The sequence below is a fragment of the uncultured Flavobacterium sp. genome, assembly GCF_963975515.1.
Taxonomy (GTDB): domain Bacteria; phylum Bacteroidota; class Bacteroidia; order Flavobacteriales; family Flavobacteriaceae; genus Flavobacterium.
Genome location: NZ_CAXBGY010000006.1, coordinates 1 through 115,343, shown reverse-complemented (window position 1 = coordinate 115,343; position 115,343 = coordinate 1). Strand labels below are relative to the sequence as shown.

The 115,343-nt window shown below is 30.2% G+C and carries 93 protein-coding genes and 1 pseudogene (1 of these 94 running past the window's edge); 28 read left to right on the top strand and 66 right to left on the bottom strand.

Annotation, left to right across the window (positions count from 1 at the left end; all coding sequences use genetic code 11):
* From AAC008_RS08715 to AAC008_RS08685, 7 genes are all read right to left on the bottom strand, one after another.
* Nucleotides 1-62, bottom strand: the 5' portion of a protein-coding gene (locus AAC008_RS08715; RefSeq protein ID WP_339888799.1) for a succinate dehydrogenase/fumarate reductase iron-sulfur subunit. 697 nt of this gene lie to the left of the window's left edge; 62 of the gene's 759 nt are visible here — the first part of the coding sequence; its start codon is at nucleotides 60-62; its stop codon lies beyond the left edge, outside the window.
* Nucleotides 63-68: 6 nt separating this feature from the next.
* On the bottom strand, nucleotides 69-2,078 hold the full coding sequence (locus AAC008_RS08710; protein WP_339888798.1) for a fumarate reductase/succinate dehydrogenase flavoprotein subunit: 2,010 nt from the start codon (nucleotides 2,076-2,078) through the stop codon (nucleotides 69-71).
* Between the two features lie 16 nt (nucleotides 2,079-2,094).
* Complete coding sequence (locus AAC008_RS08705; protein WP_339888796.1) at nucleotides 2,095-2,982, bottom strand: succinate dehydrogenase cytochrome b subunit; 888 nt, start codon at nucleotides 2,980-2,982, stop codon at nucleotides 2,095-2,097.
* A 130-nt stretch (nucleotides 2,983-3,112) separates the two neighbouring features.
* Nucleotides 3,113-3,526, bottom strand: coding sequence for a hypothetical protein (locus AAC008_RS08700; RefSeq protein ID WP_339888795.1), 414 nt, complete (start codon nucleotides 3,524-3,526; stop codon nucleotides 3,113-3,115).
* A 6-nt stretch (nucleotides 3,527-3,532) separates the two neighbouring features.
* Nucleotides 3,533-4,399: a hypothetical protein gene (locus AAC008_RS08695; RefSeq protein ID WP_339888794.1), complete on the bottom strand. Its 867-nt coding sequence runs from the start codon at nucleotides 4,397-4,399 to the stop codon at nucleotides 3,533-3,535.
* 25 nt (nucleotides 4,400-4,424) lie between these two features.
* Nucleotides 4,425-5,276, bottom strand: a complete 852-nt coding sequence (locus AAC008_RS08690) for a ChaN family lipoprotein (protein ID WP_339888793.1) — start codon at nucleotides 5,274-5,276, stop codon at nucleotides 4,425-4,427.
* Nucleotide 5,277: 1 nt separating this feature from the next.
* The gene (locus tag AAC008_RS08685; RefSeq protein ID WP_339888792.1) at nucleotides 5,278-8,058 is read right to left on the bottom strand and encodes a glycosyl hydrolase; all 2,781 of its coding nucleotides are present in this window, start codon (nucleotides 8,056-8,058) and stop codon (nucleotides 5,278-5,280) included.
* 118 nt (nucleotides 8,059-8,176) lie between these two features.
* Here AAC008_RS08685 and AAC008_RS08680 point away from each other — a divergent pair, with 118 nt between their 5' ends.
* Nucleotides 8,177-9,469: an aminopeptidase P family protein gene (locus tag AAC008_RS08680; protein ID WP_339888791.1), complete on the top strand. Its 1,293-nt coding sequence runs from the start codon at nucleotides 8,177-8,179 to the stop codon at nucleotides 9,467-9,469.
* 109 nt (nucleotides 9,470-9,578) lie between these two features.
* On the opposite strand, the gene AAC008_RS08675 is transcribed toward AAC008_RS08680, so the two are convergent.
* Nucleotides 9,579-10,634 (bottom strand): AbiH family protein, encoded by a 1,056-nt coding sequence (locus AAC008_RS08675; protein WP_339888790.1) that lies wholly within the window; start codon nucleotides 10,632-10,634, stop codon nucleotides 9,579-9,581.
* Nucleotides 10,635-10,817: 183 nt separating this feature from the next.
* Between AAC008_RS08675 and AAC008_RS08670 the strand changes: the two genes are divergently transcribed.
* Entirely contained in the window at nucleotides 10,818-11,600 is a 783-nt protein-coding gene (locus AAC008_RS08670) for an alpha/beta hydrolase (protein WP_339888789.1), read from the top strand.
* A gap of 50 nt (nucleotides 11,601-11,650) precedes the next feature.
* Here AAC008_RS08670 and AAC008_RS08665 read toward each other — a convergent pair whose 3' ends face one another.
* The 8 genes from AAC008_RS08665 to AAC008_RS08630 all read right to left on the bottom strand — a co-directional run bounded on the left by AAC008_RS08665 (nucleotide 11,651) and on the right by AAC008_RS08630 (nucleotide 25,128).
* Nucleotides 11,651-12,037 carry a hypothetical protein gene (locus AAC008_RS08665; protein ID WP_339888788.1) on the bottom strand — a complete coding sequence of 129 codons (387 nt, stop codon included), beginning with the start codon at nucleotides 12,035-12,037 and terminating at the stop codon, nucleotides 11,651-11,653.
* A gap of 349 nt (nucleotides 12,038-12,386) precedes the next feature.
* On the bottom strand, nucleotides 12,387-12,863 hold the full coding sequence (locus tag AAC008_RS08660) for an ATP-binding cassette domain-containing protein (RefSeq protein WP_339888786.1): 477 nt from the start codon (nucleotides 12,861-12,863) through the stop codon (nucleotides 12,387-12,389).
* A 299-nt stretch (nucleotides 12,864-13,162) separates the two neighbouring features.
* Nucleotides 13,163-15,334, bottom strand: coding sequence for a S41 family peptidase (locus AAC008_RS08655; RefSeq protein ID WP_339888785.1), 2,172 nt, complete (start codon nucleotides 15,332-15,334; stop codon nucleotides 13,163-13,165).
* A 182-nt stretch (nucleotides 15,335-15,516) separates the two neighbouring features.
* Nucleotides 15,517-16,359 carry a mechanosensitive ion channel domain-containing protein gene (locus AAC008_RS08650; protein ID WP_339888783.1) on the bottom strand — a complete coding sequence of 281 codons (843 nt, stop codon included), beginning with the start codon at nucleotides 16,357-16,359 and terminating at the stop codon, nucleotides 15,517-15,519.
* A 10-nt stretch (nucleotides 16,360-16,369) separates the two neighbouring features.
* Nucleotides 16,370-19,153: a PD-(D/E)XK nuclease family protein gene (locus tag AAC008_RS08645; protein ID WP_339888781.1), complete on the bottom strand. Its 2,784-nt coding sequence runs from the start codon at nucleotides 19,151-19,153 to the stop codon at nucleotides 16,370-16,372.
* Between the two features lie 67 nt (nucleotides 19,154-19,220).
* Nucleotides 19,221-20,624, bottom strand: coding sequence for an OmpA family protein (locus AAC008_RS08640; RefSeq protein ID WP_339888780.1), 1,404 nt, complete (start codon nucleotides 20,622-20,624; stop codon nucleotides 19,221-19,223).
* Between the two features lie 140 nt (nucleotides 20,625-20,764).
* The gene (kbl, locus tag AAC008_RS08635) at nucleotides 20,765-21,961 is read right to left on the bottom strand and encodes a glycine C-acetyltransferase (protein ID WP_339888779.1); all 1,197 of its coding nucleotides are present in this window, start codon (nucleotides 21,959-21,961) and stop codon (nucleotides 20,765-20,767) included.
* A gap of 11 nt (nucleotides 21,962-21,972) precedes the next feature.
* Nucleotides 21,973-25,128, bottom strand: a complete 3,156-nt coding sequence (locus AAC008_RS08630) for a UvrD-helicase domain-containing protein (protein ID WP_339888778.1) — start codon at nucleotides 25,126-25,128, stop codon at nucleotides 21,973-21,975.
* 104 nt (nucleotides 25,129-25,232) lie between these two features.
* On the opposite strand from AAC008_RS08630, the gene AAC008_RS08625 reads away from it, so the two are divergent.
* Entirely contained in the window at nucleotides 25,233-25,838 is a 606-nt protein-coding gene (locus AAC008_RS08625) for a superoxide dismutase (protein ID WP_339888777.1), read from the top strand.
* Between the two features lie 230 nt (nucleotides 25,839-26,068).
* Here the strand turns inward: AAC008_RS08625 and AAC008_RS08620 are convergent, their stop codons facing one another.
* From AAC008_RS08620 to AAC008_RS08605, 4 genes are all read right to left on the bottom strand, one after another.
* A complete protein-coding gene (locus AAC008_RS08620) occupies nucleotides 26,069-27,964 on the bottom strand; it encodes an amidophosphoribosyltransferase (protein ID WP_339888776.1) in 1,896 nt (631 codons plus the stop codon).
* Between the two features lie 65 nt (nucleotides 27,965-28,029).
* Nucleotides 28,030-28,956 carry a PfkB family carbohydrate kinase gene (locus tag AAC008_RS08615; RefSeq protein ID WP_339888774.1) on the bottom strand — a complete coding sequence of 309 codons (927 nt, stop codon included), beginning with the start codon at nucleotides 28,954-28,956 and terminating at the stop codon, nucleotides 28,030-28,032.
* 78 nt (nucleotides 28,957-29,034) lie between these two features.
* Nucleotides 29,035-29,514, bottom strand: a complete 480-nt coding sequence (gene rnhA / locus AAC008_RS08610; RefSeq protein ID WP_339888773.1) for a ribonuclease HI — start codon at nucleotides 29,512-29,514, stop codon at nucleotides 29,035-29,037.
* Between the two features lie 9 nt (nucleotides 29,515-29,523).
* Nucleotides 29,524-30,093, bottom strand: coding sequence for a phosphoribosylglycinamide formyltransferase (locus AAC008_RS08605; RefSeq protein ID WP_339888771.1), 570 nt, complete (start codon nucleotides 30,091-30,093; stop codon nucleotides 29,524-29,526).
* Between the two features lie 174 nt (nucleotides 30,094-30,267).
* On the opposite strand from AAC008_RS08605, the gene AAC008_RS08600 reads away from it, so the two are divergent.
* The 6 genes from AAC008_RS08600 (at nucleotide 30,268) to AAC008_RS08575 (ending at nucleotide 35,522) form a co-directional block, all read left to right on the top strand.
* On the top strand, nucleotides 30,268-30,504 hold the full coding sequence (locus tag AAC008_RS08600; protein ID WP_026716658.1) for an acyl carrier protein: 237 nt from the start codon (nucleotides 30,268-30,270) through the stop codon (nucleotides 30,502-30,504).
* Nucleotides 30,505-30,710: 206 nt separating this feature from the next.
* Nucleotides 30,711-31,964 carry a beta-ketoacyl-ACP synthase II gene (gene fabF, locus AAC008_RS08595; RefSeq protein ID WP_339888770.1) on the top strand — a complete coding sequence of 418 codons (1,254 nt, stop codon included), beginning with the start codon at nucleotides 30,711-30,713 and terminating at the stop codon, nucleotides 31,962-31,964.
* A gap of 8 nt (nucleotides 31,965-31,972) precedes the next feature.
* Nucleotides 31,973-32,713, top strand: coding sequence for a ribonuclease III (rnc, locus tag AAC008_RS08590; RefSeq protein ID WP_339888768.1), 741 nt, complete (start codon nucleotides 31,973-31,975; stop codon nucleotides 32,711-32,713).
* 113 nt (nucleotides 32,714-32,826) lie between these two features.
* The gene (locus AAC008_RS08585; RefSeq protein WP_339888767.1) at nucleotides 32,827-33,294 is read left to right on the top strand and encodes an IPExxxVDY family protein; all 468 of its coding nucleotides are present in this window, start codon (nucleotides 32,827-32,829) and stop codon (nucleotides 33,292-33,294) included.
* A gap of 2 nt (nucleotides 33,295-33,296) precedes the next feature.
* Nucleotides 33,297-34,727: a pyruvate kinase gene (gene pyk / locus AAC008_RS08580; RefSeq protein WP_339888766.1), complete on the top strand. Its 1,431-nt coding sequence runs from the start codon at nucleotides 33,297-33,299 to the stop codon at nucleotides 34,725-34,727.
* 36 nt (nucleotides 34,728-34,763) lie between these two features.
* Entirely contained in the window at nucleotides 34,764-35,522 is a 759-nt protein-coding gene (locus AAC008_RS08575) for a Bax inhibitor-1/YccA family protein (RefSeq protein ID WP_339888765.1), read from the top strand.
* A 50-nt stretch (nucleotides 35,523-35,572) separates the two neighbouring features.
* Here the strand turns inward: AAC008_RS08575 and dinB are convergent, their stop codons facing one another.
* The gene (gene dinB / locus AAC008_RS08570; protein ID WP_339888764.1) at nucleotides 35,573-36,673 is read right to left on the bottom strand and encodes a DNA polymerase IV; all 1,101 of its coding nucleotides are present in this window, start codon (nucleotides 36,671-36,673) and stop codon (nucleotides 35,573-35,575) included.
* Nucleotides 36,674-36,697: 24 nt separating this feature from the next.
* Nucleotides 36,698-38,728: a recombinase gene (locus tag AAC008_RS08565; protein WP_339888762.1), complete on the bottom strand. Its 2,031-nt coding sequence runs from the start codon at nucleotides 38,726-38,728 to the stop codon at nucleotides 36,698-36,700.
* A 72-nt stretch (nucleotides 38,729-38,800) separates the two neighbouring features.
* Here AAC008_RS08565 and AAC008_RS08560 point away from each other — a divergent pair, with 72 nt between their 5' ends.
* Entirely contained in the window at nucleotides 38,801-39,268 is a 468-nt protein-coding gene (locus tag AAC008_RS08560) for a CYTH domain-containing protein (protein ID WP_339888761.1), read from the top strand.
* A gap of 52 nt (nucleotides 39,269-39,320) precedes the next feature.
* Here AAC008_RS08560 and AAC008_RS08555 read toward each other — a convergent pair whose 3' ends face one another.
* The 14 genes from AAC008_RS08555 to uvrC form a co-directional block, all read right to left on the bottom strand.
* The gene (locus AAC008_RS08555; RefSeq protein ID WP_339888760.1) at nucleotides 39,321-40,712 is read right to left on the bottom strand and encodes a TolC family protein; all 1,392 of its coding nucleotides are present in this window, start codon (nucleotides 40,710-40,712) and stop codon (nucleotides 39,321-39,323) included.
* A gap of 9 nt (nucleotides 40,713-40,721) precedes the next feature.
* Complete coding sequence (locus AAC008_RS08550; RefSeq protein ID WP_339888759.1) at nucleotides 40,722-43,868, bottom strand: efflux RND transporter permease subunit; 3,147 nt, start codon at nucleotides 43,866-43,868, stop codon at nucleotides 40,722-40,724.
* A 19-nt stretch (nucleotides 43,869-43,887) separates the two neighbouring features.
* Nucleotides 43,888-44,997 carry an efflux RND transporter periplasmic adaptor subunit gene (locus tag AAC008_RS08545; RefSeq protein WP_339888757.1) on the bottom strand — a complete coding sequence of 370 codons (1,110 nt, stop codon included), beginning with the start codon at nucleotides 44,995-44,997 and terminating at the stop codon, nucleotides 43,888-43,890.
* A 7-nt stretch (nucleotides 44,998-45,004) separates the two neighbouring features.
* On the bottom strand, nucleotides 45,005-45,496 hold the full coding sequence (locus AAC008_RS08540; RefSeq protein WP_339888756.1) for a hypothetical protein: 492 nt from the start codon (nucleotides 45,494-45,496) through the stop codon (nucleotides 45,005-45,007).
* A gap of 110 nt (nucleotides 45,497-45,606) precedes the next feature.
* Nucleotides 45,607-46,068 (bottom strand): septal ring lytic transglycosylase RlpA family protein, encoded by a 462-nt coding sequence (locus AAC008_RS08535; RefSeq protein ID WP_339888755.1) that lies wholly within the window; start codon nucleotides 46,066-46,068, stop codon nucleotides 45,607-45,609.
* Nucleotides 46,069-46,143: 75 nt separating this feature from the next.
* Entirely contained in the window at nucleotides 46,144-46,578 is a 435-nt protein-coding gene (locus AAC008_RS08530; protein WP_339888753.1) for a hypothetical protein, read from the bottom strand.
* Between the two features lie 95 nt (nucleotides 46,579-46,673).
* Nucleotides 46,674-48,311 carry a glucose-6-phosphate isomerase gene (gene pgi / locus AAC008_RS08525; RefSeq protein WP_339888752.1) on the bottom strand — a complete coding sequence of 546 codons (1,638 nt, stop codon included), beginning with the start codon at nucleotides 48,309-48,311 and terminating at the stop codon, nucleotides 46,674-46,676.
* A gap of 5 nt (nucleotides 48,312-48,316) precedes the next feature.
* Nucleotides 48,317-49,555 (bottom strand): peptidoglycan DD-metalloendopeptidase family protein, encoded by a 1,239-nt coding sequence (locus AAC008_RS08520; protein WP_339888750.1) that lies wholly within the window; start codon nucleotides 49,553-49,555, stop codon nucleotides 48,317-48,319.
* A 19-nt stretch (nucleotides 49,556-49,574) separates the two neighbouring features.
* A complete protein-coding gene (locus AAC008_RS08515; protein ID WP_339888749.1) occupies nucleotides 49,575-50,489 on the bottom strand; it encodes a tryptophan 2,3-dioxygenase family protein in 915 nt (304 codons plus the stop codon).
* Nucleotides 50,490-50,494: 5 nt separating this feature from the next.
* Nucleotides 50,495-51,265, bottom strand: a complete 771-nt coding sequence (locus tag AAC008_RS08510) for a DUF3108 domain-containing protein (RefSeq protein ID WP_339888747.1) — start codon at nucleotides 51,263-51,265, stop codon at nucleotides 50,495-50,497.
* Between the two features lie 287 nt (nucleotides 51,266-51,552).
* Nucleotides 51,553-52,713, bottom strand: coding sequence for a 4-hydroxyphenylpyruvate dioxygenase (gene hppD, locus AAC008_RS08505; RefSeq protein WP_339888746.1), 1,161 nt, complete (start codon nucleotides 52,711-52,713; stop codon nucleotides 51,553-51,555).
* Nucleotides 52,714-52,839: 126 nt separating this feature from the next.
* Complete coding sequence (locus AAC008_RS08500; protein WP_339888745.1) at nucleotides 52,840-54,000, bottom strand: homogentisate 1,2-dioxygenase; 1,161 nt, start codon at nucleotides 53,998-54,000, stop codon at nucleotides 52,840-52,842.
* Nucleotides 54,001-54,173: 173 nt separating this feature from the next.
* Nucleotides 54,174-56,432, bottom strand: a complete 2,259-nt coding sequence (locus AAC008_RS08495; protein WP_339888744.1) for a patatin-like phospholipase family protein — start codon at nucleotides 56,430-56,432, stop codon at nucleotides 54,174-54,176.
* 1 nt (nucleotide 56,433) lies between these two features.
* Nucleotides 56,434-58,227, bottom strand: a complete 1,794-nt coding sequence (gene uvrC / locus AAC008_RS08490; RefSeq protein WP_339888743.1) for an excinuclease ABC subunit UvrC — start codon at nucleotides 58,225-58,227, stop codon at nucleotides 56,434-56,436.
* 102 nt (nucleotides 58,228-58,329) lie between these two features.
* Between uvrC and AAC008_RS08485 the strand changes: the two genes are divergently transcribed.
* The 3 genes from AAC008_RS08485 to AAC008_RS08475 are packed head-to-tail and all read left to right on the top strand — an operon-like array spanning nucleotide 58,330 to nucleotide 61,156.
* Nucleotides 58,330-59,304, top strand: coding sequence for a succinylglutamate desuccinylase/aspartoacylase family protein (locus AAC008_RS08485; protein ID WP_339888742.1), 975 nt, complete (start codon nucleotides 58,330-58,332; stop codon nucleotides 59,302-59,304).
* A gap of 57 nt (nucleotides 59,305-59,361) precedes the next feature.
* Complete coding sequence (locus AAC008_RS08480) at nucleotides 59,362-60,618, top strand: pyridoxal-dependent decarboxylase (protein WP_339888741.1); 1,257 nt, start codon at nucleotides 59,362-59,364, stop codon at nucleotides 60,616-60,618.
* Nucleotides 60,593-61,156, top strand: a complete 564-nt coding sequence (locus tag AAC008_RS08475; protein ID WP_339888739.1) for a 5-formyltetrahydrofolate cyclo-ligase — start codon at nucleotides 60,593-60,595, stop codon at nucleotides 61,154-61,156. The genes AAC008_RS08480 and AAC008_RS08475 overlap by 26 nt, the downstream gene beginning before the upstream one ends.
* 3 nt (nucleotides 61,157-61,159) lie before the next feature.
* On the opposite strand, the gene AAC008_RS08470 is transcribed toward AAC008_RS08475, so the two are convergent.
* The 4 genes from AAC008_RS08470 to AAC008_RS08455 all read right to left on the bottom strand — a co-directional run bounded on the left by AAC008_RS08470 (nucleotide 61,160) and on the right by AAC008_RS08455 (nucleotide 66,674).
* Nucleotides 61,160-61,774, bottom strand: coding sequence for a lipoprotein signal peptidase (locus tag AAC008_RS08470; protein WP_339888738.1), 615 nt, complete (start codon nucleotides 61,772-61,774; stop codon nucleotides 61,160-61,162).
* A 104-nt stretch (nucleotides 61,775-61,878) separates the two neighbouring features.
* Nucleotides 61,879-63,237, bottom strand: coding sequence for a DUF5689 domain-containing protein (locus AAC008_RS08465; protein ID WP_339888736.1), 1,359 nt, complete (start codon nucleotides 63,235-63,237; stop codon nucleotides 61,879-61,881).
* Nucleotides 63,238-63,243: 6 nt separating this feature from the next.
* Nucleotides 63,244-63,876, bottom strand: a complete 633-nt coding sequence (locus tag AAC008_RS08460; protein WP_339888734.1) for a choice-of-anchor J domain-containing protein — start codon at nucleotides 63,874-63,876, stop codon at nucleotides 63,244-63,246.
* A gap of 11 nt (nucleotides 63,877-63,887) precedes the next feature.
* Nucleotides 63,888-66,674: a TonB-dependent receptor gene (locus AAC008_RS08455; RefSeq protein ID WP_339888733.1), complete on the bottom strand. Its 2,787-nt coding sequence runs from the start codon at nucleotides 66,672-66,674 to the stop codon at nucleotides 63,888-63,890.
* Nucleotides 66,675-66,814: 140 nt separating this feature from the next.
* Between AAC008_RS08455 and AAC008_RS08450 the strand changes: the two are divergent.
* The 3 genes and pseudogenes from AAC008_RS08450 to AAC008_RS08440 all read left to right on the top strand — a co-directional run.
* Nucleotides 66,815-67,903 (top strand): annotated as a pseudogene (locus AAC008_RS08450) (endonuclease/exonuclease/phosphatase family protein); the annotation flags it as partial.
* A 517-nt stretch (nucleotides 67,904-68,420) separates the two neighbouring features.
* Nucleotides 68,421-68,954 carry a 3-hydroxyanthranilate 3,4-dioxygenase gene (locus AAC008_RS08445; RefSeq protein WP_339888731.1) on the top strand — a complete coding sequence of 178 codons (534 nt, stop codon included), beginning with the start codon at nucleotides 68,421-68,423 and terminating at the stop codon, nucleotides 68,952-68,954.
* A 223-nt stretch (nucleotides 68,955-69,177) separates the two neighbouring features.
* Nucleotides 69,178-70,731 (top strand): aldehyde dehydrogenase family protein, encoded by a 1,554-nt coding sequence (locus AAC008_RS08440; protein ID WP_339888730.1) that lies wholly within the window; start codon nucleotides 69,178-69,180, stop codon nucleotides 70,729-70,731.
* Between the two features lie 88 nt (nucleotides 70,732-70,819).
* Here AAC008_RS08440 and AAC008_RS08435 read toward each other — a convergent pair whose 3' ends face one another.
* From AAC008_RS08435 to gdhA, 7 genes are all read right to left on the bottom strand, one after another.
* Nucleotides 70,820-71,656 (bottom strand): hypothetical protein, encoded by an 837-nt coding sequence (locus tag AAC008_RS08435; RefSeq protein WP_339888729.1) that lies wholly within the window; start codon nucleotides 71,654-71,656, stop codon nucleotides 70,820-70,822.
* 79 nt (nucleotides 71,657-71,735) lie between these two features.
* A complete protein-coding gene (locus AAC008_RS08430) occupies nucleotides 71,736-72,116 on the bottom strand; it encodes a TraR/DksA C4-type zinc finger protein (protein ID WP_339888873.1) in 381 nt (126 codons plus the stop codon).
* A gap of 9 nt (nucleotides 72,117-72,125) precedes the next feature.
* Complete coding sequence (gene ileS, locus AAC008_RS08425) at nucleotides 72,126-75,527, bottom strand: isoleucine--tRNA ligase (protein WP_339888728.1); 3,402 nt, start codon at nucleotides 75,525-75,527, stop codon at nucleotides 72,126-72,128.
* 86 nt (nucleotides 75,528-75,613) lie between these two features.
* Nucleotides 75,614-76,327 (bottom strand): DNA repair protein RecO, encoded by a 714-nt coding sequence (gene recO, locus AAC008_RS08420; protein ID WP_339888727.1) that lies wholly within the window; start codon nucleotides 76,325-76,327, stop codon nucleotides 75,614-75,616.
* The gene (locus AAC008_RS08415; protein ID WP_339888725.1) at nucleotides 76,317-77,366 is read right to left on the bottom strand and encodes an acyltransferase; all 1,050 of its coding nucleotides are present in this window, start codon (nucleotides 77,364-77,366) and stop codon (nucleotides 76,317-76,319) included. The genes recO and AAC008_RS08415 overlap by 11 nt, the downstream gene beginning before the upstream one ends.
* On the bottom strand, nucleotides 77,363-79,654 hold the full coding sequence (locus tag AAC008_RS08410; protein WP_339888724.1) for a T9SS type A sorting domain-containing protein: 2,292 nt from the start codon (nucleotides 79,652-79,654) through the stop codon (nucleotides 77,363-77,365). Before AAC008_RS08410 ends, AAC008_RS08415 begins: the two co-directional genes overlap by 4 nt.
* A gap of 105 nt (nucleotides 79,655-79,759) precedes the next feature.
* Complete coding sequence (gene gdhA, locus AAC008_RS08405) at nucleotides 79,760-81,103, bottom strand: NADP-specific glutamate dehydrogenase (protein ID WP_339888723.1); 1,344 nt, start codon at nucleotides 81,101-81,103, stop codon at nucleotides 79,760-79,762.
* 251 nt (nucleotides 81,104-81,354) lie between these two features.
* Here gdhA and AAC008_RS08400 point away from each other — a divergent pair, with 251 nt between their 5' ends.
* Entirely contained in the window at nucleotides 81,355-82,113 is a 759-nt protein-coding gene (locus AAC008_RS08400; RefSeq protein WP_339888721.1) for a glutamate dehydrogenase, read from the top strand.
* Between the two features lie 254 nt (nucleotides 82,114-82,367).
* On the opposite strand, the gene AAC008_RS08395 is transcribed toward AAC008_RS08400, so the two are convergent.
* The 8 genes from AAC008_RS08395 to AAC008_RS08360 form a co-directional block, all read right to left on the bottom strand.
* Nucleotides 82,368-85,013: a T9SS-dependent M36 family metallopeptidase gene (locus AAC008_RS08395; protein ID WP_339888719.1), complete on the bottom strand. Its 2,646-nt coding sequence runs from the start codon at nucleotides 85,011-85,013 to the stop codon at nucleotides 82,368-82,370.
* An 80-nt stretch (nucleotides 85,014-85,093) separates the two neighbouring features.
* Nucleotides 85,094-86,437: a dGTP triphosphohydrolase gene (gene dgt / locus AAC008_RS08390; protein WP_339888872.1), complete on the bottom strand. Its 1,344-nt coding sequence runs from the start codon at nucleotides 86,435-86,437 to the stop codon at nucleotides 85,094-85,096.
* A 24-nt stretch (nucleotides 86,438-86,461) separates the two neighbouring features.
* A complete protein-coding gene (locus tag AAC008_RS08385) occupies nucleotides 86,462-86,905 on the bottom strand; it encodes a GNAT family N-acetyltransferase (RefSeq protein WP_339888718.1) in 444 nt (147 codons plus the stop codon).
* A gap of 21 nt (nucleotides 86,906-86,926) precedes the next feature.
* Nucleotides 86,927-87,436, bottom strand: a complete 510-nt coding sequence (locus tag AAC008_RS08380; protein WP_339888715.1) for an RDD family protein — start codon at nucleotides 87,434-87,436, stop codon at nucleotides 86,927-86,929.
* Nucleotides 87,437-87,440: 4 nt separating this feature from the next.
* Entirely contained in the window at nucleotides 87,441-87,665 is a 225-nt protein-coding gene (locus AAC008_RS08375) for a hypothetical protein (protein ID WP_339888714.1), read from the bottom strand.
* Nucleotides 87,666-87,762: 97 nt separating this feature from the next.
* Nucleotides 87,763-88,260, bottom strand: coding sequence for a TlpA disulfide reductase family protein (locus AAC008_RS08370; protein ID WP_339888713.1), 498 nt, complete (start codon nucleotides 88,258-88,260; stop codon nucleotides 87,763-87,765).
* 118 nt (nucleotides 88,261-88,378) lie between these two features.
* Nucleotides 88,379-90,814, bottom strand: coding sequence for a ribonucleoside-diphosphate reductase subunit alpha (locus tag AAC008_RS08365; protein WP_339888712.1), 2,436 nt, complete (start codon nucleotides 90,812-90,814; stop codon nucleotides 88,379-88,381).
* Between the two features lie 120 nt (nucleotides 90,815-90,934).
* Nucleotides 90,935-91,912, bottom strand: a complete 978-nt coding sequence (locus AAC008_RS08360) for a ribonucleotide-diphosphate reductase subunit beta (protein ID WP_339888711.1) — start codon at nucleotides 91,910-91,912, stop codon at nucleotides 90,935-90,937.
* A 370-nt stretch (nucleotides 91,913-92,282) separates the two neighbouring features.
* On the opposite strand from AAC008_RS08360, the gene AAC008_RS08355 reads away from it, so the two are divergent.
* A complete protein-coding gene (locus AAC008_RS08355; RefSeq protein ID WP_339888709.1) occupies nucleotides 92,283-92,963 on the top strand; it encodes a GLPGLI family protein in 681 nt (226 codons plus the stop codon).
* 10 nt (nucleotides 92,964-92,973) lie between these two features.
* On the opposite strand, the gene AAC008_RS08350 is transcribed toward AAC008_RS08355, so the two are convergent.
* A complete protein-coding gene (locus tag AAC008_RS08350) occupies nucleotides 92,974-93,540 on the bottom strand; it encodes a DUF3109 family protein (protein WP_339888707.1) in 567 nt (188 codons plus the stop codon).
* Between the two features lie 173 nt (nucleotides 93,541-93,713).
* Between AAC008_RS08350 and AAC008_RS08345 the strand changes: the two genes are divergently transcribed.
* The 3 genes from AAC008_RS08345 to AAC008_RS08335 are packed head-to-tail and all read left to right on the top strand — an operon-like array spanning nucleotide 93,714 to nucleotide 95,136.
* Nucleotides 93,714-94,292 (top strand): MarC family protein, encoded by a 579-nt coding sequence (locus tag AAC008_RS08345; protein ID WP_339888870.1) that lies wholly within the window; start codon nucleotides 93,714-93,716, stop codon nucleotides 94,290-94,292.
* Nucleotides 94,293-94,303: 11 nt separating this feature from the next.
* On the top strand, nucleotides 94,304-94,504 hold the full coding sequence (locus AAC008_RS08340) for a hypothetical protein (protein ID WP_339888706.1): 201 nt from the start codon (nucleotides 94,304-94,306) through the stop codon (nucleotides 94,502-94,504).
* Between the two features lie 23 nt (nucleotides 94,505-94,527).
* Nucleotides 94,528-95,136, top strand: a complete 609-nt coding sequence (locus AAC008_RS08335) for an FAD-dependent oxidoreductase (protein WP_339888705.1) — start codon at nucleotides 94,528-94,530, stop codon at nucleotides 95,134-95,136.
* Here AAC008_RS08335 and AAC008_RS08330 read toward each other — a convergent pair whose 3' ends face one another.
* From AAC008_RS08330 to AAC008_RS08320, 3 genes are read right to left on the bottom strand one after another with little or no spacing between them, the layout of a single operon-like run.
* Complete coding sequence (locus AAC008_RS08330; RefSeq protein ID WP_339888704.1) at nucleotides 95,137-96,711, bottom strand: S41 family peptidase; 1,575 nt, start codon at nucleotides 96,709-96,711, stop codon at nucleotides 95,137-95,139.
* Nucleotides 96,712-96,717: 6 nt separating this feature from the next.
* Nucleotides 96,718-97,146: a dCMP deaminase family protein gene (locus tag AAC008_RS08325; protein ID WP_339888703.1), complete on the bottom strand. Its 429-nt coding sequence runs from the start codon at nucleotides 97,144-97,146 to the stop codon at nucleotides 96,718-96,720.
* A 1-nt stretch (nucleotide 97,147) separates the two neighbouring features.
* The gene (locus AAC008_RS08320) at nucleotides 97,148-97,744 is read right to left on the bottom strand and encodes a HupE/UreJ family protein (RefSeq protein ID WP_339888701.1); all 597 of its coding nucleotides are present in this window, start codon (nucleotides 97,742-97,744) and stop codon (nucleotides 97,148-97,150) included.
* 128 nt (nucleotides 97,745-97,872) lie between these two features.
* Here AAC008_RS08320 and AAC008_RS08315 point away from each other — a divergent pair, with 128 nt between their 5' ends.
* Nucleotides 97,873-98,304, top strand: a complete 432-nt coding sequence (locus AAC008_RS08315; protein WP_339888699.1) for a TerB family tellurite resistance protein — start codon at nucleotides 97,873-97,875, stop codon at nucleotides 98,302-98,304.
* A 97-nt stretch (nucleotides 98,305-98,401) separates the two neighbouring features.
* Here the strand turns inward: AAC008_RS08315 and fbp are convergent, their stop codons facing one another.
* Nucleotides 98,402-99,400 (bottom strand): class 1 fructose-bisphosphatase, encoded by a 999-nt coding sequence (gene fbp / locus AAC008_RS08310; protein WP_339888698.1) that lies wholly within the window; start codon nucleotides 99,398-99,400, stop codon nucleotides 98,402-98,404.
* Between the two features lie 114 nt (nucleotides 99,401-99,514).
* Here fbp and AAC008_RS08305 point away from each other — a divergent pair, with 114 nt between their 5' ends.
* From AAC008_RS08305 to AAC008_RS08290, 4 genes are all read left to right on the top strand, one after another.
* Nucleotides 99,515-99,985 (top strand): GNAT family N-acetyltransferase, encoded by a 471-nt coding sequence (locus tag AAC008_RS08305; protein ID WP_339888697.1) that lies wholly within the window; start codon nucleotides 99,515-99,517, stop codon nucleotides 99,983-99,985.
* Between the two features lie 13 nt (nucleotides 99,986-99,998).
* Nucleotides 99,999-101,252: an aspartate kinase gene (locus tag AAC008_RS08300; RefSeq protein ID WP_339888696.1), complete on the top strand. Its 1,254-nt coding sequence runs from the start codon at nucleotides 99,999-100,001 to the stop codon at nucleotides 101,250-101,252.
* Nucleotides 101,253-101,329: 77 nt separating this feature from the next.
* Nucleotides 101,330-104,731 carry a hypothetical protein gene (locus AAC008_RS08295; RefSeq protein ID WP_339888695.1) on the top strand — a complete coding sequence of 1,134 codons (3,402 nt, stop codon included), beginning with the start codon at nucleotides 101,330-101,332 and terminating at the stop codon, nucleotides 104,729-104,731.
* 93 nt (nucleotides 104,732-104,824) lie between these two features.
* Nucleotides 104,825-108,271: a T9SS type B sorting domain-containing protein gene (locus AAC008_RS08290; RefSeq protein WP_339888693.1), complete on the top strand. Its 3,447-nt coding sequence runs from the start codon at nucleotides 104,825-104,827 to the stop codon at nucleotides 108,269-108,271.
* 97 nt (nucleotides 108,272-108,368) lie between these two features.
* Here AAC008_RS08290 and AAC008_RS08285 read toward each other — a convergent pair whose 3' ends face one another.
* The 6 genes from AAC008_RS08285 to AAC008_RS08260 all read right to left on the bottom strand — a co-directional run bounded on the left by AAC008_RS08285 (nucleotide 108,369) and on the right by AAC008_RS08260 (nucleotide 114,363).
* Nucleotides 108,369-108,875, bottom strand: coding sequence for a Rid family hydrolase (locus AAC008_RS08285; protein ID WP_339888692.1), 507 nt, complete (start codon nucleotides 108,873-108,875; stop codon nucleotides 108,369-108,371).
* Between the two features lie 343 nt (nucleotides 108,876-109,218).
* On the bottom strand, nucleotides 109,219-110,151 hold the full coding sequence (locus AAC008_RS08280; protein ID WP_339888690.1) for an NAD-dependent epimerase/dehydratase family protein: 933 nt from the start codon (nucleotides 110,149-110,151) through the stop codon (nucleotides 109,219-109,221).
* Nucleotides 110,152-110,219: 68 nt separating this feature from the next.
* Nucleotides 110,220-110,735, bottom strand: coding sequence for a nuclear transport factor 2 family protein (locus AAC008_RS08275; RefSeq protein WP_339888689.1), 516 nt, complete (start codon nucleotides 110,733-110,735; stop codon nucleotides 110,220-110,222).
* 62 nt (nucleotides 110,736-110,797) lie between these two features.
* On the bottom strand, nucleotides 110,798-111,550 hold the full coding sequence (locus AAC008_RS08270; RefSeq protein WP_339888687.1) for a hypothetical protein: 753 nt from the start codon (nucleotides 111,548-111,550) through the stop codon (nucleotides 110,798-110,800).
* A 181-nt stretch (nucleotides 111,551-111,731) separates the two neighbouring features.
* On the bottom strand, nucleotides 111,732-113,615 hold the full coding sequence (locus AAC008_RS08265) for a histidine kinase dimerization/phosphoacceptor domain -containing protein (RefSeq protein WP_339888686.1): 1,884 nt from the start codon (nucleotides 113,613-113,615) through the stop codon (nucleotides 111,732-111,734).
* A 19-nt stretch (nucleotides 113,616-113,634) separates the two neighbouring features.
* Nucleotides 113,635-114,363, bottom strand: coding sequence for a response regulator (locus AAC008_RS08260; RefSeq protein WP_339888684.1), 729 nt, complete (start codon nucleotides 114,361-114,363; stop codon nucleotides 113,635-113,637).
* Nucleotides 114,364-114,651: 288 nt separating this feature from the next.
* On the opposite strand from AAC008_RS08260, the gene AAC008_RS08255 reads away from it, so the two are divergent.
* Nucleotides 114,652-114,831, top strand: a complete 180-nt coding sequence (locus AAC008_RS08255) for a hypothetical protein (RefSeq protein WP_339888683.1) — start codon at nucleotides 114,652-114,654, stop codon at nucleotides 114,829-114,831.
* Between the two features lie 9 nt (nucleotides 114,832-114,840).
* Nucleotides 114,841-115,290 carry a 6-carboxytetrahydropterin synthase gene (locus AAC008_RS08250; protein WP_339888682.1) on the top strand — a complete coding sequence of 150 codons (450 nt, stop codon included), beginning with the start codon at nucleotides 114,841-114,843 and terminating at the stop codon, nucleotides 115,288-115,290.
* Nucleotides 115,291-115,343 lie beyond the last annotated feature (53 nt).

Sequence of the window (115,343 nt, the reverse complement as noted above, 5' to 3'; positions counted from 1 at the left end):
GATTTAGCATTTTTTTGACGCCAAATTTTTAAGGTTATATTTATATTTTTAGCTGCGCTCATAGTATTTTATTTATAATTTCTAGCTGCAATTTTAATAAACTCGTATTTTAACTCTTCTTTATGCATTTCTGCTTTAGTAACGTCTTGACCTTTATATTCCCATGCACTTACAAAAGACATGTTCACATCATCACGAAGCGTTTCTCCTTCAGCATCTTGATATTCATCTCTAAAGTGACCACCACAAGATTCTTTTCTTTGCAATGCATCCATAGCCATTAATTGTCCTAATTCTAAGAAATCTGCAACTCTAAGTGCTTTTTCTAATTCAGGATTTAATTCATCCGAAGTTCCAGGAACATAAACATCTTTGTAGAATTCTTCACGAATTTGTCCAATTTCTTCAATAGCTTCTTTTAGTCCTTTTTCATTACGAGCCATACCTACTTTATTCCACATCACTAAACCTAAACGTTTGTGGAAATGGTCAACAGATTTTGTACCGTTATTGTTTAAGAACTTATCGATTGTTGCTTTAACATTATTTTCAGCTTCAGCAAATTCAGGAGAATCTGTAGAAATTTTACCTGTTCTAATATCATCAGCTAAATAGTTTGAAACTGTATAAGGCAATACGAAATAACCATCCGCTAAACCTTGCATTAAGGCAGAAGCTCCTAATCTGTTTGCACCGTGATCTGAGAAGTTAGCTTCACCAGCAACGAAACAACCAGGAATTGTAGATTGTAAGTTATAATCAACCCAAACACCACCCATTGTGTAGTGAACTGCTGGATAAATTTTCATTGGAGTTTCATATGGATTTTCGTCTGTAATTTTTTCATACATTTCGAATAAGTTACCATATTTCTCTTCAATCCATTGTTTTCCTAATTTAGTAATTTCTTCTTCAGAAGGATTATGATTTCCTTGAGCATAAGCTACTTCTTTTCCTTTACTTATAACTTCTGAAGAGAAATCTAAGTAAACTCCTTCGTTAGTATCATTTGCTTCAACTCCGTAACCATCATCACAACGTTCTTTTGCAGCTCTTGAAGCTACATCACGAGGCACTAAGTTACCAAAAGCAGGATATCTTCTTTCTAAGTAGTAATCTCTATCTTCTTCAGCGATTTGTGTAGCTTTTAATTTTCCTGCACGAATTGCTTCAGCATCTTCTTTCTTTTTTGGTACCCAAATACGACCTGAATTACGTAATGATTCTGACATTAACGTTAATTTAGATTGATTTGTTCCATGAACTGGAATACATGTTGGGTGAATTTGCACATAACAAGGATTTGAAAATGCAGCACCTTGTTTGTGAATTTTCCATGCAGCTGTAACGTTACTTCCCATTGCATTTGTTGATAAGAAATAAACATTTCCATATCCACCAGAAGCAATAACAACCGCATGAGCTGAATGTCTTTCTAATTCACCAGTAACTAAGTTACGTGCTATAATTCCACGTGCTTTTCCGTCAACTTTAACTAAATCTAACATTTCGTGACGGTTGAACATTTTTACACGTCCTAATCCGATTTGTCTTGATAAAGCTGAATAAGCACCTAATAATAATTGTTGTCCCGTTTGACCAGCTGCGTAAAAAGTACGTTGTACTTGAACACCACCAAATGAACGGTTGTCTAACATTCCACCATAATCACGTGCAAAAGGAACACCTTGTGCAACACATTGGTCGATGATATTTCCAGAAACTTCAGCTAAACGGTGAACGTTTGCTTCACGTGAACGATAATCTCCACCTTTAATAGTATCATAAAATAGACGATAAATTGAATCACCATCATTTTGATAATTTTTGGCTGCATTGATTCCACCTTGCGCTGCAATTGAATGCGCTCTTCTTGGTGAATCTTGAAAACAGAATGCTTTAACATTATAACCCATTTCTCCAAGAGAAGCAGCTGCAGAAGCTCCAGCCAAACCAGTTCCAATAACAATAACATCAATTTTTGGTCTATTGTTTGGTGCAACTAATTTTAAATGGTCTTTATAATCGGTCCATTTGTCTGCTAATGGGCCTTGTGGTATTTTAGAATCTAACTTCATAATATTTGATGTTGATTTATTTAGTAAAATGAATGTATAAAGGAATGATAGCAAATAATAAAGGTACTACTACCGAAAATGCTCTTCCAAAGAATTTTATTCCTGCATTAAATTTTGGATTATTTAATCCTAAAGATTGAAATGCACTTGCAAAACCATGCCATAAGTGAAAACCTAAAGCTAACATAGCTAATACATAAAGTAATGTAAATAGTAAACCCGTTTTTGCATCTCTAAAAAAGTCAAAAGTGATTTTATGTAAATCTTTATAACCTTGAAAAATTACTTCACCATCTTTAGTATTTACAATTTTAGTAACATCTTTAATTTCTAAAAGGTACTGACCTTGTGTTTGTATTTTTATGTTTTCAAAAAATTCTTTAGATAATTTTCCAGATTCGTCTAATTGAAAATAATCCATTTGAGAATCTTTGTTTCCAACTAACTGAATTTGCTTTTCTCCTGTTTGACCTACAATTTCTTTTTGAACTAAAGGCATATTTTCGTCAAAATGCATTTTTGCCCAAAAATTTATCATGTGTGTCACAATAAAAACAAGGATTACTGTTCCTAAAACAGCCATGTTTCTAGATGCAAAACCACTGTTTGCCCCTGGACTGTTTTTTGCATAAGCAACTGGCCTAGCTTTTTTGTTTTGAATGGTTAATAAAATTCCATCAATTGCATGGAAGATTATTGAAATGTAAGTTACATAAGATAGTAATTTTACAGCTGGATTGGAAGTCATAAACAGTGCGTACTCATTAAAATCTTGGCTAGAACCAAAAATTAATTGAAGATTTCCTGCTAAGTGACCTGCCAAAAACAAGCATAAAAATAAACCCGTAAGAGCCATCCAATATTTTTTTGCGATAGATGACTTTAAAAGTGCAGATTTTGCCATAATTTTATTTGATTGTATAGTTTTATATAAAAATATCAAACAAAAATAAGATTAAAAAAAATCAACCACAACCTTTTCATCCTTATTTATATTCAATTTAAAGTGAGTTTAACTAATGTTGAAGGTTAAATTAGTTTTTATTCAAGATCGTATTAATTACACCTAGAGCAAAGGCTTCTCCTATATTTGAAACCCCATAAGGATTAAACGAATCAATATATCTTCTTGTTAGTGAATTTAACAAAGGAGTAGAGTTCCAATTTAAAGGTTGATTTCTTGTATAATTTAAAATCATTTTGTCTGACCTTTCAAATTGATTTTCAGCAACATAATTATAATTTTCAAACAAACCAATTGATGGATTGTAAATCTGCAAATCAAACGAACTAGCATTAAAATCAAACTTTTTAAAATCAATTACTGGTTTTTGAAAAGCCCTATTTTCATTAGAAAATGACATAAAATAAAGACTTTTACTTGGTTTTTGACCAAAGCACGAGGCAGAAATAATAAAAAGCAACAACAATTTGAAAATTGTCTTCATTTTAAATTATTTATTGTGATTAGGAATTAAGCCTCTTAAACCCATATCTACTATATTTTCACCAGCCGAAGGTTCATATTTTCCGTCAGCATTAACTTCTGTCCATTCAATACTATTATTGATTGACAATGAAAGTGTTACAACAACATCTTTTGTTTCGCTACCATTAATAACCAAATTATTAGCAAATTTACCCGTAACCACGCATGAACCAGCAGGAATTGGAGATGTAGCCGCTAATGGGTTCGGAACAGTTGTTGATCCAGCAGGAGCTTGACCTGATGTAGCAAACGGGAAATTATTTAAGGCAAAAGCCCAATATCCTTGTGCACGATTTCCGTTTACTGGAAAAGAATTGTTGCCAATATCGTGTGTGCTTAAATATGTATTAAATCCAACAAAACTGGCAAAAGTCCCCGTGTAATCATTACCTGCATTTCGGATAGAAACATCAAAATTTTGATATGACAAAGACACTCTTACCCATTCATAACTTCCTTGTGTGACTTGACTTAATGGAATTGATAAAAACACTTCATCTTCTCCAACTATTTGTGATTGATCAAAATCTATAGCAGAATCTCCACCAGCCATTGTTTCTGGAGCATGATACAAAACTGTTCCTTGGCCTAATTGCGTAAAAGCATTGGGTGCTAATTCAAAATAATGAGCAGAAATAGAATTAAAAATTGGCGTTTGTGCTGCATTACCTACTGGAATTGTTGTAGGTTGACCTAAATTATTCAATCGAACTTGATTAGCATCAAACTCAAATTTTATAATTAGATTTGATTCTGTTGCAACATCATCTTTTTGGCATGAGAAAAAACTCAACGCAATTAAAAAACTGAAAAGTAAAAATTTTGTTCTCATAGCACCAATTTAGATTAAGACGAATTTAATAAGTCTTTGTTACATCTTCATCTATAACGATAATGAAGTCGGCTTTATTGTAATGTTCTTTTTCTAATTTAGAAATGTCTTTTTGTTCAACCGTTGCAATGGTTAAAATTTTTGTTTCAGCATTGTATTTATTTAAGTACCAATTGATTCCTTCATAATTATCTGAATGATAGGTTCCATTATAATGAACAAAAATACTATTTTCTTTTCTGTTTTTATTAATGAAATAAGCCATTGTTGCATCTTTTAAAGCTTGTGCTTTTGGCATCTTGTCTCCAGCGTGACCACCTTGCATTCCCATCATGGCTTGATAGCCTGGTAAATTCACATCAAATTCTATTGGTAAAGGTGCAATCCAAGATTTCTCTTCAGTAGTAAGTGAATCTAAAGCCACTAAGTCTTTCTTAAAAACTAAACTAGCATATCTTCTTGGAACATTGGTCGCAATAAAATCGAATTTTTTCTCTTTGGCAAAATCAACTAAAGGTTTGTAATCGGTTTTATAATTATTCCATAATCTAGCTAAAGTATCTAATCCTTTTTGGGTAATTTCTCCTTTTAAGTATTGATTTACTTGAGTTTGATTATCAGCTTCCAACATTTCTGCACCTAAAACTAAATCGGTTTTTTCAGCTAAGTCTTTAGTAAGTTCCAATTGTAACCAATGCACAACCGAATTGTTATGATATTCTCCAAAAAGCACCACATTACTTTTTAATGAAGATGTTTCCAACTTTTTATAAGTCGTTTTTTTACCATTTTTATCAAACAATTGATACGATTTCTTGTCTTGAGCCATTCCAAAAAAAGAAACGAATGCAATAAGTACTATTATTAATTTTTTCATATTATTTTGATTCAAAAATTTCTAAAGTTGTAGATTCGTTTTCGACCGAAATAGTATAAACACCAACAGGCAAATATAATTTATCGTTTTTAGCTGGTTTAATTTCTGTTTTTTTATTTTTTCTAGTGATTTTCTGAGCTGTTTTTGCATCAACTGATAAAGTATATTCAATTTTATTTAATCCTTTTTTAAGTTGAATTTTTTCTGAATGAACAGCTACTTTATCTTTATTTACAACATTTAAAACCGTTTCTTTTTCTTGATTTGAATAGATCCAAATTTCAGCTTTAGGTTCAAAAGCTTCCGACCAAGAACTCCAAGAATTTCCCCAACGTCTTGATTTTTGAATTTTATCTACTGCAAACAAATGAAGATTTTTAGCCAGAACTTCATCTGTCAAAGCTTGTACTTTTTCTAAGTTGACTTTATAAATTGAACGACCATGAGTTCCTACTATTAAATCTTTAGCTTTTGCTTGAATTTTTAAATCGTGAACCGCAACATTTGGTATTTCCGCTGAAAAGTCTTGCCATGAATTTCCTTTATCTAGCGAAATAAATAAACCATTATCTGTTCCAACATATAAAACATTCTCTTTTTCTGAATCTTCAACAATTACGTTTACTGCATTGGTTAAGCCTTTTGAAATGTTTGTCCAAGTTGTTCCGTAATCTTCAGAAACATATACATAACTAGAAAAATCGTCATTTCTATAACCGTTTAAAGTTACATAAACGCGTTCTTTTTTATGTTGAGAAGCTACAATTCTTGAAACCCATAAATCATCAGTTTTTGTAGCATTTTCTGGAATATCCATTTTTGTCCATGAATTTCCACCATCTTTTGAAACATGCATTAATCCATCATCTGAACCAACATATAATAATCCAAACTGAAAAGGACTTTCTGCAATGGTAGTAATTGTTCCGTAAGCAACATTTCCTTCTTTAAAACCTTTGGTTACATCTTCAGAAATTTTTTCCCAATCTTTTCCTTGATTCATTGAACGATGCAAGAAATTAGAGCCAAAATAAACAATATCTTGATTATAAGAAGACAATAAAACTGGTGTTTGCCAATTAAATCTTAGTGGTTTTTCGTCTTTTGCTGATTTTGGAGTTATTGGTTCTAATTGTTTCGTTTTTTTATCCAATCTGTAATAATTTCCAAATTGGAAACCTGTGTAAACTATGTTTGAATTTCGGTTATCCACCTGAATTTGCATTCCATCACCACCCATTATGCTTTCGTATGGATATTTTCCTTCTTGATGCCAAGAAACATCATGCGAATAATTATTTGGACCAAACCAAACTCCATTGTCTTGTAAACCTCCGTAAACATTATAGTTTTCTTCATTATCAACTTGAACTGCATAAAATTGTCCAACCGCTTGATTGTTACATTTTATCCAATGTGCTCCGTTATCATATGAAATATTTACACCGCCATCATTTCCGTTTATGATATGATTTGGATTTTTTGGATTAACCCAAGTCACGTGATGATCCGCGTGAACGTTTTCTTTACTAATAACTTCAAATGTTTTTCCACTATCTTTTGAGAATAATAATGGGACTGCTCCAATATAAATTCGGTTTTCATCAGTTGCATCAACACTAATATTAGCAAAATAATATCCATAAGTATAATAAAAGTCATCAATAAACTTTTGATTCATTTTTATCCAAGACTTTCCTCCATCAGTAGATTTATAAACTTCACAACCTATGACTTCAGTTTCAAAAAGAGCTTTATTGGCATCTTGTAAAACCTTAAAAGCTTCTTTAGGTTCTAATTTTGAATCTTCTACAAAATTTTTGATATTTTCTGCTCTGTATTTTTCACGTAATCCAGCTGATTTTAATGCATTGTTTAATTCCTTGTTAGAAATATTAGAAAAATCTTCACCAGGAGAACTCATCATTGTTGGCAAACTTCCTTCTTTACTTTTTGATGAAGCTGGTTTATTATTTTGATTGTCTAAAACAGCGTAAATTACAGTATCATTAAAAAGAGCTAAACCAATTCTTCCAACACCATCATTATTTGGAAAACCACTTAATTCAGTTGAAATCAAGCTCCATGAATTTCCTGCATCTGTACTTTTATATATTCCAGAACCCGCACCGTTTCCTTTAAAATCCCAAGCTTTTCTAACTTTTTGCCAAGCAGCAGCATATTGAATATTGAAGTTTGTTGGACTAACCACAACATCAATTATTCCTGTTTCATCATTTATGAAGAGTGTTTTTTTCCATGTTTTCCCACCATCAAGAGTTTTGAAAACACCTCTTTCTTGGCTTTTTGAATATAAATTCCCAACTACTCCAACTGTTATTTCATCTAAGTTTTTTGGGTTAACCAAAATTCTACTAATATGTTGACTATTTGGTAAACCTATATTTTCCCATGTTTTTCCTTGGTCAGAAGATTTTAAAATTCCGATTCCAGCATAAGAAGAACGAGAAGCGTTAACTTCACCTGTTCCAACCCAAATTGTTCCAGACTTCCATTCAACAGTTACTGAGCCACAATTTTGTGTTGGAGCATTATCCATAACTGGAGAAAAACTTGTTCCATTATTGTTGGTGTACCACAAACCACCTGAAGCATAAGCAGCGTAAAATTCTGTTGGATTATCTGGATTTACTGCTAAATCAACAATTCTTCCACTCATTATTGTTGGACCAATACTTTTGAATTTTACTTCTTCAAATAAATTAGTTTGCGCAAAAGAGAAACTTTGAATAAATAGGAATAGGAATAGTATTTTCTTCATTTTTTTAAAATTTGACCTAAAAGTAAGTAATATTCTAAAGATAATTGAAAATTTCTATTGGTTTTAACAAGAATTGGATTTTATCTTTTTAAATTTGATGCATATTAAAACTCAAAATATGAAATACCATCAAATAGACCGCGATTTATTCATAAAAAACCGTAAAAAGTTTACTTCACAAATGAAACCAAACGGAATTGCCGTTTTTAATTCAAACGATATTTATCCAGTTTCAGCTGATTCAACTTTACCATTTGCTCAACATAGAGATATATTTTATTTAAGTGGTGCAGATCAAGAAGAAAGTATTTTAGTACTTTTTCCGGATGCTCCTTATGAAAATCAACGTGAAATTTTATTCTTAAAAGAAACTAACGATCATATTGCTGTTTGGGAAGGTGAAAAACTGACTAAAGAACGTGCTTTTGAAGTTTCTGGAATTAAAAATGTGATTTGGTTGCAAGATTTTGATAAGACTTTAAAAGAGCTAATGACTTATGCTGACACAATGTACATTAACACAAATGAACATTACAGAGCAACGATTGAAACTGAAACTCGTGAAGCAAGATTCATTAAAAAATGGAAAGAGAATTATCCGGCTCATAAAGTGGAAAAATCGAATCCAATTATGCAACGCATTCGTTCTGTAAAGGAAAGTGAAGAGTTAGATTTGATTCAACAAGCTTGTGATATTACTGAAAAAGGTTTTCGTAGAATTTTAAATTTTGTAAATCCAAACGTAATGGAATATGAAATTGAAGCTGAATTTGCACACGAATTTTTAAGAAATCGTTCAAAAGGCTTTGCTTATACTCCAATTATTGCTTCTGGAAATAACGCTAACGTTTTACACTATATAGAAAACAACCAACAATGTAATGCTGGTGATTTAATTTTGTTAGATGTTGGTGCAGAATATGCCAATTTTTCAAGTGATATGAGTAGAACAATTCCTGTTTCTGGAAAATATTCTGAAAGACAAGCTGCGGTTTACAACGCTGTTTTAAGAGTGAAAAATGATGCCACAAAACTATTAGTTCCTGGAACTTTATGGAAAGAATATCATGTGGAAGTTGGAAAACTAATGACTTCTGAATTATTAGGTTTAGGTTTATTAGACAAAGCTGATGTTCAAAATGAAAACAAAGATTGGCCAGCTTATAAAAAATATTTCATGCACGGAACAAGTCACCACATGGGATTAGATACGCATGATTATGGTTTGTTATACGAACCTATGCAAGCAAATATGGTTTTCACAGTAGAACCAGGAATTTACATTCCGAAAGAAGGTTTTGGAATTCGTTTAGAAGATGATGTTGTGATTCAAAGTAAGGGTGAACCATTTAATTTAATGAGAAGTATTCCTATTGAGATTGATGAGATTGAGACGATTATGAATAGCTAATTTGGATATTCAGATTTTCGGATTATAGATTTTTAGATAGAACGGTTTGCGAAAGTGAACCGTTTTTTTGTTTTTAATTTTGTTAAGATGAACTTGATTCAGTTTTTATTTACATTTTTTTAGATTGTGGAAAAGGAACTATTTTCTTTCTCATCAATCCTTTATCTTCAAAATGTCTAGATATTTCCATTGTTTTTTCTACAAAATCATTTGTTCCATCTGCTTTTTCATAAAAAAAGATTTTAATAGATTTACATTTTTGATTTTCAAAAATTTCCTTAAGCATAGTTCTATCCGACAAACCACAAGAATGACCTACTATATACACTTGATAATCATCTGCTTCTAAAAATTTAATCAAATTATGATAATTAGGAGTTTTAAAATAGTTAAATGATTTAATATGTTCAAATAAAGAGTTGTTCTTCAAGTTTTCAAAACCTCTAAAATCTTCATCATATTCATCTCCAAAGCCAAAAATTATTGGGTTTTCATTAAAATCCAAAATTCCATGAATGTAATTAATCTCTGTTGGAATGGTTTTAATACTATTTACAGAATTTTCAACAGTTGAAGTGTAATTAAAGTTTAAAACCAATATGTTATCTGGAAGCTTATTTTCAACTAAATCAGCTAGTAATACTTCTTCTTTATAGATAAAATCACTAAAAATCCTTGAATATTTATTAGGACTAATTGGTGTTTTTGAACTTTTAATAGTTTTAGAAAGATAATTCTCTAGCTTTACTTTTATAAAATTAAATTCAGTATTTAAAGTTTCTAATTTTTTAGTATTTAAATATCGATTTGAATTAATACATTTTTTTAATTCTTCAAAATATTCATTCTCTATATCTACCCATTTTAAGGTTTCTATTTTTTTATTTATGATATTAAAGAATTCACTTTTAAAGTGTAAGCTAACATAATGAGATTGTTGTTTAATATAACTGAAAAAACCTTCAATACTATCTACTTTTGGAGTATCGAGCATACTATATCCAGACATTTTATGCTTAATTGAAATTAATTTATCTTCATAAATATTATTTTCGAAAAAACTATTTAAACAATTTACAAAATAATCTTCTATAAAATCTTTATAACTCGTTGGCAAACCATGAGCTAAATCAAAACCGTTTCCAATTATAACTAATCTATTCATAATGTTAAAAATCCTTTTCTCAAAGATAAGTAATTTCTTTAAAAAATTGAGATTCTGAATCAAGTTCAGAATGACAAGATTGAAGAAAAACTTTGTGAACCTTGCGAAAAATCCTTGCGAACTTTGCGGTTAAATTTCAAACTTCAATTAAAAATTCTACTTTTGCAGGAAACACATTTTCCCTTGAAACAAACACTCTTCAAAAACACAAAAATCGCTTATTCTGAAACTGGAAAAGGAACTACTGTAGTTTTATTACACGGTTTTTTAGAAAACTCAACGATGTGGAATTCGCATATTGAAACTTTAGCTAAACGTAATCGTGTGGTTTGTATAGATTTGTTAGGTCATGGTCAAACCGATTGTTTGGGCTATGTGCATGCTATGGAAGATCAAGCCGATATGGTTCATCATGTTTTGCACGAATTGAAAATTAGAAAAGCCGTTTTAATTGGTCACTCGATGGGTGGTTATGTGGCTTTGGCTTTTGCCGAAATGTATCCAGAAATGATGAAAGGTTTGGTTTTGATGAATTCTACTTCAAGAGCTGATTCTGAGGAACGAAAAACCAATCGCGATAGAGCTGTGAAAGCAGTAAAACAAAATTATACTTCGTTTATTAGAATGTCTATTGCCAATTTATTTAGTGAAGACAATAGAGAGCGTTTAACTAATGAAATTGAATCCGTTAGAAATGAAGCTCTAAAAACTCCTTTACAGGGAATTGTAGCTGCTTTAGAAGGCATGAAAGTTAGAAATGATAGAGAAGTCATTTTACATTTTGCTACGTATCCAATCTTATTAATTCTTGGAAAACAAGATCCTGTTTTAAATTACGAAGAAAACACAACTCAAATAGAAAACACCAAAGTTGAATTAGTCACTTTTAACGATGGACATATGAGTCATATTGAAAATCGTGAGGAATTGACTAAAGTGCTTTTAAGTTTTTTAAAAAAGGCATAAAAAAACTGAAATCAAATTGACTTCAGTTTTTATTAATTTAATCTTTTTTTTTAAATTTTTATTCTCGAAATTTCTTGTCCTGTTGGATATTTAATAGCAATATCATCTTCTGCAGTTATAAAAATTTCTAAAGGTTTGTAAGCAGTAACAGTTGTAAAGCTTCCTTTGTTAGAAGCATCAGTCTCTAATTGACCTAAATTTAAAAGTCCATTTGCTTCAGTTTGCATCCAAACTATATAAGCTGTTCTTGGAGGCGTTAATCGCTCAGGAGAAGTTAAATATTTCGATTTTAAATTAATTTCTTTATTTTCATTATTGTCTTTGCTAATTTTTACTGAAATTTCAGCTGCAGGAGCAACATTAGAAACTGGAAAATTCATTTTTGATGCACATGATACAAATAGTATCACAGTACACAATAGTATTATTTTTTTCATATATAATTTTTTAATTACTATTAAATATACGAAAAATAGTAGACAATAACAAATTATACACTTTGTTCAAAATTAACATTGACTGATGTAAGATGAGTCATATTGGCACTTGAGACAATATAAATGTGAAAAATATTTATAATACTTTTATAGAGTGTTTAACCTAAATAATTTTTTATTGAATCATTCCTTCTTTTAAATAACCTTTTTCTATTAATTCGTTTTTATCTTTTAAATGAAATGTTTTTCCATCTTTCATTAAAATTAGTTGATTTGAAACCAAAATTATATTCTCATAATTATGATCTGTAATAATAATTCCTTTTGTTTTTGAATTATCAATGATTAATTAATTTACTTTATTAATCATAACAGGTGCTAAACCATTATAAGGTTCGTCTAATAAGACAAATTTGGAAGAATTAATTTGATTTCTAAGTACAGTAGAAAGATTGCTGATTTTATTGTCTAAAACTGAATTAATGAGTTTGTCAGAATAAAATTCAATTCTTTTTTCTTTTTGAATACTTAAATCAATCGCTTTTTTAACGGTTAAGTTGTCAGGAATAAAGTTATGTTGTGGTAAATAACCAACATCTTTCATAAGTTGATTTACATGTTCTTTAACAGTTCCATTTATTCTAATAAATTTTGTTTCTGCTTCTATAACTCCAAAAATTATTTTTAAAAGAGTAGATTTCCCAGAACCATTTCTACCTAATAGTCCAATTATATTTCCAGTTTTACATTTTAGATAAACGTCTGAAAGAATTAGTTTTTCTCCATATCTTTTAAAAACACTGTCAACCTCTAATAAATTTTTCATTAAATAAGTTTAAGGAATAGCAAAATGATACAGTAAAAAAAAACCAACCGTGAAATTTAAAACATAACTAAATAACCATAATTTTATTTTAGATAGACCATTGTTGAAGTAAAAAAGATAATATTCTTTGTTTTTAATTTCAATGATTGATAAGCTAGCTACAAAACCAAAAGTTATAAAAACCAAAAAACTACCTTCAATACTTTTGCCAATTAAAGGTATTAATGAAAAAGCTACATTAAATGTCAATGTACTTTTATAGAACTCAATTATGTTTTGAAGTTTCTTGATTTTGATTGTTATTTTTCAATCAACTCAATTGCTTTTTCAAGTACTTCGTCTTTTGCTTCTCTTATTCCGTTTATAGTTGGTTCTACTTTTATGTCTGGAATAATTCCAACTCGTTGCGTTTCTGAACCATCAGGATATAAAACACCAATTCCAGAAATGTATGTGAAAATATTTCCAGGTAAATAAATTGCAGAAATATTTCCATCTGCACCAGCTGTTGTGCTTCCTATAACTGTAGCATTTGGTGAAACTCTTAACGCCATTGCAGTATATTCCGCTTGACTTTGTGTTACTTCATTTATCAATATAATCACTTTTCCTTTGTAATTGTCTTTATTGTTTCCTCCAACAGAGAGCGTTTTTTCATAGGCAAATAACCCTGGTGTTTTTAAACTTCCAGAAGTAAATTTTACAAACTCTTTTCTTTCATTTAAAAGGTATTTGTTTAAACTAAAAACTATAAAATCAGAAGGATAACATCTTAAATCAATAATTAATCCTTTTTTGTCTAAAAATTTAGGCATAATTTCATTTATTTCTCCATTTTTTAGAGTTCCAGGATAAATGTATCCAATGCTTTCATTAATAACTTTATGAGAAACAGGTTCTTCACTAAAATATTTATTTGGAATTGTTTCTAAATCTAAATTCTTGTTTCCTGTTTTAGATTCAATCGAAACTTGGATACTTTTATCGTTTGATCGTAATATTTTATTTGCAATATCTCGAAGTTGCGTTGGACGGTTTGATGCTGGAAAATATTTTGAATTATTAGCAATCCAATTTTCAACATTAACTCCATTAATTGCTGTAATAATGTCTCCAACTTGAAGTTCTGAACCTTTAAATTCAGCTTGTAATTTAGTTACTACAGCTTTATTTTCTATAAATTTAATTTCAATAGGTACAATGTTTTTTCCGAAAAACTCCTCTACCATTTTATTTCCGCCCCAGATATTTGCATGAGTATCTTGTATTTTTCCAATAAGTTCGAGTAAAGTCAAAGTATATTCTTTTTGATCTTTTGTAGTTGTCATTTTTGGAATAAATTCTTTTAAAACACTATCCCAATTTTCATCCATTAAGTGACGATTTGGGAAAAAATACTCTATCATGTTCCAATAACGAAAAACGGCTAAAAGTTTGACTCCTGAATCTGTGTAATTCATTTTATCATATACTTTTTCATTAGTGAAGTTTGGGTTTCCAACACCTTTATAAAAATCTATATAATAGTTTGAGTTGCTTCTATCTGCATTATCTAATTTTTGAAGTAAAACTGATAAATCTTTCGAAATTAAACTTGTGTTTGAAATCCAACTTGTATTTGGCAACAATTTGATTTCGTCTTCTTTTGGAAGTTTTTTAGTAGTTGTTTTAAATGTTCCTAATTTATTAATCCAATTTACTAATTCAGCATCAAAATCTTTGTTATCAATTTTTGGTAAAATTCTAAATAGTTCATAATCCCAACTTATAGTTCCTTTTGCAATTTCTGGATGATTGTATTTTACAAATCCCCAAACCTTTCCTAAAACAAATAGATTTCTTTTTTGAATTTCATTTAATGTTGATAATTCAAACTTTGAACCGTTATCAAACTCATTATCTTTTTCAACAATTGACAGTTCTTTTTCAATAGGTTTTAGTGATTCAATAGGCTTTCCATCAATTGATACTTTAAAGTTATCAAACCATACTTTTCCTTTTCCTACTAAAATTCCACCTATATAAATATTATCTGCATTTTCTACAAAATCCAAGGTTACTGAGTACTTCTTCCAGTCTTCTGTTCCTTGAAGTTGTTGTTTTTCCATGTTGTCAAAAGCAACAGACTCTTGTTTTTTATCAATTCTCATTAACAAACCTACAAAACCATCTGAAACATTTTCATATTTAATAAAACCTTCTAAAGTTATTTTTTTTCCTTTAAAATTTGCAGGTAATTTATAAGCAACACATCCGAAAGATTCTCCGTTTTCACCATCAACTAGCACAGCATTTTTTCCAGATATAACTTTTGTTGAATCAACCTTTAAATTATAATCACCCCATTTAAACCAATCTTTAGGCAAATCATCGTTTTTAGAATAATTTTCAAAATCGAAGTTGAAATTTTGAGACTGTGAAAACAAAATATTCACTAACAATAAAAGCGAAAAAGCAAGAAATTTTTTCATAGAAAAACTTTATATTAAAACATCTTAATTATTATTTCGTAAATAAAACGAAAAATACTACATGGAAATTATAATAAAAAGTTAAACCTTTCTAACTGAATACATTTTAGTAATGAAAACATAATTCAAGTTGAAAATCGTGAGGAATTGAATGAGATTTTAGTTTCTTATTTGAAAAAGGTTTAGCCCTCATATTGCTTAACTTCAACAATATTTGAAGGTAAACTGAATTCGTTTTCAGTCAATGCTAATAAAACATTTTTCATTACTTGTGTTCTTATTGCTAAATGATAACTTTTTGAAGAACTTTTAAAAGTATCTAACCAAAAAAGAACTCTCAAATTAATAGTACTTGCTGCAAATTCGTCAATAATTACTGCAGGTTTTTTTCCACCTAGTAAAACACCTTCAGTTTTTGAAACTGATTCTATAATCACTTGAATCGCTTTTGATAAATCACTTGAATAGTCTAATCCTAACAAAAATTCATTTCGCAAAAAACCATCAATAGTATAATTAATTAAAGGAGAGTTTATTATTTGAGAATTGGGTACAAAAACATCTTTTCCATCGGTAGTTTTTATAATAGTTTCTCTTATGCGAAGTTCTTTTACATAGCCAATAACTTTTTCTGTCTCAATTAAATCGTTCTCTTTAAATGGACTTTTAAAGGCTAATAAAATTCCAGCTAAGAAATTTTCTCCGATATCTTTAAAAGCAAAACCAACAACGAAGGTTAAAATCCCTGCTCCAGCTAATATTTTTGTCGTAATATTTTGAAAACCTACTAAATCTAAAAAGATAACAACCGTAATGATTTTTATAACTCCAGAAATTATTTGTGCTATAAAAAGTCTGGAAAGCGTGTTTTGAACCTTTGACTTAATTCTGTTTTCGGTTACTTTTTTTCCAAAATTAGCAATTGCAAATCCTATAATCAATACAACAAGACCAATTAAAAACGTTGGTGCATTTTGTAAAATTGTATCGTAATAGAACTGAAATTTCTCAATTAATTTATCCATAAATGGCTAGTTATACTATTTCTTCAAAAGGAATTTCTGGGTTTAGAATTTCTTGTATTAAAGATACTAATTCTATTTTAAATGAATCAATAGTATGCGTTGTAATATCAGAATCGCTGTTTTTTCCTTTTCCAAATCCGAAAGGCATAAAACCAGCTTTCATGTTTTTGAAAGAAATAATTCCGGCTTCGACCGGATATTCTTTATAATCGGTTTTGTTTTCAAACATTAAAGCATAACAAAGCAATTGAATAATTTTATCATATTTAATATCAGAAGATAAAACGGTAAAATCATCTACTTTTAAACTACTTCCTAAAACTTTTCCTGTTTTGTAATCTATAATTCTGATTTTGTTGTCTCTTAATTCAATTCTATCAACGTTTCCTGCAATTGTGATTTCATAAGGTAACTTTTTGTCTACAATCTTACCTTCTAAAGTATGCTCAAGAAATAGAATTTTAATAGCACTACCCGATTCAATGTCTTTCTTTTCCATTTTTAGAAATTGCTCCACATTTTGTTTGGCAACTTCGAAAGCTAAAAGGTTTTTTCCTTTTTTTATTTCACCTTCTTTGTAAATGGTTTTGAATTGTTTTATTGTTTCATTTTCTACTAAAGCATACATGGAATCAATATCACTTATCGACAAATATTTTCCAACAAAAGGGTCATATAAATGTTTTAAAGTTTCGTGAATTACAGTTCCTAAAGTATTGACAGCAATGTTCTCTTCAACTTCATCGATTTCTCTAATGCGTAAAATTCGTTGAGTATAAAATTGAATTGGATTTCGAATATAACTGGTTAATGAAGAAGGAGAAAATCCTTTTTCGGTTGCAATTTCTTCTAATCTATCTAAAACAGCTTGTGTTTTTTCTATTTTTATAGGCTCGTATGCCAAACTAGGTAAATGAGCGTTGTAGATTGTATTTTTCTTAATATGATGTGGGAAATCGATTTCTAATTGGGTTAAAAAACGACTTTTTTCACCAGCGTCAATTCCGTCTGAATTTTCAGAATTATATAGCAAGTAAATATTTTTGGCTCGATACAATAAATGATAAAAGTGATAACTGTAAATCGCGTCTTTTTCACGGAAAGTTGGCAATCCTAATTCGCGCTTAATATCATAAGGAATAAAAGAATTTGAACTTTTTCCTGATGGAAATTTTCCTTCATTAACTGATGTAATGATTACATTTTCAAAATCTAAAACACGACTTTCCAGAACTCCCATGACTTGCAAACCAGACAAAGGCTTTCCTTCAAAAGAGACCTCAGCTAAATCCACAACATTTTTATAAATAGAAAACAAACTTGAAAGTGAAGTTATGCTTTGGTATTTTTCAATAAATGTAGCAATTCGATTTAAAACTTGGTAAATAGAATGCAAGAAAGCTTTTGCAATTATATCTTCTTGATTATCATTTGTTAATCGAGATTTTATCGTCAATAAAACTTGAGTTAATTTGGTGATAATTTCAGAAGCATCATCATTCCATTTTGAAAAAATTAGTTCAAATAATGGATTATCATCATTAGTTTTGTGTTCTTCATACAGTTGAAACAATTTATAGTTTGAAAAGAAAGTAAAGTTGTTGTATTTGATTACATGTTCTACTTTTTTTGCATCAATATAAGGTTCAATTAAGGAGTGATTTAAGATATCTAAAACTTCTTTATAATATAAAGTATATTGTTTTTCGTTTCTTTGTTTTGCGTTTGTGTGAAGTTTAAAAATTTTAGAAATCAACAATTGAGCTGGATTATTTTTACTAGGATAACCCATTGTGATGTTTAAACTTTCAACGGTTTCTGGTAAATTATACAGAACCGGAAGCAATAAATTTTCGTCTCCTAAAACAACAGCTGTGTTTTGTAAATCAGGATTATTAACTTGAAGTTCTTCTATAAGGTTTCCAACAATTTTGGTTTGCCCAACTGTTTTTGGCGTTCCAATTATTTGGATGTTTTTTTCTTGTTCAAAATGTGTATCAATCCATTTAAAAGATTGATTGGCATATTGCTTCCATTCTTTTTTATACTTTCTGATGAATAAACCCGCATCATGAAATGGATCTTGAAGAATTGCATAATCAATATCCCAATAAACCAATGCTTTTTCATGAAGCATTAAGTGTTGAAAAATTCGTTCTTCAGCTTGATTTAGCGCATTGAAACCAGCAAAAATAATTTTACTTGAAGTCGGAATATCTTTAGTAAAAGCTTCTAAATTATTTATTGATTCACGATATAACAAACCTTGATAACCAATTCCTTTCTCTAAAAGATACTTATAGAATGAATTATAATAGTGAGGTAATTTATCCCAAAACTCTAAAGTAGAATCAATCAGTTTTGTGGTTTGATTTAGTTCTAAATCCCATCTTTTTAAAGCTTCCACATCTTTTAAGTAAGAAAAAACGTGTTTTTGATCTAGCAAATAGCGATCAATTTCATTAAAGTCTTGAATAAGTGTTTTAGCCCAGTAAGAAAACGTTTCAAAGTCTTGAATATCTTTCTTTTCGGTTATTGAAGAATAGACATTATAGAATTCGAATAACACTTCCATAGAGTCAATGGTTCGCAAACCTGATATCTCTTGTATGAATTCTTCTATACTAACAATATTAGGTGTAAAAATCGGCTTAGAAAGTTTTGATTGAATGTTTTCAATTAAAAAAACTCTTGCTCTTTTACTAGGAAGAACTATAGTGATATCGGATAAAGTATCAGGATAAAGACTGATTAATTCATCTGTAAGCTTACTTAGGAATGTAGGGTTATTCATAAATATAAATATAAAAAAAACGCCCCGAATAATCGAGGCGTTTTCTTAAAAATATTTTGTAATTAAATTATTTTACTAATTTAACTTCAACTCTTCTGTTGTTAGCTTTTCCAGCTCTAGTTTTGTTTGTGTCAATTGGGTATTTTTCACCAAAACCTGTTGAAGTTAATCTGCTAGCATCAATTCCATTCTCGATTAAGTAAGCTTTAACAGCTTCTGCTCTTGAACTAGATAATATTTGATTACTTTCATCTTTACCATCACTATCAGTATGACCTTCTAAAGAGAATTTAGAATTTGGATACTCTTTTAAGATAGCAGTAATAGCTTGTAATACTGGGTAAGTTTGTTTTTGGAAAGAAGATTTACCAGAATCAAATAAGATTGTTTTAGCATAATCATTCAATTTTTTCATTGTTTCGTCAGAAACTTCAGGACATCCGTTATTAGCAACAGTTCCTTTTACAGTAGGACATTTGTCATCTTTATCAGCAACACCGTCACCGTCAGTATCTGGCCATGGACAACCTGCGTTATCTTTTGGTCCTTTAACTTCTGGACATTTGTCTACATTGTCAGCAACACCGTCACCGTCAGTATCAGGACAACCTTTCATTATTTTTGAACCTTTAACGTCTGGACAAGCATCTTCTGAATCGATGATTCCATCTCCATCTCTATCTGGACATCCGTTTAATTCTTTTGAACCAAATACTTCTGGACAAGCATCAGCAGAATCCATAATACCATCTTTATCAGTATCAGGACATCCGTTGAATTCTTTTAAACCAGCAACTTCTGGACAAGCATCATCTTTGTCGTATATACCATCTCCGTCAGTATCTTTACCTCCAAATTTGAAAGTAAGACCTGCAAAGTGTTGTAAATGTGTAGCTACATCAACATTTGGTGTTCTTGTGTCATCAAATGAATGTTTGTAAGTAGATTGTAATGATAAACCAACATTGTCAGTAAACCAAAAGTTTATTCCTAAACCTCCATTAACTGTACCTGCAGAAGCATCACCCATCCAAGTATAACCTCCACCAACATGAGCGAAAGGATCTAATACTTTAGATTTGATCATTTCCATGAAGCTATATTTGATAGCTAAATCTCCAGCGTAATAAGATAAATCACCAGGATTTGTAACTACATGAGAGTTAATTGTTCCAGGTACTTTAGTAACAAATCTGTCAATTTTATTAACAGAACCTGTTAAACCAATAGAAAAACTGTTTCCAACATGCTTAGAAACTCCAACATAAGAAACCGATGGAAGAATGTTCCAGTGGTCTTGTACGTTAAAATATTCAGCAATTTGATGTTCAAACTTCTCCGATGCACTGAATTTTGTGTCAACTGCGTTCACACCAAAAGACACTGCCCATGGATTGTTGCTGTCTTGTGCCTGTGTTGCTATACCAGCAAACATTAAAGCCACAGCAAATAATTTGTTAAGATGTTTCATACTTTTTTTTTAATTTATAATTTTAATTACAACTTATATAACTTAGACAAATTTAACACGATTATTTATATCTGCAAAGTTTATTCACAAAAAAAACTTAAAAAACAGTGTTTTCATGGGTATTATATAACTTTTTAAGTTTATTCTACAACTTTCAGAGCTCTACCTACTTCTGTGAAAGCTTTTATTGCTTTATCTAAATGCTCTTTTGTATGAGCCGCAGATAATTGCACTCTAATTCTTGCTTTATCTTTTGGAACAACTGGAAAGAAAAACCCGATTACATAAATTCCTTTTTTAAGTAATTCATCTGCCATTATTTGTGATAATTTTGCGTCGTATAACATAACTGGAACAATTGCAGAATCACCATCAATAAAATCAAAACCTGCTTTTCTCATTCCATCTTTGAAATAATTAGTATTCCATTCTAATTTATCTCTTAACGAAGTGTCTTTTTCTAATAATTCAAAAACTTTAATTGAAGCTCCAACAATTGCTGGTGCCAAAGAATTTGAAAACAAATAAGGACGAGAACGTTGACGCAAGATTTCAATGATTTCTTTTTTAGCTGTTGTATAACCACCCATTGCTCCACCAAGTGCTTTTCCGAGTGTCCCTGTTATAATATCAACTCTACCTAAAACATTTTTTGCTTCTAAAGTTCCAATACCTTTTGCACCTATAAATCCAGCTGCGTGACATTCGTCAACCATAACCATGGCATCATATTTATCCGCTAAATCACAAATTTTATCTAATGGAGCTACTAAACCATCCATTGAAAATACACCATCTGTAACTATTAACTTGAATCTAGTACCTGCTTCTGTAGCTTTAATTAATTGAGCTTCTAAATCTTGCATGTTACTATTTTCATAACGGTAACGAGCTGCTTTACACAACCTTACACCATCTATAATAGAGGCATGATTTAAACTGTCTGAAATAATACAATCTTCTGCTCCTAATAAAGGTTCGAAAACTCCACCATTTGCATCAAAGGCAGCTGCATATAATATAGTGTCTTCAGTTCCGTAGAAATTTGCAATTTTTTGTTCTAAAGTTTTGTGAATATCTTGAGTTCCACAAATAAAACGAACTGATGACATTCCGAAACCATGAGAATCAAGAGCATCTTTTGCTGCTTGAACCACTTCTGGATGTGATGAAAGTCCTAAATAATTATTAGCACAAAAGTTTAAAACCGTTTCACCAGTTGAAATAGTAATTTCTGCTCCTTGTGGAGAAGTAATAATTCGTTCTTTTTTAAACAATCCGTTATCTTGAATTGCTAGTAACTCTTCTTTTAAGTGTTCTTGTATTTTGCCGTACATATCTTTATTTTTTACAAATGTATAATATTTAAATTTTTTCCTAAATAAACTAAAGCTTTTTCTTCAACTTTATAACCCATTTTTTCTAAAAGGCTTTCGTATTTTTCTACCTGATGTTTATGACTCTCTTTTGGAACTCCAGTTTTATAATCTAATAAATAAGCTTTACTGCCTTTAATTGAAATTCTATCCGGAATAAAAGTGTTTTTATTTTCGTCAATAATACTAGTTTCATTGTAAATTCTAGCATCAACATCATAAAATTCTTTTAATTCTGAATGATTTACTATAGAATTTATAACTTGCTCAATTACATAAACTTGTGATTGATTAATTAAACCTTTTTCTAAAGAAATTGCAATAGCTTTACTCACGTCTTCACTTGTTTTTATATAAGACAAAATTTCGTGTAATGTGTTCCCAAATTCAATCGCTTCGGCTTGAATAGTTCCCCACATTAAAGCTTCTTTTTGAGCTATTTTTATAGCACTTGTTTTAATCTTATTTTGCACAACTTGTATTTCATCTAAGTTAGCAATTACTTCTTCATTTTTGGAAACTTTCATTGGATTCCCAAATTCATATTCTAATTGGTTTTCATTAAAGTTTTTATTTAACTGAAGATATTCAATTATATTTGAAGACAATGTATTAGGTAAACTTCCATCTTTATTTATCTTTATTTCAGAAATAACATAAAGTTGTTCAACGGCTCTTGTAAAAGCAACATACAAAACATTTATATTGTCTAAAATTTCTTCCTGATTCTTTTCTTGATAAATTTTACTTGCATCATCACTATAACTTAATACATCTTTTTTATTATCAATCAATACTTTATGAAAATTAATATTTTCATTTTCTAACGGAATCCAAAGTTTATTTCTATTGTTTTTTGAATAATTATCGTTTGCAAAAGGGTAAATCACAACTGGAAATTCAAGTCCTTTTGATTTATGAATCGTCATTATTTTTATGGCATTATTTCCGTCTGGAGAAGGAATGCTTTTTTTGTAACCCGTTCTTTCCCAATAATCGATAAAATCAGCGATACTTGATTGTGCTTTTATGTGTCTTTCTAAAACCAAATCTAGGAAATACTGAACATAAGAATTATTAGCTTTCTGCTTGATAAAGGCAGAAACAATAATTTCAACTACTTCGTAAAGTGATTTTTTTCTGCAAGCATTAAAATCAATTGAAACATCATATTTCTCTAAAGCAATTTTTAAATTTTCTTCTGAAACATGAAGATTATGGTTAATTAAATCATGAATTTCTTCAGAAGATTGCAAATATTTCCCAACATAATACAACATATTAAACTTTGCATCAGCGTCAAATTTATTGTTAATATACTTCAATACATTGATAATCAACTTAACTTCGGTTGCATTTTGAATCAACAAAGTTTCAGATGATAAAATCGGAATTTCATTTTCGGTTAAATAATTCGCCAATAAAACTCCGTTTGATTTCGTTCGCGTCAACAAAACCATGTCTTTGTATTGAAATCCGTTTTTTAGGACTTTTTCAATCGTAAATAAAGTTTGTTTTAGATATTTTGTGTTTTTGTCATCGTCTTCTTCCTCTTCATTTACCTCAGCATTATCAGAAGTATCAATGAACGAAATATTAGCGTAACCACCATTTTTATTGGTTTTATTCTGATGGCTATTATTCAAATATAAATCTACATAATCCGGATTTTCTAATTTACTTGAAATGAATCTGAAAAAATCATTATTAAAGTCAATTACCTGACTATAACTCCTATAATTTGTATCTAAAACTATGGTTTCTTTATCTTTATTTGAAAACGGATTCTCCTCTTTACTCAAAGAAATAAATTGCTCTGCTTTTCCTCCACGCCAACGATAAATCGCTTGTTTTGGATCACCAACCAACATTAATGTTCCAGCCACTCCATTTTCTTCACTAGAAAGCGCATTATCTACTAATGGAATTAAATTTTTCCATTGTAAAACTGAAGTATCTTGAAACTCATCAATAAAAAAATGACGGTATCGATCACCCATTTTCTCATATATAAAAGGAGCAGGTTGATTTTGAATTTCTTTGTTTATTATCTCATTAAATTCAGAAATCGATAAAATATTTTGATCGGTTTGAATTTTTCTAAACTCTTTATTAATGGAATTTAGTAACGATAACGGGTAAATGTTTTTATTAAAAGCTTCAAGCAAGAAAATATTTTGATATTCTTTATAGGCTACTTGAAGTTTTTGCAAAATTTCGGGCAAAATACTTTCAATTAAACCTTTATCTTTAGCTGTTTTATTAATTTGAACCTGTTCTACTTCTGAAAATTTATTTATATCAGAAGGAGGAAGATTCCCATCCATAATTTTAATTAAATGATTAGGAAAAGTCTTTCTTGAAAAAGATTCTATGGCAATTCCGTTATCTTTAATTAAAGTCAGACTTTCTTGAGCTAAAGCTGAAGCCAGTTTTTTATATTTTTCTATTTGACCGACAATTACTTTTTTGGTTTCCACAAAGTCAGCAATTGTTTTGTTTTCGTAATCTTTAAGTTCGTGCTTACTATCTTCATTGGTTAAAAGCGAACTTGCAGCTAGTAAATCGAAAGTGATATCCCAATTTTTATCGTCATCCGTTTTATTTCTGGAAAAGTCTAGAAGTAGTTTTGTTAATTCGTCGTCTTCACCAGCTTTAGAAATAACAGTTTCAATAGCTTCTTGCATCAACAAATCGGTTTCTAAAGAAATATCAAAATCTAAAGGAATATTTAATTCGTGAGAAAATGATTTAATAATCTTTAACGTAAATCTATCAATAGTCGAAATATCAAACGCTGTATAATTATGAATAATACTTTTGATAATAACTTTTGATTTATCTTTAATTGTGGCAATGCTTAATCCTGTTTCTTTTGCAACATCTTTTAATAAATCAGCGGCTTTTTCTGAAGTTTCATCTTTTGAAAATTCTAACAAATAGAAAATAATTCTAGATTTCATTTCTTCTACTGCTTTGTTGGTAAAAGTTATGGCTAGAATTTTTCTATAAGCTTCATTTGAAGATGATTTTAATAAAATTTTAATATACTCTTTCGACAAAGTATAGGTTTTACCCGAACCCGCAGAGGCATTATAGATTGAAAAGGAGGCTTTATTTTCTGTCATATATTTAAATCTTATAAAACTATAAGAAAATTGTATTATGTATTTAACGGCTTATTTCGTAAATTTGAATAAAAATAATACTAATCTATTTAAAAAACTATATTATGGCTTTTGAATTACCAAAATTACCTTATGCATACGATGCATTAGAACCACATATTGATGCTAGAACTATGGAAATACACCATACAAAACATCATAATGGTTACACAACGAACTTAAACAACGCAATTGCTGGAACTGAATTAGAAGGAAAATCGATTGAAGATATTCTTAAAAATTTAGACATGAGCAATGGAGCTGTTAGAAATAATGGTGGAGGATTTTTTAATCACTGTTTGTTTTGGGAAGTTATGTCGCCAAACGGTGGTGGATTGCCAACAGGAGATTTAGCTGCTGCAATTGATGCTGCTTTTGGATCTTTTGAAGATTTCAAAAATGCATTTGCTAAAGCTGGAGCAACTCAATTTGGATCAGGATGGGCTTGGCTTTGTGTGAAAGACGGAAAATTAGAAGTTTGCGGAACACCAAATCAAGACAATACATTAATGCCAGGTGTTGGTTGCGGTGGAACTCCAATCTTAGGAATGGATGTTTGGGAACATGCTTACTACTTACATTACCAAAACAGAAGACCAGATTATATTGAAGCTTTCTTTAATGTAATTAACTGGGCTGAAGTTGCAAAAAGATATGCTGCTGCTAAATAAAAAGTAGTGGTTTTTGAAAAGAAAAAGGGCTGAAGTGTTTACTTCAGCCCTTTTGTTATATATAATTGCTTGATTATTCTAAATAAAAAAGGTGGAAATAAATCCACCCTTTTTGCCCCAAATCTACCATAAACTTAACCTACTAATCCTATGGTGAAACAAATCTATGCAAAATATTTTTATGAACAAACTTTATACGAGTATTTTTTGTTGTTATTAACAATTTTATTTTAGTATGCCCTAGCATCATTTCCTTCATAAAAATTCAAAAAAGCCCTATTTACTACCCTATTACCCCCAAATGTAGGATAATCACCCGTGAAATACCAATCTCCTAAATTTTTAGGACAAGCTTTGTGTAAGTTTTCAACATTTTGAAAAATGATTTTCACTTGTGCATTGACTGATTTTGAAGTTAACATTTCTGAGATTTTATCTGAAATTTCTTGATCAGTAAATGGAGCGTATAATTCTTTTACGTAGTTGACTACTTCTTTATCAGCGAAAAGTTCTTGTTTTTTAGATTTTTCATAAACCTCATCAACAATATGATACAGATTTCTTTCTTTCAACAAGGCTAATGTAGCTTTAAAAGCGATTAAGCCTTCTAGTTTTGCCATATCAATTCCGTAGCAATCTGGATAACGAATTTGTGGTGCTGATGAAACAACTACAATCTTTTTAGGATTCAGTCTATCCATCATTTTAATGATGCTTTTCTTAAGAGTAGTTCCTCTTACGATACTATCATCAATGATTACTAAATTATCTGTTGGTTTTATAACGCCATAAGTCACGTCATAAACATGAGCTACTAAACTATCCCTACTACTGTCTTCTGTAATAAACGTTCTTAATTTAGCGTCTTTAATGGCAATTTTTTCCGTTCTAATTTTTACAGAAAGTATTTCTTCTAATTTTTCTTTGGTTAGCGTCTTTCTGTTATCTAAGATATACTTGTTTTTTCTTTGGTTTAAGAAATCTTGAGCAGCTTCTACCATTCCGTAGAAAGAAGTTTCTGCTGTATTTGGAATAAATGAAAAAACTGAATTATCTGTATCATTATCAATCGCTTCTAAAACTGCTGGCAAAATTAATTTACCTAATTCTTTTCGTTCTTGATAAATTTCAGCATCACTTCCTCTTGAAAAATAAATTCTTTCAAACGAACAAGCTTTCTTTTCAGTTGCTGGAATAATTTCTTCTAAAGATATTGAACCATTCTTTTTGACAATAATTGCTTTTCCTGGATCTAATTCTTTCACTTTTTCAAAAGGAACATTGAAAACCGTTTGAATAACTGGTCTTTCTGAAGCTACTACTGCAATTTCATCATCAGCATAATAGTATGCTGGACGAATTCCGGCTGGATCTCTAAACACAAATGAATCTCCATGACCTAATAAACCAGCCATTGCATAACCACCATCCCAATTTTTAGAAGCTTTACGTAATATCTTTGCAACATCTAATTGTTCTACAATAACTTGAGAAGCTTCTCTTTTAGAAAGTCCTTTTTCTTTACATTGTTGGTAAATTTCAGTAACATCTTCATCTAAAAAATGTCCTATTTTTTCCATTACTGTAACTGTATCAGCTAATTCTTTTGGATGTTGTCCTAATTCCACCAAACTTTGAAACAATTCTTTTACATTAGTCATGTTAAAGTTTCCGGCAACAATTAGATTTCTATGCATCCAATTGTTTTGACGTAAAAAAGGGTGAACACTTTCTATACTGTTTTTACCAAAAGTACCATAACGAACATGACCTAAAAACAATTCTCCTATATAAGGAATATGTTGTTTTTGAAGTTCAGCTGTATTATATTCTGGATGAGATTCTAGCTCTTCATTAATTCTTCCATTAATTTGAGCAAAAATATCTTGAATAGGTTGCGCATCATTAGAACGAATTCTACTAATATATCTTTCTCCTGGATCAACATCTAATTTAATACTTGCTAAACCTGCTCCGTCTTGCCCCCGGTTATGTTGCTTTTCCATCAAGAGATACATTTTCTCTATTCCGTAAAAAGCCGTTCCATACTTTTCTTTATAGAAATCTAATGGCTTTAATAATCTTAGTAAAGCAATTCCACATTCGTGTTTAATAGCATCGCTCATAATAGTAGTGTGTTGTGTTGTTGTTTAATGCAATAAAAAATGCCCCGAAACTTCGAGGCATAAATTTACGATAATTCTATATCAAATTGTGTTAACGCTCTAAATTGTTGCAAGCGAGAATGAACTTCTTCTTTTTCAAGTTGTTCCATTCTCTCTGTTCCAAATTTCTCTACACAGAAAGAAGCTAAATTAGAACCATAAATAATTCCGTTCTTCATATTGTCGAACGAAATATTTTCGCTTTGTGCAATATATCCTGAGAAACCACCTGCAAAGGTATCACCTGCTCCTGTAGGATCAAATACTTCTTCTAATGGTAAAGCTGGTGCGAAGAATACGTTTTTACCTTCAAAAAGTAACGCTCCGTGTTCTCCTTTTTTAATTACAACATATTTTGGACCCATTGTATGAATCTTTTCTGCTGCTTTTACTAAAGAATATTCTCCTGATAATTGACGAGCTTCTTCATCGTTAATTGTAATAACGTCTACGCGTTTAATTACATCCATTAATTCTGGTAAAGCACAATCCATCCAAAAATTCATTGTGTCTAAAACAATTAATTTTGGAGTTGTAGTCATTTGATCTAAAACACCCGATTGTACTAAAGGATGTAAGTTTCCTAACATTACAACTTCAGCATCTTTATAATCATTTGGCACAACAGGATTAAAATCGGCCAAAACATTTAATTGCGTATCTAAAGTATCTCTTGAATTTAAGTCATTATGGTATTTTCCACTCCAAAAGAATGTTTTTCCACCTTTTACTACTTCAATTCCTGAAATATCTATGTTTTTACTAGTTAATAAATCTAAATATTCTTGCGGAAAGTCTTCTCCAACTACAGAAACAATTGCCGATTTTACATTAAAAAACGAAGCAGAAAGTCCAATATAAGTTGCTGCTCCACCTAATATTTTATCGGTTTTCCCAAAAGGAGTTTCAATAGCATCAAAAGCTACAGTTCCTACAATTAATAATTTATTCATTGGTTATAATTTGAAATAAGGTGCAAAGATACATTTTTAGTTTAAAAGTTTAAAATGCATTTGCAGTTTAACTTTTTATTACGACAACTTCTCATCTACCTTTTCATAAAAAACATCAATAGATAAGTTTTTTTGTTGCGAAGCCATAACGGCTAATTCATCACAACGCTCGTTTTGAGGATGGTTGTTGTGTCCTTTTACCCATTTAAAATCAACTTTATGTTTTCTATAGGCTTTTAAGAATCGCATCCATAAATCAGGGTTTTTTCGGTCTTTGAAGCCTTTCTTTTCCCAACCAAAAACCCATTTTTTTTCAACTGCATCCACAACATATTTAGAATCAGAAACAACTAAAACAGTCATATTTGGGTTTTTTAACTTTTCTAAACCTACAATTACAGCTAAAAGTTCCATCCTATTATTAGTAGAAATTCTGAAACCTTCATAAAATTCTTTTTTATGTGGCGTTCCTACTAATTCCATGACAACTCCATAACCAGCTGGTCCTGGATTTCCTTTAGCAGCTCCGTCTGTATATATATGTACTTGGTGTGACAAAATTTTGAGTTAAGAATTTTGAGTTATAAGTTTTTTAATAACTTCTGGAAAATATTTATGTTCTAATTGATGGACTTTTTCTGCAATTTCCTCTGGTGATTTGCAGTCTAAAATTGTAACACTTTTCTGAAAAATTATAGCGCCTTCGTCATAATTTGGAGTTACATAATGAATAGAAATTCCTGTTTCAACATCTTTATTGTCAAAAATTGCTCTGTGAACATTCATTCCATACATTCCTTTTCCACCATAATTTGGTAATAATGCAGGGTGAATATTTATTATTTTATTGCTATAAGCCTCAATAATATGTTCTGGAAACTTTAATAAAAATCCTGCAAGTACAATTAAATCGGGTTTTATTTTATTTAATTCTTTTAAAACAAACCCATCATTTAGCTCTGTTTTGTTGAATATTAACGTATTAACTTCAAATTTTTTTGCCTTTTCTACAACTTTGGCATCAGAATTGTTTGTTAGCACATTGGTTACGGTAGCAAGACTACTTTTATTAAAACACCTTATAATCTCCTCGGCATTAGTGCCGTTTCCGGAAGCAAAAAGAACAATTTTTTTCATTGAACATTGATTTCTTCCACAAAAAAAAGAATAATAATTGGTAAAAAATAAAAAAAAGAGGTCTTTGTGAAATATTTTTTTTAAATTCGTAACTTATTATAATAACAAAAATGTGTTGTTTTAAAATAAAGTTTTTTATTTTTGCCAACAAATTAAATTAAAAATTAAAAGATTATGTCAGACATTGCATCAAGAGTAAAAGCGATTATCGTAGACAAATTAGGTGTTGACGAAAACGAAGTTGTAACAGAAGCTAGCTTCACAAACGATTTAGGAGCAGATTCATTAGATACTGTTGAGCTAATTATGGAGTTCGAAAAAGAATTTGATATTCAAATTCCAGACGACCAAGCAGAAAACATTGCTACTGTAGGTCAAGCAGTTTCTTACATCGAAGAAGCTAAAAAATAATATAAAAGGCATCCACAAGGTTTATTCTTTGTGGATGTTATTATTTTAGCATTCGCTAGTTAATTTAAATCTTAATTGATTTTATCGGTTTGAAAACATTGATTGTATTACAATCATTACAATAAAACTATGTAATACCCATTGTTTCTTTTAGTTTAGTATTAAAAGTACTTTGGGTTTTTTTATATAAACCAAAAATTTTATATATGCAATTAAAGCGTGTAGTAGTTACTGGATTAGGAGCATTGACTCCAATTGGAAATAACATTCAAGAATATTGGGATGCACTTATTAATGGAAAAAGTGGTGCAGCTCCTATTACTTATTACGATACAGAAAAACACAAAACCAAGTTTGCTTGTGAAGTTAAAAACTTCAACATAGAAGACTTTATGGATCGTAAAGAGGCTCGTAGAATGGATAAATTTGCTCAATATGCTGTTGCTGCAAGTGAAGAAGCCATTAATGATGCTGGAATTACGGCTGATAATGTAAACAAACAAAGAGTAGGTGTTATTTGGGGTGCAGGAATTGGAGGTTTAGAAACTTTTCAAGATGAAGTAATGAGTTATGCAGCTGGTGATGGAACACCACGTTTTAACCCATTCTTTATTCCAAAAATGATTGCTGATATAGCTCCTGCTCATATTTCTATGCGAAATGGGTTTATGGGTCCAAACTATACAACAGTTTCTGCTTGTGCATCATCTGCTAATGCAATGATTGATGCTTTCAACTACATTCGTTTAGGAATGTGTGATGTAATTATCACAGGTGGATCTGAAGCAGCTGTAACAATTGCTGGAATGGGTGGATTTAACTCAATGCAAGCCTTATCAACAAGAAATGAAAGTCCAGAAACAGCTTCAAGACCATTTGATGCTACAAGAGACGGGTTTGTACTTGGAGAAGGTGCTGGAGCATTAGTTTTAGAAGAATATGAACATGCAAAAGCACGTGGTGCAAAAATATATTGTGAAGTTGGTGGTGGTGGAATGTCATCTGACGCTTATCATTTAACAGCTCCACATCCAGAAGGAATTGGTGTAATTGCTGTTATGGAAAACACATTGCGCGATGCAGGAATGGAACCAGAACAAGTTGATCATATCAATACACATGGAACTTCTACTCCACTTGGTGATGTTGCTGAATTAAAAGCTATTAAAGCTGTTTTTGGTGATCATGCTAAAAATATAAATATTAATTCAACAAAATCAATGACAGGTCACTTATTAGGCGCTGCTGGTGGAATTGAAGCTATTGCATCTATTTTAGCTATGAAACACGGAATTGTTCCTCCAACAATAAATCACACTACAATTGATGAAAGAATTGATCCTGAATTAAACCTTACCTTAAACAAAGCACAAAAAAGAGAAATTAAAGTTGCCATGAGTAATACTTTTGGATTTGGTGGCCATAATGCTTGTGTATTGTTTAAAAAATTAGAAGACTAATTTCACATATGAACTTCATAAAAAAAATAGTATCAAAATCCCGTTCTCAAGAAGACGGGATTTTTTTTGAAAAAATGAGTAAAATACTAGGTTTTAAACCTGTTACATTAAAGTATTACAAAAAAGCATTTACACATCGTTCTGCAAATATTATTGGAGCAGATGGAAATCCTTTTAATTATGAGCGCTTAGAATTTCTTGGTGATGCAATTTTAGGTAGTGTTATTTCTGCCTTTTTATACAAAACTGCCCCAACAGGAGATGAAGGTTATTTAACAAAAACGCGTTCTAAAATAGTTAGTAGAGAGCATTTAAATGAATTAGGTAGAGATTTTAATTTAATTCAATTTGTAGAGAGTAAAGTAGCACCAACTCATTTTGGCGAAAACATTCACGGCAACTTATTTGAAGCATTTATAGGTGCAATTTATTTAGACAAAGGATTTAATGCATGTGAGCGTTTTATTGAAAAAAAAATAATCAAGACTTATGTGGATTTAGATAGATTGGATGGAAAAATCACCAGTTATAAAAGTTTATTGATTGAATGGTGTCAAAAAGAAAAAAAAGTATTTCATTTTGATTTTATTGAAGATAATGGTATTGAAGGTCAAAAATTCTTTAGTGTCAAATTATTTATAGATGACAAAGTAGTTGCAAAAGCGAGAGCAACTTCTAAGAAAAAAGCAGAAGAAAAAGCTTCACAAAGAGCCTATTTTGCACTTCAAGAAAAAATTAACGGAAAATAAACAGAATAAGCAATTAACTATATCGTTTTCGTTAAAAAAATAACATTTTCTTATATATTTTAAAGCCTAATTAAATTTAATATACTGTATATTTACACTTTATTTTTATATAAATGGCAGTTTTTAAATTACAATTAGAAGATTTTTCAACTACTGAATATGAGTTAATTGCAATTCATACTACTATTGAAGTAACTAAACTTGCCTTTTTATTAAATAAAAATCTAAACACAAATTTTCATTTTTTTGACACAGTTGACAAAACTGAAAAAAATGAAAAAGGTTCATTTGATCGTTTTTTATTTTTTGATTCGGAAAATGAAACTTCGTGGAATTTAATAGAAAACAAATCAATAATTAAAGTCGAAAATATTTCTGTTTCATTATTTAAAGACTATGAGCAATACATGTTTATGATTCCTGAATATAAAAAAGTTGATTTTATATTAAAAATAGATACAGAAGATAATTTTTTAAACACTGACAAAATAATTCAAACTATTTCAAAAATAGACTCAATTTCAATGTCTTATGCAATAGATAAAAACAAAATAAAAACAAAAAGTAATTTAATTTTTTAACAATGCCAACGAACAAAAAAACTAAAATAGTAGCCACTTTAGGACCAGCTACAAGCACTAAAGAAATACTAAAAAAAATGATAGAAGCTGGTGTAAATGTGTTTAGAATTAACTTTTCTCACGCAGATTATACTGATGTAAGCGAACGTATTACAATGATTCGAGAATTAAATAAAGAACACGGATTTACAACCTCAATTTTAGCCGATTTACAAGGACCAAAATTAAGAGTTGGAGTAATGAAAGAAGATGTAGTTGTTGCAACAGGAGATAAAATTACATTTACAACTGCTGAAGATATATTAGGTACAGCTTCAAAAGTGTACATGAACTATAAAGAATTTCCTAAAGATGTAAATGTAGGGGAACGTATCTTATTAGATGATGGGAAACTGATTTTTGAAGTTTTAAAAACCGACAAGAAAACAGAAGTTGAAGCCGTTGTTATTCAAGGTGGTCCATTGAAATCTAAAAAAGGAGTTAATCTTCCTAACACTAAGGTTTCATTGCCAGCTTTAACTAAAAAAGACATAAAAGATGCACTCTTTGCTATTGAAAACAAAGTAGATTGGATGGCTTTATCTTTTGTAAGAACACCAGAAGATTTGATGTTACTACAAGATTTGATTTCAAAACATTCAGATCATAAAATTCCAATTATAGCCAAAATTGAAAAACCAGAAGCTGTAGAAAACATTGATAAAATTGTTGCATATTGTGATGGTTTAATGGTTGCTCGTGGTGATTTAGGTGTTGAAATTCCTGCTCATGAAGTACCTTTAATACAAAAGAAATTGATTCATAGAGCAAAAACAGCTCGAATTCCAGTAATTGTTGCTACACAAATGATGGAAACAATGATTACGAGTTTAACTCCAACTAGAGCAGAAGTAAATGACGTAGCCAATTCAGTTATGGATGGTGCAGATGCTGTAATGTTGTCTGGCGAAACATCTGTTGGTAGTTATCCTGTTCAAGTTATTGAAACAATGACTAGTATTATTGAAGCCGTTGAAGATTCACCTTTAATTCAAGTTCCTTTAAATGCTCCACATGTTAGAACAAAACGTTTTATTACTAAATCTATTTGTTATCATGCAGCTGTAATGGCAAATGATATTGAAGCAAAAGTTATTTCAACTTTAACAAATAGTGGTTATACTGCTTTTCAAATTTCTGCTTGGAGACCAAAATCACAAATTTTAGTTTTTACTTCAAACGAACGAATTTTGACACAGTTGAATTTACTTTGGGGCGTTAAAGCTTTCTTTTACGACAAATTTTTAAGTACAGATGACACCGTAGAAGATATTAATAAAATTGCACAAGAAAAAGGATACGTTAAAAAAGGTGACATGCTAATCAATCTAGCAGCAATGCCAATTGCCAATAAAGGAATGGTAAATACACTTCGTGTTTCTGAAATTGAATAATTTTTATATATTTGATTTAATAAAAACAAAAATTATATGGAATTTAAATCTAGTAACCCGTTTTTGAAAGAAAACAAATTTGAAAACACTAGTAGATCAAATGATCAAGTTATTGCTACTCATCAAGAAACAATGACTGTTAGTGGAACTATCAATAAAAGTTTCACTATGTTATTAATGCTTTTATCAACAGCTTTAATTAGTTGGTGGTTAGTTGGAAATGGCTATAACCCAATGATTTTTACAATTGGTGGTGGAATTATCGGACTAATATTAGTTTTAGTAGCTTCATTTAAGCCTACAACTTCACCATACACAGCACCTGCTTATGCCTTGTTTGAAGGTTTATTTATTGGAGGATTATCAGCTGTTTTTGAAGCGATGTATCCAGGCTTAGTAATTCAGGCAGTTAGCGCTACGTTTGTAACATTTATAGTTTGCTTTGGTCTATACAAATACAATATTGTTAAAGTAACTGAAACATTTAAGTCTGTTGTAATTGGTGCTACAATGGCAATTTTTGCATTTTATATGATTTCGTGGATAGCTTCTTTTTTTATTGATTTTCAACCTATTCATCAAGGAAATTCTTTAATGAGTATTGGAATAAGTGTTTTTGTAATCATAGTTGCTGCTCTAAATTTATTTTTAGATTTCGATATGATTGAAAAAGGGTCTAAAACTGGAGCACCAAAATTTATGGAATGGTTTGCTGCAATGGGATTAATGATCACACTAGTTTGGCTGTATGTTGAATTTTTAAGATTATTTGCTAAACTTTCTAGTAGAGATTAAGTTAAATAAAACTATATAAAAAAACCATCAAAATGAATTGATGGTTTTTTTTATGACTTAAAGTCAAATTGTAATTGTACTGAAACACTTTTTGGAATTTCTTCATTTTTCTTTTCTTCATTGTTAAGGTTATTGACCGAAATGCCTAATAATCTAACCGAATCTTTTAATCGTTCTTGATATAAAAGTTCTTTAGCAACGTCAAATAATAAATGCTTATCGCTAATATAATATTGAAGTGTTTTGCTCCTTGTTTGAAGTGAAAAATCAGAATATTTTATTTTTAGTGTTATGGTTTTACCTGATATTTTGCTTTTTTGCAATCGTTTTTCTAATTCCTTTGCAATATTTAGTAAACGCTCTTCCATATAAATTTCTGAAGAAAGATTTTCATTAAAAGTTCTTTCAGCGCCAAAAGATTTTACGGTTCTGTTAGGTTTTACAACACTGTTATGAATTCCTCTTGAAATGTTGAAATAATATTGAGCACTATTTTTAAAATGTTTCTCTAAATATTCAAGTGGTTTTTGCTTTAAGTCATAACCCGTAAAAATCCCTAATTGATAAAACTTATCGGCTGTTACTTTTCCAATTCCATAGAATTTTTTAATATCTAAAACTTCTAAAAAAGGTTCAACTTCATCAGGATTTACAGTTTTTTGACCATTTGGTTTATTATAATCTGACGCAATTTTGGCTACAAATTTATTTACTGAAATTCCAGCTGAAGCGGTTAATCCGACTTCATCAAAAATACGTTGTCTAATCTCTTGGGCTATTAAGGAAGCACTTGGATTGTCTTTTTTATTTACAGTTACATCCAAATAAGCTTCATCAAGCGAAAGCGGTTCAACCAAATCTGTATAATCTAGGAAAATTTTTCTAATTTTTTTTGATATTTCTTTGTATCGATCAAATCTTGGTCTAACAAAAATTAATTCAGGACAATTTCTTTTTGCTTGAATGCCACTCATTGCACTTCTAACACCAAATTTTCTGGCTTCATAACTTGCTGCACTTACAACGCCTCTTGTTTCACTTCCACCAACAGCTAAAGGTTTTCCTTTAAGTTCTGGAAAATCCATTTGTTCCACAGATGCATAAAAGGCATCCATGTCCACATGAATTATTTTTCGTTGTAGAATTGACATTAAGTTAAGCTTTCTGTAAAATTATTAAATTACTTTGTCTTTTATAGGAAAAAAGAAATTTAATGGTGCTTTTTTAAAGTAATTAAATATAGACTTATTAAGCAAATGTAATTCTGATAAAGGTATATTTCTTGAGCGAAGAGCTAAAAACATTGACAAAGTAAAACTAACAATAAAATTTATAAAACCTATTAATCCAATTCCAATTATGGACCAAAATAAAGACCAAAAATCAATAGAAAAATGATTTCCATATAAACCTAAAGCAAAATTTCCACTGGCAAATGTTATGTGACGAATGTCTAGGTTTAATCCAAAGAAAACTCCCAACGAACCTGTGCTTCCTAAGAACACACCAAACCACATGTTTGAAATTACACCAGCCCAATTCTCATTAACCCAATTGGAGATTTTTTTAGTTTTTTGAATACCAAAAGTTTGTTTTAGAAAAGGGTTTTCCTGAATACGATAAGCTACTTGATAATGTTTATTTCTGTTTGAAATGTTTCCAGAAATTATTCCTGATAAGAACAAGTAAATTCCAGCAATTGCAGCATGAATAATTGCTAAAGAATGAATTGGACTTAAATCAGTTATTAATTTTTCGGCTTTTGCTTCAGCTAAATTTGTTCCTAAAGAAAAATCTAAAAACCAAATTAAGAACAACGAAACAGGAAAAGCAAAAAGAACATTCCCTACAAAAGCTATAAATTGAGTTCTAAAAATACGAGCAAATAATCTAGCAAAAAGGTTATGTTTATCTTTTGCCTGATTTTTGTTTTTCATCCCTTCATCAAGAGTTTGAGCAATAGTTGCAGCAGTCATTGCAGGTTGCTTTGTTGCTAATGTAAATCCCAATAAGAAAATTACAATAAATCCAAAAGCATAATTAAAACTATACAAAAAAGCATGTCCAAAGGCTGAAGTATCCACTTTTGAACTCAATAATTTAAACAGACATAAAAAACCAACGATAAACCCACCACCAATTGCTTTGTAGAACATGGTAAAATATTCTTTATAACCATCTGTTATATATTTCTGTCCAGATTTTGCTGTGTGCTGCGTAATTTCATAAGAAATTAATTGAGTGCTTTCTAGAAATAACTTTCTAATATTGTTTCTGTAGCAATTGTATCGAATAAGTTTTAACAAGACTAGTGTGCTATTTCTAATTTTGTCTTCATCCGTTTCCACAACGATTAGTGGCAACAACTCTTTAATCCTTACTAATTGTTGTCTAATGCGAAGTAAACTTTGGTTAACCGTTAACGAAATGCCGTATTTAGAGCTGTTTAAAAAAGCTTTATCTACAAAATCATCACATTGTTTATGGAGTAATAAAAGCTGCTTGTAAACAAGCTCAGATGAGTTTATATAATGGTAATTATTAGTTCGAATAATATTTTCCAAATGATTTAACTCCTTTTCAAAACCCAAGAAAGGGCTTTCAAAATTTGAATATTCAGGAACCATTTTTATAACATCATTTTCCAAAGCTCTTCCACTCATTCTTTGAGCAAGAATTTGCATGGCTAAAACAATTTCTGAAAATGGAGTTTCTTCTTTTATATTGCCATAAATATCTTTAAAGCCAAGTAATTCATAGATGACAACAATTTGACTATAAGGAATTTTATTGATCCAAATTGGATCAGTACTCAAATAAAAAACCTGATTTAATACAAATTGAAGTGTGCCTTTTTCAGGTTGAAATGGTAAAAATTTTTCAAATATTCTTTTTTTAATTTCGCTTAAAAAGTGATTGTCATTTAAAATTCCTGAATCCGTTAAAAGTCTAGAAAACTTATTTTTGTTTATTATGGTTTTAAAGTAATTTCTAAAGAGAACAATATGATTTGGGTTAGCTTGAAGAAATTCAATAAATTCAACCAATGAAATTTGTTCAACTTCTTTTGGTTTTTTTGGTCTAAATACGTGAATTAAATCGACAAGAAATAGTAATTTTTCGTCGGCATAAGTGTTCTTATTGAAATGATTTTCAAAGAGTTCCTTAATAGATTTATCTTGTTGAAACTGATGCCTAACATTCATAAATTGAATGAATTAGTTGTATTAAAAAATCATTTCTTAATTTTGACGAAATTATAAAATAAAACAACACCAATGATAGAAATCGAACGCAAATTTTTAGTGACTTCAAAAGATTTTTTAAAGCAATTTAAAGTCGAAAACAGAATTGTTCAAGGTTATCTTTCATCAGTCCCAGAGAGAACGGTTAGAGTGAGAATTAAAGGAAAAAAAGGTTACTTGACCATAAAAGGAAAAAGCAACGAAAATGGCTTAAGCAGAATGGAATGGGAAAAAGAAATTGATGTAAAAGAAGCTGAATCTTTATTGCAAATTTGCGAAAGTGGTGTAATTGATAAAATTCGTTATGATATTGAATTAGGCAATCATACTTTTGAAGTAGATATTTTTGAAGGAGAAAACAAAGGCTTAATTATTGCTGAAATTGAATTGCAATCAGAAAACGAATCTTTTGAAAAACCAGATTGGTTAGGAAAAGAAGTTACTGGTGACGAACGTTATTATAATGCTTACTTGAGCAAAAAACCTTTTGTAAAATGGTAATTATAGTATGATTTAAAATAAAAAACCCTGCGTAAGCAGGGTTTTTATTAAATTAAATTCCGCCACCTAATGCCTTGTAAAGTGTAATAACGGCATTGAGTTGTTTGTATTTATTATCTATAAAATTAATTTCTGTATTTAAAGCATTGTCTTTTGCTGTTAATACTTCTAAATAATTAACCATTCCATATTGCAATAATTCATCCGAATAATCAGCTGCAATTTTTAAAGCATCCACTTGTTTTTTTCTGATTACCAATTTATTGGTTTCATTTTCATAATTAGCTAATGCATCAGAAACTTCTTTTCCGGCAACTAATAATGATTTTTCAAATTGTAAATAGGCTTTTTGTTGATTGGCCTTCGCAACTTCTAAACGTGTTTTATTTTGTCTCTGGTTAAAAATTGGTTGTGTTAATCCTGTAATCACATTTGCAAAAATAGATTTTGCACTAAACCAATCTTGTAACTCTAATGCTTGCAAACCACCAGTAGCCGTTAATGTTAAAGAAGGATAAAAAGTACTTCTAGCCACATTTGTTAATTCAAAAGTATTTCTAAAGTTCAATTCTGCAGCAACAACATCAGGTCTTTGACTTAATAAAAAAGTAGGCAAACCTGTTTTGATTTCGGCTTTAATTATTTGATTTTCAAAAACCGTTCTTGCTACTGTATTAGAAGCTTTTCCTAATAATTGATTAAAAGAGTTTTCTAAAACTTTTACATTATATTTTAAATCTTCTAAAATAATTTGGGCTGCATATTGTTGGGCTTCTGTTTGCTTAACAGCAACTTCATTTACATTTCCAGCTTCTTTTAGGGCTTTAATTACCTCAACACTTGTGTTTCTGTTCACTAAAGTAGTATTCACAACTTTAATTTGAGAATCAATAGCTAATAATTGATAATATATAGAGGCAACATTAGCAACCAATTCTGTTTGCACAGCTTGACGAGCTACAGCAGATTCTAAAAATTTAGCAGCAACGGCTCTTTTATTACTTCTTATTTTACCCCAAATATCTGCTTCCCATGATAATTTTGCAGATAATTCGTATTGATCAATACTACTAAACAATGCACCAAACTGACTATTTTCAGATGTTTCTTGATGTGTCCATGTTGCATTTCCGTTCACTGTTGGAAAATAACCAGCTTTACCTTGTTTCATAGTCGCTTCAGCAGCAGCCATATTTTGCAAAGCAATTTTCATATCTAGGTTATTTTGAATAGCTTCTTTTATGTGATTTTGAAGCAATTCATCAGTAAAAATTTTATCCCAAGACATTTTAGCTAAAGATGTACTATCAGCTATTTGCTCTGTTCTGTAAAGGTTATCTGTATTTATTTGAGGCTTTTCATAATCTTTAGCTACAAAACACGATTGTACTATAAGCATGGTGAATACTAAAAGACTTCCTTTGATTATATGTTGTTTTTTCATGATGTGTGCTTATAAGTTTTCAGTATCTCCTTTAGTTGTTTCAATAGTCTTGGTACTTACTTTTTCTTGTAAAGTTTGGAAAATGATATACAAAACCGGAATTACAAAAACTCCTAAAATAGTTCCTATCAACATTCCACCAATTGCACCAGTTCCAATAGCTTTATTTCCTACTGCTCCAGCTCCTCTTGCTAACATTAAAGGCATTAATCCAAGAATAAAGGCAAATGATGTCATCAAAATTGGACGTAAACGTGCCGTTGCCCCTTGCAATGCAGCTTGAGAAATACTCCAACCTTTTCTTCGGGCATCTGCTGCAAATTCAACTATAAGAATGGCATTCTTGGCCAAAAGACCAATCAGCATAATTAATGTAATTTGGAGATAAATGTTATTACTTACATTAAAGAAATAGGCAAAAATATAGGCACCAGCCAAACCAACAGGTAAGGATAGTAAAACTGCAAATGGCAACATATAACTTTCGTATTGAGCTGCTAATAAAAAATAAACAAATATTAAACACAATAAGAAAATATAAAGTGTTTGTCCACCTGCACTAATTTCTTCACGGGTTAAACCTGAGAATTCGTAACCGTAACCAATTGGTAAACTTTCACTAGCAACTTCTTGTACTGCCGCAATTGCATCACCAGTACTAAATCCATCGTTAGGAGCACCCGTAATTTTTATAGAAGTAAACAGGTTAAAACGTTCAATAGCTTGTGGACCAAAAACTTTTTCTAAAGTCACAAATTGTGAAATAGGAGCCATTTGACCCTTATTATTTCTAACCATAACACTATTTAATGATGCTGGGTCTGTTCTAAATTTTGGATCAGATTGATAAACTACTCTATATTGTTTTCCAAATTTATTAAAGTTAGAGGCATAAACTCCACCGTAATATCCTTGCATTGTTCCTAATACATCGGTTACAGTTAATCCTGAGTTTTTAATATTAGCAACATCAAGATTAATTAGATATTGAGGATAATTTGGAGAAAATGAAGTGGCTGCATATTTTATTTCTGGACGACTGTTTAAAGCCGCTAAGAATTTATTATTCACTTCACTTAATTCTTTAATAGTTCCCCCTTTTTGATCTTGTAATTGAAATTCAAATCCATTGGTAAAACCAAACCCTACTAATGTTGGACGACCAAAGAATAATACTTTAGCATCTTTTACTGAAGAAGCTCGTTTAAACAATTCTCCAACAACAGCCGTAATTTCCTGATTTGCATCTGGACGATCTGCCCATGGTTTTAATTTTACGATAACCATTCCGTAATTACTTCCTGTTCCACTAATTAAACTTCGACCAGAAATACGAAGTACTTCTTTAATTTCAGGTAAATCTTTTACTTTATTTTCAATCTGTAATAATACTTCTTCTGTTCTTTCTAGAGAAGTTCCAGGAGGAAGAGATACATCAGATAAAATTGCTCCAGTATCTTCACCAGGTACAAATGCTTTTGGAGTAATATTTAATAATAAAACGAATATTCCAGCAAAAACTGCTATTCCTAAAAATGCTACCCATTTACGTTTGATGAAAAATTCAACGCCTCTTTTATATTTTACAGTTGTTATTTCAAAACCAACATTAAAAGCGGTATAAAAACGTTGTAAAAAGCCTTTCTTTTTTTCTTCTCCGTTATGAGGCTTTAAGAATATTGCACACAAAGCCGGTGAAAGAGTAAGTGCATTTATTGCAGACAATACAATTGACACCGCTAATGTTAATCCAAACTGTTTGTAGAAAACTCCAGCTGAGCCACTAATAAAAGATACCGGAATAAAAACTGCCGACATAACTAACGTAATTGATATAATAGCGCTACTAATATCATTCATGGCACTATGGGCTGCTTTTTTAGGATCTTTCTCTCCTGCTTCCATTTTAGCATGCACAGCTTCTACTACCACAATTGCATCATCCACCACGATTCCGACGGCAAGTACCAATGCAAACAGTGTAAGTAAATTAATTGTAAAGCCAAATAAACTTAAGAAAAAAAAGGTTCCAACAATAGCAACAGGTACCGAAATAGCTGGAATTAACGTTGATCTCCAATCTTGTAAAAACACGAAAACAACCAAAAACACTAATAAAAAAGCTTCAATTAATGTATAAATAACTTTAGAAATAGATTCCTCTAAGAAATCATTTGCGTTAATAAGAATTGCATATTTTACACCTTTAGGGAAATTAACAGCCGAAACATCTAATACTTTTAACGAGTTTTCAATAACTTCTTGAGCATTGGAACCAGCCGTTTGCGCAATAGCAATTGCTACAGATTTATTTCCGTTTGTTCTTGCACTACCTGCATAACTCACCGCTCCAAGTTCTATTCTTGCTACATCTTTTAATCTAAGAACTTCTCCACCTTCTGTTGAGCGAACAATAATTTGTTCAAACTCTTCAGTACTTTGTAAACGTCCTTTGTATTTTAAGGCATATTGAAAAGATTGATCACCACTTTCCCCTAATTGTCCTGGAGCAGCTTCAATATTTTGTTCTGCTAATAATGCAGAAACATCTGATGGAACAAGTCCATAAGCAGCCATTACATCTGGTTTTAACCAAATTCGCATTGAATAATCTCTCTGTCCAAATATAACAGCATCACCAACACCAGCTACACGCTTAATTTTTGGTAAAATATTGATGTTCGCATAATTCTGAAGAAATGTATCATCATATTCAGGATTCTCACTATATAAAGAGAAAATCAAGATATTATCACTTTGTCTTTTTGAAGTTGTTACACCAGCTTTAGTTACTTCTTGAGGTAGTAAAGGTGTCGCACGAGAAACTCTATTTTGAACATTCACAGCTGCTAAATCAGGGTTTGTTCCTAATTTAAAATAAATATTAATCGAAGCTGAACCATCATTATTTGAAGTAGAAGTCATGTAAGTCATGTCTTCCACACCATTAATTTGTTCTTCTAATGGAATTACAACCGAGTTCATTACAACATCAGCACTTGCTCCTTGATAATTTGCAGATACTGATACAGTTGGCGGTGCTATTTCTGGATATTGTGAGACTGGAAGCGAGGTTAATCCTAAAACTCCCAATATGACGATGATAATAGATATCACCGTTGACAATACTGGTCTGTCAATAAATTTTGAAAACATAATGTGTGTTAGTTTTTAATTATTTTTTAGGATTATCTAATTGTTTTAGGTCAGTAACTTCCGGTTTAATTTCTGTTCCTTCCGTAACAATTCCAACACCTTCTACTAAGAATTTATCATTTGGATTTAATCCTTTGTCTACCACAAAATACTTTCCACCAGGAACTGCACGAACTTCAATTGGAACAAATTTTACTTTGTTTTCATTGTCTACTATTAATGCAATTCGTTTGTCTTGTAATTCTACTGTTGCGTTTTGAGGAATTAAAATCACATCTTTCAAATTGGTTGGAATTTGAATCGTTCCACTTCCTCCAGAACGCAATAATCTATTTGGATTTGGAAAACTTGCTCTTACATTAAACGAACCCGTTTGTGCGTTAGCTTGACCGCTAAAAGTTTCTATTTTTCCTGATTCATTATATGTTGAACCATTACTTAAAACTAAATTTACTGCAGGCATTTTTCCAATTTTATCTTGAAAAGTTTTTCCTTCAGCATTCATCATAATGTCTAATTGTTCCTTTTCATTTATTGAAAAATAAGCATATACTTTACTAATATCTGAAATTCGAGTTAATGGCTCAGCTGTTTGACTGCTTACATAGCTTCCAATTCTAAGAGGTAATGTTCCTACAATTCCGTTTACCGGACTTTTAATAGTCGCATAGTTTATTCTTGCGATTATGCTTTGATACGTACTTTTTACACTAGCTAAATTTGCTTTTGCTGATGCTAATTGTACATCACTTATAATTTTGCGCTCCACTAAAGGCATTAAACGATTTACTTCAACTTGTGCAGCGTCTACTTTTGCTTTTGCAGCTCCAGCTTCTTGTGTTGCCGTTTGCGTTTCTAATTTAAAAAGCAATTGACCTTTTTTTACTTCTTGACCTTCATCAACATATATTTTTTCAATATATCCATCTACTTTTGCGCGAATATCTATGTCAGTAATTCCTTCTAATTTAGTTGGATATTCTGCAATTAACGTAGTGTTATCTTTTGAAACTTGTACTACTTTATATGGTGCTGGTGGATTTTCTTTTTTATCTTCTTGTTTGTTATTACAAGAAAGCAAACTTATTGCTAGTAATAAGCTGCTTAAAAAATATATTTTCTTTTTCATTTTCAAACTAGTGTTTATTGGATTGGTTTTTAATTTCTATTTCTTTGAATTTATTTATGGTAGTTGTTAAAAGTTGTTCTGCTTTTAACATATGTTCTTTATAAGCATAACTGTTTTGAAGATTTATTTCTTCTTGAGAACAAGTATTGTTTCTTTCCCTGTAATTAATAATTTTATCAATTAATACATTTTCATTGTTTACTAAAGTCAAATAATTTTCTAATCGCTGACTTAAAGGGGCTGCTTTGAAATACTTTTTTCTATCACCAACTATTGTGAAATAATTAATTTTTTCCATTTTTTGAAGTAAATTCAAATTGGTAGAAATTGAACTTTTACTAGCTTGCATTTTTCCGACTAAATCTTCAAATGTCAATCCGCTTTTACAACCATCAATTATTAATGTTCCTAATATTCTTGCTGCTAAAGGTGGAATATTATATAGTTGTTCAAAATGAACCCCTAACAGTTCTATAATTTCTAGTTTTTCTTGTTGCATGTTAAAAATATTTTTGCAAAGATAAATTAGGTTCACAAAACACCGAACTAACCGAACATAATTTTTTGTTAAACTTTTTTGAGCAAAAAAAAATCAGCTTTCGCTGATTTTTATTCTTTTAATATTTCAATATTGACTCGAATATGACCACCATAACGGTCAGGTGCAATTTTCATAAAAGCTTTTTTAGATAAATCAATATGCCTTCCTTTAACAAAAGGCCCTCTATCAGTTACTGTTACAGTAACAGATTTTTTAGTTTTTATTGAAGTAATTTTTAGCCTTGTTCCAAATGGAAGTGTTTTGTGAGCACAAGTAAGTTCTTTGTTGTTAAAAATAGCACCACTTGCTGTTCTTCTTCCTGTAAACCTATCAGCATAGTATGATGCATGAGCGTTCTCTTGAAACATTTCAACATTAAAGTCTATAGTGTCAACTTCAATTGTATCTGCTATTTTAACTGTATCATATAATGACACATTTTTTTTAATATTAATTTTATTTGCTGAATTAGTTAGACTAAGCAAAGCTATAAATGATACAAAAACCCCAATTAATATATTATTTTTCATAATAAAAATTTAAAGCAAACATTAAAAATGAAACTTGTTATTTAGGTTAAGATTTTTGCATGACCCATTCAACAACTATGCCATCCAACTCGACCAAGGTAATCTTGATAGTATTAAGAGTAGTCCTAATGCGTAAAAAACAGCAATTTTTTTAAATTTTCCGTTTTGACTTTCTTGTTTTTTATGTTTAGACCAGCCTATTGTAATTAAAACAATCGCTATAATATTAATAAGAGGATGCTCTAACATAGTCAATCTTAATTCAGCATTTTTCATTGCTCCTTCAATTGCAAAAGCTTTAAATCCTTTTTCAGAAACAAAATATAAAATCAAACCAATCAAAAGTTGAATATGACAGAAAATTAACGCAAAAAGGGATAATCTTAAATCTTTTGCAGTAAATAATTTTTTGTTTAATAATCCATAAATAGCGTTAATAACGGCTAATAATAAAACTCCAATAGCGACAAAAGCTAGGGTTGAATGCAAAGATTGAATTGTTTGATACATAAAATTAGTTTGTTTTGGTTTTAACAAATATAGTAAAAAATAAAAACCCTTTTAACTTTTTTGCTAAAAGGGTATAAAGGTATATTTAGAATTTTTTATTTTAAATATTGATTCAATAAAAAAGAGGTTGAATTGTCATGATTTTTTACATCTTTGGTATTTATTTCATCTAAAATTGAATTAGCTAATTGCTTACCTAATTCGACGCCCCATTGGTCGTAACTGAAGATGTTCCATATAATTCCTTGTACAAATATTTTATGTTCATACAGCGCAATTAATGAGCCTAAAGTTTCTGGTGTAAGTTTGTTTATTAATAAAGTATTTGTTGGATTATCTCCTCTAAACACTTTAAATGGCAATAAAAATGCTGCTTTTTCTTTTGAAATTCCTTGTTTTTCAAATTCGTCTTTTACTTCGCTTTCAGATTTACCCATTAATAAGGCTTCTGTTTGAGCAAAAAAGTTTGACATTAATTTATCGTGATGGTCTTTGTTTGCGTAAAGAGATTCTTTGTAGCCTATAAAATCTGTTGGAATTAATTTTGTTCCTTGATGAATTAATTGAAAAAACGCGTGTTGTGAATTTGTACCAGGTTCACCCCAAATAATTGTTCCGGTTTGATAGTTTACTGGATTTCCATCTCTTCCTATACTTTTACCATTACTTTCCATAATTCCTTGTTGCAAGTATGGAGCTAGTTTTTGTAAATATTGAGTATAAGGAATTATAGCTTCTGTTTCTGCACCAAAAAAGTTATTGTACCAAACGCTGATTAAGGCTAAAACAACTGGAATATTATTTTCAAAAGAAGTTTCTTTAAAATGAATATCCATTTTATTTGCTCCTTTTAATAAAGCGTTGAAATTATCAAATCCAACTGCTAAACTAATTGACAAACCAACTGCTGACCAAAGTGAAAATCTTCCTCCAACCCAATCCCACATTGGAAAAATGTTTTCTGGATTTATTCCGAAAGTAGTAACTTTTTCAATATTTGTAGAAACAGCAACGAAATGTTTGGCAACATCTTCTTGTCCTGCTGATTTTAAGAACCATTCTCTAATAGTTTCAGCATTTGAAAGCGTTTCTTGCGTTGTAAATGTTTTTGAAACAATTACAAACAAAGTCGTTTCTGGATTTAACTTTTTGATGATTTCGTTTACGTGATCGCCATCGACATTAGAAACAAAATGAACGTTTAATTGGTTTTTATAATATTGAAGTGCTTCCACAACCATTGCTGGTCCTAGATCTGAACCACCAATTCCTATATTTACAACATCTGTAAATGCTTTGTTTGTGTACCCTTTTTTGTTTCCTGAAATTATTTCATTTGAAAAGTTTTTAATCTTCTCTTTTACTTGAAAAATTTCTGGAATTACATTTTTTCCATCAACTAGAACTGTATCATTTTCATTAGCTCTTAGAGCTGTATGAAGCACCGCTCTATCTTCTGTTTGATTTATGTTTTTACCTGAAAAATAAGATTGAATTGCTTCTTTTAGACCTACTTCATTGGCTAATTCTAAGAGCAAATCAATAGTTTGTTGAGTAATATTATTTTTTGAGTAATCAACTAAAAAATCTTCCCATTTAATATGAAATTTTTCAGCTCTTTGAGCATCGTTGGCAAACATTTCTTTGATAGAATTGTTTTGCATATCATAATAATGTTCTCTTAATTTAATCCAAGCTTCAGTAGTTGTTGGATTTGTATTTTGCAATGCCATAATCATTATTCATCTTTAAATTTCAATGCAGTTATACTGTCTAATTCTTTCTTTAAAGGAGTTATAATTGCCATATATTTTCCTTTTTCTTTTTTATCCATTGGTTCAGAATTAGGTAAATTTAATCGCAATGGATCAACTTGAACGCCATTTTTCCAAAAACGATAACAAACATGTGGTCCTGTAGCCAAACCTGTACTTCCTACCTTTCCAATAACCTGACCTTGTGATACACGTTGTCCATTTTTTACTAAAATTTTAGACATATGTAAATATTGAGTCGAATAAGTTGGAGTATGTTTTACTTTAACATAATTTCCGTTTCCAGCTGTATAACCTGTTCTTTCAACTACTCCAGAAGCAGTTGTTTTAATTGGTGTTCCGTGTGCTGCTGCGTAATCAGTCCCGTTATGGGCTTTCCATCGTTGTTGAACTGGATGAAAACGTCTTCCTGAAAATTTTGAGGAAATTCTAAAGAAATCTAAAGGAGCTTTTAAGAACATATTTTTCAATCCTTTTCCTTCTTCATCATAGTAATCTGGATTTTTTTGATTTTCAGACATTTTGTATGGAAAAGCATAGATTTTTTTTCCTTTATATTCGAAATAAGAACCTTCAATAGCTACAACACCATCATAAATTGAATCTTGAATAAAGCGTTCTTTGATAGTAATTGCAAATTTATCACCTTTCTTGATTTTAAAGAAGTCGATTGAATATTCGAATATTTTTGCCAATTTTGAAGCAACTCCAGCACTAACACCTTCTTTACTTAATGTTTCTGACAAAGAACCTTCAATCTCAGCAGCTATAGTTCTTCTTTTTATTGTTGAGGGTCGAACTTTTTCTTGAACAACCAAAGTTGAATCTCTAAAATCAACAACCAAATAACTAGTTTTATCTTTTACGTAAACAAAATATTTTAAGTCTTTCTTATTCTTTTTATCTAAAAACAAATAATAAGGTTTTCCTGCCTTAATAGAGCGAAGGTTAAAAGAATCTTTAATTTTTTCTGTTACTTGAAAAGTAGAGTTATTATTTAATTCATAACCCTCTAAAATTGTACTAAAAGTGTCTCCAGATTTTAAAGTATCTATTTTGGTGAAATAATCATTAAATGTTATTCCAAAATCTTTTATAATTAGTTCTGGTTTTTCAACTGGTTTTTTTACTAGAGGTTTTTGTTCTTCTTTTTTACAAGAAAATAAAGTTATAGTTAATAGTATATAAAGTAAGTATTTCAAATCGTTTGTATTGTTAGGTTTATTCGCCCCATGTTGCTAATTCATCTTTGGTCCATAATTCAGGGAAAAATATCCTTCGTTGGTATTTTGGATGCATGTATTTTTGCCAATTACTTCCACCCGTAGCTTCTGCGCTTCCTAAATATTTTTTTGCAGCATTTAAGTGTCCCATTACCCAAGTAATGTTTACTGTTTTGTCAAAATGACGCATTGCTTCAATAAGTTGTGGGTTTTTTTGATCTAATTCTGGCAGTTGTTTGAATTTTTGCCAAATATTAATTGTGTTATATTCTTCCATGTGACGAAGAAATTCAGCTTTATATTTTCGTTCAAATTCTAAAAGAAGAAATGATTTTTTACCCGTTGCATGATCTTTTCCTGCAGCTTGCCAATATAAGTGTTCAAAAGCATGTTCGAAAGGTGTATTTCTATCAATTGTAGCTCTAAAACGATAATCAATAAGGTTAATTAAATCTGTTGAAGCAAATTCAATCATACGATATTGAGCACTTTGAAAACCACTTGCTGGCGTTAATGTATTTCTGAATTTCATATATTGATCTACTTCCATTCCATCACCCATAATATCGAATGAAGTTGTAAGCATATCAAAATACCGAGAAATTCGCATTAATCTTTCGGTAAAATATTGTGTAGAAAGTTTTTCGAAATGACAAACTTGATTAATTTCCCAAAGTATCATTTTGAATAACAACTCATTTACCTGATGATACATGATAAAAACCATTTCATCAGGCAAAGTTGTTCTTTGTGTTTGAAGGTTTAGAAGTGCATCTGTTTGGATATAATCCCAATACGTAATTGGTTTTGCCCAAAGAAGACCTTCTAAATGTACTTCAGTTTTTTGATCTATTTTTTGAAACTTTTCATCTAAAACTTGAATTATTTTTTCAATTTCTGGATTTATTTCCATGTATATTATTTTTTGACTTTAAACGTATGTTTTAGTCCTTTGTATTCGTAAAGATCTGCTTTAAGCGAACCAACAGCTAAGCTTGCTTTAATTCGAACTGGAACTTTATTATCATCGTCTGAAACCCAGATGGTTAAACTTTCCTCTTCTTTAAAAACTCTACCTGCTTGAACTAAAGGTCTAAACACCATACAAGAAACTTTTCCAAATTTAGTATTTATATCTTCTTTTCCAATATATTTTAACTTAAACTTTGTCGTTTCATCATCAAAAAACATATCAATGGATATTGATTCACCCTCTTTAAGTTTATCAATATCTTGATGATTTCTTAAATAATAAAATGAAGAAACAATATCTTGAATGTTTTCGGGAACTTTAAATGTTTTTTCAGTATTGTTTTTGTAATCTTTTACAAGCACTGAATTATTTGCTTGATTAAAAAACCCTTCTTGGTATTTTGTGTAACCTCCTTCATCAATTTTTCTTAAGAATTGATAAGGTTTACCTGTTTCTTTATCAAAAAAACTTTGATAATCATCACTTACTTTAAAAAATGCTTTTGTAATACCTGTTGTATATCCTTTTCCAACAACATGATGTACTTTTTTATTATTTCTTATAGCATCTTTGATTTCTAAAGTGGCATAACCTGCTGTAACTAGGCCATAATGAATTCTTAGTTTAAAATATTCACCCGTAGTAAAAGAGTCCTCTTTTTGAGTAAATGAATTTGTAAATATGAACACTAAGGTTAGTAAAATAAATTTTTTCATAATATTTAATTTTTCTTTTTACATAGAAAATGCAATTTCTGTACCAAACTTACAAAACAAAAAAACGCAGTCCAAAAAAGGACTACGTTTTTATGCTATTAACCAACCAAAAAACTATAAATTATGAAAATTTATTTCATTTAAAAGGAACCACCCTTCCAAATGCGAGTGCAAAAGTAGTATGATAATTACATTATTCTTACTTATTTTTTGACTTTAACATTTTTTGCTGATTATTATCTATCAAAACAGCTTATTTTTTGATAATATAAAAAAATAAGCGTTTTTTATAACGTTCCTCGCAATGCTTGTTCTCTTTCAATTGACTCAAAAAGAGCTTTAAAGTTACCTGCACCAAATCCACGTGCTCCCATTCTTTGAATTACTTCAAAAAACAAGGTTGGTCTATCTTCTATTGGTTTTGTGAAAATTTGCAATAAATAACCTTCTTCATCGGCATCAATCATAATTCCAAGACTCATTAACATATTAATATCTTCTTGAAGTTTGTGGTTGTGTTTTTCTAATCTAAAAGGAACATCGTCATAATAAGCTTGAGGTGGCGTGCTTAAAAATTCTATTCCTCTAGAACGCATATCTGCAACTGTTTTTAAAATATCATCTGTTGCAACTGCTATATGTTGCACTCCTGAACCTTCGTAAAAGTCCAAGTATTCTTCAATTTGTGATTTTTTCTTTCCTTCGGCTGGCTCGTTTATTGGAAATTTAATTCGCCCATTACCATTAGACATAACTTTAGACATTAAAGCTGAGTATTCTGTTGTGATTTGTTTGTCATCAAACGATAGGAAGTTTACAAATCCCATTACATCTTCGTACCATTTTACCCAAGTATTCATTTCATTCCATCCTACATTTCCAACCATGTGGTCAATGTATTTTAGACCTGTTGGTTCTGGGTTATAGTCAGATTCCCATTTTTTATAACCCGGTAAAAAATCTCCTTTATAATTTTTGCGTTCTACAAACATGTGAACTGTTTCACCATAAGTGTATATTCCGGCACGAACTACTTCTCCAAATTCGTCGGTTTCTACAGTCGGTTCCATATACGATTTTGCACCACGTTTTGTAGTTTCTTCATAAGCACTACGAGCATCTTCTACCCAAAGAGCAACAATTTTTACTCCATCTCCATGTTTTTTTACGTGTTCTCCAATTGGCGAATCGCTTTTTAATGCTGTTGTTAAAACCAAACGTATTTTGTCTTGTTTCAACACATAAGAGGCTCTATCTCTAACTCCTGTTTCTAATCCTGCATAAGCATGAGATTGAAATCCAAAAGCTGTTTTGTAGAAATGAGCTGCTTGTTTTGCATTTCCAACATAAAACTCTACATAATCTGTTCCCATTAAAGGAAGGAAATCTTGTGCTCCTTCAAATATTTTTTCTAAACCGTAGTTTACTGATTTTACTTCTTTACTCATAATTTTAGTATTAAGATGAAAGTATTAAGTATTAAGACTATTTATAGTCTAATGCTATTCTTTCAAAATTCTATTATATTTTAAATTTAAAAAGTGTTTACTCTTTTCTCTATGTTTTTTATTCTTTTATTTATCTAACCAAGATTGAAAATACGTTTCGTCTGCTATTTTCATTGCTTCCTCAGTTACCATTAACGGTTTGAAAGTATCAACCATTACGGCTAACTCTTCAGTCTCCGTTTTTCCTATACTCCTTTCAGCTGCACCAGGGTGTGGTCCATGAGGAATTCCTGCTGGATGAAGTGAAATATTACCTGGTTCGACATCATTTCTACTCATAAAATCACCATCAACATAATAAAGTACTTCATCTGAATCGATATTACTGTGATTGTATGGAGCTGGGATAGATTCTGGGTGATAATCGTATAAACGTGGCACAAATGAACAAATCACAAAGGCATCTGATTCAAAAGTTTGATGCACCGGTGGTGGTTGATGAATTCTTCCTGTAATAGGTTCGAAATCGTGAATAGAGAAAGCATAAGGATAATTATAGCCATCATAACCTACAACATCAAAAGGATGAGAGGCATAAACCATTTCTATGATTTCGTCTTTCTTTTTGACTTTAATAACAAAGTCTCCTGATTCGTTATTTGTTTCTAGTTCGTATGGACGACGAATATCTCTTTCGCAAAAAGGAGAATGTTCTAAAAGCTGTCCAAACCAATTGCGATAACGTTTTGGAGTGTAAATAGGTCGACGAGATTCTACAATAAAATGACGATTATCTTCTGTGTCGAAATCCATTTTATAGATAATTCCTCTTGGGATAATTAGATAATCACCGTATTTGAAATCTAAATTTCCATAAATAGTTCTGAGTTTACCTGAACCTTTATGGATGAAAATCATTTCATCTGAATCGGTGTTTTTATAGAAGTATTCTGTTGTTTTGTTTTGTGGTGCCGAAAGTACAATGTGACAATCTGAATTTGTTAGCACAATTTTTCTACTTTCTAGGAAATCCTTTTCTGGACTTACCTGAAATCCTTTTAACTTATAGGATTGAATGTTATTTTCTTTAGCAATTTTTGGTGCAACGCTATATTGTTTTTTAATTTCTTTTACTTGCGTTGGTCTTTGCTCATGGTAGGAATTTGTTGACATTCCATCAAACCCTACTGTTCCAAACAATTGTTCATAATACAAATCTCCATTTGGTTTTCGAAATTGTATATGTCGTTTGTGTGGAATTTTTCCTAATGTGTGATATAGTGGCATTTCTTTTTGTTTAAAAATTTAAAATCTTAAAGTTTATGGCTTCCCATGCTTTAGTTAACAATCAAAAAGAATTCATGTCATTCAGGATTTCTCTTGATGAGGAGTTTTAAGTGAACTAATAAATTATCCCAACTTTTCATTACTACAAATATCGGAAAAAAAATTTAATTTATTTAAAACCAGTAACCAATACTAAACCATGTAAAATGATCCCTAGTTTCTGGTGACCAAGAATGCTTAATTTCTATAGGTCCTAGTAATGAATCATAGCCATAACCAATTGCATATCCTGAGAATTTTGGGTTTGAAAACCAATCTGTTGATTCAAATATTTTATTTCCAATATTAGCATAATTGGCTGTAATGTTAACATAGTTTTTCTTTAATATCTCATATTCAACCATTGCAGAACCTTTAATATAACTGCTTCCCGAAAGGCTTAGGAAATCATAGCCTAAAAAGTGTTGAAAATTATTGATTTTATTATAGCCATAACCTCCTAAAATAAAATCGAAATAAGGTGTGGTTCTTTCTCCAATAATAGAACCTAATTCTGATTGTAATTTCAACGAAAGTTTTTTGTAAAAAGTTTTAACAATACCTACATCTCCTTTTATTGTTGAAAAACGTTGAAAGTTGTTATTGAAATTTGATGAAAATAAATATGACTTTATTTCCCCATTTATGTACCAACCTGATTTTGGAAAATATTTTTTATCAAAAGTGTCATATTTTAAATTTCCGAAAACAGAAAAATAATCACTCTTATCAAAAATAGGTGTAAGATTTTGTAATGTAGGTGATTGAATTTTTAAATGTTTTAATTCTACACCAGTACCTACTAAAAATAATTTACTAAAAATTGTTTCAACAAAAACTTGGTTTGAAAAATCTGAAAAATCAATATTAATTGAATTAATATCTAAATCTGAAAAAATTGTTCCTTCATTAAAATCGTTTTGAATATTTTTATTAAAGGTATTTAATCTTGAATTAATACCAAAACTCCAATAAAAACCATTATCAATATAATAATCAAAATTATATCTAAAATTATCTCCAAGAATTATATCTAACGAAGCTACGTCATTCTTAGAAATTAATTTTTTATGTGTAAGGTTGATTAATAATGCGCTTTTATACAAATCATCATAATGCATTCCGAATTTGATAAATGTATTTACTTGATTTTCTTTTAAGTTAAAAGTTAAATTGTCATTATCATCAAAACTATATAATATTGAGCTATAATTATCTGTAGCATTTAGGCTATTAATCCCTTTTTCAAACTTATTAAATGAAATTTTGTTATTTTGTTTGAAGTTTAATTTTCCTATAACATATGCTCGGGTATAATTATTAAGATCATTAATACTAATGTTTTTAATGGATATTGAGTCACAAACTGCTGTTTTTTCTTTATGAATTTTATTATTTGATTGAAGTTTAACTAATTTTTCTAATTGAGGAATTGTTGCTTCTTTACCTTTTTTAATAATTGCCTCACTTTTGTCAAATGAAAGCACGGACAATCCTTTAACATCAGGCTTGATGTAAATATCTGTAAGAAGTATTTTATTTTTCATTTTTTCAATAGTATTGAAATTAGAAATTTGCATTAAAACACTTGTTACACTTTGTAATTCTAATCGATCTTTTAAACCTTCTTGAACATCAACACCTATAACAATATCTGCACCTAGTCTTCTTAGCTCTTCTACTGGGTAGTTGTTTTTAACCCCTCCATCAACCAACAATTTACCTTCAATTTCAACTGGATTATATAATGTAGGTAATGCTCCACTTGCAATCATGGCTTTAGCCAATGTTCCTTTTTTCAATAAAACTTCTTCTCCAGTTTCTATATCAGTAGCTACACAAAAAAACGGAATAGGTAATTTGCTAAAATCTTTAATATCTTTTACATGATAAGTTAACCGAGATAAAGTATTGAAGTTATACATTCCTTTTGATAAACCTCTTGGAGAAGAAATTTTGAATTTTTTAAAAGGTAATGTTAGTAAGTAAAGTTCGTCATTTCGTTTTTGATTAAATCCTTTAGAACTTCTTGGTACAAAATCTTGAATTAGTTTATCAACGTCCATTTGAGAAAATGCATATTCAAGCTCTTTTCCCGAATAACCAGAAGCATATAATCCTCCAACTATTGCTCCCATACTCGTTCCACCTATATAATCTATTTTTATATTTAAAGAATCTATTATTTTTAAAACTCCTATATGAGCCAATCCTTTTGCTCCACCACCAGAAAGCACTAATCCAATTTTAGGCTTTTGAATTGAATCTTGTGAATAAGAGGCATTAGGTAATAAACAGAAAGCAGAAAGTAGTAGACAGAAAGCAGAAAGCATAATTCTGCTAAGAAAAGTTTTTTCTTTCGCATCTTGCTTCTTGTTTCTTGTTTCTTGCATTTTATTCTTTTCTGTAAAATTCGGTTATTTTTTTGGCTTTTGAAAGTCCAACAACATCAGATATTTCTTTTTCTGAAGCTAATTGCAATCTTTTAACACTTTTGAAATGTTTCATTAATGTAATCATAGTTTTCTCACCAATTCCAGGAATAGATTCTAATGAATTCGTCAAAGCAGCTTTGCTTCGTTTATCTCGATGATGCGTTATTCCAAATCTGTGTGCTTCATTCCTCAGAAATTGAATAATTTTTAATGTTTCTGATTTTTTATCTAAATATAATGGAACTGAATCCCCTGGGTAAAATAGTTCTTCAAGTCGTTTTGCGATTCCAACTATGGCAATTTTCCCTCTTAAACCTAAATCATCTAGGCTTTTTAATGCTGAAGACAATTGACCTTTTCCACCATCAATAATTATCAGTTGTGGCAATGATTCGTTTTCGTCCATCAAACGCTTATATCTTCTATAAACCACTTCTTCCATAGAAGCAAAATCATCTGGGCCTTCAACCGTTTTTATATTGAAATGACGGTAATCTTTTTTGCTTGGCTTTCCATCTTTAAAAACCACACAAGCGGCAACTGGGTTTGTTCCTTGAATGTTAGAATTATCAAAACATTCAATATGTCTTGGCTCAACAGAAAGACGTAAATCTTTTTTCATTTGAGCCATAATTCTATTGGCATGTCTATCTGGATCAACAATTTTGATTTGTTTCAACTGATCCATTCGGTAATATTTGGCATTTCGAATTGATAAATCTAAAATTTGTCTTTTATCGCCTAATTGCGGAACCGTTATTTTTAAGTTTTCACCTAAAGATAATGGAAAAGGCAAGATAATCTCTCTAGACAATAATTTGAATCGTTCTCTAAGCTCAACAACAGCAAGCTCTAATAATTCTTCATCTGTTTCTTCTAGTTTTTTCTTGATTTCCATAGTGTGCGAACGCACAATTGCTCCATGAGAAATTTGCAAGAAATTGACATAAGCCATAGTTTCATCTGAGACTATTGAAAACACATCAATATTTGATAATTTTGGATTTAAAACAGTTGATTTTGCTTGATAATTTTCTAAAACTTCAATTTTTTCTTTAACTTTTTGAGCGGCTTCAAATTGCATATCTGCGGCAAACTCTTTCATTTGAATTTTAAATTCTTTTAAACTGTCTTTAAAATTTCCTTTTAAAATTTGACGAATAGCTTCAACTTGTTTCTGATAATTTTCTAATGATTCTAAACCTTCACAAGGTCCTTTGCAATTGCCAATATGGTATTCTAAACAAACTTTATATTTTCCTGATTTTATATTCGCTTGAGACAAATCATAGTTACAGGTTCGTAAGGGATATAGTTCTTTAATCATTTCTAAAATTGTGTTGACAATTTTAAAATTAGTATAAGGTCCATAATATTCAGAACCGTCTTTTGTAACTCTTCGTGTCGGAAATATTCTAGAAAAAGGTTCGTTTTTAATACAAATCCATGGATAAGATTTATCATCTTTTAATAGAATATTATATCTTGGTTGTAGTTTTTTAATCAGATTATTTTCTAATAACAAAGCATCAGATTCTGTTGCGACTACAATATGTTTAATCGAAACTATCTTTTTAACTAAAACGCTAGTCTTATAATTGTCATGGTTTTTTGTAAAATAACTCGAAACTCTTTTTTTTAAATTTTTGGCTTTACCGACATATATAATCTTGTCGTCTTTATCAAAATATTGATAGACACCAGGGTTATCAGGCAAAGTTTGTATTTGAAGTTCGAGTGAAGATTTGTTCATTTATTTTATTTGAAACACTTAATCCACAAATTTACATAGATTTTTATAGTACTTCTATTTTCTTAATAGGAATTTCTTACTTTTAACACTTATTATCATTTTATGAAAAACAATAAAGTTATAGAGCTTTTAGGAGAAACTATTTTACCTGGTGAAAGCAAGACTATTGAGGTTGAAATTGCCAAGTTACACACCATGACAAAACTTAAAATTCCAGTAATTATTGAGCGTTCTAAAATAGATGGACCAACTGTCTTATTTAGTGCGTGTTTGCATGGTGATGAAATAAACGGAACTGAAATTGTAAGACAAATTATTAGAAAACAAATTAACAAACCAAAGTGTGGCACGATAATTTGTATTCCAATTATCAATATTTTTGGTTTTCTTAATCAAACTAGGGAATTTCCTGATAAACGAGATTTAAATCGTGTTTTCCCAGGAAGCAAAACAGGCTCATTAGCCAGTAGATTTGCTCATTTTTTAGTAACTGAAATTATTCCAAAAATAGACTATGCTGTAGATTTTCATGCAGGTGGAGCAAGTCGTTTTAATGCGCCACAAATTAGAATAGCACCAAATAATCCTGAATTAAAAGAATTAGCTTCTGTTTTCAACTCTCCTTTTACTTTATATTCTAAAAACATTTCGGGTTCTTTTAGAAATGCTTGTACTAGATTAGGTGTAAAAATGCTGTTATTTGAAGGTGGAAAATCATTAGACTTAAATGATATGATAACAGACGATGGTTATCAAGGGGCTAAAAGGTTTTTGCATCATTTAGATATGTTAAATCCTAAAAAAGAAGCTAAAACTGTTGCTAAAAAAACTATTTTCATAGAAAAATCAAGTTGGGTAAGAGCCAATTTTTCGGGTATGTTTCATGGGATTATAAAGATTGGAAGTTTTGTTAAAAAAGGTGATGTTTTAGCTACTATTTCTGACCCTTTTGGGAAAGTAGAGCACAAACTAAAAGCACCAAGTGATGGCTATATAATTAATGTAAATGATGCTCCAATTGTTTATCAAGGTGATGCTGTTTTTCATATTTCTACTAAATTAGAAACCCAAAGCTAACATTTATCATGTTTTGAGCCACTCAATTAGGTTAGTTTTGTCAACAAAACTATCACAATGTACTATTGGAAAAAACTTTCGCAAGAAGAACGCAAAAATAAAATTGAGCAAGCTCTTCAAAACAATATAAGCTTTTCTAAAGATATTTCACTAGGTTATCCAGCTTCAAAATTAGATGGACAAGTGTTTTATGACGATGCTCCTTTCTTAAGAGATGCCCCAACTTTACAAACTTATGTAGCTAACCCAAATAATATTGGTTGTCACACTTTTGGTGATTCTGAAAGCGCTTTTGGAGGTACACAAGAAATCGAAAGAGAAGTTTTAAATGTGCTTGCAGTAGATATTTTCAAGGTAGAACCTAATGAGTTTGATGGCTATATTGCTCCTGGTGGAACTGAAGCAAATATTCAAGCTTTTTGGATTTACCGCAATTATTTTATGAATAAATTTGATGCAACTTTAGATGAAATTGTACTGATTGCCTCAGAAGACACGCATTATTCTATTCCGAAAGGAGCCAATTTACTTCAAATTGATAGAATTAGTGTTCCAGTACATTTTGAAACTAGAGCTATAGATGAAAATAAGCTAGAAGAATTATTGGTTAAAGCCAAAGCAAATGGTAAAAAATATTTCATTGTAGTTTCAAATATGGGAACAACAATGTTTGGTTCGGTTGATAATCCTGATGCTTATACTTCACTTTTAGAAAAACATCAATTGATTTATAAATTACATATTGATGGTGCTTATGGCGGATTTGTTTATCCTTTTAACAATGAGAATTCAGTAATAAACTTTAGCAATCCAAAGATAAGTTCTATTACGATTGATGCTCACAAAATGCTTCAAGCTCCTTATGGAACAGGGATTTTTATTTGTAGAAAAAATTTAATTGAAAACGTAATTACCAAAGAAGCTAAATATGTTGAAGGAATGGATTTAACCCTTTGCGGAAGTCGTTCTGGTGCAAATGCTGTTGCGGTTTGGATGATTTTATTTACTTATGGTCCTTTTGGTTGGTTTGAAAAAACTAGTGTTTTACAAATGCGAACTCAATTTTTATGTAATGAATTGGATAAATTGAATGTAAAATATTTTAGAGAACCTTTCATGAATATTGTTACGATTCAAGACGAGTATGTGCCTAAAGCATTAGCTAAAAAATTCCATTTAGTACCACAAGAACACCATGGAGAAAATAAATGGTATAAAATTGTGGTGATGAATCACGTAGAAGTCGAACATTTGACTATTTTTATAGACGAATTAAAAGCGACTATATATGTTGAAGAAGGAATTAAGAATTAAGTATAGAGAATTAAGACAAAATCTAACTTTTGAAGAAATTGAAGAAAAGAGTTTAGCTATTGCGAATCAAATATTGAAATTAGACATTTGGGAGAACACTTATTTTCACATCTTTTTACCTATTGAAGAGCAAAAAGAAGTCAATACAGAATACATTCTAACTATTTTACAGGCAAAAGACAAAGAAGTTGTGGTTTCGAAATCAGATTTTAAAACTACTTCTATGCATCATATTCTTTTGACTGATAATACAAAAATCAAGAAAAACGAATACAATATTCCTGAACCAATAAATGGTTTGCCTGTTCCAACCGAAATGATTGATGTGGTTTTTGTGCCTCTTTTAGCTTATGACAAGCAAGGAAATCGCGTTGGATATGGAAAAGGCTTTTATGATAAATTTCTTTCAGAGTGCAAGCTTAACGTCATTAAAATAGGCTTGTCTTTCTTTGAATTAGAAGAACTAATTGAAGACACTTTTGAAACCGATATTAAATTAAATTTTTCTGTGAATCCAACTGGAATTATAAAATTCTAAATTTTATTTAGCTAAGATATGATTTTCTCCAAAAGCCTTCTTATTAAATACAATTAAGATTCCAACTCCAACAGAGATAGCGAAATCGGCTACATTGAAAATTGCATTAAAAAAAGTAAACGGTTTTCCGCCAATAAAAGGAACCCATTCTGGCATTGGATAATTTTGAATAAAAGGGAAATAAAACATATCTACAACTTCACCATGAAACCAAGTTCCATAATTATCTTGTGCAAATAAAGTCGCTACTTGATGATAACTATCATTAAAAAGAACGCCATAAAAGACAGAGTCAATAATGTTTCCTAAAGCACCCGCAAAAATTAAAATTATAGCAACAATTAAAAATTTTGAACCTTGTTTTTTAAGAGAATCTTGAAGCCACCAAGCGATTCCAAAAACAGCAAAAATTCTAAAAACAGTCAAAATTATTTTACCATAATCTCCAGGAATTTCTGCTCCCCAAGCCATTCCTTCATTTTCTATAAAATGAATTCTAAACCATTCAAAAACTTTCACTTCTTCATTTAGGAAAAAGTTAGTTTTGATATAGACTTTAGAAATTTGGTCAATTAAAAGAACAATAAATATATAGAGATAGGCTTTTTTTAAAGACATTTTTTAAAAATTTAATTCACAAAAGTAATAGATTTTATCGTATAAAAAAACGCTCTTTTTTATAAGAGCGTTTTTTTAATATTATTTTAGGTTTTATTTCCTAATTAGTTGATAACGATATCATCTAATTGCATTGTAGTTGTTGGGCCAGAAGCACCACTTCCTAAATATTGGAATACGAAAAATCCGTTTCCAGTAATTGCAGCAGGAATATTATAAACTCCACTATTAGTAAAAGCTGAACCATAACCGCTAGTGTTTCCAGAAGAAATCGTAAAACTTGATGTAATGTCTACTAAAGTTGCCGTTGTAATTTGACTACCTGGAACATAATTAGTTGTGTAAAACACTTTAAAAGCAGCTCCATTGTTATATCCATCATTTGTTTTGAATGACAAAGTATTTGCAGCAGTCATGTCAACTGGAACAATAAATAATGATTTGTTAATTTCTGTATTTCCACCACCAAAAGAAGACATTTGAATGTATGAATTACCTCCGAATGATTTTGCTTGCCAATATCTGCTACCTTGAGCGGCATCATTAATATACTTTGGAAAGCTTTGTTGGTTAACAGTGTAAGTTGTAAATGGTTCGTTTAAAGTTGAGTTATAAACAATATTAGTTCCAACAATTGGTGGGAAAAAATCAAGATCTAAACGATCATTTGGTAAATTAACATCATTAATAGTTCTTACCATAAATTGGTAATCATTGTTATATTTAGTTAAAACACCTCTAATTTTTCCGCTTCCACTTGGAATTGAATTTGAAGCAAAATTAGCAAATTCACTAACTCTTACAATAATAGTTTGTCCAAATTCATCTGTAATTAAGTGATTAGTTGCTCCTCCAAAACTGTTTAAAGTAGTGTCGAAAAAAGTCTTACCTAAAGAAGCATCTGTAAATTGAACATTATTAAATTCAATTAACATATTTAAATATTGATTGTTTTTTGCATTTGAAACTGTTAAGTTTTTTATAATGTCGTTTTCATTTACTTTAGTACATCCTCTTTTTAAAACATCATTATATTCAACACCGCTAATTCTTCCAACATTACCATTATATAAATTACCAATAATAGTAGAGCTTTGTGAAGTTGCTACGTAACGATCTTTCATTTTAATGTAAACCAATCTACCTGGCTCATATTGATTAAATAAGTTGTAGGTATCAACTGGCATACTAAAGCCTTTTGTTCCATCAACAGATTGAAAAGAAATTGATTTATAAAAATTTCCTCCTTCATCGCTTGACGTTACATATGCTTCAATGATGTCATCATTTTCATATTTTGTTGCTGTTGAAGTAGCCGCATTTGTAATTTCTGCAACTGTCTTTGTTGCAGTTAAATTAACACACTCAGAAGATAAATCTGGCGTATTATACTCGTCACTATTTACACAACCTGTAAAGATTGCCAAAAGTGAAATTAATAATAAATTTTTTGTTTTTTTCATAGCTATTTAATTTTCGTAAATTTTGATATCGTCTAATTGAAAAGTAGTTGTTGGATTTGCAGATTTACTTCCTTGGTATCTGAAAGCGATTCTTACATTTGTTCCTTTAAAACTGCTTATATCCATTGGCCCACTAGATATTTTCACATCATTTTGAGTGCTGCTTGTTGGAAGTGTTGGATTTAATTCTGTCCATGTAGCAGTAGTAATTCCTGGAATTGTACCATCATAATCTTCAGAAATGTAAACTTTTAATACGCTTCCATTATAAAAACGATTTACTGAGTTAAAAGACATTACTTTACTATCTGAAGCAGATAAATCAATTGAATTTGTTATTAGCCAAGCATCATCTGTTGAACCAGCAACAGAATAAAAAGAAGAGAATTCAGCAAATTTACTTCCACTAAATGATTTTCCAGACCATACACGAGTTCCTGATGTATTAGTATTTATCCATCCTTCAAGATTAATTGCTATTTCATTTGACCCACTACCAGCGGTAATTTCTTCAAAATTTTCAGCAAATAATACTGGCTTAAGCGTTGGAATAGCAAAGTCGTCTTCTTTAACACAACTTGTGAAAACAGTTGTTATTAATGTAATTAATACAATTGGTTTTATAAATATATTTTTCATAGTTCTTTTTTTTAGATGTTAAGGTAGAAGTTCAAGAAATAAGTTCTTCCGTATCCATAAAAGTATTTTGGACCAAAAGTTCTAGTTCCACTTACTAAATCTTGTTGTAAATCTGGGAAAGTCGCTTTTCTTGACTGTTCAAAACCACCTGTTTTATATTCAATATCAAACACATTGTTTATAGAAGCGAAGAAACCAACTGTGTTTCTATTTTTCTTGCTAATTCTCCATGATTTTCCACCAATAAGATTTACTAATGTGAAAGAATCAAATTTCTCTTGTTTTAATAATTTTCTAACTGTTGCTTCATCGGCACCATCATAAGAAATTCCAGCATTATCAAGTGTAAAGTTCTCAGTTCTTAAAACATTAGAAACATCAATATAACTATCTGCTAAATAATTTACGTTTGCTCCAATCCACCAAAACTTAGGAGATCTATATTCTAAACCTAAAGAGTAAGCTTGTTGAGGCATACCTGCTTGTTTGTAATCTTTTAAATAAGACTTACCAAATGAAGTTAAAGGGTTTGGATTTGTAGCAGTTGCTTGAGCATCATCATTAATATATAAATTTGGATTGTTATCATATATATATTGTCCGTAAGAAGCAGCACCATTTACTTTAACTGTTGATGTAATTTGATATTCAATACCTAATTCAGCACCAATATTCTTTTTATTAATACCTGTTACGATTTCACTAATAAAAGCATCTTCATCTCCAACTACATCAGAAATATTCTCTGCATAATAGAAAGATATTTCTCTAGTATTTTGAATTTTAGTCATGAAACCAGTAAGTCTAGCTTTTAATTTTGGAGCTCTAATGATATAACTTGCGTCTAAACTCATAATATTTTCACTAACTAAATCTGGTGTATAGTTATTGTTTAAACGAGCATTAGAGAATGTATTTCTTAAATTTGGTGCTTTTGTTAAATATCCACCATTGAAACTTAATAAATGACGTCCCGTAATTTTATAAGTCAATCCTCCTTTGAAACCAAAGTTTTCAAAATTCACTTTTTCACTATCTCCAAATGAGTTGTTCGCAAAAATTCCGTTTCTGTATAAACCTTCTCTTTGGTATTCAGTTCTTGAGAACGATTGAGCTAAATAAAAATCTACCTTATTATAAGAAAATTTAAATTGTGTAAAAGCGTCAGCAACAGTTGCATTTAAATTATAATTATACCCATATGTGTCTCCTTCGCCAATTTGTCTGTTAGGATTATTTAAATCTGATTGAGAAGCATCACCAACATAGAATTGATCAATATCTAAATAATAACTTCCACCCATTAAATCAATTAAATTTTGGAAATTATGTGATTTTAATTTTTTAAACGAAACACCAGCATTTAAGCTAACATTATCAGATAAACTTGAAGTCAAGATTGAATTTGCACTAAATTGATCATCATCTGTTCTGTCTTCGTATAAAGCATAAATACTTCTTCCAGGAAAGGAACTGTTTTGGTTAGCAATATACATTGCATTCCAATCAACCTGACTATTGTTTAGGAAGAAATTTTTCGCGTTGTCTGCTCCTATTTGATTTGGAGTGTAATTACCGTCATTATCAAATGTATTTAAAAAATAACTTGGTAAATTTCTGTAATATGTTGGGTCAGGGTTATTTCCGTTAGTATAATCTACTCTTGAGTTACCTATTGATCCTGTTTGGTATGATACATTAGTGTTTAATCTATTGTTTTCGTTCATTTTCCAATAGTGAGATAAAATTACCATTGGTTCTTGAATATCTTTATCTCTTGAATTTCTTTTTTTACCGTTTTGGTATCCCCAATATGAATTATAATCAACACCCATTAAATCAGTAACCTCTTGCGTATTAGGTGAGCTTTTTCCTCTACTGTTTTGAGCAAAAATTGAAGTTAAATTTAAACTGTGTTTTTCATTAATTTTTTTCTCAACACTTGCAAATAATGAATTTGCACTGTAATCTGTTCCTTGAAAATAACCTTCTTGAGCCCATCTTCTAGAAGCAGAAAGTGTATAAGCCCAACCGTCTTTGTTAAATCCTGAAGCATGAGTAGCCATAGCTCTCCAACTATAGTTTGTATTTGTTCCAGAAAAAGTAACTCTATTTCCTGGTCTGTAAAAAGAAGCTCTTGTGTTAATTTCTTGAGTTCCTAATATATTACCAAATGTATAATCAGATGGAGTTGTCCCCATAGAAAATTCTTGGTTCCTTGTAGCGTCATTTAAACCACCCCAGTTACTCCATTGTGGTCTTCCATCATAAATTTTATTCATGGTCAAACCGTTAATCATAGTAACACCATATTCATTATCTAAACCACGAACTCTAAATCTAGCTTGTCCCCAGTTAAAAGCTGCTGCTTGTTGAAATACATCTCTTGTAGCTTGTAATAATCCCGAAGTACTTTCAGAACCACTATTGTCGTCACCTAAATCATTTTCTGTAATGGTAACTAAACTCATTTGTTTTTCTGTTGTAATATCTTCTTCTATAACAACTGTTCCTAAATCTAGTAATTCTCCTTCTGTTAATTCTAATTGAAACACTTGCGTAGTGTACCCTGTGTAAGTAACAATTAAAGAATGATTTCCTGAAGGCATTTTGTCAAATTTAAAAATTCCATTAGAATTTGACACTTTAGACTGGTTAGTACTTTCAATAGTTAACACAACGTTTTGAAGTGGTTTTAAAGTTTTAGAATCAATTACTTTACCTTGTAAACTAGCCTCTTGACCAAAAACAACCATTGTTTGTATTAATATTAAAATACTTAATAATAGTTTTTTCATAAAAAATTAATGTTTAAATCGTATATTAAAGTTATGTTAAGAACTACACTTAACAGACTGCAAATGTACAACTTTTAATAATATTATCTACCTTTGGCATCGTCTTTGAGTAAATTTGATATTAAAATAACATAACACCTATGAAAATTAAACAATTAATTATTGCCTTTATATTAGTTATATCAGTAAATAAAGGGGTTTCGCAAGAAAAAAAATTTGAATTACACACCATTGCTTTTTATAATTTAGAAAATCTATTTGACACAATTAATGACCCTACAATTAATGATGAAGAATATTTACCTTCAAAAGGATGGACTTATAAAAATTACAAAAAAAAATTAGATAACTTAAGTAGAGTTTTAGTTGAAATTGGCACAAATGACCAACAAAGAACAAGCCCTACTATAATTGGTGTTTGTGAAATTGAGAACAGAAGAGTTTTAGAAGATTTAGTAAAACAACCAAGGTTAATCAATAAAAATTATAAAATCGTTCATTTTGACTCACCAGACAAAAGAGGAATAGACACTGGATTCTTATATGATCCATTACACTTTACTCCTACTAGTTATAATAATGTTCCTTTATATGTTTATAAGGATGAAAATGCAAAGTCAAAAAAAGAAAAAAATGAAGAAACTGATGACTCAGAGTCAATTGATAAAAAATCAAATAGAGTTTATACTCGTGACCAATTATTAGTTACTGGCCTATTGGATGGTGAAGAAGTTAGCTTTATTGTTAATCACTGGCCATCTCGTTCAGGTGGAGAAAAAAAGAGTAGCCCATACAGAGAAGCTGCTGGAGCTTTAAATAGAAAAATTATTGATTCATTATTTAAAATAAACCCAAAAGCAAAGGTTATAACAATGGGTGACATGAATGATGGGCCTTATAATAAAAGTATAAAAAAAGAAATTGGTGCAGTTGCTAAAAAAGAAGATTTAAAACAATTTGGTGTTTTCAACCCAATGGAAGACATGTCTAATAATGGAATTGGTTCTCTAGCATATAGAGACTCTTGGGATTTATTTGATCAAATTTTATTAACTGAACCATACATTAATAAAGACTATTCTTCTTGGACGTTTTGGAAAGCTGGAGTTTATAATAAAGATTTCTTAATCCAAAAAGAAGGTCAATATAAAGGTTACCCATTGAGAAATTCAAATGGTGTTCCAGGATTTAGTGATCACTTTCCAGTTTATGTTTATCTTATTAGAGAACAAGGTGCATTTAAGAAAGTAGTTACTAATGTGGTTTCTAACAAAAAAACCATCTCGTTCACTAAAAACAAAGAAGGTAAAATTGAAGTTCCATGTACAACGAACACAAACGCTTCTAGTTTTGTATATGATGCAGATGTTGAAGACATATTAATTTCAGGAAAAGAAGCTTTGTTTTTATTAAAAACGGGGAAAGTTAAACCAGAAAATTATTCTGGTCAACAAGCTTACTCTCTTTCTGACGGAAGAATTCCAGAAGGTTCAACGTTATTAATTGACACTATTGAATTTAACGGGTTCACTTTAAACAATGTTACTGCAGTAATTACAAATAGTATTTCATCTGATTTAGTAATTGGAGAAAACTCACTAAGCACTCTAGGTAAAGTTGAAGTTAACTACAAAGAAAACACACTTTCAATTACAAAATAATAGTATTATTACATATAAATTTAAAGGTTAGTTAACGCTAACCTTTTTTTATTTTTAGTAACTTAGCAATCATAATATTTAAAACATGGCAATACAAAAACCATTCAACCTTAATAAATGGATTGAAGAAAATAGAAGCTTACTAAAACCACCAGTTGGTAACAAAAATTTATATGTGAGTTCAGGTGATTATATCGTAATGATTGTTGCTGGACCAAACGCGCGAAAAGATTACCACTATAACGAAACCGAAGAATTATTCTACCAATTAGAAGGAAACATCACGGTTTACGTTCAAGACAATGGCAAAAAAAAAGCCATGAAATTAGAAGCTGGTGATATGTTTTTATTGCCTGCAAAAGTTCCTCATTCACCTGTTCGTGAAGAAAATTCAATAGGATTAGTTGTAGAACGAAAACGTGCTGGACAAGATATTCCTGATGGATTACTATGGTTTTGCGACAACTGCAACAATAAATTATATGAGGTTTATTTTGAATTAGAAGACATAGAAGTTGACTTTCTTGCTCATTTCAAGCATTTTTATGGTTCTAAAGAATTAAGAACTTGTGATAATTGCGGAACAGTTATGGAAACAGACAAACGATTTGTAAAATAATTTTTTGAAGCTATTTACTTCGTCAGTCGCAAGCTTGTGTCCAGCTATTCACTATATCTTTTCATCTTTTTTGTGAAAAAGATAAAAAAGGATGCCGTTGCTATCTGGGCTAGGGCAAAATCTTAAAAATTTACAATTCATTGTGTAACAACAATTGCAAAAAAAGTCAAAAAAAAGCCCTATTTTTGCTAAAATTATAACAAAAACATTAAAAAAAGTTACAATGTCAACAATAGCACAACAATTCGGAATGGTAGAAGCTCTTGAGAAATTAGGAGTAAAAGCCATTAACGAAGGAACCTCAACAGGAAACGAATGGTTTTCAAACGGAGAAATCATTGAAAGTTATTCACCAGTTGATGGTCAATTAATAGGAAAAGTAAAAACAACAACTGCAGCAGATTACGAAAGAGTAATGCAAAGCGCAACAGCTGCTTTCAAAACATTTAGAGCAATGCCAGCTCCACAAAGAGGAGAAATTGTTCGTCAATTTGGAAACAAATTAAGAGAATTAAAAGAACCCTTAGGAAAATTAGTTTCTTATGAAATGGGTAAATCTTTACAAGAAGGTTACGGAGAAGTTCAAGAAATGATTGATATCTGTGATTTTGCTGTAGGATTATCTCGTCAATTAAACGGGCAAACTATTCCTTCAGAACGTCCTGGTCACGTAATGAGAGAGCAATGGCATTCAATTGGTGTTGTTGGAATCATTTCTGCATTCAACTTTCCAGTAGCAGTTTGGGCTTGGAACACAGCTTTAGCTTGGATTTGTGGTGACGTTTGTGTTTGGAAAGGTTCTGAAAAAGCTCCTTTATGTACAATCGCTTGTCAAAACATTATAGCTGAAGTTTTAAAAGAAAACAACTTACCAGAAGGTATTTCTTGTATCATCAACGGTGATTATAAAGTTGGTGAAATGATGACTACTGATACTAGAGTTCCATTAATTTCTGCAACTGGTTCAACTCGCATGGGAAGAATTGTTGGTGCAAAAGTTGCGGAACGTTTTGGTAAATCATTATTAGAGTTAGGTGGAAATAATGCAATTATCATTACTCCAACTGCTGACTTAAAAGTAGTTGTTCCTGGTGCTGTATTTGGTGCTGTTGGAACTGCTGGACAAAGATGTACTTCTACAAGAAGATTAATTATACACGAATCAGTTTACGATAAAGTAAGAGATGCAATTGTTGGTGCTTATGGTCAATTGACTATTGGAAATCCATTGGATCAAAAAAATCATATTGGACCACTTATCGATAAAGAATCTGTAAATACATATTTGGCTGCTATTGAATCAGCTAAAGCTGAAGGTGGAAAAGTATTAGTGGAAGGTGGAGTTCTTTCTGGTGAAGGATACGAATCTGGATGTTATGTAAAACCAGCTATTATTGAAGCAGAAAATTCATTTAAAATTGTACAGCACGAAACATTTGCTCCAGTTTTATATTTAATGAAATATTCTGGTGAAGTTGAAAACGCTATTGAAGTTCAAAATGGTGTGGCTCAAGGATTATCATCAGCAATTATGACTAATGAAATGAAAGAAGCAGAAAAATTCTTATCATTTGCAGGATCTGATTGTGGAATTGCTAATGTAAACATCGGAACTTCTGGTGCTGAAATTGGTGGTGCATTTGGTGGTGAAAAAGAAACTGGTGGTGGACGTGAGTCTGGTTCTGATGCTTGGAAAGTGTACATGAGAAGACAAACTAACACAGTTAACTATTCTGATGAATTGCCTTTAGCACAAGGAATTAAATTTGATTTATAAGATAAGTATTAAGATTTTAGTATTAATTATTAAGACTTGTTTAAATATATAAACCCTTCAAAACATTACGTTTTGAAGGGTTTATTTTTTAATCTTTTGTATATTGTATTAAAACTTCATTTTTATCATCTTTTAAAAATAAAGTTCCATTTTTAAGAAGTTCGTAATTCCAACCAAAGGGTTCGTTTTCTATTTTGAAAATTTTTACTCCTTTATGTTTTTTAAGCATAATTAACTTCTGAATTTTATTATTTTGTTTGATGTAAATATTATTATCAGACATTTTCACAAACTCAAAAGATTCATCAAGAATTTCATTTTTAAAACTTTGCAAAGACCATTTTCCAATACTTTTTATTTCTTTTAGCGTGTATAATTGCTTTTGATAATTATAAGATTCGATTAAAGCTGTAACAATATCATTAGTTTTTATCTGATTTAATTTTTTTCTTAAATCAGGATACATTTCTTCTTTTTCTTTTTGATTTAAAGTGTAATTATAAAAACCTAAAGAAACACATTCAAGTTGATAAGCCGGAAAAATTCCTCCAAAAGTATCTATCATTCCTCCAACCCTTTTACATTTTTCAAGAATAGTCCAAAACACAATACTACTTTTACTAATATTATTATGACTTAAATTTAAAATTGGCACTAAGTTGTTTGATTTATATACTTTATCTCCATGAACTTCAAAAAGTAATGCAGTTCTAACCATTAAACTCGAAGAAATAGAGTCTGCTTTTTTATGGTCCCTCGTGTTTACAAGAATATTTTGATCAATTTCAAGTAGTTGATTCCAATAATTTTCAAATTTAATGTCAGAATCTAAGTTGCCGATTTCAGTTTTATATTTATCTATTTCTATTTGTGAAAAACTTAAGTTTAAAGAAATGAAAAATAAAAGAATAAATATTTTTTTCATATATTAAATTTGTAAAATTACATTACAAAAAACCCTGCAATTAAAAAATTGCAGGGTTTTTTTTTTAAAGAAAAGCAAACTATCGCTGCAAGTTTTTAGCTTCAATACTCATAGTCGCATGAGGAACTAATTTTAAACGTTCTTTAGCGATTAACTTTCCAGTTACTCTGCAAATTCCATACGTTTTATTTTCTACACGGAAAAGTGCGTTCTTTAAGTCGCGAAGAAATTTTTCTTGACGAATTGCCAATTGCGAATTTGCTTCTTTAGACATGGTTTCACTTCCTTCTTCAAATGCTTTAAATGTTGGTGATGTATCATCTGTTCCGTTATTTAAGTCATTCATATAAGCACTTTTTATCAAATCTAAATCTGATTGTGCTTTCTCGATTTTCTTTATAATTAATTCTTTGAATTCAGCTAAATCTGCGTCTGAAAATCTCATTTTTTCTTCGGTCATCATATTATATTATTTTGAGATTAATATTGTGGTTTTAATATCATCAAATTCAATTTCTGTACCATTTTTTACTTGATCTACAAAAACCAAACTTTCTGTTAATGTTTCTGATTTGATATATTCTTCGTTATTGGTAATCGCTTCCTCTAAAATTCCATTCTTTTGCAATTGAACCTTTATCTTATCGGTCACTTCAAAACCACTGTCTTTTCTTATGTTTTGAATTCTGTTTACTAACTCTCTTGCTATTCCTTCATTTTTCAATTCTTCATTGATTGTAATGTCTAGAGCCACTGTGATACCATTAGAACTAGCAACCAACCAACCCGGAATATCTTGAGAAGTTATTTCTACATCTTCTAATGATAAATTTATGCTTTTTCCAGCAATTTCTATCATCAAGCTTCCTTTAGCGTCAATTTCATTAATCTGTTCTTTTGTAAAAGACTGTATCTCTTTAGAAATCAGACCCATATCTTTTCCAAAACGTGGTCCTAACGCTTTAAAGTTTGGCTTAATTTGCTTAACTAAAACACCTGAAGCATCATCTAAAAGTAAGATTTCTTTTACGTTTACTTCAGCCATAATTAGGTCTGATACGGCTTCAATTTCAGCTTTTTGAGAAGCGTCAAGTATTGGTATCATTACCTTTTGCAAAGGTTGACGTACTTTAATCATTTCCTTTTTACGCAACGATAATACAAGTGAAGAAACCGTTTGCGCTTTCAACATTTTGCTTTCCAACGATTTATCAACATATTTTTCAACATATTCTGGAAACTTTGCCAAATGTACACTGTCAAAGTTTTCTGAACTTGTTGTTTGCGTTAAATCTCTGTAAAGTTTATCCATAAAGAAAGGAGCAATTGGCGCACTTAATTTAGAAACTGTTACTAAACAAGTATATAATGTTTGATAAGCTGCTATTTTATCTGTTCCATATTCCCCTTTCCAGAACCTTCTTCTGCATAAACGAACGTACCAGTTACTTAGGTTTTCTTGAACGAAATCAGAAATTGCTCTTGCCGCTTTTGTCGGTTCATAATCTGAATAGAAACTATCAACATCTTTTATTAAAGTATTTAATTCTGATAAAACCCAACGGTCAATTTCTGGTCTTTCCTCTAAAGGAATTTCAGCTTCAGAATATGTAAATCCATCAATATTAGCATATAAACTAAAGAATGAATACGTGTTATATAAAGTTCCGAAGAATTTTCTACGAACCTCAGCAACACCTTCTATGTCAAATTTTAAATTATCCCACGGATTTGCATTGGCAATCATATACCAACGTGTTGCATCTGGTCCAAATTCAGCAATTGTTTCAAATGGATCTGTTGCATTCCCAAGACGTTTAGACATTTTTTGTCCTTCTTTATCAAGAACTAAGCCGTTTGAAACTACATTTTTATAAGCCACTTTATCAAAAACTAAAGTACCAATTGCATGTAAAGTATAAAACCATCCACGCGTTTGGTCGACACCTTCTGCAATAAAATCAGCTGGAAAATCTTCATTTCCGTCAATTTTTTCTTTATTTTCAAAAGGATAATGCCATTGTGCGTAAGGCATTGAACCTGAATCAAACCAAACATCAATTAAATCACTTTCGCGTTTCATTGGTTTACCTGATGCAGAAACTAACACAATTTCGTCAACCACATTTTTATGTAAATCAACTAAATCATAGTTTTCTTCAGCCATATTTCCAGCTTCAAAACCTTTAAAAGGATTCTCTTTTTGGAAACCAGCTGCGATTGATTTTTCAATTTCGTTATATAATTCTTCAATTGAACCAACTAATATTTCTTCTGTTCCTTCTTCATTTCTCCAAATTGGCAAAGGAATACCCCAATATCTTGAACGTGATAAATTCCAGTCATTAGCATTTTTTAACCAATTTCCGAAACGACCTTCACCAGTAGCTTTTGGCTTCCAGTTGATGGTTTCGTTTAAGTCGAACATTCTATCCTTAACCTCAGTTATTTTTATAAACCAAGAATCTAATGGATAATATAAAATTGGTTTGTCTGTTCTCCAGCAATGTGGGTAACTGTGAACATATTTTTCAACCTTAAAGGCTTTGTTTTCTTCTTTTAATTGGATAGCGATTTCTACATCTGCAGAACGTTCTGGAGCTTCACCATCGTTGTAGTATTCGTTTTTAACATATTTACCAGAGTAATCACCTAGACCTTGAATGAATCTTCCTTGTAAATCTACTAAAGGCACTAAATTATCATTAGCATCTTTAACTAACATTGGTGGAATTTCTGGAGAAGCTTCTTTTGCTACTTTAGCATCATCTGCTCCAAAAGTTGGTGCTGTATGAACAATTCCTGTTCCGTCTTCCGTTGTAACGAAATCACCAGAAATTATTCTGAATGCATTTTCAGGATTATCATTTGGTAAAGCTAAAGGCATTAATTGCTCATAACGAATTCCAACTAAATCTGCTCCTTTGAACTCTGTTAAGACTTTAAATGGAATTTTTTTATCACCTTCTTTAAAGTTTTCAAAATCAGCTGCTTCAGTACTTTCAAAAAACCCTTTTGTGAATTGTTTACCCACTAAATTCTTAGCTAAAACAACTTTAGTGCGTTGAAAAGTATATTGATTGAAAGTGTCAACTAAAACATAATCGATTTTTGGCCCAACAGTTAATGCTGTGTTTGAAGGTAAAGTCCAAGGAGTTGTTGTCCAAGCTAAAACATGAACATCTCCAAATCCTGTTAAGAAATCTGGTAACGATTCGTTAATAGCTTTAAATTGAGCTACAACAGTTGTATCAGTAACATCTCTATAACTACCTGGTTGATTAACTTCGTGAGAAGACAAACCTGTTCCTGCTTTTGGAGAATAAGGCTGAATAGTATATCCTTTGTACATCAAATCTTTATTATAGATTTGCTTCAACAACCACCAAACGGTCTCCATGTACTTCGATTTGTAGGTAACATACGGATCTTCCATGTCTACCCAGTAACCCATTTTTTCGGTAAGGTCATTCCAAACATCAGTATAACGCATAACTGTTTTCTTACACGCTTCGTTATATTCTGACACAGAAATTGTTTTTCCGATATCTTCTTTAGTAATTCCTAGTTCTTTTTCAGTTCCCAATTCAACCGGTAAACCGTGAGTATCCCAACCAGCTTTACGCTTAACTTGAAATCCTTTTTGTGTTTTATAGCGACAAAAAATATCTTTAATTGCACGAGCCATTACGTGATGAATACCAGGCAATCCGTTTGCAGAAGGAGGTCCTTCAAAAAACACGAATGGTTGGTTTCCTTCACGAGAAGTTACAGATTGTTCAAATATCTTGTTTTCTTTCCAAAATTTAAGGGTTTCTGATGCTACAGTTGGCAAGTCAAGTCCTTTATATTCAGTAAATTTTGTGTTCATTTTATCGTTTTCTTAAATCAATTTGCGAAAGTAAGGAATATAAGTAAAATAGGCAATAGGGAAAAGGGAATTGAAAAAGTTAGATTTTATGAAAAAACCTCTTTTAAAACATCCAAAGATTTAGGTTTTTTGAAGCCGTCTAAGTGAACTGCATAATAATCAAGAAGAATTTTGAGTACTAATTGTCTTTCTATAGATGCAAAATTATTCTGAATATCATCGAATTTTAAATCAATTAATCTGTTTAGCAAACTAGTTTCATGTTTTGACAAACAACTTGTTCCTTGAAACAGTGAAAAAACTCCGTCAATTGTTTCAAAATAAGGTAATTCTCTTTCTGAAATATCTGGATAGAAGCCTAAATATTTTGTCATTTCTAACAATAAAATTAGATGAAAATTTGAAATTTCATCATGTGTATCTAACCATTGAAAAGCCGTTTCTAAAAAAGAGAATAAATTTTCGTTTTTTTCTTCTTCTTTAATACTATGGTGCAAAACTTCTGACAGAAAAATCACAATTGTACTCTTAAAAATATTAGTATTTATGGTTTGATAAGGGAAAGCTAATTTTATTTCTTTAAAGTGTTCTAAAGTCCCTTTATTCTTATGATTTGCTTCAATCTCAAGAATGTTTAGCGGTTGAAAATAAGCAATTTTCTGATTATTTTTTTGAGAAGAAAATGCATTTCTAACGAAATAAGACTTTAAACCATCAGTTTGCGTAAAGCACTTAACAATAAGGCTTTTCTCTTGAAACTTTAAGACAGAAAGAACAATAGCTTTAGTTTTAACTTGCATTTAAATGGCTTTTTTGATACCTAGCTAAAAATCTTTTCTCAACAAAAAACCATGAAAAAATTGCAAAGATAAAAGTTAATACTAGCACGAAAAATCCCATTAAAAAAGGGTTATATTTCTCAAATAAATCATATTGTTTAAAAATTTGAATAATTGGAAAGTGATAAATATACAAACCATATGTAAAGTCTCCATATCTACCAAAATTGTTTAATATTGGGATACTATAAGCAGAAACAATTATTATAACTCCAAGAGAAATTGGATAAAATATATTTAAAGTAACATTAATTTTATATGTTAAGAGCATTGCAAGAACTGCAAAACATAAATAAAGCCATTTTCTTTGAAACAGTTTTTCGTAATACAAGAATAAAAAAATACCTGAACAAAAATATGATAAATATCCAGGGAATTGTTTTGCAAGTAAGGGTTTGTTAAAGTGGAAGTCGAAAAGATACCAATATAAAAAAGACAATAAATACAATACGACTAATACTAATAGTGCTCTTTTAACTTTAAAAATAATTAAAAAAATCAAAGGCAAAAACAAATAAAAGCCTTCTTCTACTTTTAATGTCCAAAGTGAGCCATTTACAGCACACATTAAATTATTATTAAAAACATTGGGCAAACATGGGTGCATAAAATTCATAAATATTGAATTCCATCCTATGTATTTATAAAAATCGATATTTAAAAAATAATTACTAAAGCTTAAGTTACTGGCAAAAAAGAGAGCTATAGCCGCAAAAAAGACGACAAATAAGTAAGCTGGTAAAATTCTTTTAACTCTTTTAATAAAATACATTTTTAATGTAGCTGTATTTACGTAACTTTTAGCAACTAAAAAACCGCTAATTATAAAAAACCCTTTTACGGCTAGATTTGCATTAAACATTCTACCCAAAAAGCTTAAACTTTCATTTTGAGAAAGAACAGCTAAGTGATATAGTACTATTTGAGAAGCAAGAAAAAATCGTAAAAAATCAAAACAATTTGTTTGCTCAATTTGTTTGTTATTTAAACTATTAATCATCTTACTATCATAACTTTTTTAACTTTCGTTTCAATTCCGTCTTCTGCAGAAATAAATATCATATAAACTCCAGATGCAACTTTATATTTCCCAAAAGCAGTTGTGTCCCATTCTATAGTTCCACCTACAGAAGTTGTCTCGTGCACTAAATTACCTTCTATGTCAGTAATTTTAATATTTGCCTTATCAATTAATCCGCTAATTTTAACTGTTCCATTAAAATTTGGACGTACAGGATTTGGGTATACATAAACATTAGATAAATCATCACTTGCTTTAGTATTAACTCCTAAAAAAGAAATTAAACCCTTATCGGTAGCCATAAACACTTCACCTGTTGCAGCATCAATCTCAATATCTAAAATATTATTACTTGGTAACGGAGAATTTGCTTTTGTAAAACGATATATGGTTTGTTGTCCATTGGGGGAAATAAGAAAAACTCCAGCACCAGCAATTGAAACCCATTTATTATTTGCTCCATCTACAGCGATATCTATTATTGATTGTTGATAGAAAAGTTCTTGGGCAAGTCCGTCTTCTTCAATTATTATAGCATTAGTGGTTAATTCTGTTTCATTAATAAAACGATCCACTGAAGGCAATACACGCAATCCTCTATAGGTTCCAATCCACAATTGATTTCTGTTGTCTAAGGCAAGGCATCTTACATCAAAACTAGGTAAGTTACCCTCGTCTTCCCCTTCACCTTTTATTATAATAAATTTATTGTTGTAATTTTCATTAAAACCTATTAAACCATTTGCTCGATAAGATGGAATCCATTTTGTATCGTTTTTATCAATAACAATTCTAGAATATCTCTCATAATAAGGTTCAATCAAAACATTTGTAAAATCATAAGATTGCCATTGGCCATTTGCCTTTAACACTTTTAACCCTTTATAGACTAATGAATTTGTCATCCATAAGTTGCCTTTTTTATCAAAAGCAGGTCCATTAATTGCAACTAAAGTAAAATTAGGAATTACTGGTTGCCATTGTTGACTTTCTAATCCATTTGGAGCTGTATTAATATGGTCATAAAGTTCTATGTTTTCGTTATTTATTTTTAAAAGTCCTTTTTGAAAAGAACTAACATAAACTTCATTTTCATTATTAGGATTGGCAACAATATCGGTTAGTGCCTGTGCGTCAAATAAATTTTCAGATGGAATTTTACTCCAGCCATTTTCTTTAGAATATTTACTAATACTTTCTAATAAATAGTTGGTTTGATATGTAATATTATAACCTCCATATGTAGCCCATAAATTATTTGACGTTTTTTTTATCCTAAAAATATAATTTTGAACGGGTCCATTTGGTGAAAGGGATTCAAAATTCAATGGGTTTGATAATTGCGTTTGAAAAAGTCCATTCTTTTCAGTTCCAATAAACAAATTATCGTTAATAGTAACAGCACAAGTAAATAAATTAATATCATCAGGGATTTGTGTAATATGAGCAATTGTTGAGAACAAAATATCTAATACATAAACATGATTATTGCAAGTAATTATTAGGTTATCATTATTTGAAATAAATTTTATTCCTTGTTGTGGTAATGAATAAACTTGTTGAAAATTAGTTCCATTATATTTATATACAAATTGATTGGTATTTAAAGCAACCAACTGGTTGTTAAAATTTGTTATTCCTCTCCAAAATCCAGAATCAAATGTTTGCCACTGATTAAAATCTATTAGGTTTGGATTTGCAACTAATGCTTTTTTTATTCCTTGACTTGAAGTAACTGCATAGATATCTCCATTATAAACTGTAGTTTGCAATATCGGTAAATCTTCCCCTGAAGAACCTATATAATAAGTATCTTCAAATTCTAAATTATTTAATTTTAAAACTGTTATTCCATAATTTGTGGAAATGTATACTTTATCTTCAAACTCATAAAAATGATTAATAGCCTTCATGTTTGGAGGAACAGGCACCTCATTAATTATATCTACTTTGTTTATGATTGTACCATCATCTCTTGTGACAATTAGTAACCCATTGTCATTTCCTGTTAATGTTAAGCTATAGTTTTGACTATAGTAAACAGATGTAATTGTTTCTGGTTTAAAACCATCAATTGAGTTTTTTATATCTAAATCTCCTGTATTTATTTTTTTTGAAAAAAGAGCATTTTCTGTAGCGGCTACTACTTTGGAAGAGCCGTAAGAAATATCTATAATCGCATTGTAAGAATAGTAACCTTTCCAAAGCTGATTAGTTTGTGAAAAAGAGACAATCGAAAATAAAAGTAATAAAAGTGTTTTTCTCATTTGAATTATTTGAAGCAAATATAATACAAACGTTTATATTTAAGATTTATGATAAAAAAAGCCCTTCAAATTGAAGAGCTTTTAAAATTTATTTAAAAAAGTAAATTACACTACACCTTGAGCAAGCATAGCATCAGCAACTTTTACGAAACCTGCAATATTTGCACCTTTTACATAGTCAACATAACCTGTAGAATCAGTACCATATTTTACACATGCTTCATGTATATCAGACATAATTCTTTTTAATTTTTCATCTACCTCTTCACTTGTCCAAGCTAAACGTAAAGAGTTTTGAGACATTTCTAAACCTGAAGTTGCTACACCACCAGCATTAGAAGCTTTTCCTGGAGCAAATAATATTTTTGCTTTATGGAATACTTCAATTGCTTCTGGAGTTGAAGGCATATTTGCTCCTTCAGCCACACAGATACATCCGTTTGCAACTAAAGCTTTTGCTTCTTCTTCATTTAATTCGTTTTGAGTAGCGCAAGGTAATGCAACATCACATTTAACTTCCCATGGGCGTTTTCCTTCAACAAATTTTGCATTAGGATATTTTTTTACATATTCTGAGATTCTTGAAAAATCAACATTTTTAATTTGCATGATGTGTGCTAATCTTTCAGCATCAATTCCGTCTGCATCATAAATATATCCAGATGAATCAGAAGCAGTAACAACTTTTGCTCCTAATTCAGTTGCTTTTTGCATTGCATATTGCGCTACATTTCCTGAGCCAGAAACTACAACCGTTTTACCTTTAAAGCTATCTCCTTTAGTTGCTAACATGCTTTGAGCGAAATAAACATCACCATAACCTGTAGCTTCTGGACGTATTAATGAACCTCCAAAAGAAATTCCTTTACCTGTTAATACACCTGTAAATTCATTTCTTAATCTTTTGTATTGACCAAACATAAAACCAACTTCTCTACCACCTACACCAATATCTCCAGCAGGAACGTCTGTATTTGCACCAATATGTTTAGACAATTCAGTCATAAACGCTTGACAGAAACGCATAATTTCGTTTTCAGATTTTCCTTTTGGATCAAAATCAGCTCCACCTTTTCCACCACCCATTGGTAATGTTGTTAAACTATTTTTAAAAGTTTGTTCAAAAGCTAAAAATTTTAGTATGCTTAAATTAACTGAAGGATGGAAACGAATTCCTCCTTTATATGGTCCAATAGCAGAATTCATTTGAATTCTATATCCTCTGTTTACTTGTGTTTTTCCTGAATCGTCAGTCCAAACAACTCTAAACATAATAATTCTTTCAGATTCAACCATACGCTCTAAGAGCATTTTGTTTTGGTATTTTTTATTTTCTTCAATAAAAGGGATAACTGTTTCTGCTACCTCTTTAACAGCCTGCATAAATTCAGGCTCATTTGGGTTTCTTTTAGCAACCGCATCAATAAATGATAAAATATTTGCACTCATAATAGTGTGATTTTTATTATAAAAAACGTTTTCGTAATCGTTGACAAATATACATTTTATTGTAATATTAATATTCAAGTTTTAATAATTATCACTAAAATTTAACTGCTTTTTAGCAATTTAACATGAATTTTAATTAGACAGATTATCATTTGTTTAAATTTTGACTCTTTTTTAGGTCTTTTTTAGGTTATATTTTTTAATGTGAATATTGTTTTTATATATTTGTGGTTCAAAGAAATAAAACCCAAATGTTGAAAAAATTTATTGTTCCGTTTTTTTTCGTTCTATTCATAGGTGCAGAATCACATGCACAGTTTGGTAGGACATATCAAGAAGTTGGAATTATGGCTGGTCCTGTGTTTTTTAAATCGGATTATGGTGAACGTGGTGATTTTGAAAATTTTTCAAAAAATAGTGGATTATCTGTCGGTGTTTTTTATTATTTTTCTTTTATTGAAGATTTCAAAAGTTTAAGAGAAAACTTTAAACTTAGATTAGATGCATCTTACATGAAAGCTGATTTAGAGCATTATGGCAAATATGTGGATCCTGCTAAAACAAGTTTGTTTGCTGATCAATTAAGAGCTATGAATGGCTCTACAAGTACTATAAATCTTGGACTACAAATGGAATTTTATCCATGGAAAACTGATGATTACAACAGGGGAACTACTTTCTCTCCATACGTAAGTTTAGGAGGTCAAATGGGATATTACACCTCTAAAGTGAAGTCAGATTTAGGCCCTTTAGGAACTCCTTTGACTACTCCTGCTAAATACTCTAGTGGAACGAGAAACGAAAGTCGTCCTGTTGCTTCTCTAACGTCAAGTGTTGGTGTTAGATATAGATTAGACGATTATAATTCTTTAATATTTGATTCTAGATTACAATATTATACTTCTGATTGGGTTGATGGATTAAATCCTGATAGAAGTACATATAAAGAGAACGAAACAAATGATTATTCATTGACTTTTAGTTTTGGATATGTTTATTATTTCAATTAAAATTTCCTATATTTAATATACATTAAGCTCTGTTTTCAGAGCTTTTTTTATGGGTAAATACTTCTCTAAGTAAAGACGAAATAAAGTCGTAAAACCATAAAAAACCATCTTGAATGTACAATTAAAAACTTATCTGTACATTAAAAACGAATGTTTTCAAAAGGATTCTATTTTAAAACAAGTTAGGGTTTTATAAAAAAAGCAGTATCATAAATATGATACTGCTTTTTTATTAAATTTTACAAACCTTATTCTTAGTTGATAATAATCTTTTTGGTGAAAGCCAATTCTTCTCCTTCAAGCTTTAATAAATATATTCCCGATTGAATTGATTGAAGGTTAATTGATTTTTCAGCATTAAAATCATTCATGTTTTGATTAAATACTTTTCTACCGTTAATGTCATATAATTCAATATTTAATTTACCACTATATTTAGCAATAGCTATATTTAAAAATCCATTAGACGGATTAGGAAAAACTCTAATCATATCTTCATTATTGAAAAGACTTGCTTTTAATACACAATTTGGACCTGGAGAAGGTTGAGTAAAATCTTGCACTTGATCATTAGGGTTGTTATTACTTCCTGAAGATGCATTTAATCCAACACCTCTTCTTGCAAACACTTCCCAAATTAAACAATAATTTTGACCACCCGTTGTTGCTTGATCTGCTGCAATTAATGCATCTCTACCAGCGACTATTCCTGGGTTACATGGTTGTAATTTCAAACCATCTAAAACCAATTGCATAACTTTATTATTACCACCTGTTCCTGTATATATATTTGAGTCAAAACCATACTTATTTATATATGCCCATGACAAGTCCCATAAAGTTGTTGCCCAAAACTCACCAACTACATATCTATAAGAAGTATTAGCTGGATCCGTTGGTATAGGCTCATTTGAATTAATAAAAGTTAATGGATTAACAGACATATCTGTTGTATAGGGATACTGTCTTAGACCTGCCCCTGTAGTTGGTTGACTAAGAACAAAAGTAGCAATAGCTTTAGGAGTGGTTCCTACGTCACCTGATTTCAATTGCATCATTAATGCATACCAATCAGACCAACCCTCTCCCATTCCTTCATAGTTGCTTAAACAACTTGAATTTGCAGGTCCTCCTGCTAATCTAGATGAAATTCCATGTCCATATTCATGCGAAATAATTCCATTATCAAAATCACCGTCAGAATTTACAAATGTAACAGCATCTGCTTTTATTGTTCCGTTTACAGTACCAAGAGCCATTTGTGCTAAAATTGCATTCCCTTGATTATATGTAACAAAAATAGCCGGAATTGTAATTGTTGCGTCTGCTCCTGACATATTAACCAATGTAGTAGGTAATGTAGCATCGTTATTATAAACAATAACAGCCGAAGCTCCAGCAAGTTGTGCATTTTTAACTTTTACAACAAAGTCACAATTACCTCTTTTAATAACAGCAATTTTTCCATTTAACTGAGCTGCATTAGTAGCAGCCGAGCAAGCTTCATTTGTTCCTCCTGCATCTAAATACAAAACAAAGTCAGATGTAAAACCTGGCAATGGTGGTAGTGGTACATTTCCTGGAGAAAATGCATTATTTGCAACAGTATAGTCTCCAACAATTGAAGCAGGAGAATTAATTGTTAAAAATTTTGGTGTTGGTCCAACATTCCAAAGAAACATCTGCATTCTTGGATTTGAACCATCAACAGGAGTAGAAAAATTAGCATTATTGGTACCCGACCCATCTTGGCAATCAGCAAAAACTGCATCTCCTAAAAATGAACTTGCTCCTCCTTTACCATAATTATTTTTTTGGAAATTTCCATTTATTTCATTAAACCCATATTGATACCAAACATCGTGCATTATATTATTCATATAAAACAAGTTAGTTGTAGCCGCATCTAAATATGTAGAGGGCTGAGCACTAGTTCCTCCATAAGGAAAGTCAAACAATAAAGATGCTCCACCTGATGGACTTGCACCTGTTCCATTATTTCCATCTGCATCTTCTTGAGCATAAACATTATTACCTCTAGTATCTGTAAATTCGTTTCCAGCTACTCCATTCACGTCATGCCATCCATAAGGAGATGCATTTGTATTGTGTGGATTAGCAATTAATTGTCTTGCAATTTGATTTGGACTTTCATAATTATAAGGAATTACTCTGTAAGATCCTGATTGAGGATTTAAAAAAGTATTATTAAACTCATTAAATCCTTTTTTACTAAAGAAAAAGTCTTTTTTATGATTATGGTTAGTGTGATTTGCATCTCCAAATGAACATGAAATAACCCAATCTTGCTTTTCTAATATTTGATTAGTAATTGCATCAATTCTAACACTCCACAAATGATTATAATCTTGAGAATAAAAATTTAAATCCCATGCTAACCTTAATGTGTTTTCAGTAGTAACTTGGTAAACTAATTCTGCTAAAACTGGATTATCTGTTAAATTTCCATTTGAAATTTTAAAACTTTTTGTTGTAGTAGTTTCTATAATTTCGGAATTAACCGCATTGTCATTTAGAACTTGTCTAACCGTTGATAATGCTTGTAAAACTGAAACACTAGGAGTTACAGCGTTTGTTTTTTGAGCAACGTTTGGTAAAAAAGAACTTGAAAAATTAATAACTTCTCCATTTTTTACCCAAGCATTAGAAGCTGATTGAAAAATTTCAATTCCTTGATGTCTTTGTTTGATATAATAAACATCAATTTTGGTAGCATCTGAATTTCCTTTGCTTTCAACAACCCAATCAGAAATGTCTTGTGTCGATAATCCGAATTTTGCCTTATTATTATTTAAATAATTTTGAATTTTTGCAGTTGGTTCTTGCGAAAATCCTATACTAATTGTAAATAAAAATAAGAATAGTAATGTTTTTTTCATAGTTTCTTAATAGTTTAATAATCACAAATATATACTTTTAGAGCATAACTAAAAATTATTTTTTGTGATATAATTGTCTTTTAACCTTTGTTTGATTCTATTGTATTGTACAGTTGTAAAGCTTTTCCGTCAGTTAACATAGATACAAAATGACAAATATGAAGCAATCTATCGTATAGGTTTTCTTTTTCATACTGATATCTTTCTGGTAAAACTTTTAAAATTAAAGTATCGTAATTAGAAGCTTTTCCTTCTATTTTATTGTTGTAAGCTGTACAGAATTTATCCAACAAAGTATTGATCACTTTATAACCAACCAATTCCTTTTCAATAACTTCTCTACTTTGATATACGTTTTTAATACTAATTTGGATTATATCATCCATTTGTGCTGCATACTGACTTTTATCCATTAAAGCAAAAGGGAATTCTCCTTTTAATATTGCTTCTTCGTTTTCGATAAAAATTTTAACTGCGTCTTGAATTAAGCTTCCTATTGCTAATGCTCTTAAATAACTGATTCTATCTTCTTTGGTAGTTAATGAATTGTATTTTTTAGAATCAATTCCGTTTTTGACAAGTTTAATTAGGTATTCTAAAGCAAATTCTTCTTGAATTAAACCTAAGTTTATTCCGTCTTCAAAATCTATTATAGTATAACAAATATCGTCAGCTGCTTCTACTAAATAAGCTAAAGGATGACGTTCAAAACCTATATCGTTTCCTGTTTTATTACTTTTTAATCCTAATTCTTTTGAAACATCTTTAAAGAAAGCTTTATCTTGTTGAAAGAAACCATATTTCTTATCACAAATTCTTGAGGTTGGTTTTTTAGGCAAACTTTCCTTTGGATATTTCATAAACGCACCAAGGGTAGCATAAGAAATTCGGATTGAACCTTCTACTCCTTCTCTTGATGTTGTTAACACTGAAAAACCGTTGGCATTTCCTTCAAAATCAATTAAATCTTGCCATTCTTTATCCGAAACTTTATCTTTGAATTGTTGACCGTTTCCTGTTTTGAAATATTCTCCAATTGCTTTTTCTCCTGAATGTCCAAAAGGTGGGTTTCCAATATCGTGAGCCAATGAAGCTGCTGCAACAATTGCTCCAAAATCATTCATTTGATAGCCATGAATTTCTGACAAATAGGGATATTTTTCAATGATTTTTTTTCCAACCAATCTTCCTAAAGAACGACCAACAACTGAAACCTCTAAACTATGCGTTAATCTGTTGTGAACAAAATCAGTTTTTGATAATGGGATAACTTGTGTTTTATCTTGTAAACTTCTAAATGCTGAAGAAAATATAATTCTATCATAATCAACTTCAAAACCTAAACGTGTATCGTCTTCTTCTTTTCGAAGTCTTTTACCTGTATCACCTTGCCTTTTAAGCGACAATAGTTGTTCCCATTTCATCATTGAATATACGTTTTAATAATTTTAAAATATTTTTTTCATACACATACTAGTTTCAACACCAACATATTGCCCATAGTTAGAGATATCTTCATATCCATATTTTCTGTATAAGGCAATTGCACTTTCTAGTTTTTGTGAAGTTTCTAGAATACAAGATTTATATCCTAAATCTTTTGCCCATTTTTCTAGTTCAGTTAGAATTTTTGAAGCAATTCTTTTTCCTCTTGCTTTTGGCAAGACAAACATTCTTTTTAATTCGGCTGTATGTGAATCTAATTCTTTGAATGCACCACAACCTAATGGAATTTCATTTTCATAAAAAACCACTACATTTTTAATATATATTTGATTGAATTGGGCAAAAAAATCCTTTTCATCACCATCAATATCAACCAAATAGTCGTCAAATAACTTTGTTAAGTGTTTAAAATCTTCATTTTCTGAATTTGTTCTAAGTAGTTTCATAAAAATTACTTCTTTGAAAATTTAAATTTCCACACCAATTTCAGAAATTGAATTTTGACTGTTTTTTATTTCTTCATATTTTTTTATATCCACAACAGCAGTGTCTGTCCAGGTATCATGCCAACCTTTATCACCATTGCCTAAAAAAGACAAAAACTCAAAAGGAACAATTCTACTTAATGTTCTTCTTAAAACCACATCGGATTGCGCTTTTGATCCATCAATCATTAAAACTTTTGTATTGGTTATGTATTTACCAATTGTTCTTCCATTAATACTTTCAAAAATCAAGTAATAAATAAACAACAATAAGAAACCTATAAGAATCTCTGTTATTTTATTAATGTTTTCCATAGCCAAAATAATGTCTTCACTACCTATTATCTGTGCATAAATAGCTACTAATAGACTAAGACCAAACAAAAGTATGATTCGTATTATGTAGTCGATAATAAAGTTGGCTAATCTTTTGTTTTTTGACGCAAGCATATCCTTAGTGATTCGGATATTATTATGTGGTTTTGTGTTCATAGGTTTACTCTTTATCGTTCGCTAAGAAAAATACTCTAGATTTTTTTGGATATTTGTCATAACTAATATCACTTGGGTTTTCGATAACTGTTTTAAGATTAACCTCATCACCAATTTTGAATGATGCAACGGTATATTTATAATCTAATAAATATGGACCACAGAAGAAATTTCCATCTGCGTCTTGCTCAATAATTCCTGTATGAACTCCTTTTTTTTCTTTTGACATGATTGCTTAATTTTTATTTTTTCAAATATACTTTAAAAAAGCAAAAAAGCCTACAAATTAATAAAGGCTGTTTCTTGGTATTTTAAAATAATAAGAACTATTTATATTTAGTTATTATTTCACTAATAACTTTTTCAGTCAGTTCTTCTCCTTCTAGACTAGGATAACCTTCCCATCGCACAATCCCTTTTGGATCAATAAGAACACAATGTGGTATTCCTTTTACTTCATATAAATTATTCAATGTTTTCTTTGTATCAATTGCACTATAATATTCTATTTTAGGTGAACTAAAATTTATAACTTTTTCTTTTGACTGATCACTTATTCCAATTATAACTAAATTATCCTTAAATTTTTCTTGAAACATATTTAGTTCAGGAATTGCTTTTCTACATGGACCACACCAAGTTGCCCAAAAATCAATTAAAATAAATTTGCCTTTTGTGTCAGGTTGTTCAGAAATCCATTCCTCAACAACTAGTTCTGGAGCTTTTTCATTAAGAAAAGACTTAGCCCAAAGCTGTTTTTTTTGAGCAAAAATTGACAGTGAAAAAAGAAAAACGATTAAAAACATGCTTTTTTTAGACTTCATATAGAAATAATTTTTAGTGATTTATAAATTACTTTGATCAAATATACTTAAAAAAATAAAACAGCCCTCAAATTAATGAAGGCTGTCTTTGTTCTTTTATCTTTATTCTATTTTCTCTTTAAGAACCACACATTTCACAATCGTCAATATCTGCATTTCTTGACAATTCTATCATTGCTTTGTATTCTTCTGCAGTCATTTCAACTGGTTCATTTACAACAGAAATAGTTTCTAATTCTGGCTTAACCATTGGTTTTTCTACAGCTGCAACAATTGGTGCTGCTTTTTTATCGTTGTTTAAGGTAAACTTAATAGCATCAACTGCTGATTTAGTTCTTAAATAATACATTCCGGTTTTTAAGCCACTTTTCCATGCATAAAAGTGCATTGAAGTTAACTTAGAATAATTTGCATCTTGCATAAACAAGTTAAGTGATTGCGATTGGTCAATAAAATACCCTCTTTGACGAGACATATCAATAATATCTTTCATAGAAAGTTCCCAAACGGTTTTGTATAATTCTTTTAAGTCTTGAGGAATATCTAGATTCTGAACAGAACCATTATTTCTCATCAACTCTTGTTTTAAAGTCTCATTCCAAAGTCCTAAATCAACTAAATCATGCAATAAATGTTTGTTTACTACAATGAATTCACCTGAAAGCACTCTTCTTGTATAAATATTAGAAGTATAAGGCTCAAAAGCTTCGTTATTACCTAAGATTTGAGAAGTTGAAGCTGTTGGCATTGGAGCCACTAAAAGAGAATTTCTAACTCCGTTTTTCATCACTTCTTTTCTTAAGCTTGCCCAATCCCATCTTCCTGACAATTCTTCGTCATTTATATTCCAAAGGTTGTGTTGAAATTCTCCTTGTGAAATTGGAGAACCTTCAAATGTAGAATATGGTCCTTCTTCAATTGCCATTTCCATTGAAGCTGTTACGGCTGCAAAGTATAATGTTTCAAAGATTTCTTGGTTTAATTTTTTGGCTTCATCACTTGTAAAAGGCATACGAAGTAAAATGAAAGCATCTGCTAATCCTTGAACTCCTAATCCAACAGGACGGTGACGCATATTTGAATTTTTCGCTTCTTCAACTGGGTAGTAATTTCTATCAATTACTTTATTTAGGTTTCTTGTAACTCTTTTGGTTACTGTGTATAGTAAATCGTGATCAAATTTTCCGTTTTCAACAAACATTGGAAGTGAAATAGAAGCTAAATTACAAACTGCTACTTCATCTGGAGCGGTATATTCCATAATCTCAGTACAAAGATTTGAAGAACGAATTGTTCCTAAATTCTTTTGATTTGATTTACGGTTTGCTGCATCTTTATACAACATATATGGTGTTCCCGTTTCGATTTGCGATTCAAGAATTTTTTCCCAAAGTTCACGTGCTTTTATAGTTTTTCTTCCTTTTCCAGCTGCTTCGTATGAAGTATAAAGAGTTTCAAATTCATCTCCATATACGTCACATAAACCTGGACATTCATTAGGACACATTAAAGTCCAAGTAGTATTTTCTTCTACACGTTTCATGAATAAATCTGAAGTCCACATGGCAAAGAATAAATCTCTTGCACGCATTTCTTCTTTTCCAGTATTTTTTTTCAAATCTAAGAATTCAAAAATATCAGCATGCCAAGTTTCTAAATAAATAGCAAAACTTCCTTTTCTTTTTCCACCACCTTGATCTACGTAACGAGCTGTGTCATTAAATACACGTAACATTGGCACAATTCCGTTTGATGTACCGTTTGTTCCTCTAATATATGAACCTGTGGCACGTACATTGTGAATTGAAAGTCCAATTCCACCAGCTGATTGCGATATTCTTGCTGTTTGTTTTAATGTATCGTAAATTCCATCAATACTATCATCTTTCATTGTTAAAAGGAAACATGATGACATTTGCGGTTTTGGTGTTCCTGCGTTGAATAAAGTTGGTGTTGCATGCGTGAAGAACTTTTTAGACATTAAGTCATAAGTTTCTAAAGCAGATTCAATATCGTTTAAGTGAATCCCGATTGAAACACGCATTAACATGTGTTGTGGTCTTTCAACTATTTTACCGTTTATTTTTAACAAATAAGAGCGTTCTAATGTTTTGAAACCGAAATAATCATAATTAAAATCTCTGTTGTAAATGATATAAGAATCTAAAACAGCAGCATTTTCTTGAATAACCTTATATACTTCTTCTGATAAAAGAGGTGCTTCTTTTCCTGTTCTTGGGTTAACATATTCAAACATTTCGGTTGCCGTTTCAGAGAAAGACTTCGTTGTGTTTTTATGTAAATTTGAAACTGCAATACGTGCAGCTAACTGTGCGTAATCTGGATGAGAAATTGTCATTGAAGCTGCTGTTTCTGCGGCCAAGTTGTCTAATTCTGATGTACTAACACCATCATATAAACCTTCAATTACTCGCATTGCAACTTTTACTGCATCTACTAAATCATTTAAACCATAACATAGTTTTTTAACTCTATCTGTGATTTTGTCAAAACTAACTGGTTCTTTGTGACCATCTCTTTTTACTACGTACATACTCTTTTTTGTTTTTTGAAAATAGAAAATCCCTTCCCTACTTTCGGGTTATTTGTAATTTGTTGTTGTTTAAAAACCCTGTCAGAGTTTGAAACTCTGACAAGGTTAATCTTGAAAGTATTAAAAATCAGCGTCGAAACTAATTTTTTGTGCTTCGCTATCGGTGTTCATCACACCTGCTTTTTGGTATTCTGCTACACGTTTTTCAAAGAAGTTTGTTTTTCCTTGCAGCGAAATCATGTCCATAAAATCAAATGGGTTTGATGAGTTATACACTCTTTCACATTCTAATTCTACTAATAATCTATCAGTTACGAATTCTAAATATTGAGTCATTAAGGTTGCGTTCATTCCAATTAAACTAGCTGGTAATGATTCTGTAATGAATTGGCGTTCAATATTTAAAGCATCGACTAAAATTTCTTTGATACGTTCTTTTGGCACTTTATTAATTAAGTGATGGTTATGTAAATGCACGGCAAAATCACAATGCATTCCTTCATCACGAGAAATTAATTCGTTTGAAAAGGTTAAACCTGGCATTAAACCACGTTTTTTTAACCAAAAAATGGAACAAAAAGATCCTGAAAAGAAAATTCCTTCCACAGCTGCGAAAGCAATTAATCTTTCCGCGAAAGAATCAGATTCAATCCATTTTAAAGCCCAATCCGCTTTTTCTTTAATGGCAGGAAATGTTTCAATAGCGTGAAATAATTCGTGTTTTTCGGCTTCATCTTTAACATAAGTGTCAATTAGAAGCGAATACGTTTCACTATGAATATTTTCCATCATGATTTGAAAACCGTAGAAAAATTTTGCTTCAGGATATTGTACTTCATTTACGAAATTTTCGGCCAAATTTTCATTTACAATTCCGTCTGAAGCAGCAAAAAATGCTAAAACGTGTTTTATAAAGTAACGTTCATCGTCATTTAATTTGTTATTCCAATCGTTTAAATCGGTATGTAAATCAATTTCCTCAGCTGTCCAAATACAAGCTTCCTGTTTTTTATACCATTCCCAAAGATCTTGATGTTTGATTGGAAAAATAACAAATCTGTCTTTATTTGGTTGTAAAATTGGTTCAACTGTTGCCATGATAATATATTTTGGGTTGTAAATTTGAGTACTTATTGATGTTTACAAAGTTGGCGATTTATTGTTTGAAATGAAAGTCAAACTTATCCACAATCAAGGGAAGTTTTTAACAAAGAGTAAAAAAAGTCTTGCTAAAAATATTTTCGTAAAAATCTGTTTTTCAGCTATTTACAAAAGTAAAAATTAACTAACAAAACCTTGAAACCATCAGTAAATCCATTAGATGCGAGCGTTTTAAACTGTAAAAAAATATTAAAAATAATAAGAAAAATTGACCTTCAAATTTCGTTACAATTTTAAAACAGAAAGCAATATTTTTAAAAAATTAATTTTCGTATCTTTAATATCTATTTTAAACAGACCTTTTTTTATGAAGACTTTATTTTTATTTTTGATTAACTTACTTTTAACTTCAGCTTATTCACAAACTACAACAATAGAGTATAAATTAGAACGAAATATTAGTGAAAAAAAGCTTAAAAAACTTCCTAAATTTGCAAAAAAAGCATTTTCAAAAGATTACTTCTACACTTTAACATATTGCAATAACATTGTTGAATATAAAATTAATGAAACCATAAAGGATAATGAAACTTACTTGGATTATGAAAAAAATGAAGTAATAAGGATTGATAATTCAATGCAAAAATATATTTACAAAGACCTACAAAACAATATTACTTATTCAAAATTAAATTCATTTAATGAAACATTAAATATAAAAGACAGTTTAATTAATAGAAAATGGAAAATTACATCAGAAACTAAAATAATTAATGGTTATATCTGCTTTAAAGCAATTTCAAAAGTTTTTAAAGGAAAAACTTACGCGTGGTTTACTGAAAAAAATAATATAAAAACAGGTCCAGATTTATTTGATGGGTTACCTGGATTAATACTTGAGATTAATACAGAGCATTTTAATTGGATTGCAACTTCAATAAAAACAGAATTAAAAGATTCTATTATTAAAAAGCCTGAATTTATAGGAAAAACTTATACTTTTAAAGAAGGGGAAAAAATAACTAAAGAAAAACTACAAAATCGTTAATAGCAAGTAACTATTTCTTCATTTCTTGAGCCACTTTTTCTAAATCTTCATACCATTCTTGTCCGAATTTTCGAATTAGTGCTTCTTTCAAAAATTTATAAACAGGAACATCTAATTCTTTTCCAAGAGAACAAGCATCATCACAAATATGCCATTTATGATAATTAACGGCTGAAAAATCTGCATATTCTTTTACACGAACAGGATATAAATGACAAGAAACTGGTTTTTTCCAATCCACAATTCCTTGATTATACGCTTGTTCTATTCCACAAAGAGCCGTTTTTTTATCAAAAATTACGTAAGCACAATCTTTACCTCCGATTAATGTCGTTTCTGGTTCACCATCAAGTCCAGTAACAGAAGTTCCTTGTTCTTCAATGGCCTTAATTCCTTCTTTTCTTAAAAAAGGCTTTATTTTTGGGTAAATTTCTTTCAATTTTTCAACTTCAGAAGCATCTAAAGGTGCACCTGCATCACCATCTACACAACATGCTCCTTTGCAAGCAGAAAGATTACACACAAACTCTTTTTCAAGAATATCTTCGGAAACGATGGTTTTATTAAGTTGAAACATTGTAATTTATTTAGCTGGCAAAGGTAAGTAATTGATTATTGATTATTAAAACAATTATGGCTTTCAATCGATTTTATTCTAATGAATAATAATGTATCGTTAAATTCAAACATCGCTTGTCGTAATATTATTATATTTGCAGTAAATTTTACAAAATGATTGATTTGGATTTTATTTTTAAGATAAATTGGAAAGACATATTTACGATAAGTATGATACTTTTTGCAGTAATTGATATTATTGGAAGTATTCCTATAATAGTTGGTTTACGAAGTAAAATTGGACACATACAATCAGAAAAAGCAACAATTGTAGCTGCAATTATTATGATTGCGTTTTTATTTGTTGGAGAAGAAATCCTAAAACTTATTGGAATTGATGCTAATTCGTTTGCAGTTGCTGGTTCTTTTGTATTGTTTTTCTTAGCTTTAGAAATGATTCTTGGTATCAATTTACACAAAGAAGACAACCCATCTACTGCTTCAATTGTGCCAATTGCTTTTCCGTTAATTGCAGGTGCTGGAACAATGACGACAATTTTGTCTTTACGTGCTGCTTATGACAAAATAAACATTATCATTGCCATACTTATAAATGTTATTGTGGTTTATGGTGTTTTAAAATCCTCGGGTAAAATTGAACGTTTATTAGGTGTAAACGGTATTGGAATTATAAGAAAGATATTTGGTGTAATTTTATTAGCCATAGCGGTTAAATTATTTGCAGCCAACATTAAAGGATTATTTATTTAAAAAAATATAAAATGAAAATATTTAGCTACGTTGTAATTGTATTGGCATTGGCCTTAATCATTTTTAATTTTACAAAAGTTAATTTTGATAATCCGTTCGAAGGAAATAGCTCAGTTGCTTTAATTGGAATTGTTTGTGGTTTTTGTGCCATTTTTTTGATGCTACTTTTTAGGTTATCTAAAATGGTAGAAGAGAAAACAAAGGACAGATAGTATTAAGTATTAAGACGAAAAATATGTTTGATGTTTTGATTATTGGTGGTGGTGTTTCTGGTGTTTCCTGTGCTTTAATTTTAGGCTCTGCTAGGCCAAAACCATTTGCAATTGATAAAAAAATTGGAATCATTACACATCAAAAGTCTTGTTCCTTGCAAAATGCTGTATTTAATAATGCTTATGGAATTTCCCCAGGAAAATTAGGCTCTGAATTATTAATTGAAAGTTTGGAACATTTGCAAAAACTATATCCTCATGTGGAACAAATTTCAGGTGAAAAAGTTTTAGAAATTCGAGGTGAGGTAGGTAATTTTACGCTTATAACCAATAAAAATAGTTATAAAACCAAGTTAGTTGCTGTTGGAATTGGTGCTTCAAATCCGTTTTGTATTGAAGGTTTGGCAGAATTTGTGATTTCACACAAAAAAGCTGCTCCAGAAAAAAACAGATTGCAATTGCAAAACGAAGATCATTTGGTTAAAGAAGGTGTTTATGCTATGGGAACTTTAGCAGGACACAGAAGTCAACTTTCTATTGCAGCTGGAAGTGGTGCAAGTGTTGCAACTGACATTCTTAGTTTGTGGAATGAAGGAAAACCAACGCAGGTTCATGATGCTTTAGGAAAATAATTATTTTTTCTCCATTACCTTCTTGATCATTACATCTTGTGAAAGCATGATTTGATAATAAGAATCTTCATCAAATAATTGTCTTACAAATTCTGCATACAAATAGGTTTTCACTTTTTCTTTTTGAGTAGAAAAGCTCAATAAATAGCCATTTTGTGCTACATATTCTTTTAAAATATTTAGGTATTTATCTTTGCCTACAATTTCTTTTTTTAGTTCTTCTTTACTAAGTTTATTGAAAAAATTTCTGTCTTTATCAAGTTGTTCAAACACGAAGTAATCAACTACTCCAGACTTCATTATCATAAGTGTAGCTTCTTCACCGTGTTTCCCTTCAAAAGGCACAAAAACATCAGGTGTAATTCCACCGCCACCATAAACGATTCTTCCATTTTTGGTTTTAAATTTCAAACTATCGGCTACTTTTATACTATCTTTTTCATATAATTCTCCACTTAAAAAACGTTTTTCAAATTCATTAAAATAACCATCCGCTTTATCGTCATATGGCTTTTGAATTGAACGTCCAGAAGGTGTGTAATATCTTGCGACTGTTAAACGAACCATTGAACCATCACCCAAAGGCATTTCTCTTTGAACTAATCCTTTTCCAAAAGAACGTCTTCCTACAACAATTCCTCTATCATTATCTTGAATTGCACCAGCTAAAACTTCACTAGCAGAAGCACTATTTTCATTGATCAAAATAGTCACTTTACCGGTTTCGAAATCTCCTTTTTTTGTAGCAAATATTTTTTCTTCTGTTCCTTTTTTATTGATAGTTTTTACTATTAATTCTTTGTCTTTTAAAAATTCATCGACCATTTCGGAAGCTATTTCTAAATAACCACCACCATTATCTCTTAAATCAATAATTAATTCAGTCGCACCGATGTTTTTTAATTTTAGAATTGCTTTATGAAATTCATCAAAAGTCGTTTCGGCAAATCGATTTACTTTGATATAACCCGTGTTGTCATCAATTAATGTAGCAATATCTACACTTTTAATAGGAACAACTTCTCTTGTAATATTAACTTTAAATTTTTTATTAGTTGCTTTACGAAATATAGTTAATTCAACTTTAGAACCTTCTTCTCCTTTTAACTTAGCAAACAAAGTTTCGTTTGAGACTTTCTTATTAAATAATTGAAATTTATCGGCAAATAATATTCTATCACCCGATTTTATTCCTGCTTTATATGAAGGACCATTTTTAAGTGGTTTTATAACTACAACTGTGTCTTTGTGTAAATAGAAGTTAATTCCAATTCCTACAAAATCACCTTTCATGCTTTGGTTTACTTCTTCAACATCATTTTTTGCAATGTAAACTGAATGTGGATCAAGTTTTTCTAAAATTCCGTTAACAGTTAAATCTACAATTGAATCTGTGTTGACATTATCAACATATTCATTGTCAATAAAATTAATGAGTTTATTTAGTTTCTCTGATTTTGGATTTCGAGTTAAAACAGCATTTGGTAGAAAATTGGCAATAAAACTTCCCAACAAAAGCCCAACAGCTATTGATAAACTAATTATTATAGGAAGATATATTTTATTAACTTTCATTTTATTTTATTGTGTTAAGTCTTCAATTAAATCTACTTCAACACCAGCTTTTCTTAAAAAATCTAAGCCTGAGCAATCTTTATATTCTTGATGATAAACAACTCTTTTAATTCCGGATTGATGAATTAGCTTACTACAATCTTTACATGGAGACAATGTTATATATAATGTTGCTCCCTCGCAAGATTGAGTAGAACGAGCTACTTTTGAAATAGCATTTGCCTCTGCATGAAGTACGTACCATTTTGTATTATTTTCTTCATCTTCGCAACAATTTTCAAAGCCAGAAGGTGTTCCATTATATCCATCAGAAATAATCATTCTATCTCTAACAATAATTGCACCAACTTTTTTTCGATTGCAATAAGATAATTGACCCCATTCTTTTGCTATTCGTAAATAAGCTTTATCGTATTTTTCTTTTTTTTGTGACATATTATTTATTCCAAATTTCGCTTTCGATTATCATTGGCAAAACTACTCCAATTACAAAAGCTGACATAACTAAAGCCCAATCTTTTTTAGAAAATCTAAAGAAGGTTTGAACAATATAGGCTAAAATTAAAACTGCAAAAACCACTATTAATTGTGCTGCTTCAATTCCTAATGCAAATTCTAAAGATGGGATTAGTTTGTCAGAAGCATTTCCTGGAAGAATTGATTTAAAGTAATTTGAAAAACCTAAACCATGAATTATCCCAAAAAACAAAGTTGTTACGCCCATAAAGGATAGATTTCCATTTCCTTTTGAGTTTTTACCTGCAGAAAAAAGCGTGTAAAATGCAGTAATAATAATTGTTATTGGAATTAAAAACTCAATCACATTTGGATTTACATATATTACACTATAAACAGATAAAATCAGTGACATAGTGTGACCAATAGTAAATAGTGAAACCAAAAGTAATACTCTTTTCCAATCTTTAAAGGCATAAGGAATCATTAATGCAATTAAAAACAAAACGTGATCATATGCATTAATATCTAAAACGTGATTGATTCCGACTTTAAAATACAACCAAAACTCTGACATTAGTAATTTATTTAATAATATCAAAACTACAACTTATTTTCAAATTTTTAGAAAGATTAAGAAAAGCTTATAAATAATTTTATTTAAATTCTAAATAAAAGTATATTTGCAGAATTAAAATTAAAACTATGTCATTTTCAGATTTATTTGATAACGAATTCAAAAACAGAAATAAAGGCCATTTTTCATCAATTGTTAGAGTAGCTTTATCAGATGGTGAACTAACAACAGAAGAAAGAGCGTTTTTAGATAAATTGGCTATTCGTTTAGAAATTTCTCAGGCAGAATATGAGGAAATTTTAGAAAGTCCTTCAAAATATCCAGTTAATCCACCTCATTTACATGTTCAAAGACTAGAGCGTTTATACGATTTATCGAGAATGGTTTATGCTGATCATGTTTTAGGCCCAAAACAAAAAGCAATTTTAACTCGTTTTGCTTTAGCATTAGGGTTTACACCAAGTAATGTTTCATACATTGTTGACAAATCATTATCATTGTTAGTTTTAAATGTAGATTTAGACACTTTCATCTATGAAATGCAACATATGAATAAATAAGAAGATTTAAATTATAAAAAAAGGAGCAATAGTAATTATTGCTCCTTTTTTTATTTTTGATACTTTGTAAATTGAAAAAAAATTCCAAAGAAAAGTATTACTTCATGAATTCTTCTGCTTTTTCAACCATGTTTAAACTTCCACAGAAAAAAGGCACCCTTTGATGAAGCTCAGTTGGTTCAATTTCCATGATTCTATTATGACCATCAGAAGCTTTTCCACCGGCTTGTTCCGCTATAAATGCCATTGGATTACACTCATAAAGTAAGCGTAATTTACCATTAGGAGCTTTTGAACTTGTAGGATAAATGTAAATTCCACCTTTTATCATATTTCTATGAAAATCAGAAACTAAACTACCTATATATCTTGAAGTATATGGTCGATCACCCTCTTCAGCTTGACAATATTTTAAGTAATTTTTTACTCCTTGAGGAAAATGAGTATAATTTCCTTCATTAATAGAATATATATTACCGTCTTTAGAGAATTGCATATTTGGATGCGAAAGATAAAAGGTTCCAATTGCTGGATTTAATGTAAAACCGTTTACACCATGACCTGTTGTATAAACAAGCATGGTTGAAGTTCCATAAATCACATAACCAGCTGCAACTTGATGAACTCCTTTTTGAAGAAAATCAGCACTTGTTACTGGAGTTCCTACTGGAGTTACTCTTCTAAATACAGAAAATATAGTTCCAACAGAAACATTTACATCAATATTTGATGAACCATCTAATGGATCCATTAATACAACATATTTGTTTTGATTGTTTTCATCTAAACTGTTAACGGTAATAAAATCATCATTTTCTTCAGAGGCAATTCCACAAACAATATTTCTATTTATTAAGGTCTGAATAAATGTTTCATTGGCAAAAACATCTAGTTTTTGTTGGTCTTCACCTTGAATGTTTTGTTCACCAGCAGCGCCAACAATATCAACTAATCCTGCTTTATTTACTTTATAATTCACGACTTTAGCAGCCAATCGAATAGAGTTTATAATTCTAGACAATTCACCTGTTGAATATTGAAACGCATTCTGATTTTCAATAATGTATTCTCCTAAAGTTTTGTTTCTTTCTTCCATTTCGAAATCGATGTAGTTGTGTTAATGGCACAAATATCGGATTTTTTGTGAAAAGAAATGGGATTTTTAGGTATATGTTTTTCTTAATCTTATTTTTGCTTAAAATTCCAAATTATGATAATAAGAAAAGGAACAAAAGAAGATATGCAAGCTGTACTCGATTTAATCATTGAGTTAGCTGTTTTTGAAAAAGAACCTGATGCTGTTGTAGTTACAAAAGAAGATTTAATTAGAGATGGATTTTCATCAAACCCATTATTTCATACATTTGTAGCCGAAAACAATGATAAAATTGTCGGTGTAGCCTTATATTATTACAGATATTCTACTTGGAAAGGAAAAACAATTCATTTAGAAGATTTAGTCGTAAAAGAAAGTCAACGTGGAACTGGTGCTGGTTTTGCCTTATATAGTGAAATCATAAAACAAGGAAAAAAAGACAATGTCAGAAGAATTGAATGGAACGTTTTAGATTGGAATGAAAATGCCATAAAATTCTACGAAAAGTCAGGTGCAAATATCTTAAAAGATTGGTATGTTGTTCAAATGGATGAAGTTGGAATCGATAATTTTATAAAATCTTAATACTTATTTAAGAATGAAAATATTCAAATTTGGTGGTGCGTCAGTAAAAGATGCTGATGGAGTAAAAAACGTTTTAAATGTTTTAAAAACAGTTGGCCATGAAGATGTTTTGATTGTGATTTCTGCTATGGGGAAAATAACTAATGCTCTCGAAATAGTAATCACAAACTACTTTAACAAATCAACTGAATTTAATGCTTCTTTACAAGAAGTTAAGAAATATCACAATCAAATTCTAATGGATTTATTTGAAGATGAAGATAGTGATGTATTCTTTGCTGTAAATAGCCATTTAGCTGATTTAGAATATTTTTTACGCAGCAACAAATCGCCAAATTATAGTTTCGTTTACGATCAAGTAATTAGTTATGGAGAAATTCTTTCTACAACAATTGTAAGTCATTATTTCAACGAACAAGGCCTAAAAAACAACTGGATTGATGTTAGAAATTTCATCAAAACTGACAATAATTATAGAGATGGAAATGTAGATTGGGAACAAACTCAAAAATTGATTTCAAAAGGAATTAAAAAGAAAAACTTAAACATTACTCAAGGATTTTTAGGTTCAGATGAAAATAACTTTACTACAACTTTAGGAAGAGAAGGTTCTGATTATACAGCTGCTATTTTTGCCTATTGTTTAGGTGCAGAAAGTGTTACGATTTGGAAAGATGTTCCTGGTGTTATGAATGCCGATCCAAGATATTTTGAAAACGCAATTCTACTAAACCAAATTTCATATCGTGAAGCAATTGAATTAGCGTTTTATGGAGCAAGTGTAATTCATCCAAAAACTTTACAACCGCTTCAAAGAAAAGAAATTCCTTTGTTTGTAAAGTCATTTATAAATCCACTTTTACCAGGAACTTCAGTTTCAAAAGGAGCAGATTTAGACCCACTTATTCCTTGTTTTATCATTAAGAAAAGTCAAATGTTACTTTCATTATCATCCTTAGATTTTTCATTTATGATGGAAGATCACATGAGTGAAATTTTCATGTTATTTTCTCAACACAAGATAAAAGTGAACTTGATTCAGAATTCTGCGATTAGTTTTTCAGTTTGTATTGAAGATAAATATGGAAATTTTGATGCTTTGAAAACGAGTTTGTCAAAAAAATTCAAGATTTCATACAATGAAAATGTATCGCTTTACACAGTTAGACATTTTGATGAAGAAGCGAAAAACATCGTAGAAAATAACAAAACGATTTTGTTGAAACAAATTTCTAGAGGAACTTTACAGGTTGTGACGAAGGAGTAAATTTTTAGTGTTCAGTGTTCAGTCACAGTTTTCAGTAAAAATTATACTACTTTTGAAAATTGTGAGTTATAGTATTTATGGGCAATAAGTGGTTTTTATGGATTAGTTTGTTTTTTGTTTCGGGCATTTTGGCTCAAGAAACACAAACACCTTATAAATCAAAGAAAATTGTTGCTTCAAAAGACACAATTTCTATAGAAAAAGTCAGCATTAATAAAGCTTTCTTTAAAGTTTTAGATAAAAATGGAATCGAAGTTGACTCAACTTCTTATAACGTTGATTTTAAATCTGGAAAAATAATTTTCAAAGAATATTTTACTTCAAAAGACACTTTAGAAGTCAAATATTTAACTTTTCCTGATTTTTTGACCAAAACGTATTCTATTTATGATGAAGACAAAGTTGTTTCTAATAAAGCTGGCCAACTTTTTACCATAAAAAACCCAAACAAGAGCACTTTCAAACCATTTGATGGTTTAAACACAAACGGAAGTATTACAAGAGGCGTTACTATTGGAAACAATCAAAACACAGTTGTAAATTCAAATCTTGATCTTCAAATTACAGGAAAATTATCCGACAAAGTCAGTTTACGTGCTTCTATTCAAGACAGTAATATTCCATTGCAAGATGGTGGTTATTCGCAAAAATTAGATGAATTTGACCAAATTTTCATTGAATTATTTTCAGACAAATGGAACATTCGAGCCGGAGATTTGTTTTTAGAAAACCGAAAAGCTTCGTTCTTAAATTTTAATAAAAAAGTACAAGGAATTTCGTCACGTTTTTCTTTTGGTTCTGACGAAAACAAAACCGATATTTTTGCTTCTGCTGCTTTGGTTCGTGGACAATATGCTCGAAGTCAATTTACAGGTCAAGAAGGAAATCAAGGGCCTTATAAATTGCGAGGAAATAATGGTGAATTATATGTTTTAGTAATTTCGGGTTCTGAACGTGTTTTTGTGAACGGAATCTTATTAACTCGTGGAGAAAACAACGATTACATCATAGATTACAATGCTGGTGAAGTAATTTTTACGTCTTTATTTCCGATAACTTCTGAAATGCGAATCAATGTCGAATATCAATATACTGATAGAAATTACACTCGATTTGTAACTTATACTGGTGCAGCACATGAAACCGAAAAATGGAATATTGGTGGTTTTTTATATTCTGAAAATGATGTGAAAAATCAGCCATTACAACAAAATTTATCCGAAGATCAAATTGCAGTTTTGCAAAATGCTGGTGATGACTTGTCTTTGATGAATGCACCTTCAGCATATTTAGACAGTTATTCAGAAAATAAAGTTTTGTATAAAAAAGTTCTTATTTCTGGTATTGAAGTTTTTGAATATTCTAACAATCCTGAGGACGAATTGTATAATGTTCGTTTTAGTTTGGTTGGAACTAATGAAGGAAATTACGTTTTAGCCAACAACCAAGCTATTGGGAAAATTTATGAATACATTGAACCCATTGCAGGAATTCCTCAAGGAAATTATGAACCTATTGTTCGATTAATTGCGCCTACAAAAATTCAGATTGCAACAATTTTAGGTGGTTATAATCCTTCTGAAAAAACAAAAGTTGATTTCGAAATTGGTGTAAGTAATAATGACTTGAACTTGTATTCTGATTTAGATGATAAAAACAATAATGGAATTGCTGGAAAAATAAATGCAAAACAACGTTTGTTATCTGAAAAAACTACCATTAATGCTTTTGCAGATTTTCAATTCATTCAACAAGATTTTAAAACGATTGAACGTTTATTTACCATAGAATTTAATCGTGATTGGAATTTAACAACACCTTTAGGTAATCAAAGTTTATTGATTTCAGGTTTTGATTTTAATTTCAATAAAAATGGTTTTGCCAAATATCAATTGGAGAAATTAGATTTTTCAGAAAATTTTTCAGGCACAAGACATAGTGTTTTCGGAAATTATAAACACAAAAACACCTCTATTTTCAACCAAAGTAGTGTTATGAAAAGCGATGGAAGTTATTCTAACACCAAATTCATTCGAAATCAAACCAAAGCAAAATACAATTTCAAGAAAAACTGGGTTGGAGGAAGTTTTAATTTTGAAGATAATTCAGAAAAATTAGTTGAAACGAATCAATTTTCGGCTTTAAGTCAAAAATTTTCAGAATATGGAGCTTTTGTTGGTCGTGGTGATTCTACTAAAGTCTTTGTGGAATTAGGTTATTTGCAACGAAAAAATGACAGTTTACAAAACGGAATTATTCAACGAGTAAATCATTCTAATTCGTATTATTTAAATTCACAATTGATAAAAACAGAAAAAAGTAACTTGAGTGTTTTTGTAAAATATCGTACATTAAAGTATGAAGATATTACCAAAAAAGATGAACCTTCCTTAAACTCAAGAATTATTTATAATGATCGGTTTTTTGACCAATTGATGCAAGTATCTACAACTTATGAAAACTCATCTGGAACAATTGCCCAACAAGAATTTACGTATTTAGAAGTTGAATCAGGACAAGGAGTTTATACTTGGAATGATTACAATAACAACGGAATTCAGGAACTACAAGAATTTGAAATTGCTCCATTTGCCGATTTAGCGAAATATGTTCGTGTTTTTTTACCTAATCAGGTTTTTGTACGAACCCATCAAAACAAGTTTTCACAATCGCTGACTTTCAATTTAAATCAATGGCAAAATAAAACTGGTTTTTTAAAATTTATGTCACGATTTTATAATCAAACTTCCTTTTTAATTGATAGAAAAATAATAAGAAATGAAGATAACTTTGATTTGAATCCTTTTTCAAATTCAGATGAAAATTTAATTGGATTAAATAACAGTTTCCGAAATAGTTTGTTTTTCAATAGAGGGAAACAGCGACATTCAATCACTTACAATTTCTTAACGAATGATTCTAAAAACCTTTTATCTGTTGGTTCTGTTGAAAATAAAGCTAAATCACATCAATTGCAATACCAACATTTAGTGCATAAAACGTGGTTATTTACTTTATTAGGAAAAACCATATTTAGTGAAGCTTTTTCAGAGAATTATCCAAGTCGCAATTTCCAAATTGAAGGGTTTCAAGCATTTCCAAAAGTTTCTTATTTGTTTTCAAAAAATGCGAGTTGGGATGTTTTTTATGAATTTCAAAACAAAGAAAATCAAATTGGAAATTCAGAAAGTTTGAAGCAAAATAGATTTGGAACTTCATTTACTCTAAATAGCGAAAAAGGCTTTAGCGTTAATGGTGAATTTTCACACTACAACAATTCTTTTGAAGGGAATGCTTTGTCTGCTGTAGGTTTTCAATTGTTAGAAGGGTTGCAAGTAGGTAAAAATCAAACTTGGCGTTTATTGTTGCAGAAAAATCTAACCAGTTATTTAGACATAAATGTAAATTATCAAGGTCGAAAAAGTGAAACATCCAAAACAATTCATACAGGAAATGTGCAGTTAAGAGCTTTTTTCTAATTGCTTAAAATTATGTTAAAATCTAGTAAACAAAGCCTTATTTAAACTTATACAAATATTTTTATATACATTTACTTTTTTAAAAAAATTACGATGCGTTTAAGTTTAATTATTGCCTTTATTTTTACTAACTTCATGTTTGGTCAACTTAGTAACAAGCATTGGCTTCCCCCTTTACATTCTAGAGATGTATCAGTAGTCAATGATCATTATTTATATCTTTCTACTCCAAACCCAACTCCTTTTGCTGTATCTGTAAAAAGAGGTGATGGGACAGTTTTTCCTGGCTCACCCTTTACAATTTCACAAGGAAATTCACAAACTATAAATATTGGTAATGGACAACCTTCTGTAATGTTCTTAAATCAAAACGATGTTAATGTTGTAAAAAGTGATAAAGGGTTGGTTTTAGAAGCTACCAAAGATTTTTATGCCACCTTTAAAGTTCGTTCTGGAAGTCATGCCGAAGTTTTAGTGGCAAAAGGTATTCCAGGTATTGGTACAAATTTTAGAGTAGGAAGTATACCACAAGGAGGAAACGGTGGAGCAAGAAATTTTGTTTCAAGTTTTATGGCAACAGAAGACAATACAACTGTTGATGTTTCTGATTATAATACCAACGTTGTTTTTACATCAGGTTCAGGAGACATTACTCTAGATTCTCAAAGTTTTGTTTTGAATAAAGGAGAATCTGTAGTGCTTTCAGGTTATACAGATTTTACCGCTAATTATGATGGTTTTATTGGAGCTTTAATTTCTTCAGACAAACCAATAGCTGTAAGTACAGGAAATGCACTTGGTGGAACTTTACTCTCAACTGATGGTCAAGATTTTAACTTAGACCAAATTGTATCCTATGACCAAGTGGGATCAGAATACATTGTGGTAAGAGGAAATGGTGGTGACGATTCAGAATTCCCTATTGTTATAGCAACTCAAGATAATACGGAAATTTTTATAAATGGAAGTGCGACACCATTTGCTACAATAAATTCGGGAGGTTATTTGATTGTTCCTCCTACTTTTTATCAAGGAACAAATCACAAAAACATGTATATTACAAGTAGTAAGCCTATCTATTTATACCAAGTTTTAGCAGGTGCAAATTGGGCTGCAACTACAGGAATGAATTTTATTCCTCCTTTAAGTTGTTTCTTTCAAAAAAGTGTTGATTTAGTTCCAAGTATTAATTCTATTGGTAATAATTCTTCTTACATTGCTGATATTATTGCTTTAACGTATGCAACCGCAACAGTTACAGTAAACGGGAACACAATTGCGACAAGTACTTCTGAAGCAGTTTTAGGAACAACAGATTGGGTTACATATCGAATTCCTAATTATACCGGAAATGTAGTGGTAGAATCTACTGGTCCCTTAGCAGTTGGTGTTTTTGGTGCTAGTGGTGCTGCAGGATATGGTGGCTATTATTCAGGTTTTGGTAGTGAACCGAGAGATACTAATGTAACTATATGTTCTAGTGGCACAACAGATCTTTTAGACGCAATTGATGGAAATCCTGAAACAGGAGGTGTATGGACTCCTGCTTTGGCAAGTGGGACAGATTTTTTTGATCCAAATGTTGATTTACCTGGAACTTATAATTATTCTTATACAGCAACTTGTGCGAATATTAGTGTTGATATAACCGTAGCAATCCAACAAGCTCATAATGCTGGAACAAATAATACAATTGCCGCTTGTACTTCAGACCCAAATATTGATTTATTTACTTTATTAGGTACTAACGCGACTACAGGTGGAACTTGGTCTCCAGTAATGGCAAGTGGAACTGGTGTCTATAACCCAAGTATAGATGCAGGTGGTGTTTATACTTATACAATTGCTGGAAATGGCATTTGTGATGATATTTCCTCAACAATAACTGTAACTAAAAATGTTTCCCCAGCTATTACGGCTATTACAGCTTATGAAATTTGTGATAACAATTTAGATGGTAGTGATACAAATGGTTTTGTAACTTTTAATTTAGCTACAAAAAATGCTGAAATTTTAAATGGACAATCTGGAATAACAGTTACATATCATATCAATCAAAATGATGCAGATAATAATGTTAGTCCTCAAAACAATTACTATTCAACTACTCAATTAGTATATGTTAGACTAACAAATAACATTACAAATTGTTATACAACAACCTCTTTTAATTTGGTGGTTAATCCTTTACCTGTTGTAACAAACAATGTGAATTTGAAACAATGTGATACGGATACAGATGCAATTACTGATTTTAATTTAACTAAAGCAGATATATTAATTTCAAACGATACTTCTTTAAGTTTTAGTTATTTTACAACTCCTTCAAATGCTCAAAATAACACTTCACCTATTACAAATGTTACAAATTATACTTCAGCAAACAATGGAGCTATTTGGACTAGAGTAACGAATTCAAACGGGTGTTTTAGAGTTGTAAAAGTAAATTTATTAGTTTCAACTACAACTCCTGTAAACAATTTTGAAATAAATGAATGTGATAATTATATAGATGCTAATGATCCTTCTAATGATGGATTTGATTTTTTTAATTTGAATCCAGCAACAACATTTATTTTAAATCAATTTCCTCCAAATCAAAATTTGCAAGTTTCTTATTATGAAAATGAAGCTGATGCAACAGCTGGATTAAATCCAATTAATACGGCTACTGACTACAGAAATACAGTTGCAAATAATCAATTGGTGTGGGTTAGAATTGATAGTGCAATTAACAATGAATGTTTTGGTTTAGGTCAATTTGTATCACTAACTGTAGATCCCATTCCAAACGTTGATTTAGGTTTAGACTTTGTGGTTTGTTTAGATGCAATTACTGGTGCTGGCTCACAAACCATAAACGCAACGCCTATAACTGCTGGAAATTATAGTTATAGTTGGACACCTGCAAACCCAACAACAAATTCATCTGGAGGTCAATCTGCAATTTACACCGTTACACAATCTGGAATTTATAGTGTTGAAGTTACAAATATTGACACTCAATGTAAAAATATGGATAGCGTAGAAGCAACCTTTTCATCTGAACCTGTAAGTGTTAGTGCTGTTTTAATTACACCATTATTTTCACCTGGAACTGCTACAATTGAAGCGCTTCCTGTTGGTGGTTATGGTATTTATGAATATAGTATTGATAATGGAATGAATTGGCAACCAAGTCCTATTTTCGGTGGTTTAACTAACGGAAATTATACTGTTTTAGTTAGAGACATCGAGCAATGTGGTGTACAATTTTCACAATCTATTCAAACGGTTACTTATCCTCCTTATTTTACGCCAAATGGTGATGGTTTTAATGAATATTGGAATATTAACGGTTTGTTACAATCTTATCAAGGTAAAATATTCATTTTTGATAGATATGGAAAGTTTTTAAAAGAAATTAGTCCAAGTGGAAATGGTTGGGATGGAACTTTTAATGGTCAACCACTACCTTCAACTGATTATTGGTTTAAGATAGAATATACAGAAAACGGAAATAGACAAGAATTCAAATCTCATTTCACTTTAAAAAGATAAGCAAAGACTTATAAATAGAGTTATTTCACAAAAAAAGGCAACATTATACAATGTCGCCTTTTTTTGTGAACTTTCTTTTTTACAATTGAATTCAATTTTAATTGGTTTCATGAACCACTAATTCAATTTCGATCATAAATTCTGGCGTGGCTAATTCTTCTACTACGTGCCAAGAACTTGTTGGAAATTTTGTTGTATAAATTTCATTTCTATAAGCTGCAACTTCTAAAAATTCTGGCATATTTGTAGTAAATACTTTCTCTACAACCACATCATCAAAAGTACAGTCATAGTAATCTAGAATTTTTTCTAAATCAGCATAACAGTTTATCATTTGTTGTTCTAAATTCCCAACAGCACTTGGATTCCCCTTATTGTCAACACTTACTGCACCGGATATTTTTATGTTGTTTTTGTTTTTAATTGCATGTAGAGAATTAAATGCGTTTTCAATTTCTGGTCGCAATAAAAAATATTCTGGTGTTTCAGTATTTACGACTTCCTCACTAATAACATTTTTAATTTCGGTTTCATTTGTTTTGTCGCAGCTTGATACTGTTAGTAACAAGATTGCAATTCCTATTTTTAAGATATTTGTTTTCATATTTTCTATAAATTTATTTTATTATTTATGCTGAATTATGTCAAACTTTTCTATTTATCTAAACAATTTTGTTTTTGGCTTATTCTTTTTTTTGATTACTTCTTTATTTTCCAAATCATTAGGGTGTATTTTAGTAACAGATGACTTTACTTTATCCTCTTTGATGTAGATAAGTGAGAATCTTGAAGGTTAAATAGGGCTAAAACATTAGGAACTTTTCCAATAACAAAGGCTTTGTATTCATTGTCAATAAAAATTGTGTTTTCTATTGAAGTTTCTTTAAATTAGAGATTAATAAAGTATAGCTGAAAATAGTTGCTATAATTAATTTTCTTGTGATAATTTAAAAGTTATTTAAACATTCTTTTACGGGTTTGAAATCCATATTCAAATCTTTTTTTGCTAAATCATTTTTATAAACAATAGTCCCTTTTTCTTTAGGTTCTTGTTGGTTTAGCATTAAGTTCATATCCGATATTTTATAAGATTCTGTGCTTAATAGATAATCTTTACCATGAATTCCTGTTCGAGTTGCAGCTTTAAAAATAGCTTTGGCTACATCTTCAACATCTACTAAAGAAAATAGTATGTCATTATCAAAAAGCATTTGCACAAAAGCATCTGGTGCGATTTTATTCTTAATTAAATATTGCAAACCTCCAGAAGTTGAATCTTCGCGATTGGAAAGAGATTTTCCCATTACTCCAACTGGTGAAACCGTTGTGATTTCGAATGGAAGTTTTGGGTTTTTAGAAATAAATTTATCTACCACTTGATTGGCCATGAACTTTGCTTGTGCGTAAGGATGACTTTCTGTTGATGTAAATCGTGTATCGTTTTCATCAAAAGCATCTGTAAAGCTTTTTCCATCAGCAGGAAAAGGAAAATTGGTATTCCAACCTGCAACCGAAGCTATAAAGACAACTTTTTCTAAAATTTTATTTTTACTTATGGCTTCTATAAAATTTTCTGTTCCCTTTATTGTTGGATTAAATAATTGTGTTTCTGCATCTTGAAAATCAAGAATAAAAGGAGTTCCACCATGTACTACAATGTCGCAATCGGAAACAAATTCTTCTAAAGACGCTTTATCCTCAACATTCATTTCACTTATCTGAAGATTATCAGAATGATTAAACTTCATTAAATGTTGGTATTTATTTTCCTTTGAAATATCGGTTGTAGATACTTTTACTTCATAACCATGATCTAAAAATTGTTTAGTGACATAGCTTCCTATAAAGCCTGAGCCACCAATTATGCCTATTTTCTTCATGTTTTCTATTTTTTTATAAAACCTACAACTAAATCATGAGAAACAATTGTAGGTTTTGGAATTAATAATTACTCTTTTGTTACTACAGTTTCATCTGATTGAGTAAGAGTTTCTGGTTTTGACAACATATCAGTAACAATTTCCGAATTATCCCAATACCCATTTTCTTGCACTATTTTTCCATCTATAAAACGAACTGTATTATGAAATGGAATTTCATAGACTTTATTTGTGGATTTTAAAGTTCCTTTCCATAAACCCCAATAATTTACCCAAGTTTCACCATCATCTGTTACAACCATTTCAAATTCATCATCACTCACAACCCATGTAAATAATTTTGCATCGTCTTTGTTTTTTTCAATGGCTTGTGAAAGCGTTATAGCTTTTTGTTTGACAACATTGTTCATTATTTTAGCTGTGTCTGCATAATGATTCGGATAATCTTCCCAGTTTTGAGCTTTGTAATCTTCCATTACTTTTTTATATGTATCAATTTCTGGGGAATTTTGAGTGTAACGCACTTCTTGTTTACAAGCTGCTAAAAGGATTATTGCAAATCCTAAAAAGATAATTTTTTTCATATATTTTGATTTTAATAATAACCTGCAAGATTATATATTTCTTGCAGGTTATTAATTACTAATTATTTTGTTGATGAGTAACTTAAATCTGCTCTAAACATTGAAGTTTTTGTTTCATAACGATTCAATAGTCCAAATAATTCGTTCCATTTTTTTCTCCAATCTTCTCCTAAAAGTTTATTGTTATCAACACCTTTTTGAATATTATCTGCTTCATCTTTAGCTGCTACTATTGCAACATAAAATTCTTCTTCTGTTCCAAAACCACTGTGTAAAATAGAGAAATAAGATTTAGAATTCTTTTTTGAAAACAAACTTTTTACTTCTTTTAATTTTTCTGCAACAGCTTTAGATTGTGATGGTGTAACGTAAAGAAAATAGTATTCTCTAAAATCACCTTCGTTTAATTTTCCATCAGGCATATAAGACAATTCACTTTTGTGAGTTACCATAAAATTTTGATGTTTATCGTAACATTTATCAAATCGTTCAAATAAGTTTATAAATTTTTGTTCACCCATTTTATCTCTCAACGGTTTTAATGCATCTTTGTCCATATCGGCAAAGTTTTTCATTGGGCTTGAATAAACATAAGATCCATCATCGTGTCTCCAAGTATTAAAAGTAAAATCTGGAATATTATATGTTTTACAAGCATCGGCAAATTCTTTTGCTATTTTTTCATATTCAGATTGCATTGCCGGTTTTACATGATCTACATGAATCCAGTACATTTGGTCTTGAGCTTTCAATGTATTTGTAGAAAATAATAGAAATGCTCCAATGGCTAAGATTGAAAGTTTAAAATTTTTCATTGTATATATATTTAATTGGTTACTAATTTTAAACTAAGTAACAGATAATCAATACTAAATGAAAGTGAGTTAGGATGAAATGGTATTATTTCTGTCCGAAGCAGTTAAATTATTTATCGAGCTATTCCAAAATGTTTTTAAATCAATGATTTAATTTTAATAAATTGAATTTTAATAAGAATTAAGCTGATTTTTTAAGTTTAAAATCAAAAATAACGGTTGTTCCATTTTGATTATTTTCACTCATAGTTCCATTTAGTTGTTGGGTAAGAAGCGTGATTAATTGACCGCCAAAACCTGTTCCTTGCGTAATTCCAGATTTTCCAACACCATTATCAGAAACTACTAAATGAAGCATATTGTCTTGTTGTTTTTCCAGTTTTATTATAAGTTTCCCTTTTTGGTTATTTGGAAAAGCATATTTTATAGTATTAGTAATTAATTCATTAATAATTAAACCTAATGGAACTGCAGTATCAATGTCTAAATCAAGATTTTCCATGGCTAATTCTAAAGTCACTTTTTCTTCAGCTCCAAAACTATCGAGAATACTTTCGCTTAAATTCAACACATAATCTTTCATTTCAATGGCGCCAAGATTTGTTCCTTGATATAATTTTTGATGTACAATTCCAATTGAATTTACTCTATTTTGACTTTCTTGCATGGCATCTTTAGTACTTTGATCTTTAACCTGAGAAGATTGTAAGGCTAATAATCCAGAGACAACTTCTAAATTGTTTTTCACTCTATGATGAATTTCTTTTAAGAGTAATTCGTTTTCGGCATTTTTAATAGCCAATAATCTATTTTTCTTTGCTCTACTTTGAAAACTGATATATCCAAAAATTAATAGCATTAAAAGTAAAACTGCTAAACCAATAAATAATTGTTGAATTAATTTTTGTTGTGTAATTTTTGTTTCTTGACTCGCAATGGTTTCTTCTTTTTTTGTCGTTTCATACTTAGTCAATAATTCAGACATTTTAGCATCACTCTCTATTGAAGCGATACTGTCTCGAAGGTTATATGCTTTTTGCTTGTAAGACAAAGCCGTTTTATAATCTTCAAGTTTAGAATAGATTGTACTTAAATGATGATAGTTTTCAACCAAATTAGAAGAATCATTATTAGCTTCTTGAATTCTAACTGTTTCTAATTGATAAGCTAGAGCTTCTTTATAATTCCCTAAAAGTAAATTAACTTCACCTAAGTTGGCAGATACAGCATTAATTGCATTTTGATAGTTTGATGCTTTAGCATATTCCAAACATTTTTGATAATCTTTTAAAGCTAGCTCATATTTTCCTAATCTTTTATAGGCATTTCCTCTGCTATTGCTAATGTCTGATAATGTAGGCAAGCCCAAATTTTGTTCTTTAGCGATTGTTAATGCTCTGTCATAATAATTGAATGATTCTTGAAATTTTAAGGAACTCATTGCTACATTTCCTGCATTAAAATTCACATAGAATTTTTCAGAAGTTAAATTGTTTTTTTCGGCAATAGAGATCGCTTTTTCAGCATATTCTAAAGCTTCATTTAATCTATTTTGAACAGTTAAATCCTCTGAAACTCTTGTCATCGCATCACAAATTCCAGCTTTGTCATCGATAGTTTCCATGAGTTTTAAACCATTCAAATCTCTTTGAAGTGCTTCATCTAATTCACCATTTTTTCGATGAACCCAAGCCATTTTGAAATAAGTTTTAGCTTGTCCTTGTTTATTATTTACTTCAATATATCCTTTTTCAGCTTTTTTAAAAAAAATTGTAGCAGAATCTAATTGTAACAAATTTGCATGCATTCTGCCTTGCATTTCATAAAATTTTGGCAACCATTCTTTATCATTACTTTTTTTGGAAAGCAAAACTCCTTGTTTGGCATAAGCTAATGCTTGTTTCATATCTGATTGAAAAGCAACACCTACAATTTGATTGATAATTTCTAACTTTTTGGAAGGATTGTTTTCTGAGTTTAGTTGTTTGTCTAAACTAATAATTTCATTGTTTTGACCTATCATTAATTGAGAAATAAACATAAAAAAAAGTATAATTGCTCTCATAACATTGGTTTTTATTTGGTTAAACTTTCTGAATATGTAATAATAATTCTTTCTTCATTTCAGAAGTAATTGGAATAGCTTTCTTTGCAATAACTACATGACTAGTCGCTATTTCGTCAATATGTGAAATGTTTACAATAAACGATCGATGAATGCGTAAGAAATTTTGAACAGGAAGCTTTTCATCTAAATCTTTTAAAGTTGAAACAATTAAAAATTCTTTTTCTTTACAGTGAATTTTACAATAATTTCGTTCAGCTTCTATATAAAGAACATTTTTAATAATCACTTTAACCATTTTATCACTACTTCTAATATAAATGCTATCACTTAAAACAAAAGTATCATCTGATGTTATATTAACTTCATCTTCTTTTAAGTGTTGAATGATTAATTCGATAGTGTGTTGTAAGTCTATTTTTTTAAATGGCTTTGAAATAAATGCAAAAGGGTTTGTTAACTTTGCTCTATTAAAATTTGCATCATCTGCATTAGCCGTTAAATAAACAATTGGAATTTTAAATGTCTTTTGGATAGCATGTACAATATCAACACCATCTAAATCTCCTTTTAAGTTTATATCCATTATAATAATGTCAGGTAAATTTTCTTCAATATGCGCAATAACATCTTCACCTCTTGGTAGTGTGCCAGTAACTTGATATCCTAAATTGTTTAATTGCATGGCAATATTAGCTGCAATAATCATTTCGTCTTCTACAATTAAAATTTTATAAGTTTTTTTCATTTGTGATACGAATGTGTTTATTAAACAGAAGGAAATTAATATTCAAAAGCTATAATAAAGCTATGAACTAAGTAATTTAATAGATTTAATCTTACGTTTGAATCATTAAATTTAACGAATTTAATTTACATTTATCGATTAATGCCTAATATTGAGCTATTTAAATAAAATAATATTTTAAACAGGCTCTTTTAAAATTAAAATTAAATGTTGTAATACAAGAATAATTTCTTTGAATTGCCACAATTAACTTAATTACCTTTTTTATCTTTACAAAAAAATAAGACAATGAAGTTATTCTTATTATTACAAAATGTAAGCATAGACGAAAAAGTAAAAAATGCACCAGACAGTAGTTATGAAATAGGTTTATTTATTGGTACCTATTTACCTTTTGTTCTTTTAATAGGACTGGCTTATTTTTTTTATTATACAGCAAAAAAGAGAAAAAATTCTGATAAAAATTAATTAAAAATCATGAGTTACATAAGAATCACAAAACAGTTTAGCTTTGAAACCGGACATGCCTTATATGGTTATGATGGAAAATGTAAAAATGTTCATGGGCATAGTTATAAACTTTCCGTTACTGTAATCGGTAAACCTATTACGGATTCAAGCAATGTTAAATATGGGATGGTTATAGATTTTACAGATCTAAAAAAAATTGTAAGAGAAGAAATAGTAGATGTTTTTGATCATGCAACTGTATTCAATCAAAACACACCTCATGTTGAATTAGCTAAAGAATTAAAGCAGAGAGATCATCATGTAATATTAGTAGACTATCAGCCAACTAGTGAAAATATGGTAATTGATTTTGCTGACAAAATACATAACAGGTTGCCTTCAAATATTAAATTACATTCATTGAGGTTGCAAGAAACAGAATCTTCTTTTGCCGAATGGTTTGCTTCAGATAATTAAAATAATATCAAATTAATATCCATAAAAAAATCCCTAATTCAATTGAGTTAGGG

Coding starts and splice junctions, on each gene's coding strand:
- AAC008_RS08485 (WP_339888742.1), top strand. CDS start 58,330: ATGAAAAACAATAAAGTTATAGAGCTTTTAGGAGAAACTATTTTACCT.
- AAC008_RS08615 (WP_339888774.1), bottom strand. CDS start 28,956: ATGAATAAATTATTAATTGTAGGAACTGTAGCTTTTGATGCTATTGAA.
- AAC008_RS08510 (WP_339888747.1), bottom strand. CDS start 51,265: ATGAAAAAATTTATTTTACTAACCTTAGTGTTCATATTTACAAATTCA.
- AAC008_RS08320 (WP_339888701.1), bottom strand. CDS start 97,744: ATGTCAGAGTTTTGGTTGTATTTTAAAGTCGGAATCAATCACGTTTTA.
- AAC008_RS08430 (WP_339888873.1), bottom strand. CDS start 72,116: ATGACCGAAGAAAAAATGAGATTTTCAGACGCAGATTTAGCTGAATTC.
- AAC008_RS08300 (WP_339888696.1), top strand. CDS start 99,999: ATGAAAATATTCAAATTTGGTGGTGCGTCAGTAAAAGATGCTGATGGA.
- AAC008_RS08380 (WP_339888715.1), bottom strand. CDS start 87,436: ATGAACACAAAACCACATAATAATATCCGAATCACTAAGGATATGCTT.
- AAC008_RS08435 (WP_339888729.1), bottom strand. CDS start 71,656: ATGAAAAAAATATTTATTCTTTTATTTTTCATTTCTTTAAACTTAAGT.
- AAC008_RS08255 (WP_339888683.1), top strand. CDS start 114,652: ATGAAGTTATTCTTATTATTACAAAATGTAAGCATAGACGAAAAAGTA.
- AAC008_RS08660 (WP_339888786.1), bottom strand. CDS start 12,863: ATGAAAAATTTATTAGAGGTTGACAGTGTTTTTAAAAGATATGGAGAA.
- AAC008_RS08465 (WP_339888736.1), bottom strand. CDS start 63,237: ATGAAAAAAACAAAAAATTTATTATTAATTTCACTTTTGGCAATCTTT.
- AAC008_RS08500 (WP_339888745.1), bottom strand. CDS start 54,000: ATGCCACTATATCACACATTAGGAAAAATTCCACACAAACGACATATA.
- AAC008_RS08630 (WP_339888778.1), bottom strand. CDS start 25,128: ATGACAGAAAATAAAGCCTCCTTTTCAATCTATAATGCCTCTGCGGGT.
- AAC008_RS08280 (WP_339888690.1), bottom strand. CDS start 110,151: ATGAAGAAAATAGGCATAATTGGTGGCTCAGGCTTTATAGGAAGCTAT.
- AAC008_RS08335 (WP_339888705.1), top strand. CDS start 94,528: ATGTTTGATGTTTTGATTATTGGTGGTGGTGTTTCTGGTGTTTCCTGT.
- AAC008_RS08480 (WP_339888741.1), top strand. CDS start 59,362: ATGTACTATTGGAAAAAACTTTCGCAAGAAGAACGCAAAAATAAAATT.
- AAC008_RS08415 (WP_339888725.1), bottom strand. CDS start 77,366: ATGATTAATAGTTTAAATAACAAACAAATTGAGCAAACAAATTGTTTT.
- AAC008_RS08645 (WP_339888781.1), bottom strand. CDS start 19,153: ATGAATAACCCTACATTCCTAAGTAAGCTTACAGATGAATTAATCAGT.
- AAC008_RS08355 (WP_339888709.1), top strand. CDS start 92,283: ATGAAGACTTTATTTTTATTTTTGATTAACTTACTTTTAACTTCAGCT.
- pyk (WP_339888766.1), top strand. CDS start 33,297: ATGCCAACGAACAAAAAAACTAAAATAGTAGCCACTTTAGGACCAGCT.
- AAC008_RS08700 (WP_339888795.1), bottom strand. CDS start 3,526: ATGAAGACAATTTTCAAATTGTTGTTGCTTTTTATTATTTCTGCCTCG.
- AAC008_RS08620 (WP_339888776.1), bottom strand. CDS start 27,964: ATGAGCGATGCTATTAAACACGAATGTGGAATTGCTTTACTAAGATTA.
- AAC008_RS08640 (WP_339888780.1), bottom strand. CDS start 20,624: ATGAAACATCTTAACAAATTATTTGCTGTGGCTTTAATGTTTGCTGGT.
- AAC008_RS08475 (WP_339888739.1), top strand. CDS start 60,593: ATGTTGAAGAAGGAATTAAGAATTAAGTATAGAGAATTAAGACAAAAT.
- dinB (WP_339888764.1), bottom strand. CDS start 36,673: ATGTCAATTCTACAACGAAAAATAATTCATGTGGACATGGATGCCTTT.
- AAC008_RS08705 (WP_339888796.1), bottom strand. CDS start 2,982: ATGGCAAAATCTGCACTTTTAAAGTCATCTATCGCAAAAAAATATTGG.
- AAC008_RS08445 (WP_339888731.1), top strand. CDS start 68,421: ATGGCAATACAAAAACCATTCAACCTTAATAAATGGATTGAAGAAAAT.
- AAC008_RS08400 (WP_339888721.1), top strand. CDS start 81,355: ATGTTGAAAAAATTTATTGTTCCGTTTTTTTTCGTTCTATTCATAGGT.
- pgi (WP_339888752.1), bottom strand. CDS start 48,311: ATGGCATTGCAAAATACAAATCCAACAACTACTGAAGCTTGGATTAAA.
- AAC008_RS08690 (WP_339888793.1), bottom strand. CDS start 5,276: ATGAAAAAATTAATAATAGTACTTATTGCATTCGTTTCTTTTTTTGGA.
- AAC008_RS08365 (WP_339888712.1), bottom strand. CDS start 90,814: ATGTACGTAGTAAAAAGAGATGGTCACAAAGAACCAGTTAGTTTTGAC.
- AAC008_RS08375 (WP_339888714.1), bottom strand. CDS start 87,665: ATGTCAAAAGAAAAAAAAGGAGTTCATACAGGAATTATTGAGCAAGAC.
- AAC008_RS08560 (WP_339888761.1), top strand. CDS start 38,801: ATGATAGAAATCGAACGCAAATTTTTAGTGACTTCAAAAGATTTTTTA.
- gdhA (WP_339888723.1), bottom strand. CDS start 81,103: ATGAGTGCAAATATTTTATCATTTATTGATGCGGTTGCTAAAAGAAAC.
- AAC008_RS08290 (WP_339888693.1), top strand. CDS start 104,825: ATGCGTTTAAGTTTAATTATTGCCTTTATTTTTACTAACTTCATGTTT.
- AAC008_RS08350 (WP_339888707.1), bottom strand. CDS start 93,540: ATGTTTCAACTTAATAAAACCATCGTTTCCGAAGATATTCTTGAAAAA.
- AAC008_RS08605 (WP_339888771.1), bottom strand. CDS start 30,093: ATGAAAAAAATTGTTCTTTTTGCTTCCGGAAACGGCACTAATGCCGAG.
- AAC008_RS08495 (WP_339888744.1), bottom strand. CDS start 56,432: ATGCAAGAAACAAGAAACAAGAAGCAAGATGCGAAAGAAAAAACTTTT.
- AAC008_RS08665 (WP_339888788.1), bottom strand. CDS start 12,037: ATGAAAAAAATAATACTATTGTGTACTGTGATACTATTTGTATCATGT.
- AAC008_RS08340 (WP_339888706.1), top strand. CDS start 94,304: ATGAAAATATTTAGCTACGTTGTAATTGTATTGGCATTGGCCTTAATC.
- AAC008_RS08325 (WP_339888703.1), bottom strand. CDS start 97,146: ATGTCACAAAAAAAAGAAAAATACGATAAAGCTTATTTACGAATAGCA.
- AAC008_RS08370 (WP_339888713.1), bottom strand. CDS start 88,260: ATGAAGTCTAAAAAAAGCATGTTTTTAATCGTTTTTCTTTTTTCACTG.
- AAC008_RS08460 (WP_339888734.1), bottom strand. CDS start 63,876: ATGAAAAATATATTTATAAAACCAATTGTATTAATTACATTAATAACA.
- AAC008_RS08285 (WP_339888692.1), bottom strand. CDS start 108,875: ATGAAAACAAATATCTTAAAAATAGGAATTGCAATCTTGTTACTAACA.
- AAC008_RS08440 (WP_339888730.1), top strand. CDS start 69,178: ATGTCAACAATAGCACAACAATTCGGAATGGTAGAAGCTCTTGAGAAA.
- fbp (WP_339888698.1), bottom strand. CDS start 99,400: ATGGAAGAAAGAAACAAAACTTTAGGAGAATACATTATTGAAAATCAG.
- AAC008_RS08315 (WP_339888699.1), top strand. CDS start 97,873: ATGTCATTTTCAGATTTATTTGATAACGAATTCAAAAACAGAAATAAA.
- AAC008_RS08260 (WP_339888684.1), bottom strand. CDS start 114,363: ATGAAAAAAACTTATAAAATTTTAATTGTAGAAGACGAAATGATTATT.
- AAC008_RS08685 (WP_339888792.1), bottom strand. CDS start 8,058: ATGAAGAAAATACTATTCCTATTCCTATTTATTCAAAGTTTCTCTTTT.
- AAC008_RS08680 (WP_339888791.1), top strand. CDS start 8,177: ATGAAATACCATCAAATAGACCGCGATTTATTCATAAAAAACCGTAAA.
- AAC008_RS08270 (WP_339888687.1), bottom strand. CDS start 111,550: ATGAAAAATTTTAAACTTTCAATCTTAGCCATTGGAGCATTTCTATTA.
- AAC008_RS08555 (WP_339888760.1), bottom strand. CDS start 40,712: ATGAAAAAACAACATATAATCAAAGGAAGTCTTTTAGTATTCACCATG.
- kbl (WP_339888779.1), bottom strand. CDS start 21,961: ATGTACGGCAAAATACAAGAACACTTAAAAGAAGAGTTACTAGCAATT.
- AAC008_RS08530 (WP_339888753.1), bottom strand. CDS start 46,578: ATGTATCAAACAATTCAATCTTTGCATTCAACCCTAGCTTTTGTCGCT.
- dgt (WP_339888872.1), bottom strand. CDS start 86,437: ATGAAATGGGAACAACTATTGTCGCTTAAAAGGCAAGGTGATACAGGT.
- AAC008_RS08550 (WP_339888759.1), bottom strand. CDS start 43,868: ATGTTTTCAAAATTTATTGACAGACCAGTATTGTCAACGGTGATATCT.
- uvrC (WP_339888743.1), bottom strand. CDS start 58,227: ATGAACAAATCTTCACTCGAACTTCAAATACAAACTTTGCCTGATAAC.
- fabF (WP_339888770.1), top strand. CDS start 30,711: ATGCAATTAAAGCGTGTAGTAGTTACTGGATTAGGAGCATTGACTCCA.
- recO (WP_339888727.1), bottom strand. CDS start 76,327: ATGCAAGTTAAAACTAAAGCTATTGTTCTTTCTGTCTTAAAGTTTCAA.
- AAC008_RS08470 (WP_339888738.1), bottom strand. CDS start 61,774: ATGTCTTTAAAAAAAGCCTATCTCTATATATTTATTGTTCTTTTAATT.
- AAC008_RS08410 (WP_339888724.1), bottom strand. CDS start 79,654: ATGAGAAAAACACTTTTATTACTTTTATTTTCGATTGTCTCTTTTTCA.
- AAC008_RS08585 (WP_339888767.1), top strand. CDS start 32,827: ATGGCAGTTTTTAAATTACAATTAGAAGATTTTTCAACTACTGAATAT.
- AAC008_RS08535 (WP_339888755.1), bottom strand. CDS start 46,068: ATGAAAAATAATATATTAATTGGGGTTTTTGTATCATTTATAGCTTTG.
- hppD (WP_339888746.1), bottom strand. CDS start 52,713: ATGAGTAAAGAAGTAAAATCAGTAAACTACGGTTTAGAAAAAATATTT.
- AAC008_RS08675 (WP_339888790.1), bottom strand. CDS start 10,634: ATGAATAGATTAGTTATAATTGGAAACGGTTTTGATTTAGCTCATGGT.
- AAC008_RS08395 (WP_339888719.1), bottom strand. CDS start 85,013: ATGAAAAAAACATTACTATTCTTATTTTTATTTACAATTAGTATAGGA.
- AAC008_RS08295 (WP_339888695.1), top strand. CDS start 101,330: ATGGGCAATAAGTGGTTTTTATGGATTAGTTTGTTTTTTGTTTCGGGC.
- AAC008_RS08545 (WP_339888757.1), bottom strand. CDS start 44,997: ATGAAAAAGAAAATATATTTTTTAAGCAGCTTATTACTAGCAATAAGT.
- AAC008_RS08250 (WP_339888682.1), top strand. CDS start 114,841: ATGAGTTACATAAGAATCACAAAACAGTTTAGCTTTGAAACCGGACAT.
- AAC008_RS08710 (WP_339888798.1), bottom strand. CDS start 2,078: ATGAAGTTAGATTCTAAAATACCACAAGGCCCATTAGCAGACAAATGG.
- AAC008_RS08330 (WP_339888704.1), bottom strand. CDS start 96,711: ATGAAAGTTAATAAAATATATCTTCCTATAATAATTAGTTTATCAATA.
- AAC008_RS08305 (WP_339888697.1), top strand. CDS start 99,515: ATGATAATAAGAAAAGGAACAAAAGAAGATATGCAAGCTGTACTCGAT.
- AAC008_RS08360 (WP_339888711.1), bottom strand. CDS start 91,912: ATGGCAACAGTTGAACCAATTTTACAACCAAATAAAGACAGATTTGTT.
- AAC008_RS08385 (WP_339888718.1), bottom strand. CDS start 86,905: ATGAAACTACTTAGAACAAATTCAGAAAATGAAGATTTTAAACACTTA.
- AAC008_RS08540 (WP_339888756.1), bottom strand. CDS start 45,496: ATGCAACAAGAAAAACTAGAAATTATAGAACTGTTAGGGGTTCATTTT.
- AAC008_RS08575 (WP_339888765.1), top strand. CDS start 34,764: ATGGAATTTAAATCTAGTAACCCGTTTTTGAAAGAAAACAAATTTGAA.
- AAC008_RS08455 (WP_339888733.1), bottom strand. CDS start 66,674: ATGAAAAAACTATTATTAAGTATTTTAATATTAATACAAACAATGGTT.
- AAC008_RS08695 (WP_339888794.1), bottom strand. CDS start 4,399: ATGAGAACAAAATTTTTACTTTTCAGTTTTTTAATTGCGTTGAGTTTT.
- rnc (WP_339888768.1), top strand. CDS start 31,973: ATGAACTTCATAAAAAAAATAGTATCAAAATCCCGTTCTCAAGAAGAC.
- AAC008_RS08515 (WP_339888749.1), bottom strand. CDS start 50,489: ATGGAAATAAATCCAGAAATTGAAAAAATAATTCAAGTTTTAGATGAA.
- AAC008_RS08565 (WP_339888762.1), bottom strand. CDS start 38,728: ATGAATGTTAGGCATCAGTTTCAACAAGATAAATCTATTAAGGAACTC.
- AAC008_RS08265 (WP_339888686.1), bottom strand. CDS start 113,615: ATGAGAGCAATTATACTTTTTTTTATGTTTATTTCTCAATTAATGATA.
- ileS (WP_339888728.1), bottom strand. CDS start 75,527: ATGAACACAAAATTTACTGAATATAAAGGACTTGACTTGCCAACTGTA.
- AAC008_RS08650 (WP_339888783.1), bottom strand. CDS start 16,359: ATGGATAAATTAATTGAGAAATTTCAGTTCTATTACGATACAATTTTA.
- AAC008_RS08275 (WP_339888689.1), bottom strand. CDS start 110,735: ATGAAAAAAATTATCTTTTTAGGATTTGCAATAATCCTTTTAGCAGCT.
- AAC008_RS08655 (WP_339888785.1), bottom strand. CDS start 15,334: ATGAAAAAATTTCTTGCTTTTTCGCTTTTATTGTTAGTGAATATTTTG.
- AAC008_RS08625 (WP_339888777.1), top strand. CDS start 25,233: ATGGCTTTTGAATTACCAAAATTACCTTATGCATACGATGCATTAGAA.
- AAC008_RS08600 (WP_026716658.1), top strand. CDS start 30,268: ATGTCAGACATTGCATCAAGAGTAAAAGCGATTATCGTAGACAAATTA.